General features: G+C 71.0%; 102 protein-coding genes and 1 riboswitch (1 of these 103 cut by a window edge). Of the genes, 55 read left to right on the top strand and 47 right to left on the bottom strand.

Going from position 1 to position 113,571, the window contains the following annotated elements:
• The 3 genes from ACVGV2_RS10870 to ACVGV2_RS10860 form a co-directional block, all read left to right on the top strand.
• On the top strand, positions 1-68 hold the final stretch of the coding sequence (locus tag ACVGV2_RS10870; protein ID WP_459162249.1) for a hypothetical protein. 79 nt of this gene lie to the left of the window's left edge; the window shows 68 of its 147 coding nt (coding positions 80-147); its start codon lies off the left edge, out of view; the stop codon is at positions 66-68.
• 26 nt (positions 69-94) lie between these two features.
• A complete protein-coding gene (locus ACVGV2_RS10865; protein ID WP_459162248.1) occupies positions 95-244 on the top strand; it encodes a hypothetical protein in 150 nt (49 codons plus the stop codon).
• Between the two features lie 133 nt (positions 245-377).
• The gene (locus ACVGV2_RS10860) at positions 378-1,592 is read left to right on the top strand and encodes a lanthionine synthetase LanC family protein (RefSeq protein WP_459162247.1); all 1,215 of its coding nucleotides are present in this window, start codon (positions 378-380) and stop codon (positions 1,590-1,592) included.
• Positions 1,593-1,613: 21 nt separating this feature from the next.
• Here ACVGV2_RS10860 and ACVGV2_RS10855 read toward each other — a convergent pair whose 3' ends face one another.
• Both ACVGV2_RS10855 and ACVGV2_RS10850 read right to left on the bottom strand, forming a co-directional pair.
• The gene (locus ACVGV2_RS10855) at positions 1,614-2,312 is read right to left on the bottom strand and encodes an Lrp/AsnC family transcriptional regulator (protein ID WP_459162246.1); all 699 of its coding nucleotides are present in this window, start codon (positions 2,310-2,312) and stop codon (positions 1,614-1,616) included.
• A gap of 42 nt (positions 2,313-2,354) precedes the next feature.
• Positions 2,355-2,651 carry an AsnC family transcriptional regulator gene (locus ACVGV2_RS10850; RefSeq protein ID WP_459162245.1) on the bottom strand — a complete coding sequence of 99 codons (297 nt, stop codon included), beginning with the start codon at positions 2,649-2,651 and terminating at the stop codon, positions 2,355-2,357.
• A 133-nt stretch (positions 2,652-2,784) separates the two neighbouring features.
• Between ACVGV2_RS10850 and ACVGV2_RS10845 the strand changes: the two genes are divergently transcribed.
• From ACVGV2_RS10845 to ACVGV2_RS10830, 4 genes are all read left to right on the top strand, one after another.
• A complete protein-coding gene (locus ACVGV2_RS10845; RefSeq protein ID WP_459162244.1) occupies positions 2,785-3,483 on the top strand; it encodes a DUF5058 family protein in 699 nt (232 codons plus the stop codon).
• A gap of 21 nt (positions 3,484-3,504) precedes the next feature.
• Positions 3,505-4,215: a hypothetical protein gene (locus ACVGV2_RS10840; RefSeq protein WP_459162243.1), complete on the top strand. Its 711-nt coding sequence runs from the start codon at positions 3,505-3,507 to the stop codon at positions 4,213-4,215.
• Positions 4,212-5,483, top strand: coding sequence for an amidohydrolase (locus ACVGV2_RS10835; protein ID WP_459162242.1), 1,272 nt, complete (start codon positions 4,212-4,214; stop codon positions 5,481-5,483). Before ACVGV2_RS10840 ends, ACVGV2_RS10835 begins: the two co-directional genes overlap by 4 nt.
• A gap of 225 nt (positions 5,484-5,708) precedes the next feature.
• Positions 5,709-6,602, top strand: coding sequence for an LLM class F420-dependent oxidoreductase (locus ACVGV2_RS10830; protein WP_459162241.1), 894 nt, complete (start codon positions 5,709-5,711; stop codon positions 6,600-6,602).
• Between the two features lie 55 nt (positions 6,603-6,657).
• Here the strand turns inward: ACVGV2_RS10830 and ACVGV2_RS10825 are convergent, their stop codons facing one another.
• From ACVGV2_RS10825 to ACVGV2_RS10815, 3 genes are all read right to left on the bottom strand, one after another.
• The gene (locus ACVGV2_RS10825; protein ID WP_459162240.1) at positions 6,658-8,361 is read right to left on the bottom strand and encodes an AMP-binding protein; all 1,704 of its coding nucleotides are present in this window, start codon (positions 8,359-8,361) and stop codon (positions 6,658-6,660) included.
• Positions 8,362-8,565: 204 nt separating this feature from the next.
• The gene (locus tag ACVGV2_RS10820; RefSeq protein ID WP_459162239.1) at positions 8,566-10,410 is read right to left on the bottom strand and encodes a bifunctional sugar phosphate isomerase/epimerase/4-hydroxyphenylpyruvate dioxygenase family protein; all 1,845 of its coding nucleotides are present in this window, start codon (positions 10,408-10,410) and stop codon (positions 8,566-8,568) included.
• A complete protein-coding gene (locus ACVGV2_RS10815; protein WP_459162238.1) occupies positions 10,397-11,299 on the bottom strand; it encodes a shikimate dehydrogenase in 903 nt (300 codons plus the stop codon). The genes ACVGV2_RS10820 and ACVGV2_RS10815 overlap by 14 nt, the downstream gene beginning before the upstream one ends.
• 127 nt (positions 11,300-11,426) lie before the next feature.
• Here ACVGV2_RS10815 and ACVGV2_RS10810 point away from each other — a divergent pair, with 127 nt between their 5' ends.
• The 5 genes from ACVGV2_RS10810 to ACVGV2_RS10790 all read left to right on the top strand — a co-directional run bounded on the left by ACVGV2_RS10810 (position 11,427) and on the right by ACVGV2_RS10790 (position 16,703).
• The gene (locus tag ACVGV2_RS10810) at positions 11,427-12,095 is read left to right on the top strand and encodes a TetR/AcrR family transcriptional regulator (RefSeq protein WP_459155880.1); all 669 of its coding nucleotides are present in this window, start codon (positions 11,427-11,429) and stop codon (positions 12,093-12,095) included.
• A 183-nt stretch (positions 12,096-12,278) separates the two neighbouring features.
• Positions 12,279-13,676 (top strand): MFS transporter, encoded by a 1,398-nt coding sequence (locus tag ACVGV2_RS10805; RefSeq protein WP_459162237.1) that lies wholly within the window; start codon positions 12,279-12,281, stop codon positions 13,674-13,676.
• Positions 13,677-13,834: 158 nt separating this feature from the next.
• Positions 13,835-15,172, top strand: coding sequence for a M20/M25/M40 family metallo-hydrolase (locus tag ACVGV2_RS10800; protein ID WP_459165957.1), 1,338 nt, complete (start codon positions 13,835-13,837; stop codon positions 15,170-15,172).
• A gap of 19 nt (positions 15,173-15,191) precedes the next feature.
• Complete coding sequence (locus tag ACVGV2_RS10795) at positions 15,192-16,157, top strand: tyrosine-type recombinase/integrase (RefSeq protein ID WP_459155878.1); 966 nt, start codon at positions 15,192-15,194, stop codon at positions 16,155-16,157.
• Positions 16,158-16,421: 264 nt separating this feature from the next.
• The gene (locus ACVGV2_RS10790) at positions 16,422-16,703 is read left to right on the top strand and encodes a hypothetical protein (RefSeq protein WP_459162236.1); all 282 of its coding nucleotides are present in this window, start codon (positions 16,422-16,424) and stop codon (positions 16,701-16,703) included.
• A 91-nt stretch (positions 16,704-16,794) separates the two neighbouring features.
• Here the strand turns inward: ACVGV2_RS10790 and ACVGV2_RS10785 are convergent, their stop codons facing one another.
• A complete protein-coding gene (locus ACVGV2_RS10785) occupies positions 16,795-17,283 on the bottom strand; it encodes a SixA phosphatase family protein (protein ID WP_459162235.1) in 489 nt (162 codons plus the stop codon).
• 108 nt (positions 17,284-17,391) lie between these two features.
• Positions 17,392-18,807: an Nramp family divalent metal transporter gene (locus ACVGV2_RS10780; RefSeq protein WP_459162234.1), complete on the bottom strand. Its 1,416-nt coding sequence runs from the start codon at positions 18,805-18,807 to the stop codon at positions 17,392-17,394.
• A gap of 416 nt (positions 18,808-19,223) precedes the next feature.
• On the opposite strand from ACVGV2_RS10780, the gene ACVGV2_RS10775 reads away from it, so the two are divergent.
• The 3 genes from ACVGV2_RS10775 to ACVGV2_RS10765 all read left to right on the top strand — a co-directional run bounded on the left by ACVGV2_RS10775 (position 19,224) and on the right by ACVGV2_RS10765 (position 22,572).
• Entirely contained in the window at positions 19,224-21,596 is a 2,373-nt protein-coding gene (locus ACVGV2_RS10775; protein WP_459162233.1) for a xanthine dehydrogenase family protein molybdopterin-binding subunit, read from the top strand.
• 125 nt (positions 21,597-21,721) lie between these two features.
• The gene (locus tag ACVGV2_RS10770; RefSeq protein WP_459162232.1) at positions 21,722-21,988 is read left to right on the top strand and encodes a hypothetical protein; all 267 of its coding nucleotides are present in this window, start codon (positions 21,722-21,724) and stop codon (positions 21,986-21,988) included.
• On the top strand, positions 21,961-22,572 hold the full coding sequence (locus ACVGV2_RS10765) for an arginase family protein (protein ID WP_459162231.1): 612 nt from the start codon (positions 21,961-21,963) through the stop codon (positions 22,570-22,572). Before ACVGV2_RS10770 ends, ACVGV2_RS10765 begins: the two co-directional genes overlap by 28 nt.
• Positions 22,573-22,647: 75 nt before the next feature.
• Here ACVGV2_RS10765 and ACVGV2_RS10760 read toward each other — a convergent pair whose 3' ends face one another.
• Positions 22,648-23,124 carry a hypothetical protein gene (locus tag ACVGV2_RS10760; protein ID WP_459162230.1) on the bottom strand — a complete coding sequence of 159 codons (477 nt, stop codon included), beginning with the start codon at positions 23,122-23,124 and terminating at the stop codon, positions 22,648-22,650.
• Between the two features lie 212 nt (positions 23,125-23,336).
• Positions 23,337-23,813 carry an Lrp/AsnC family transcriptional regulator gene (locus ACVGV2_RS10755; protein ID WP_459162229.1) on the bottom strand — a complete coding sequence of 159 codons (477 nt, stop codon included), beginning with the start codon at positions 23,811-23,813 and terminating at the stop codon, positions 23,337-23,339.
• A gap of 31 nt (positions 23,814-23,844) precedes the next feature.
• Here ACVGV2_RS10755 and ACVGV2_RS10750 point away from each other — a divergent pair, with 31 nt between their 5' ends.
• Positions 23,845-24,540, top strand: a complete 696-nt coding sequence (locus ACVGV2_RS10750) for a LysE family translocator (protein ID WP_459155870.1) — start codon at positions 23,845-23,847, stop codon at positions 24,538-24,540.
• A gap of 105 nt (positions 24,541-24,645) precedes the next feature.
• On the opposite strand, the gene ACVGV2_RS10745 is transcribed toward ACVGV2_RS10750, so the two are convergent.
• A complete protein-coding gene (locus ACVGV2_RS10745; RefSeq protein ID WP_459162228.1) occupies positions 24,646-26,727 on the bottom strand; it encodes a KedN5 family methylcobalamin-dependent radical SAM C-methyltransferase in 2,082 nt (693 codons plus the stop codon).
• A 410-nt stretch (positions 26,728-27,137) separates the two neighbouring features.
• Here ACVGV2_RS10745 and ACVGV2_RS10740 point away from each other — a divergent pair, with 410 nt between their 5' ends.
• A complete protein-coding gene (locus ACVGV2_RS10740) occupies positions 27,138-27,518 on the top strand; it encodes a DUF2000 domain-containing protein (RefSeq protein WP_459155868.1) in 381 nt (126 codons plus the stop codon).
• A gap of 62 nt (positions 27,519-27,580) precedes the next feature.
• Positions 27,581-28,390 (top strand): SAM hydrolase/SAM-dependent halogenase family protein, encoded by an 810-nt coding sequence (locus ACVGV2_RS10735; RefSeq protein ID WP_459155867.1) that lies wholly within the window; start codon positions 27,581-27,583, stop codon positions 28,388-28,390.
• A gap of 1,024 nt (positions 28,391-29,414) precedes the next feature.
• Here the strand turns inward: ACVGV2_RS10735 and ACVGV2_RS10730 are convergent.
• Positions 29,415-29,684, bottom strand: coding sequence for a recombinase family protein (locus ACVGV2_RS10730; RefSeq protein WP_459155866.1), 270 nt, complete (start codon positions 29,682-29,684; stop codon positions 29,415-29,417).
• Positions 29,685-30,445: 761 nt separating this feature from the next.
• On the opposite strand from ACVGV2_RS10730, the gene iolC reads away from it, so the two are divergent.
• The 4 genes from iolC to iolD are packed head-to-tail and all read left to right on the top strand — an operon-like array spanning position 30,446 to position 35,097.
• Entirely contained in the window at positions 30,446-31,420 is a 975-nt protein-coding gene (gene iolC, locus ACVGV2_RS10725; protein WP_459155865.1) for a 5-dehydro-2-deoxygluconokinase, read from the top strand.
• Between the two features lie 16 nt (positions 31,421-31,436).
• Entirely contained in the window at positions 31,437-32,318 is an 882-nt protein-coding gene (locus ACVGV2_RS10720; protein WP_459162227.1) for a Cgl0159 family (beta/alpha)8-fold protein, read from the top strand.
• Between the two features lie 17 nt (positions 32,319-32,335).
• Entirely contained in the window at positions 32,336-33,235 is a 900-nt protein-coding gene (gene iolB / locus ACVGV2_RS10715; RefSeq protein ID WP_459162226.1) for a 5-deoxy-glucuronate isomerase, read from the top strand.
• Positions 33,232-35,097: a 3D-(3,5/4)-trihydroxycyclohexane-1,2-dione acylhydrolase (decyclizing) gene (gene iolD / locus ACVGV2_RS10710; RefSeq protein ID WP_459162225.1), complete on the top strand. Its 1,866-nt coding sequence runs from the start codon at positions 33,232-33,234 to the stop codon at positions 35,095-35,097. Before iolB ends, iolD begins: the two co-directional genes overlap by 4 nt.
• A 122-nt stretch (positions 35,098-35,219) precedes the next feature.
• Here iolD and ACVGV2_RS10705 read toward each other — a convergent pair whose 3' ends face one another.
• The gene (locus ACVGV2_RS10705; RefSeq protein WP_459162224.1) at positions 35,220-36,578 is read right to left on the bottom strand and encodes a hypothetical protein; all 1,359 of its coding nucleotides are present in this window, start codon (positions 36,576-36,578) and stop codon (positions 35,220-35,222) included.
• A gap of 174 nt (positions 36,579-36,752) precedes the next feature.
• Here ACVGV2_RS10705 and ACVGV2_RS10700 point away from each other — a divergent pair, with 174 nt between their 5' ends.
• The gene (locus ACVGV2_RS10700) at positions 36,753-37,946 is read left to right on the top strand and encodes an HD domain-containing protein (RefSeq protein ID WP_459162223.1); all 1,194 of its coding nucleotides are present in this window, start codon (positions 36,753-36,755) and stop codon (positions 37,944-37,946) included.
• Between the two features lie 64 nt (positions 37,947-38,010).
• Here the strand turns inward: ACVGV2_RS10700 and ACVGV2_RS10695 are convergent, their stop codons facing one another.
• The 5 genes from ACVGV2_RS10695 to ACVGV2_RS10675 all read right to left on the bottom strand — a co-directional run bounded on the left by ACVGV2_RS10695 (position 38,011) and on the right by ACVGV2_RS10675 (position 44,009).
• Positions 38,011-38,307: a DUF2218 domain-containing protein gene (locus ACVGV2_RS10695; RefSeq protein WP_459162222.1), complete on the bottom strand. Its 297-nt coding sequence runs from the start codon at positions 38,305-38,307 to the stop codon at positions 38,011-38,013.
• 134 nt (positions 38,308-38,441) lie between these two features.
• The gene (locus ACVGV2_RS10690; protein ID WP_459162221.1) at positions 38,442-39,431 is read right to left on the bottom strand and encodes an aldo/keto reductase; all 990 of its coding nucleotides are present in this window, start codon (positions 39,429-39,431) and stop codon (positions 38,442-38,444) included.
• 72 nt (positions 39,432-39,503) lie between these two features.
• Positions 39,504-40,910 carry a pyridoxal phosphate-dependent decarboxylase family protein gene (locus tag ACVGV2_RS10685; protein ID WP_459162220.1) on the bottom strand — a complete coding sequence of 469 codons (1,407 nt, stop codon included), beginning with the start codon at positions 40,908-40,910 and terminating at the stop codon, positions 39,504-39,506.
• A gap of 88 nt (positions 40,911-40,998) precedes the next feature.
• Complete coding sequence (locus ACVGV2_RS10680) at positions 40,999-41,478, bottom strand: NUDIX domain-containing protein (RefSeq protein ID WP_459162219.1); 480 nt, start codon at positions 41,476-41,478, stop codon at positions 40,999-41,001.
• 149 nt (positions 41,479-41,627) lie between these two features.
• Complete coding sequence (locus ACVGV2_RS10675; protein WP_459162218.1) at positions 41,628-44,009, bottom strand: ATP-dependent Clp protease ATP-binding subunit; 2,382 nt, start codon at positions 44,007-44,009, stop codon at positions 41,628-41,630.
• Positions 44,010-44,924: 915 nt separating this feature from the next.
• Here ACVGV2_RS10675 and ACVGV2_RS10670 point away from each other — a divergent pair.
• Positions 44,925-45,896: a mechanosensitive ion channel family protein gene (locus tag ACVGV2_RS10670; RefSeq protein WP_459162217.1), complete on the top strand. Its 972-nt coding sequence runs from the start codon at positions 44,925-44,927 to the stop codon at positions 45,894-45,896.
• 176 nt (positions 45,897-46,072) lie between these two features.
• Here ACVGV2_RS10670 and metE read toward each other — a convergent pair whose 3' ends face one another.
• The 3 genes from metE to ACVGV2_RS10655 form a co-directional block, all read right to left on the bottom strand.
• Complete coding sequence (gene metE / locus ACVGV2_RS10665) at positions 46,073-48,364, bottom strand: 5-methyltetrahydropteroyltriglutamate--homocysteine S-methyltransferase (RefSeq protein ID WP_459162216.1); 2,292 nt, start codon at positions 48,362-48,364, stop codon at positions 46,073-46,075.
• 148 nt (positions 48,365-48,512) lie between these two features.
• A riboswitch (cobalamin riboswitch) is annotated at positions 48,513-48,740 on the bottom strand.
• A gap of 199 nt (positions 48,741-48,939) precedes the next feature.
• Positions 48,940-49,767: an HAD-IIA family hydrolase gene (locus ACVGV2_RS10660; RefSeq protein WP_459165956.1), complete on the bottom strand. Its 828-nt coding sequence runs from the start codon at positions 49,765-49,767 to the stop codon at positions 48,940-48,942.
• Between the two features lie 73 nt (positions 49,768-49,840).
• Entirely contained in the window at positions 49,841-50,371 is a 531-nt protein-coding gene (locus tag ACVGV2_RS10655) for an inorganic diphosphatase (RefSeq protein WP_459162215.1), read from the bottom strand.
• 411 nt (positions 50,372-50,782) lie between these two features.
• Between ACVGV2_RS10655 and ACVGV2_RS10650 the strand changes: the two genes are divergently transcribed.
• Positions 50,783-51,613, top strand: a complete 831-nt coding sequence (locus ACVGV2_RS10650; RefSeq protein WP_459162214.1) for an SAM-dependent methyltransferase — start codon at positions 50,783-50,785, stop codon at positions 51,611-51,613.
• 10 nt (positions 51,614-51,623) lie between these two features.
• Here the strand turns inward: ACVGV2_RS10650 and ACVGV2_RS10645 are convergent, their stop codons facing one another.
• On the bottom strand, positions 51,624-52,058 hold the full coding sequence (locus ACVGV2_RS10645) for a universal stress protein (RefSeq protein ID WP_459162213.1): 435 nt from the start codon (positions 52,056-52,058) through the stop codon (positions 51,624-51,626).
• 206 nt (positions 52,059-52,264) lie between these two features.
• Here ACVGV2_RS10645 and ACVGV2_RS10640 point away from each other — a divergent pair, with 206 nt between their 5' ends.
• Positions 52,265-53,260: a PHP domain-containing protein gene (locus ACVGV2_RS10640; RefSeq protein WP_459162212.1), complete on the top strand. Its 996-nt coding sequence runs from the start codon at positions 52,265-52,267 to the stop codon at positions 53,258-53,260.
• Between the two features lie 6 nt (positions 53,261-53,266).
• On the opposite strand, the gene ACVGV2_RS10635 is transcribed toward ACVGV2_RS10640, so the two are convergent.
• From ACVGV2_RS10635 to ACVGV2_RS10615, 5 genes are all read right to left on the bottom strand, one after another.
• Entirely contained in the window at positions 53,267-55,144 is a 1,878-nt protein-coding gene (locus tag ACVGV2_RS10635) for an ABC transporter ATP-binding protein (RefSeq protein ID WP_459162211.1), read from the bottom strand.
• A 129-nt stretch (positions 55,145-55,273) separates the two neighbouring features.
• Positions 55,274-55,486, bottom strand: a complete 213-nt coding sequence (locus tag ACVGV2_RS10630; RefSeq protein ID WP_459162210.1) for a hypothetical protein — start codon at positions 55,484-55,486, stop codon at positions 55,274-55,276.
• 102 nt (positions 55,487-55,588) lie between these two features.
• Entirely contained in the window at positions 55,589-56,257 is a 669-nt protein-coding gene (locus ACVGV2_RS10625) for a LutC/YkgG family protein (protein ID WP_459162209.1), read from the bottom strand.
• Positions 56,254-57,684 (bottom strand): LutB/LldF family L-lactate oxidation iron-sulfur protein, encoded by a 1,431-nt coding sequence (locus ACVGV2_RS10620; protein ID WP_459165955.1) that lies wholly within the window; start codon positions 57,682-57,684, stop codon positions 56,254-56,256. Before ACVGV2_RS10620 ends, ACVGV2_RS10625 begins: the two co-directional genes overlap by 4 nt.
• Before the next feature lie 17 nt (positions 57,685-57,701).
• Positions 57,702-58,451: a (Fe-S)-binding protein gene (locus ACVGV2_RS10615; RefSeq protein ID WP_459162208.1), complete on the bottom strand. Its 750-nt coding sequence runs from the start codon at positions 58,449-58,451 to the stop codon at positions 57,702-57,704.
• Positions 58,452-58,628: 177 nt separating this feature from the next.
• Here ACVGV2_RS10615 and ACVGV2_RS10610 point away from each other — a divergent pair, with 177 nt between their 5' ends.
• Entirely contained in the window at positions 58,629-59,405 is a 777-nt protein-coding gene (locus ACVGV2_RS10610; protein ID WP_459162207.1) for a FadR/GntR family transcriptional regulator, read from the top strand.
• Between the two features lie 27 nt (positions 59,406-59,432).
• On the opposite strand, the gene ACVGV2_RS10605 is transcribed toward ACVGV2_RS10610, so the two are convergent.
• Genes ACVGV2_RS10605 through ACVGV2_RS10565 form a run of 9 tightly spaced genes read right to left on the bottom strand, consistent with a single transcriptional unit; the run spans position 59,433 to position 67,047 of the window.
• On the bottom strand, positions 59,433-60,284 hold the full coding sequence (locus ACVGV2_RS10605; protein WP_459162206.1) for an IclR family transcriptional regulator: 852 nt from the start codon (positions 60,282-60,284) through the stop codon (positions 59,433-59,435).
• Positions 60,285-60,337: 53 nt separating this feature from the next.
• Positions 60,338-60,739, bottom strand: a complete 402-nt coding sequence (gene pcaC / locus ACVGV2_RS10600) for a 4-carboxymuconolactone decarboxylase (RefSeq protein WP_459162205.1) — start codon at positions 60,737-60,739, stop codon at positions 60,338-60,340.
• 32 nt (positions 60,740-60,771) lie between these two features.
• Positions 60,772-61,533 (bottom strand): 3-oxoadipate enol-lactonase, encoded by a 762-nt coding sequence (gene pcaD, locus ACVGV2_RS10595; protein ID WP_459162204.1) that lies wholly within the window; start codon positions 61,531-61,533, stop codon positions 60,772-60,774.
• Entirely contained in the window at positions 61,530-62,864 is a 1,335-nt protein-coding gene (gene pcaB / locus ACVGV2_RS10590) for a 3-carboxy-cis,cis-muconate cycloisomerase (RefSeq protein WP_459162203.1), read from the bottom strand. Before pcaB ends, pcaD begins: the two co-directional genes overlap by 4 nt.
• Positions 62,865-62,908: 44 nt before the next feature.
• Complete coding sequence (gene pcaG, locus ACVGV2_RS10585; protein ID WP_459162202.1) at positions 62,909-63,475, bottom strand: protocatechuate 3,4-dioxygenase subunit alpha; 567 nt, start codon at positions 63,473-63,475, stop codon at positions 62,909-62,911.
• Positions 63,475-64,224 (bottom strand): protocatechuate 3,4-dioxygenase subunit beta, encoded by a 750-nt coding sequence (gene pcaH, locus ACVGV2_RS10580; RefSeq protein ID WP_459162201.1) that lies wholly within the window; start codon positions 64,222-64,224, stop codon positions 63,475-63,477. The genes pcaG and pcaH overlap by 1 nt, the downstream gene beginning before the upstream one ends.
• A gap of 23 nt (positions 64,225-64,247) precedes the next feature.
• A complete protein-coding gene (locus ACVGV2_RS10575) occupies positions 64,248-65,429 on the bottom strand; it encodes a thiolase family protein (protein ID WP_459162200.1) in 1,182 nt (393 codons plus the stop codon).
• On the bottom strand, positions 65,426-66,169 hold the full coding sequence (locus ACVGV2_RS10570; RefSeq protein WP_459165954.1) for a CoA-transferase subunit beta: 744 nt from the start codon (positions 66,167-66,169) through the stop codon (positions 65,426-65,428). The genes ACVGV2_RS10575 and ACVGV2_RS10570 overlap by 4 nt, the downstream gene beginning before the upstream one ends.
• Positions 66,170-66,219: 50 nt before the next feature.
• Positions 66,220-67,047: a CoA transferase subunit A gene (locus ACVGV2_RS10565; protein WP_459162199.1), complete on the bottom strand. Its 828-nt coding sequence runs from the start codon at positions 67,045-67,047 to the stop codon at positions 66,220-66,222.
• Positions 67,048-67,347: 300 nt separating this feature from the next.
• Between ACVGV2_RS10565 and ACVGV2_RS10560 the strand changes: the two genes are divergently transcribed.
• The 7 genes from ACVGV2_RS10560 (at position 67,348) to ACVGV2_RS10530 (ending at position 74,548) form a co-directional block, all read left to right on the top strand.
• Positions 67,348-68,148: a GntR family transcriptional regulator gene (locus ACVGV2_RS10560; RefSeq protein ID WP_459162198.1), complete on the top strand. Its 801-nt coding sequence runs from the start codon at positions 67,348-67,350 to the stop codon at positions 68,146-68,148.
• 224 nt (positions 68,149-68,372) lie between these two features.
• Positions 68,373-69,296, top strand: coding sequence for a sugar phosphate isomerase/epimerase family protein (locus ACVGV2_RS10555; protein ID WP_459162197.1), 924 nt, complete (start codon positions 68,373-68,375; stop codon positions 69,294-69,296).
• 120 nt (positions 69,297-69,416) lie between these two features.
• On the top strand, positions 69,417-70,448 hold the full coding sequence (locus ACVGV2_RS10550) for a Gfo/Idh/MocA family protein (RefSeq protein WP_459162196.1): 1,032 nt from the start codon (positions 69,417-69,419) through the stop codon (positions 70,446-70,448).
• Between the two features lie 165 nt (positions 70,449-70,613).
• Positions 70,614-71,543 carry a U32 family peptidase gene (locus ACVGV2_RS10545; RefSeq protein WP_459162195.1) on the top strand — a complete coding sequence of 310 codons (930 nt, stop codon included), beginning with the start codon at positions 70,614-70,616 and terminating at the stop codon, positions 71,541-71,543.
• Positions 71,544-71,725: 182 nt separating this feature from the next.
• On the top strand, positions 71,726-72,583 hold the full coding sequence (locus tag ACVGV2_RS10540) for an SMP-30/gluconolactonase/LRE family protein (protein WP_459162194.1): 858 nt from the start codon (positions 71,726-71,728) through the stop codon (positions 72,581-72,583).
• 122 nt (positions 72,584-72,705) lie between these two features.
• Positions 72,706-74,118: a xylulokinase gene (gene xylB, locus ACVGV2_RS10535; RefSeq protein WP_459162193.1), complete on the top strand. Its 1,413-nt coding sequence runs from the start codon at positions 72,706-72,708 to the stop codon at positions 74,116-74,118.
• 76 nt (positions 74,119-74,194) lie between these two features.
• Positions 74,195-74,548 carry a lipopolysaccharide assembly protein LapA domain-containing protein gene (locus ACVGV2_RS10530; RefSeq protein WP_459162192.1) on the top strand — a complete coding sequence of 118 codons (354 nt, stop codon included), beginning with the start codon at positions 74,195-74,197 and terminating at the stop codon, positions 74,546-74,548.
• Between the two features lie 169 nt (positions 74,549-74,717).
• On the opposite strand, the gene ACVGV2_RS10525 is transcribed toward ACVGV2_RS10530, so the two are convergent.
• Both ACVGV2_RS10525 and ACVGV2_RS10520 read right to left on the bottom strand, forming a co-directional pair.
• Entirely contained in the window at positions 74,718-75,671 is a 954-nt protein-coding gene (locus tag ACVGV2_RS10525; protein WP_459162191.1) for a ribonuclease Z, read from the bottom strand.
• A 9-nt stretch (positions 75,672-75,680) separates the two neighbouring features.
• Positions 75,681-76,637 carry a sugar-binding transcriptional regulator gene (locus ACVGV2_RS10520; protein WP_459162190.1) on the bottom strand — a complete coding sequence of 319 codons (957 nt, stop codon included), beginning with the start codon at positions 76,635-76,637 and terminating at the stop codon, positions 75,681-75,683.
• Positions 76,638-76,759: 122 nt separating this feature from the next.
• Between ACVGV2_RS10520 and ACVGV2_RS10515 the strand changes: the two genes are divergently transcribed.
• From ACVGV2_RS10515 to ACVGV2_RS10475, 9 genes are all read left to right on the top strand, one after another.
• The gene (locus tag ACVGV2_RS10515) at positions 76,760-77,764 is read left to right on the top strand and encodes a zinc-dependent alcohol dehydrogenase family protein (protein ID WP_459162189.1); all 1,005 of its coding nucleotides are present in this window, start codon (positions 76,760-76,762) and stop codon (positions 77,762-77,764) included.
• Positions 77,765-78,300: 536 nt separating this feature from the next.
• Positions 78,301-79,209: a squalene synthase HpnC gene (hpnC, locus tag ACVGV2_RS10510; protein ID WP_459162188.1), complete on the top strand. Its 909-nt coding sequence runs from the start codon at positions 78,301-78,303 to the stop codon at positions 79,207-79,209.
• A complete protein-coding gene (locus ACVGV2_RS10505) occupies positions 79,206-80,126 on the top strand; it encodes a phytoene/squalene synthase family protein (RefSeq protein WP_459162187.1) in 921 nt (306 codons plus the stop codon). The genes hpnC and ACVGV2_RS10505 overlap by 4 nt, the downstream gene beginning before the upstream one ends.
• A complete protein-coding gene (gene hpnE, locus ACVGV2_RS10500) occupies positions 80,123-81,484 on the top strand; it encodes a hydroxysqualene dehydroxylase HpnE (protein ID WP_459162186.1) in 1,362 nt (453 codons plus the stop codon). The genes ACVGV2_RS10505 and hpnE overlap by 4 nt, the downstream gene beginning before the upstream one ends.
• Positions 81,481-82,506: a polyprenyl synthetase family protein gene (locus ACVGV2_RS10495; protein ID WP_459162185.1), complete on the top strand. Its 1,026-nt coding sequence runs from the start codon at positions 81,481-81,483 to the stop codon at positions 82,504-82,506. Before hpnE ends, ACVGV2_RS10495 begins: the two co-directional genes overlap by 4 nt.
• 8 nt (positions 82,507-82,514) lie before the next feature.
• Positions 82,515-84,422 carry a squalene--hopene cyclase gene (gene shc / locus ACVGV2_RS10490; protein WP_459165953.1) on the top strand — a complete coding sequence of 636 codons (1,908 nt, stop codon included), beginning with the start codon at positions 82,515-82,517 and terminating at the stop codon, positions 84,420-84,422.
• Positions 84,423-84,427: 5 nt separating this feature from the next.
• Positions 84,428-85,342 carry a phosphorylase family protein gene (locus ACVGV2_RS10485; protein WP_459162184.1) on the top strand — a complete coding sequence of 305 codons (915 nt, stop codon included), beginning with the start codon at positions 84,428-84,430 and terminating at the stop codon, positions 85,340-85,342.
• Positions 85,342-86,343: an adenosyl-hopene transferase HpnH gene (hpnH, locus tag ACVGV2_RS10480; protein ID WP_459162183.1), complete on the top strand. Its 1,002-nt coding sequence runs from the start codon at positions 85,342-85,344 to the stop codon at positions 86,341-86,343. The genes ACVGV2_RS10485 and hpnH overlap by 1 nt, the downstream gene beginning before the upstream one ends.
• 162 nt (positions 86,344-86,505) lie before the next feature.
• Entirely contained in the window at positions 86,506-87,132 is a 627-nt protein-coding gene (locus tag ACVGV2_RS10475; RefSeq protein ID WP_459162182.1) for a VC0807 family protein, read from the top strand.
• A 9-nt stretch (positions 87,133-87,141) separates the two neighbouring features.
• On the opposite strand, the gene ACVGV2_RS10470 is transcribed toward ACVGV2_RS10475, so the two are convergent.
• From ACVGV2_RS10470 to ACVGV2_RS10460, 3 genes are read right to left on the bottom strand one after another with little or no spacing between them, the layout of a single operon-like run.
• Entirely contained in the window at positions 87,142-87,888 is a 747-nt protein-coding gene (locus ACVGV2_RS10470; RefSeq protein ID WP_459162181.1) for an SDR family NAD(P)-dependent oxidoreductase, read from the bottom strand.
• Between the two features lie 58 nt (positions 87,889-87,946).
• Positions 87,947-88,864, bottom strand: coding sequence for a DMT family transporter (locus ACVGV2_RS10465; protein WP_459162180.1), 918 nt, complete (start codon positions 88,862-88,864; stop codon positions 87,947-87,949).
• Positions 88,861-91,266, bottom strand: coding sequence for an MGDG synthase family glycosyltransferase (locus ACVGV2_RS10460; protein ID WP_459162179.1), 2,406 nt, complete (start codon positions 91,264-91,266; stop codon positions 88,861-88,863). Before ACVGV2_RS10460 ends, ACVGV2_RS10465 begins: the two co-directional genes overlap by 4 nt.
• 163 nt (positions 91,267-91,429) lie before the next feature.
• Between ACVGV2_RS10460 and ACVGV2_RS10455 the strand changes: the two genes are divergently transcribed.
• The gene (locus ACVGV2_RS10455) at positions 91,430-92,491 is read left to right on the top strand and encodes an adenosine deaminase (protein WP_459162178.1); all 1,062 of its coding nucleotides are present in this window, start codon (positions 91,430-91,432) and stop codon (positions 92,489-92,491) included.
• Positions 92,492-92,589: 98 nt separating this feature from the next.
• Here ACVGV2_RS10455 and ACVGV2_RS10450 read toward each other — a convergent pair whose 3' ends face one another.
• The 4 genes from ACVGV2_RS10450 to ACVGV2_RS10435 form a co-directional block, all read right to left on the bottom strand.
• Positions 92,590-93,795, bottom strand: coding sequence for an LCP family protein (locus tag ACVGV2_RS10450; protein WP_459162177.1), 1,206 nt, complete (start codon positions 93,793-93,795; stop codon positions 92,590-92,592).
• A 112-nt stretch (positions 93,796-93,907) separates the two neighbouring features.
• Positions 93,908-94,474 carry a GNAT family N-acetyltransferase gene (locus tag ACVGV2_RS10445; RefSeq protein WP_459162176.1) on the bottom strand — a complete coding sequence of 189 codons (567 nt, stop codon included), beginning with the start codon at positions 94,472-94,474 and terminating at the stop codon, positions 93,908-93,910.
• 191 nt (positions 94,475-94,665) lie between these two features.
• Positions 94,666-95,958, bottom strand: coding sequence for a nickel pincer cofactor-dependent isomerase, group 22 (locus ACVGV2_RS10440; RefSeq protein WP_459162175.1), 1,293 nt, complete (start codon positions 95,956-95,958; stop codon positions 94,666-94,668).
• A 135-nt stretch (positions 95,959-96,093) separates the two neighbouring features.
• Positions 96,094-97,068: a siderophore-interacting protein gene (locus tag ACVGV2_RS10435; protein WP_459162174.1), complete on the bottom strand. Its 975-nt coding sequence runs from the start codon at positions 97,066-97,068 to the stop codon at positions 96,094-96,096.
• A 67-nt stretch (positions 97,069-97,135) separates the two neighbouring features.
• Between ACVGV2_RS10435 and ACVGV2_RS10430 the strand changes: the two genes are divergently transcribed.
• The 5 genes from ACVGV2_RS10430 to ACVGV2_RS10410 all read left to right on the top strand — a co-directional run bounded on the left by ACVGV2_RS10430 (position 97,136) and on the right by ACVGV2_RS10410 (position 102,802).
• A complete protein-coding gene (locus ACVGV2_RS10430; protein ID WP_459162173.1) occupies positions 97,136-98,131 on the top strand; it encodes an ABC transporter substrate-binding protein in 996 nt (331 codons plus the stop codon).
• Positions 98,132-98,288: 157 nt separating this feature from the next.
• Complete coding sequence (locus tag ACVGV2_RS10425) at positions 98,289-99,131, top strand: nitrilase-related carbon-nitrogen hydrolase (RefSeq protein ID WP_459162172.1); 843 nt, start codon at positions 98,289-98,291, stop codon at positions 99,129-99,131.
• A 68-nt stretch (positions 99,132-99,199) separates the two neighbouring features.
• The gene (hydA, locus tag ACVGV2_RS10420) at positions 99,200-100,606 is read left to right on the top strand and encodes a dihydropyrimidinase (RefSeq protein ID WP_459162171.1); all 1,407 of its coding nucleotides are present in this window, start codon (positions 99,200-99,202) and stop codon (positions 100,604-100,606) included.
• Between the two features lie 112 nt (positions 100,607-100,718).
• Complete coding sequence (locus ACVGV2_RS10415; RefSeq protein WP_459162170.1) at positions 100,719-101,729, top strand: TIGR03842 family LLM class F420-dependent oxidoreductase; 1,011 nt, start codon at positions 100,719-100,721, stop codon at positions 101,727-101,729.
• A gap of 479 nt (positions 101,730-102,208) precedes the next feature.
• Positions 102,209-102,802, top strand: a complete 594-nt coding sequence (locus ACVGV2_RS10410) for a class I SAM-dependent methyltransferase (RefSeq protein WP_459165952.1) — start codon at positions 102,209-102,211, stop codon at positions 102,800-102,802.
• 189 nt (positions 102,803-102,991) lie between these two features.
• Here ACVGV2_RS10410 and acnA read toward each other — a convergent pair whose 3' ends face one another.
• Positions 102,992-105,748 (bottom strand): aconitate hydratase AcnA, encoded by a 2,757-nt coding sequence (acnA, locus tag ACVGV2_RS10405; protein WP_459165951.1) that lies wholly within the window; start codon positions 105,746-105,748, stop codon positions 102,992-102,994.
• Between the two features lie 430 nt (positions 105,749-106,178).
• Between acnA and ACVGV2_RS10400 the strand changes: the two genes are divergently transcribed.
• The 4 genes from ACVGV2_RS10400 (at position 106,179) to ACVGV2_RS10385 (ending at position 109,512) form a co-directional block, all read left to right on the top strand.
• Positions 106,179-106,889, top strand: coding sequence for a TetR/AcrR family transcriptional regulator (locus ACVGV2_RS10400; RefSeq protein ID WP_459162169.1), 711 nt, complete (start codon positions 106,179-106,181; stop codon positions 106,887-106,889).
• A 5-nt stretch (positions 106,890-106,894) separates the two neighbouring features.
• Positions 106,895-108,064, top strand: coding sequence for a cytochrome P450 (locus ACVGV2_RS10395; protein WP_459162168.1), 1,170 nt, complete (start codon positions 106,895-106,897; stop codon positions 108,062-108,064).
• Between the two features lie 33 nt (positions 108,065-108,097).
• The gene (locus ACVGV2_RS10390) at positions 108,098-108,901 is read left to right on the top strand and encodes an alpha/beta fold hydrolase (protein WP_459162167.1); all 804 of its coding nucleotides are present in this window, start codon (positions 108,098-108,100) and stop codon (positions 108,899-108,901) included.
• Positions 108,902-109,056: 155 nt separating this feature from the next.
• Entirely contained in the window at positions 109,057-109,512 is a 456-nt protein-coding gene (locus ACVGV2_RS10385; protein ID WP_459162166.1) for a DUF6653 family protein, read from the top strand.
• A gap of 20 nt (positions 109,513-109,532) precedes the next feature.
• Here the strand turns inward: ACVGV2_RS10385 and ACVGV2_RS10380 are convergent, their stop codons facing one another.
• Positions 109,533-110,177, bottom strand: coding sequence for a hypothetical protein (locus tag ACVGV2_RS10380; RefSeq protein ID WP_459165950.1), 645 nt, complete (start codon positions 110,175-110,177; stop codon positions 109,533-109,535).
• Positions 110,178-110,317: 140 nt separating this feature from the next.
• Positions 110,318-111,262, bottom strand: coding sequence for an NAD-dependent epimerase/dehydratase family protein (locus ACVGV2_RS10375; protein WP_459162165.1), 945 nt, complete (start codon positions 111,260-111,262; stop codon positions 110,318-110,320).
• Between the two features lie 235 nt (positions 111,263-111,497).
• Here ACVGV2_RS10375 and ACVGV2_RS10370 point away from each other — a divergent pair, with 235 nt between their 5' ends.
• On the top strand, positions 111,498-112,763 hold the full coding sequence (locus tag ACVGV2_RS10370) for an RNA-guided endonuclease InsQ/TnpB family protein (RefSeq protein ID WP_459162164.1): 1,266 nt from the start codon (positions 111,498-111,500) through the stop codon (positions 112,761-112,763).
• A 134-nt stretch (positions 112,764-112,897) separates the two neighbouring features.
• Entirely contained in the window at positions 112,898-113,449 is a 552-nt protein-coding gene (locus ACVGV2_RS10365) for a DoxX family protein (protein ID WP_459162163.1), read from the top strand.
• The last annotated feature ends 122 nt before the right edge of the window (positions 113,450-113,571 follow it).

Genomic DNA, 113,571 nt, shown 5'->3' with positions numbered 1-113,571 from the left:
CGGAAGCCGCTGGCGGTACGGCGCTGTGCAACACCGGCGCCCTGTGCACTCTCGTCATCTGCGCGTGAAAACCCTCCTGTCGAAAGGAATTGTCATGGAATCGACGTTGCCGTTGGAAGAATTGGACACCCTCATCGATGATCTCGATGCCCAGGTGACCGAAGATCACGCCCCGGCCGTGGCCGATGGAGGTACGGCCCTGTGCGGGACCGGGCTGGCCTGCACGGTGCTCATCTGCGCGTGAGCCCACCGTGACTGGTCGTTCGGAATGACGGGTCGGCGGGTGGCGCCGCGCAGTGCCGCTCGTCGACCCGCCCACGGCGCATCGCCCCCGTTCCGACCGGCAGGAAACCCGACCCCGCCAGGAGGTGCAGCCGATGACGGCACCGCAACGCCCGCCCGTTGACGCGGATCACGTTCGCGCGACCGCCGATGCCGTGCTGCGCGCTCACCTCGCCGGCGACGGCGGTGATCCCTGCGATCCCGCCCCGGCAGCACTCGCCCGCCTGCTGGCCGACGGCGGTGACGGGCAGGCGTTGGCCGCACCCGCGCTGCGGGCGTGGTCGACGGCACCGCGCCGTGCGCAGCCGCACTTCGGCCTCTCCGGGGGAGCGGCCGGGTTGCTCGTCGGCGTGCGCATGGGGGTGCACGTCGACGAGCGGCTGCACGCGCTGGAAACGAAGCTGCTGGCCACGCTGCACCGGTCCGTTCCCGAGCAGTTGGCGCGGGCGCGGCGCCGCGACCGCGGATTCGGCGACTACGACCTCATCATCGGCCCCGCGGGGACCCTGCTCGCCGCACTCGTCGACCGGCCGAGCACGCAGCGGCCCGCCGATGCGGCCGCCGACGACCTCGTCGCCCTGCTCGCGGCGCACCTGGCCGCATTGTGCGGCACCGAGGACCTCGACGGGATGCGCGTGTCCGCTTACGCGGGGCACGAACACCTCGACTGGATGCAGGGACGCGTGAACACCGGAGTCGGGCACGGTGTTCCCGGCGTGCTGCTCGCTCTCGCCGCCGCGGCGCGCCACCTCGGCGACGCGGAACTGCACCCGCCCCTCCGGCACGCCGCGCAGTGGTTGATGGCGCGGGCTTTCACCGACGAGCACGGCGTCACCTGCTGGTACGGCGGGCAGTTGTTCGACGGGGAAGAACCCCCGGCAGGACCGATGCGGCGGCAGGCCTGGTGCTACGGCACCCCCGGCGTTGCCTGGGCGCTGTGGGAGGCGGGAGCGGTGCTCGGTGACGGGCAGATCCAGCGCTTCGCCGCGAACGCCTTCGACTCGCTCGCGCGGCGCTACGACACCGACTGGCACCTGTTCGGCGGGGGAGCGGAGGAGACGCTGACGCTGTGCCACGGCGCCTCCGGCGTTCTCGGCATCGCCGACTGCTTCCACCGCCACGCCGGATCCGCCTGCGCGGGCGTGCTGGCCGAACACCTTCGGCGGCACATCACCGAACGAGCGGAGCAGCTGACCGCGCTGGCCGGCGCCGACCGCACGCTGTTGAACGGGGCGTGCGGGGCCGCGGCGATGCTGCTCAGCTGCAGCGGTGCCGATCGTGCGTGGACGCTGTGCCTCGGCCTGCGGTGAGCACGGCGCAGGAGCGCACCATCAATCGTTGGTGCGGTCAACGGTTTTCGGGGCGGGGGAGACGAACCCGGTCCGCCGGCCGTCCTCGCCGATGAGGTGCCCCAGCCGCTTGACGAACCGCGGCGTGATCCACCGGTCCAGCACGCGAGTCCCGGCGAACCTGGTGCACAGCAGCATTTCGAACCGGTCCAGATCCGCCATGTGGTGCAGCCAGATCTGCACGGCCAGGTTCGCCTCGCTGCTGACCGTGGCGCACAGCCGGATCTCGGGCAGCTGCGCGATGGACTCGGCGGTGGAGACCAGCTCCGTCTGCGGCACCTCGAGCCACAACGTGGCCGCCACGTGCCAACCGGCCACGTGATGCGCCACCTCGCAGCGCACCGAGGTGAAGCGCGCACCGAGCACGCGCCCGATCCAGCGGCCGGCGGTGCTGTGCGCACACCCCAGCGCGCGAGCGACCGACGCGGCCGGTAACCGCGCATCAGGACCCAGCAATCGCAGCACCGCCAGGTCCTGCTGCTCGGGGCGCGAGCTCGGCTCCCGCCGCGACGAGGTGCGCAGCGCGCGCTGCTGCCCCTCGGTCAGCGCGTTGAGACGCCACTGCGAGCCGTCCCGCACGAGCGACCGGAAGAAGTGCGTGCGCGTGGCCCGCACGCCGGGCACCGGCGCGACCACCTCGTTCACCCGGCGGTCCAGGGCGAGAATGCTCGGAGCCAGCATCGTCAACATCAGATCGCGCGGCCCGGACGTCGCGTCGATGTTCTACACCGCGTGCAGCTGCGCGATGCGCTCGGCGACCTGTCCACGCCGACCGGGGGCGCACTCCACTTCGACGAACGCGGCCGCCGACCAGGCGTGCGCGGTCCAGTTCCGCGTGGACTGCGGATAGCAGGAGAACCAGGCCAGCCCTTCGCGGGTGAGCCGCCCCCAGCGCCGCGTCAGCGTCGCCGGGTGCACCTCGAGCACCTCGGCCAACCGGGTCCAGGGCACGCGCGGCTGCAACTGCAGCGCGTGCACCAACGCCAGATCGGTCTCGTCCAGATTCGCGGAATCATGCATGAACCCGCACCAGAACCGACGATTCGTGCGATCGCAAGGCCCGGTTTCCACCTCTGGCCATACTCACCGCACCCGCCGCCGGGAAGAGCAGCCCACGACCGGGCGGGATGCCGCGCAAGGAGAGGAGGCGAAGGTGCGCACTCCGGCACTGGCCGACGCGCCGCTGCTGTGGATCGCAGCGGTCGGCGTGTTCGGCGTGATCATCGTGCAGTCGGTCGTGTACCTGCGCGCGGCGCGCCGCGCCGCCGACGCGGCCGGAATGACCCGTGCCGAACACGTCACGGCGCTGCGCACCGGGGCGGTCTCCGCGCTGGGACCGTCGCTGGCCGTGGTGTTCATCGCGATCAGCCTGCTGTCGGCGTTCGGCACACCCGCCGTGCTCACGCGCATCGGCCTCATCGGATCCGCCAGTTTCGAAACGCTCTCGGCCCGCACGGCTGCCGACACGCTCGGCGTCGAGCTCGGCGGTGCGGGCTACGACGACGGGGCGTTCGCGCTCGTGCTGTTCACGATGACCGTGGGCGGTGCGGCGTGGATGGTGAGCACGCTGGTGCTGACACCGCTGCTGCGGCGCGCCGACCACCGCATCCGCCGCTTCGACCCCGCCGTCATGGCGATCGTGCCGAGTGCGGGCATGATCGCCGGGTTCACCTACCTGGGCCTGGACGAGGTGGGGAAGTCGAGCGTGCACCTGGTGGCCTTCACCGCGGGCGGGTTGGCCATGCTCGCCGCGCACGGAACTGCGCGACTGCTGCGCGCGCAGTGGCTCAGGGAGTGGTCGCTGGGGTTGTCCATGGCCGTGGCCCTGCTCGCCGCCGGCACGGCGATGTGACCACCCGGGAAGGAGCTGCCCATGTCCTCACCCGCCCTCGACGCCTTCGCGCGCACCACTGCCCGCTGGGGCAGCGCGACGATGGCCGTGGCGCTGGTGCTCACCCTCCTCGGACCGCTGTGGTTCATGTTCGGCCTGGGGCACTGGCCCGGGCTCGGCCCCGCGGCGCAGGCCTGGCTCTCGGTCGCTGCCGTGTTCGGGGTGCTGTGGATCGCCGAGCCGGTCACCTACTACCCGATGCTCGGACCGGCGGCGATGTACCAGGCGTTCATGATCGGCAACATCGCCAACAAGATCCTGCCCTCCGCCGTGGCCGCGCAGAACGCCGTCGGCGCCCGGCAGGGCACCGCGAAGGCCGAGATCACCGCCGTGACCGCCATCGTCGGCGCCGCGGTGGTGCACCTGCTGTCGCTGCTCGTCTTCGTCGGCGTGCTCGGTTCGTGGATCGTTTCGGTTCTGCCCGCCTCGGTGCAGGCTGTGTTCGACTACGTGGTGCCCGCGATCTTCGGCCCGGTGCTGGTTCAGGCGATCCTCACCGCGAAGCGGTTCCGCGTCATCGCGATCGCGGTGGGCTGCGGTCTCGCGGGTGTGTTCGTGGTCGTGCCGCTCCTGCCGGGGGCGGAGACCTACGCGATGGCCCTGTGCGTGCTCGCCGCCATCGGACTGGCCGTGCTCACCCGCGAGCGCGCCCGCAGCGGCGTCGCCGAGGAGGAACGAAAGGAATACCAATGACCGCGAAGAACACCGCAACCGGTGCGCAACAGCAGGTACTGGACGGCTACGGAGACCTCGCCGGGGATCTGCACGCGCTGTACCGCCACCTGCACGCCAACCCCGAGCTGTCGATGCGCGAACACGCCACCGCCGCGCTCGTCGCACAGCGGCTCGTCGCGCTCGGCGCGGAGACGTTCCGCTGCGGCGGCACCGGCGTGGTCGGGGTGCTGCGCAACGGCACCGGGCCGACGGTCGCCTTCCGCGCCGACACCGACGCGCTGCCGGTGACCGAGCAGACGGGCCTCGACTACGCGTCCGCGACCACCGCGATCCGCGACGACGGAACGAGCACCCCGGTGATGCACGCCTGCGGGCACGACACGCACACCGCCGCCGCTCTCACCGCCGCCGCACTGCTCAGCCGGGCGCGCGACAGCTGGGCCGGCACGGCCGTGTTCGTCTTCCAACCCGGCGAAGAGGTCGGTGCCGGGGCGCAGGCGATGGTCGACGACGGTCTGTGGGACCGGGCGCCGCGTCCCGAGGCGGTCCTCGGTCAGCACGTCAGCCCCGAACCGGCCGGCCGCATCAGCTATCGCGCGGGCGTGGCCGCGTCCATGGCCGACTCCTGGAAGGTCACCACGCACGGCCGCGGTGCGCACGGTTCCCAGCCGCAGCGGGGGATCGACCCGATCGTGCAGGTCGCGCACACGATCACCCGGATCCAAGCCGTCACCGCTCGCGAGATCGACCCGGTCGAATCGGCTGTGGTGACCGTCGGGCAGGTCGCCGGCGGGATCAAGGAGAACATCATCCCGGACTCGGCGATGTTCACGCTCAACGTGCGCACCTTCGACGACCAGGTGCGGCAGCGCGTGCTCGGGGCGCTGCGGCGGATCATCAGCGCGGAAGCGGCCGCCTCGGGGGCCCCGGAGCCGGACATCGCCGAACTGAGCCGGTTCCCGAAGCTCGTCAACGATGCCGGGGTCACCGAGCGCGTCGCGGACGCGCTGGACGAGCACTTCGCCGACGGCCAGGTGCGCGCGGGCGGTCGGCTCATGGGCAGCGAGGATTTCGGCGTGCTCGGCGACGCGATCGGCGTGCCGTCCTGCTTCTGGTTCGCCGGCGGCACCGATCCGGACGCCCATCACGCCGCTGCGGAACGCGGTTCGCTCGAGGAGGACGTCCCGAGCAACCACTCGCCGTTCTTCGCGCCCGCGCCCGAGCCGACGCTGCCGCGCATGGTGCAGGCAGCAGCGGTGAGCACGCTGGCCTTCCTGCGCACGTGATCCGCACCGTTGTCAGCCTCGGCCCGCAGCGGTGCTGCCGCATCGACCGCTGCGGGCCGTTGGTCCGGTCGTTCTGCTGTGCCCCGAGGTTTCCGGACGCGGGCCCCGGCGGGGGCGTGCCCGGAAACCTCGGGGCTCGCGCACGGTGCGCAGACGGGCGTAGATCGGCCGGCCGCACCGCGTTGATCATGCGCGTCTCGGGTCGACGTCGGTAGTCTCGGCGGCATGGCCCAGATCAACTTCAGTTCCCGCGTCGGCGTGTGGTGGACCAGCGACCGGTGGTCGATCAACGACGTGGTCGCCCGCGCTCGCGAGATCGAGCAGCTCGGCTACGCCTCGTTGTTCTACGGCGAGGCCGGCGGCAAGGAGGCCTTCACCCAGGCCGCGGCGGTGCTGGGCGGTACCGAGCGGCTGGTGGTCGGCACCGGCATCGCCAACATCCACGCCCGCAGCGCCCCGGCCAGCGAATCCGGCGCCCGCACGCTCGGCGCGCTGCATCCGGGTCGGTTCGTGCTCGGGCTGGGGGTCAGCCACGCCCCGCTGGTGGAGCGCAGCTACGCCGGCTCCTACTCCAAGCCGCTCAGCACCATGCGCGAGTACCTGCAGACCATGGACGCGGTCCCGGCCGAAATCGAACCGGCCGGGCCGCGCCCGGCCCGGCTGTTGGCCGCGCTGGGCCCGAAGATGCTCGCGCTATCCGCCACCGCCGCCGACGGTGCGCACCCGTACCTGGTGACTCCGGAACACACCGCGCGCACCCGCGAGCAGCTCGGCCCCGACAAGTGGGTGGTCAGCGAGCAGGCCGTCGCGCTCACCACGGATCGGGAGACCGGTCTGCGGCGCGCGCACCAGCACCTGCACACCTACTCGCAGCTGCCGAACTACCAGAATTCCTGGCTGCGCCAAGGGTTCGACCACTCCGACCTGGTCGTCGGCGGCTCGGACAGGTTGGCCGAGGGCATGGTCGCCACGGGCGATGCCGAGGCGGTCGCCGCGCACGTGCGGCGGCACCTGGAGGCCGGCGCCGACCACGTGCTCGTCCAAGTCCTCGGCGACGACCCCTCCGCTGATCCGCTGCCCGCGCTGCGCGAACTCGCCCCGGCCCTCGGCCTGGGCTGAACCCGCCCGGTACGGCCCGCCCGTACCGCCGAACCCGCGGCACGGGCGGGGCCGTTCAACGCTGCGCCACGTCGTCGAGCCGGTGCTCGGCGCCGGGGCGGCTGTCGGCGTCGAACTCCTCGTGCTCGCGGGAGCGCAGTTCCACGCGGCGGATCTTGCCGGAGATCGTCTTGGGCAGCTCGGCGAACTCGAGCCGCCGGATGCGCTTGTACGGGGCGAGGTTCTCCCGCGCGTAGCGGAGGATCTCGCAGGCCGTGTCCGCGGTGGCCGACCAGCCCGCCGCGAGCACCACGTACGCCTTCGGCACCGACAGGCGGATGTCGTCCGGGGAGGGCACGATGGCGGCTTCGGCGACCGCCTCGTGCTCCAGCAGCACGCTTTCCAGCTCGAACGGGGAGATGCGGTAGTCCGAGGACTTGAACACGTCGTCGGTGCGCCCCACGTAGCGGATGTAGCCGTCCGCGTCGCGCGAGCCCACGTCGCCGGTGTGGTAGTAGCCGTCGCGCATCACCTCGGCGGTGCGGTCGTCATCGCCGCGGTATCCGACCATGAGCCCGAGCGGGCGGCGGGCGAGGTCGAGGCAGATCTCGCCTTCCTCGGCCGGTTCACCGGTCGCCGGGTCGACGAGTTCGACGGTGTAGCCGGGCACGGGTCGTCCCATCGACCCGGGTTTCAACGGCAGCCCCGGCGTGTTGGCCACCTGCACCGTCGTTTCCGTCTGGCCGTAGCCGTCGCGCAGCACCTCGCCCCACGCGCGCCGCACCTGCTCGATGATCTCCGGGTTGAGCGGCTCGCCGGCGCCGAGCACGTTGCGCGGTGGAGCGGTGACCTGCGTCAGGTCGGCCTGCACGAGCATCCGCCACACGGTCGGTGGTGCGCAGAAGCTCGTGACCCCCTTGTGCTGGAGTTGTTCGAGCAGCTGGGAGGCGTCGAAGCGCGAGTAGTTGTGGATGAACACCGTCGCTTCGGCGTTCCACGGGGCGAAGACGTTGCTCCACGAGTGCTTCGCCCAGCCCGGCGAGGAGATGTTCAGGTGCACGTCGCCGGGGGTCAGGCCGATCCAGTACATCGTGGACAGGTGCCCGACCGGGTAGGAGACGTGGGTGTGCTCCACGAGTTTGGGCTTCGCGGTCGTTCCGGAGGTGAAGTACAGCAGCAGCGGGTCACCCGCCCGGGTGGCGCCGTCCGCCCGGAACCGCTCCGAGCTCGCGTCGGCCTCGGTGAACGAGTGCCACCCGGGAACGTCCCCGCCGACGGCGATGCGGGTGTAGCCGCCGGGCACCTCGGTGAAGCTGTCGGTCACGCCCGCATCGGCGATGACGTGGCGCACGTCGCCCCGCTCGACGCGGTCCCGCAGGTCAGCGGCCGTCAGCAGCGTCGTCGCCGGAATGATGACCGCGCCCAGCTTCATCGCCGCGAGCATCGACTCCCACAACTCGCCCCGGTTGCCGAGCATGATGATGATGCGGTCGCCGCGGCGCACGCCCAGACCGCGCAACCAGTTCGCGACCCGGTTGGAACGCGCGGACATCTCCGCGAACGTCCAGGCCTGCTCGGATCCGTCCTCCTCGACGATCCACAGCGCCTTCCGCTCGGCGGTTCCCTCCCGGCGTGCGAGCCGGTCGAACCAGTCCAGCGCCCAGTTGAACTCCTCGAGTTCCGGCCAGTTGAACCCCGCGCACGCGGTGTCGTGGTCGTTTCCGTGGTGCAGCAGGAAGTCCCGCGCCTGTTCGAAACGCGTGGCATCGGTGGTCGCCATTGGCTGCGCCTCCCAGAGAACCCGGGCCTGCAGGAGAACCCGGTGGTGATCATCCCGACCGCGGTGCCGGCAGGCAGGACCCGCGCGAACGCGCCGCGGTTTGAGGGTGGATTCTCCAGCGCGTTCGGCTGCGCGTCCACACCACCGGGACGCGTGTTCGGCGGCGGTGCCGCGCTGATCGGCTGGGCGGCGGGTCCTGGCCAGTCAGCTCCCGGCCGCGCGCCGCCTGCGGTGCGCAGCCATGCGCACCGGGGCGTTGGCCGCGCCGAATTCCCGGTAGCCGTCCAGGCGTTGCACCACTTCGAAGAACACGCGCCCGCCGAGCAGGTCGGTGTAGAAGTGCAGGAACCGGCCGTGCTCGTCGGCGTCGTGCAGCACCGCGTTGGCGCGCAGGGCTTCCACCTGTTCGGAGGGGAGATCGGTGCGCGCGGCGAGGTCCTCGTAGTAGTTGTCCGGGATCGGCAGCAGCGGACCACCCGCTCTCCGGAACGCCGCGGCGCAGGTGAGCACGTCGTCGGTGCTGAAGGCGACGTGCTGCGGTTCGGTGACGCCGGGCGCCCACTCGCCGCGGCGGATGAGCGCACCGTCCAGCGTGAGCCGCACTGCGTCCGCCGGGTCGCGCATGCCGCGGCTGCGCACCATGCCGAACGGCGCGGCGTACTCGATGAGCGGGTCCGGCCGCAGTCCCATGAGCGAGCGGTAGAACAGCGTGGCTTCGTCGAAGTGGTCGAACGGCTGCGTCAGCGCCACGTGGTCCACGCCGGTGAGCAGGCCGCCTCCGGGGCCGTGCTCGAGGGGTTCGCGCTCGGTGGCCGCGAAGTCCCCGATCCAACCGGTGGATGCGTCCTCGCCGGTGCGGCAGAAGAACACGGCGGTTCCGTCGGGTGCGGCCACGGCCGAGAGATCGGCCTCGTCGGAACCGTGCGTGCGGGGGATCGGCGGGGCCAGCAGCGCCTGCGCGCGCTGCGCCGAACCGGCGGGGTCCGTGCTCTCCAGCGCCAGTGCCCCGATCGCCGTGGAGTCGGGGGTTTCGCCGGTGTTCAGGAGCACCCGGACGTCGCCCTGCCGCCACAGCTGCACGTCCTTGGAGCGGTGCTGCCCGCTGCGGGCGAAGCCGAGCGCGGACAGCGCGCCGGTGAGCTGCTCGCGCTCGGACTCGCCGGTGGTGATCTCGGTGAACGCGTAGCCGTGCAGCGCCGGTGCCGGCGGCATGCCCGCGACCGGCAGGTGCAGCGACTCCTCCAGCGAGCGCAGCGAGCGCATCGCGTCGACGGCGGCCGGGCCCGGGTCCGCCTGGCGGAAGACGTCGTTGAACACCTCCAGCGACAGCGGCCCGGAGTACCCCGTGGACAGCGCGGCCTCGGTGAACGCGTCGAGGTCGAACGACCCCTGGCCGGGGAACAGCCGGTGGTGCCGGCTCCACTGCAGCACGTCCATGTTCAGGTGCGGCGCGTCGGCCAGCTGCAGGAAGAACAGCTTCTCGCGCGGGATCGTGCGGATCAGCGCGAGATCGCTGCCGCGGGAGAGGATGTGGAAGCTGTCCAGGCACACGCCCAGCGCGGGGTGGTCGGCGGCGCGCACGATCCGCCACGCGTGGTCGTAGGTGCTGACGTGCCGGCCCCAGGCGAGGGCTTCGTAGGCGATGCGGATGCCGCGCCGGTGGGCGCGCCGCGCCAGTTCGCGCAGCTGCTCGGCGGCGAGCGCGTCGTCGTCGACGGAGTCCGGCGCGACCGAGGAGCACACGAGCATCATGTCGGTGCCGAGGCGTTCCATGACGTCGAACTTCTGCTCGGCGCGGCGGAGGTTGCGCTCGAACACCTCCGGCGGTACCGCTTCGAAGTCGCGGAACGGCTGGTACAGGTCGACGGACAGCCCGAGATCCGCGCAGCGGACCCGGAGTTCCTCCGGGCTCGACGCGGAGGTGAGCAGGTCGTTCTCGAACAGCTCCACGCCGCCGAACCCGGCCTCGGCGGCGGCGACGAGCTTGTCCTCCACGGTGCCGGACAGGCACACGGTGGCGATGGCGCGTCGGTTCTCAGCTGTCGGCATCGAGGACCACTCCTTCGAGTTCGGCGAAATGCCGCACCATGCGTTCGGCGTCGGGTTCGACCCCGGTGAACAGGCGGAAGGCGTCGACAGCCTGGAACACCGCCATCCACCCGCCGTGCAGCACGCGGCAGCCCCGGGCGCGCGCGGCGGTGACCAGTTCCGTCTCCAGCGGGCGGTAGACGACGTCGGCGACCCAGGTCCGCGGGTCGAGCAGCTCTGCGGGCACCGCGCACCCGGGGTGCGCGGCCATGCCGGTGGGGGTGGCGTGCACGAGGCCGTCCGCCTTGTTCAGCTCGGCGGCCAGCGTGATCCCGTCCGCAGCGGCGGCGGTGACCCGGTCGGGGCCGAAGCGGTCGGCCAGTGCGGTGGCGAGGGCGCTGGCGCGGGACGGGTCGGCGTCGAGCAGGCTCAGGCGCTGCGCGCCGAGCTCGAGCAGCGCGTAGGCCACGGCGGAGCCCGCGCCGCCCGCCCCGACCTGGAGCACGTGGGCCAGCTCCGCGCCGGGCAGGCCGTGGCCGAGCGCGCGGGAGAAGCCGGAGCGGTCCGTGTTGTGCCCGACCGCGCGCACCGCACCGCCGGGGCCGCGTTCGTGGACCACCGTGTTGACCGCGCCGAGGTCGGCGGCGTCGGGGGCGAGGTCGTCGAGGTGCGCCGCGACGGCCTGCTTGCACGGGTGGGTGATGTTGAGCCCGTCGTAGCCGGCCAGCTGCGCGGCCGCCAGCAGTTCGCCGGTGTCGCCGGCGGTGCGCCCGAGGGCGTCGAGGTCCAGGCGGCGGTAGAGGTAGCGCAGTCCGAGCTCGTCGGCTTCGCGTTCGTGCATGGGGGGTGTCAGCGACGGCCCGATCCCGGCGCCGATGAGCGCGACGAGGAAGCTGTCCGTTGTGCGCACGGCTGGTGGTTCGTCCTCTCCAATGAATGAACTAGTTAGTACACACTAGCGCGTCGCCCCTGATCGGCACCAGGACTCTGCACTACAGTGGGGAGGTCATCGCCCAGCCGACCCGAGGACCCCTGCCGTGGCCGAACCGTCGCCCTCCGCCGAGCCCGCCGCGTCCGGCCGCCCCGAGCGGCAGCGCGACGCGGATCGGACGCGCGGCGAGATCCTCGACGTCGCGATCGAGGAGTTCGCGGACAAGGGTTACGCCGGAGCGCGCGTCGACGAGATCACGGCGCGCACCCGCACGACGAAGCGGATGATCTACTACTACTTCGGCGGCAAGGAGCAGCTCTACATCGCCGCGCTGGAGCAGGCCTACTCGGTCATCCGCGGGGTGGAGAAGGACGTCGACGTCGAGCGGCTCGCCCCGGAGGAGGCGGTCCGGCGACTGGCCGAGTCGACGTTCGACCACCACGAGTCGCACCCGGCGTTCCTGCGGCTGGTCAGCATCGAGAACATCGACCGCGGCGTGCACCTCGCCAAGTCCGAGGTCCTGCGGGGCCTGGGCAGTCCGGCGGTGGACGTGCTCGGCGGGGTGCTGCGCCGCGGCCGCGAGCAGGGCGTGTTCCGCGCGGACGTCGACGCGCTCGACGTGCACATGATGATCAGCTCCTTCTGCGTGTTCCGCGTGGCCAACCGCTACACCTTCCGCGCCATCTTCGACCGGGACCTGCTCGACCCGCAGTGGCGCGAGCACTACCGCACCATGCTCGGTGAGCTCGTCGTGGGCTACCTCCGCCGGGGCTGACCCCGGAGCGGGCCCGGCGCCTGGCCCGACCCGGTGCGCGCGGAGCCTGCCGGCCCGATGCGGTGGGCCTTCGGCGGCCCTGCGGAACGGCGGTCGTCCCGGTGCGCGTCTTGACATGTCGGGCACCGCGCCTCAGAGTCTTGGGGAACTAACTAGGTGGTTCATTACGGCAGCCTGCGCATCGTGGCGCACGGACTTCTGGAGCACATCGTGACCGATCACCCCCGCACCACCGCGAGCGGAACGCCGCGCAGAGCGGCCCTCGCCGCTTGGGTCGGAAGTGCGCTGGAGTACTACGACTTCTTCATCTACGGCACGGCGGCGGCGCTCGTCTTCAACGAGCTGTTCTTCCCCGCGACCTCCGCGGCGGCCGGAACGCTGCTGGCGCTGGCCACGTTCGGCGTCGGCTACCTGGCCCGACCGCTCGGCGCGTTCGTCCTCGGGCACATCGGCGACCGGTTCGGCCGCAAGCGCGTCCTGATGAGCACGGTGCTGCTCATGGGGCTGGCGACGGTGGCCATCGGCTGCCTGCCCACTTACGACCAGATCGGCGTGGCCGCTCCGGCCCTGCTGGTGGCACTGCGGCTGCTGCAGGGCTTCTCCGCCGCCGGGGAGCAGGCCGGGGCCAACTCGATGTCGCTGGAGCACGCGCCGGCGCACCGCCGCGCCTACTTCACGAGCTTCACCCTCAGCGGCACCCAGGCCGGGCAGATCCTGGCCACCGCCGTGTTCCTGCCGATCGCCGCGCTGCCGCAGGACCAGCTGACCAGCTGGGGCTGGCGGGTGCCGTTCTGGCTCAGCGCGGTCGTGGTGCTCGTCGGCGTGCTCATCCGCCGCAACCTCGACGAGACCCCGGTGTTCCGCGAGGAGAGCCCGGAACTCCGCGAGGAGTCCCCGGGGGCCGGGCAGCACGCCGGGAACCTGCCGGTGGCGGCGCTGTTCCGGGACCACTGGCGCGACGTGCTGCGCGTCGTCGCCGCCTCGGTCATCGCCGCGATCCAGACGCTGTTCACCGTGTACGCGCTCAGCTACGCCGTGAACGACGTCGGCATCGCCGAGACCCCCATGCTGTGGGTGGGGATCCTGGCCAACGTCGTGGGACTGGTCGCCATCCCGGCCTGGGCGCGCCTGGCCGACCGCGTGGGGCGCAAACCCGTCTTCATCGGCGGTTCGGCCTCCTGCGCGGTGCTCATGTTCGCCTACCTCGGTTCGATCCACGCCCAGCAGCTGCCGCTGGTGTTCCTCACCGGCATCCTCATGTTCGGCGTGGCCTACAGCGCGGCCAACGGGATCTGGCCGGCCTTCTACGGCGAGATGTTCAGCGCCCGGGTGCGCCTGTCCGGGATGGCCGTCGGCACGCAGATCGGGTTCCTGCTCGCCGGCTTCTCGCCCAGCATCGCCGAAGCGATCGGCGGCGGCGAGAACGCGTGGTTGGCGGTCTCGGCCTTCGCGGCCGTCATCTGCGCGGTGAACATCGTGGCCGTGGCCAGCGGGCGCGAGACGCACGCGGTGCCCACCGAGCAGCTCGGCCTGCGCGGCAGCGGCGCGGAACCGGCCCGCCCGGCGAGGACGGGGGCCTGATCCGCGGGCGCGCTCACCTCGCTCCGGGAGGGGCCGGTGGTGGCCGCGGGACCGCCCCGCGTCCACCACCGGTGCGCTTCGCCCACCTCCGCCCGGTCCGGGCGACGATGGCGGCAGGGTGATCGGAGTGGTAGAACGGCCCGGTGAGCGAGCGCAACGTGGACAACCGAGCGGAGGACGCGGGACTGCGTCGGGCCGAGGAGGAAGTCGCCGGACTCACCAGCGAGCTGATCCGGATCGACACCTCGAACACCGGTGACCCGGACACCCTCAACCCGGAGCGCCCGGCGGCCGAGTACGTCGCCGAGCGGCTCACCGAGGTCGGCTACGAGGTGACCTTCGTCGAGTCCGGCGACCAGCGGGGCCGGGCCAACGTCATCGCGCGGCTGCCCGGTGCCGACCCCGAGCGGGGCGGACTGCTCGTGCACGGTCACCTCGACGTGGTGCCCGCCGACCCCGCCGAGTGGACGGTGCACCCGTTCTCCGGCGCCGTCCAGGACGGCTACGTGTGGGGCCGCGGCGCGGTCGACATGAAGGACATGCTCGGCATGAGCCTGGCCGTGGCGCGCCGGTTCAAGCGGGACGGCATCACCCCGCCGCGCGACATCGTCTTCGCCTTCCTCGCCGACGAGGAAGCCGGCAGCCTGCAGGGCGCGCAGTGGCTGGCCGACCACCGCCCGGAGCTGTTCCGCGGCTGCACCGAGGCGATCAGCGAGGTGGGCGGGTTCTCGGTGACCTTCCGCGACGGCGTGCACGCCTACCTGGTGCAGACGGCCGAGAAGGGCATCCGCTGGCTGCGGCTGCGCGCCCGCGGACGCGCCGGGCACGGCTCGATGGTGCACGAGGACAACGCGGTGACCGCGCTGTCCGAGGCCGTGGCCAAGCTCGGGCAGCACCGGTTCCCGCTCGTGCTCAACGACTCGGTGCGCGAGTTCCTCGACGGCGTGGCGGAACTGACCGGTTGGGAGTTCCCCGCCGACGACGTCGACGGCGCCGTCGCCAAGCTCGGCAACCTCTCCCGCGTCGTCGGTGCCACGCTGCGCGACACGGCGAACCCGACGATGCTCACCGGCGGCTACAAGCACAACGTGATCCCCTCGACGGCCGAGGCCGCTGTGGACTGCCGCATCCTGCCCGGACGGGAGGAGGCCTTCGACGAGGAGCTCGCCGAGCTGCTCGGTCCCGGCATCGAACGGGAGTGGGTCGGGCTGCCGCCGGTGGAGACGCGGTTCGAGGGCCGGCTCGTCGACGCGATGGGCGAGGCGCTGCTCACAGAGGACCCGGCCGCGCGGACGCTGCCCTACATGATGTCCGGCGGCACCGACGCCAAGTCGTTCAGCCGGTTGGGCATGAGCTGCTTCGGCTTCGTGCCGCTGCGGCTGCCCGCCGACCTCGACTTCAGCGCGATGTTCCACGGCGTGGACGAACGAGTTCCCGTGGACGCGCTGCAGTTCGGCACGCGGGTGCTCGACCGCCTGCTGCGCATGCCCACCTGAACCGGCGGAAGGAGGGGACGTGGCCGAGACGGTCCCGCACTGGACCGAGGTCTACCTGGAGCACTTGCAGGCGCGGAAGCTGGCCACGAATTCGGTGCGCGCCTACCGCCGCGACCTGCAGGCGGTCACCGCGGAGCTGACCGAGCTGCTCGGCGCGACCCCGCAGCTGGCCGACGTCACCCCCGCGCGGCTGCGCTCGGCGTTCGCCCGGTTCGCCGGCAGCCGTTCCGCGGCGAGCGTGACGCGGGCGTGGTCGACGTGGAACGGGCTGTTCGGGTTCCTCGTCGTCGAGGGCGTGGTGGACGGCAACCCGATGCGGGTGGTGCCCAAACCGCGCAGCGCCGCGCCGGCGCCGAAACCGCTGCAGGGCGAGGACACCCCCGAACGCCTGCTGCGCGAGGTCGGCGAGCGCGGACGGCGGGCGCGCGACCCGTGGCCGGAGCGCGATCTCGCAGTGCTCGCGACGCTGCTGTGCACGGGTGTGCGCTCCGCCGAGCTGCTGGCGTTGACGGTCGACTCGCTGTCCGGGCGGGCCGGCGACCGCCGCCTGCAGGTGCGGGGCAAGGCCGGCAAGAACCGCTCGGTCCCCATCGACGACGCGCTCGACGGCGTGCTCGCCGACTACCTGCGGTCGCGGTGCGCGCGGTTCGGCGGTGAGCCGCGCGGTGAGGAGCCGCTGTTCGTCACGCCCCGCGGTGCTCCGCTGCGCCGGGGCGCGTTGCAGTACCTCGTCCAGCAGAACCTCCGCGCCGCCGGCGTGGCGGACCGGGTGCAGCCCGGGGCGATGGTGCACGCGCTGCGGCACACCTTCGCCACGCGGCTGGCCGAGGACGGGGCGAACGCCGCGGAGATCGCGAAGCTGCTGGGGCACGCGTCGATGAACGCCAGCCAGAACTACATCGACGTCACCGCCCGGGAGCAGCGCTTGTCGGTCAGCGCCAACCGCACCCTCCGCGTGCTCTCGGAGATGTCCACATCGGAGTGATCGGTGCTGCGCAGCCCGGAAGGCCACGGACCGCGGTTCGCCGGGGAGCACCGATGCGCGGCGGTGCCTCCGAGCGGCATCGCCGCGCGCGGGGGAAGTGGCGATGTGCACGCAGAGAAGTACGCGGTGTCACCACAGTGTTAACGAGGCGCGCTATGATGGCGAGTCATCAGCAGAACCGTGTTCGTTGTGTGATGAAGGCTCGGCCGCGATGACCCGACATGTGGGGTAATACCCGTGGTTCTCCCTCGAGAGTCCGATGCCGTGGACTTGCTGGACACGAGCGGGTGTCCGACCCACCGCATCTGTGAGCGCTGCCAGTCCTGCGCTGATCTGGCGGCGATGGCGGTGGACACGCCGCTCGGCGTCCTGTGCGTCACGCTGTGCACCGACTGCCGCCGCCAGCGCCGCCGTCCGGGGTGGTCCGGTACGCACGCAGCGCTGCGCGTGCTGCAGCACTGCCGGCACCTCGGCATCGACCGCAGCACCATGTCCGCGTGGCGGGCGCAGCAAGCCGCCGGGCTGCCCGAAATGTGGTTCCGCTGAGCGGATCCCACCGCCGGCCGGGCGGGACGGAACTCCGCCCGGTGCCTGCACGTGCAGGTGCACGACGTTCAGCGATGTGCCCGCCGCCGGATCACCCCCGCGGTGTGGCGGTCTCGATGAGCCGCCCCCAGCCGTCCCCCGCCGCGCTCCACGGCTGCGCGCTCGTGACCACGGCGATGCCGCTGGTTTTCAACGACACCGGCTGACCGGTCAGCAGGCCGACGAACTCGCTGATCGTCGGGTCGTGTCCGATGAGCACCGCCGTCAGCGGCACCACCGGGAGCTCGTGCACCGCGGCGAGCAGGTCCTGCGCGCCCGCCTCGTAGAGGCGCTCCGCGCGGCGCACCGAGGGCGCGGCCGGCATGCGGCGACCGGCGAGCTCCCAGGTCTCCTCCGCGCGCCGGGCCGGCGAGCACAGGACGAACTCCACGTGCGGCACGTGCTGCCGCAGCCACCTGCCCGCCTCCGGCGCGTCGCGGCGCCCCCGGTCGTTCAACGGGCGTTCGCGGTCCTGCACGCCCTCCGGCCTGGCGGATTTCGCGTGCCGGAGCAGGACCAGCGTCCGCTGCGGCTCGGTCATGCGGCCCCCTCGTTCCTCGGCGTCGGTGCCCCGCATTCCCTAGCACGCCGGGTGAGCGGCGGCCAGCCCCGGCCGCGCGGCGACCGGGGCCGGTGGTGCGGGCAGCGCTCAGGTGACCTCGGCGCCGCCGATCGTGATGCCGAAGACGTTGAGCACCGTGTACACGCCGAGCAGGCTGATCGCCACGGAGCTGATCAGCAGCAGCCCGTTGAACCACGCCCCGCCGTGCAGCGCGGGGTCGACCTGGGTGCGCCGCAGGTACCAGGTGGCGATGACCACGGCCGGCAGGAAGATGCCGGTCATCACCCCGCCGATCTGCACCATGATCACCGGCTCGCTGACGAACAGGTAGGCCGCGCCCCACAGCACCGGCAGCACGACCGTCATGGCGCGCACCGTGCGGTCGCGCACGTGCGCGTTGCCCCAGTCGAGCAGTCCCACGGTGGCGAACAGGTTCGTGAACATGCGCGCCCAGCTCGGGATCGAAGCCCACAGGGTGGAGCCGAGCACCGCGGCCGCGCCGATGAGGAACGCCACGCTCATGCCCTCGCCGATCACGTCGGTGTACATCCGCGAGAGCGTGGTGATCATCTCGTTGCCCTCGAGGACGAGTCCGCGCGGGTGCAGCACGGCCGCGCCCATGATGTAGAAGCCGATCGTGGCCACCGTGTAGATGATCCAGGACAGGAACACGTCCTTGTACATGACCCGGATCCAGCCGCGCGCCCGGCGGCGCCACGCTGCGCTGCCGTCCGGTGGACCGGCCCAGCGCGCGTAGCCCTTCTCCAGGCACCAGTAGGTGTAGAAGGTGATCTCGTCCGCGCCGACACCGGTGAGGCCGAACATCGCGATCGCGGCGCCGAGCGCTCCGACCGGGAGCATGAGGCTCAGCCCGCCGAGCACGTCCGCACCGGAGTAGGCGAACGGGGTCAGCGGCAGCCCCAGGGCGATCGCGATCGTGCCGATGGAGAACAGCACGACCAGCGCGAACGCTCCGCGCTCGATCATCCGGTAGCCGCTGGTGACCAGCAGCGCCGCGCTGCCGCAGACGACCACGGCCGTCCAGAACGTCAGCGACGCGGTGCTCAGCGGAGCGCCGCCGACCGGCATGAGCACGCTCAACGACAGCGCCATCCCGCCGACGACTCCGCCGACCTGGATCAGTTTGGACAGCGCGAGGACGATCCAGAGGACGTTGATCCATCCGATGCGTCCGAAACGCGGTGGCACGTCGTTGAACCCGCTCAGCGCCGGTTTGCCCGTGCTGATCGTCCAGCGCGCGAGTTCGGCCTGCACCGCGACTTTCACGCCGGTGGACAGAACGACCAACCAGAGCAGGACGAAGCCGGCCTCGGCGCCGAGCGCGGTGGTGGCGATGAGTTCGCCGGAACCGACGATCGAAGCGCTGACGATCAGTCCGGGGCCGAGGTAGCGCAGGCTCGGGCGCCATCCGCTCGGGGGCTCGACCGCGTCCTCGGGAGTGGGAATGTAGGGATCGCGTGTGGTTGCCGGTTGCGTTGCCATGGAGCACTCCTTCGTGCTGGCGTCGGCATGGCAGTGGTTTTCGCCGTTGTGGAGGGGATCCGGCTGCGTTGCCGACGCAAGTTACAGCGGCCGGGGGACCGGGTCAACAACGCTGATTCACCCCGTTGCGGAACCGGGGATTCCGCGCGGATGCCGCCGCTCAGGTTTTGCACGTGGTGCAAAGTCCTCCGGACGAATTCCGCCGTTCGGAGCACTGCTCGGGGCCCGAAAACCGCGCGGTTCGAAATTTCGCACGCGCGGGTTCGCCGAATTGTTACGTCCACTGTGGAATTCCTCGGGGTGCGGACCGCTCGGCGGCTCGGGGAAGCGTCGCGCGGGGGTGGGAACGTCCCCGACGCGCCGATGGCGCACCTCGGTGGTGCCGTCGGGCGGGCACGGGCACTAGGGTGGCGATCATGGTGGGATCGCTGCTCGGCAACGAGGTCCGACGAGTCGAGGACCCGGAGCTCCTCCGCGGGCGCGCCGGATACGTGGGGAACCGCTCCGCGCCCGGCATGCTGCACGTGGGGTTCGCGCGCTCGCCGGTCGCGCACGCGTCCGTCGACGCCGTCGACACCTCCGCCGCCGCATCCGCGCCCGGCATCGTCGCGGCGCTGTCGGCGAGCGAGCTCGACGTGCCGACCCCGCCCCCGTTCGTGGAGTTCAACCCCGCCTGCCGGCGGCCGCCGCTGGCGACCGGCCGCGTGCGGTTCGTCGGCGAACCCGTGGCGGTCGTCGTCGGCGAGAGCCCCGAGGCCGTCGCCGACGCCGTCGAGCTGGTGGACGTCGACTTCACCCCGCTGCCGGCCGCGGTGGACCCGGAGCAGGCCGTCGCCGACGGTGCGCCGGCCCAGTTCCCGGAGCTGGGCGGCAACGTCGCCGGCGGTTTCCGCGACGCCGCGGGTGCGGACGTGCTGCGCGAGGCCGAGGTCGTCAGCCGCGTGCGCATCGAGAACCAGCGCGTGGCCGTCGTGCCGATGGAGGGCAACGCGATCCTCGTCGAACCCGGTGGAGCCGAGGACGGCGTCGAGGTCACCATCCACGTGTCCACGCAGATGCCGCACGGCCTGCGCGACGCCGCGGCCACCGCGTTCGACTGGCCGGCCGAACGGGTGCGCGTCGTCACCCCGCACGTCGGCGGTGCCTTCGGCGGGAAAGCCGGCCTGGCCCCCGAGCACGCCGTGGTCATCGCCCTGGCGCGCCGGTTCGACCGCCTGGTGCGCTGGGTGGAGACGCGCTCGGAGAACATGCAGGCGATGCCGCACGGCCGCGGCCAGGTGCAGTACGTCGAGCTCGGGCTGCGCCGCGACGGGCGCCTCGTGGGCATGCGCTGCCGCGTGCTCGGGGACTCCGGCGCCTACGCCGGGTTCGGCGGTTCGTTCCCCCTGGGGCCGACGCGGCTGATGGCCCAGGGCGTCTACGACGTCCCCGAGATCAGCTACGACGCCATGGGCGTGCTCACCAACACCACCCCGATGGGGGCGTTCCGCGGTGCGGGCCGCCCCGAGGCGGCCGCGATGCTGGAACGCGCGATGGACGTCGCCGCGGCCGATCTCGGCATGGATCCGCTCCAGCTGCGGCGGCGGAACTTCCTGCGGCCCGAGCACTTCCCGCACACCACGCTGGTGGGCGCGCGCTACGACAGCGGGGACTACGAGCGCCCGCTCGACGAAGCGCTGCGCGCGATCGACCACGAGGCTCTCCGCGTCGAGCAGCAGCGGCGCATCGCGGCGGGGGAGACGACGCTGCTCGGCATCGGCGTGAGCACCTACGTGGAGATCACCGGCGGCGGTTCCGGCGAGTACGCCGAGGTCGCGGTGGACGCCGACGGCGCCCGCATCGCCGTCGGCACCTCCGCGCACGGCCAGGGGCACGCCACCGCGTTCACGATGATCGTCGCCGAGATGCTGGGACTGGACATGGCCGATGTCGAGTTCGTGCAGTCCGACACGGCGCGGGTGCCGCGCGGATCCGGCACGGGCGGGTCCCGCTCGCTGCAGCTCGGCGGCAGCGCCGTGCGGGAGGCCGGCGAGCAGGTGCTGCAGCGGGCCAAGGAGGTCGCCGCGGCGCGCCTGGAGGCCTCCTCGGAGGACATCGAGGTCGCCGAGTCGGGCGGTCTCGGGGTTTCCGGCGTGCCGGGCGCGACGTTGACCTGGAGCGAGATCGTCGCCGCGGCCGACGAGCAGGAGGTGCCGTTGCGGGCGCAGACCGATTTCAGCCCCGACGGCGCGACGTTCCCGTTCGGCGCGCACGTGTCGGTCGTCGACGTCGACGCCGAGACCGGCATGGTCACCCCGGTGCGCCACCTCGCCGTCGACGACTGCGGCACCGTGGTCAACCCGCTGCTCGTGCGCGGCCAGCAGCAGGGCGGTGCGGTGCAGGGCATGGCGCAGGCGTTGTGGGAGCACATGCGCTACGACGAGGAGGGCAACCCCGCCACGGCCACGCTGGCCGACTACGCGGTGCCCTCGGCCGCCGACGTGCCGCCGCTGGAGACGGCCAACACCGAGACGCCCACGCCGAGCAACCCGATGGGCGCGAAGGGCATCGGCGAGTCGGCGACGATCGGCGCGACCCCGGCGGTGCAGAACGCGGTGGTCGACGCCCTGCGGCACCTGGGCGTGCGGCACGTCGACATGCCCGCCACCCCGGAGCGCGTCTGGCGGGCGATCGAGGCGGCCCGCCGCGGCGATGACGGCCGCAACTGGCGCGAGCCACCGGCCGCGTTCGACGCGCTGCCCGTGCGCGGGGCCGGCGACGAGGGGGAGACCGATGAGGCCGTGGTGTGAGGAGCGCGTCAGCGCGCCGGCCGGTGCGCCCGACGGAACGGCCCCGAGCGGAGGGCGGGGCGCGCGAGGCGATGACGACGGGCACCAGGCGGAACGACGGGGCGCAGACGGGGCAGGAGCGTGGCGTGCCGAGCCCAGCTGACGTGCCCGGGGAACGCGCGCTGGCGGTGTTCGCCGGACGCGCGGGCGACCACAACGATCGGGCCATGACCGGGGCGCGCGTGCTGGGTGAGCGAGCGTCCCGCCGGCTGGGCCTGCAACCGGCGGTGCTCGGCACGCCGCGCCCGGCGTTGAACGCCGACTGGCGGGTCGAACTCGACGCGGCGCTGGCCCAGCTGCGGAACTGGGCGCGCACCTCGGGCAGGTGCTCGCCGACGGCGCCGTTCCGGTGACGGTGCTCAACCGCTGCGCCGCTGCCTTGGCGACGCTGCCCGCCGTGGTCCGGTACCGGCCGGAGGCGTGCGTGGTGTGGCTGGACGCGCACGCCGACCTGAACACGCCGGGGACGACGCCGAGCGGTTATCTCGGCGGGCTCGCGCTGTCCGGACCGGCCGGATTGTGGCGCTCCGGGCTCGGCGCGGGGCTGCGGCTGGAGAACATCGTGCTGGCGGGCGTGCGCGACGTCGACGCGGGGGAGCGGTCGTTGCTGGACGCGAGCGTGCGGACGGTCCCACCGGGAGCGGGGTTCGCCGAGCGCGTGGCCGCGGCCGTCGAGGACCGTCCGGTCTACGTGCACCTGGACTGCGACGTGCTGGAACCGGGCCTCGTGGCCACCGACTACAGCGTTCCGGGTGGGCTGCGGCCGGCGGACCTGCGCGCGATGGCGTGCGCGCTTGCCGGCGGGGAGGTGATCGGGGTGGAACTCGCCGAGTTCGAAACCGGGGGGCCGGACGACACCGCTGCGGCCGAAGCACTGCTCGACGCGCTCGCTCCGCTCACCGGTGAGGTGTCCGCGGGTGGCGTGCCGGCCTCGTGAGGAACCGCGCCCGTTCTGGTCGGTGGTGTTCGCTCCGATCGGCCCGAGCGCGTGCGGTACTGGCAGCGCGAGCGCTCAGTCCCTGCTGGCGCCGTCGGGCCAGACCACGGTGACGGGCAGTCCGCGGTCGCGGGCCGCGGCGACGACGTCGGCGGTGCCGCCGAACCCGCGTGCCGGTTGGCCGTCCCCCACGGCGATGAGCTCGTCGGTCATGTCGAGCATGGTTTCGCTCGCGTTCATGTGGGACTGCTCGGTGGACTCCACGTGGTCGAGGCGGACCACGTCGGTGGCTTGTTCGAACAGTGCGTCGTAGGTGGCGTGGTGCTCGGCCGGAAGCCCGTCGCGGTACTCCGCGGCGGGCACGATTGCGGTCAGGCTGCCGCCGCGGTCGAGGACGGCTCGGGCGAACTGCGAGTCGGCACCGTCGGCCAGGCAGCTCAACCCGACGAGCTCGCTGCAGCCGGCGATGATCTGCCGCAACTCGCGGTCGACGGCCTCGGCGGTGGCAGTCGGAAGGCCCTGGTGTCCTGTGATGGCGAGACGGGTCACCATTCCTCCTCGCGGTAGAGGTCGAGGAGCTGCGAGCATCGCCCGGCCACGACGGCCGAGCTCGGCGCCCTCCTGCGATCGTTGCACGCGCTCAGCCTGCCGACGCACCCGAAGCTGCCCCGCTTCGATCCCTTCGCCGGGCTCGACGAGCGCGTTGCCGCAGCCCAGCAGCTGCCCAGCGACGACCGAGACTGGTTGGTGGGCTGGGCCTGTCGTTACTCGGTAGGTGGGAGTAGTGGGCTGCCTTCCCAACGCTGGAAGATGAGGTTGGTGTGTACGAGGGCAACTTCGTCCCGGGCGGTGAATTCGTCGAGGACGAGCCGTTGCAGGGCGTCGGCGCTTTCCGCGGCCACGTGCACGAGGAAGTCGTCAGGACCTGTGAGGTGGTAGAGCTCGCGGGTTTCCGGTTGGGACAGCACGTGTTCGACGAATGGATCGACTAACGGACGCCGGTGGGGCTGCACGCGGATGGAGAGCAGCGCTTGCAGGGGCCTGCCGAGCTTCTCGGCGTCGACCTTGACGCCGTAGCCGAGGATGACCCCGACTTCACGGAGCCTGTTGACGCGGTCCAGGCAGGTTGAGGCGGCGATGCCGACCGTAGCGGCCAGGTCCTTGTTGGGGAGTCGGGCGTTGTTCTGCAAGACTGCCAGGATCTGCAGGTCAACCGGATCTAGTTTGACTGATTGAGGCATCATCCGAACTCTACACGGAGATGCTATTCCCTTGCTGCTTCTTTGGCGAGACTGGTGTTCCGCCGTTTTGGTGATTTCCGCTTCCGCACTGCATGGGACGCTTATGATCGCACATCTACCCGTCTTCGTTGCGACGACCTTGTTGATGCTGGTGGTGCCTGGCCCTGACTTCGTGGTGGTCACACGTAACGCCGTCACCGGCGATCGGCGCCAGGGGTACTTCACCGTCGTGGGCATCTGCACTGGGTTGGCCTTCTTGACGCTGGTGGCGGCCAGTGGTCTCGCCGCGGTCGTGGCCGCCAACACCGTGATGCTCATGGTCTTGCGTGTCCTGGGAGGCAGTTATCTGGTGTTGTTGGGTGGGATGCTGGTGGTTTCGGCATGGCGGCGGCGACGGCACCCGGAGGCCGACTTGACCCCACCGCGCAGCACCGGATCACCGGCAGTGCAGGGATTTCTCAACAACGTGCTGAACCCAAAAGCTCTGATCTATTATCTGACGTTCATGCCGCAGTTCCTGGTCCCGGGAACACCGGTGTTCGCTCAGACGTTGGTCATGGGGGCTGTCGTGATGGTGTGCGCGGCGAGCTGGTGGACACTGTATGTCACGGCGATCGGTTTGTTGGGCGCGGCGCTGACCCGAACTTCGGTACGTTCGGCCATCGACGTGGGAGCGGGAGCTGCTCTCGGTGGTCTGGGCGCCGTGGCCTTGTTCGGTGGCCTGTGATTCTTCGGAGCTTCGCGGTGCTGTGTTCATGCGGACGACCCGGTGGAGAACGAAACCCGTGACCTCCACCTGGTGTTGTGTTCGGTGAGGTTGCTGACAGCAGTGTCAGCTCTCGTTGAAGGCCAGCTTCGGGATGGGCTCTACCCGGGCGACGTAGTGGGCGGTTTCTTCGTGGTTGGTCGAGCGTGCGAGCTCAGCGAAGCCATCCCGGAAGAGCAGTCGCATTCGTGTGGGCCTCCGGGCAGGCGCACTCACGAGTTCGCCGGTGGCCTTGGCCGTGTGGACGAGTTTGGGGATGTCGTAGGCGTATTCCCGTTCGACTGCCCAGAAGTGCAATGCCTCGGTTTCAATCAGCTGGGCATCACCCAGTCCGCGCTTGTCGGGGGAAGGCAGGGGACGGGTGTCGAGGTCGAAGCGCAGGACTTCGCCAGCTGCCTCGCGCCATGCTTCGGGCAGCGTCGGGCGCACCTGTTGGTGCCACCAGTCGAGAACGAGTCCGTCGAATTCCGGCTCCGTGAAGCAATATTCCAACGCAGGGGCCAGCGAGTCCGGGTCTGCCGTCGAGCGTTCGGCGGCCTGGGTGAGCAAGCGTGCTCCTGCTCCAGCTTGTTCGTCGACATAGTCGGCCAAGGACAGGATCGCCTCCGACTGCGTCAAGCTACCGACGGCCCGAAGCACGGGGAAAACGTTGCGTAGAACCACGTTTTCGGCCAGCAGCCGCGCCCAGAACAGGAAGCGCTGCATGCGCAGGTTTTCCTCCAGAGTGACGTCCTTGTTCGCCAGCACATACTCGAAGTCGTCGCGCTCGCCGCGCACCGTGACAAAGCCATAGAGCTCGCGACGCTCAGTGTAATCGGTGTTGGGCAACAGCAAGAGCGGGTAGGCCGCGATGCGGGAGACGTGCTTGGCCAGCTCGTCATAGCCTTCCAAGAAGGACCCGGGAGTTTCCCCAGGTGCTCCCCAGATGAGTTCGGCGTAGGCATCGAGCCCTTCTGACGCCAGCCACTCGGCCAACTCCCGCCAGTGGTTGATCTTCATGTTGCGCCGGTTCATGTTGCTCAACGTGTCGGCATCGAGAGTCTGCAAGGCCAGAGTGAAGGAGCTTTGCAGACCAGCATCACGCATCAGACGCACGATCTTGTAGAACATCGCGTTCTTGTTCTTCGCCCATGAGGTTTCCAGCGCCATCGGGTAGCCGTAACGATCCTTGACGGCGATGAGGTCCTCGACGAACTCCATGTCCTGGGGAAGCATCCCGAAGTTCGCACCGCAGAGCACGATCGTCTCTGCCTTGGCTTGGGCGAGAGTCTCCAGCTCCTGGCGTAACCGCTCGCGGGAGAACGCGCGAACCTTCTGGCCCACGGCCCCGCCCCAGAAGCAGAACGCGCAGTGATACGGGCAGCCTCGGTTGGTCTCCAGCAAGGCGACGTCGTAGCGGAAGTTTCCGGCGTCGTCGAGCAAGGGGATCGCGCCGGTCAGGATCGGTGAGGGAATCTCATCGAGGTCGGTGATGCGGTCTCGCGCTTGGGTCGTCACCAGTTGGCCGTGGTTGTCCTGGTAGGAAATGTCTTCGATACCGAAGTAGTCTTCCTCAGCCAGTACTGCATGGAGGATATTACGGAACGTGAACTCGCCCTCGCCGTTGACCACCACATCAACGGCCTGGCAGTGGCGGAACACGCGTTCGGCCTGGTTGGCGACATGGTTACCTCCGAAAACGATCACGGTCTGCGGGTTTGCCTGCTTGACCGCCTCGGCGACTGCAGAGAACTGGTGGACGTTCCACCCCAGCACAGAGAACCCAACGACATCCGGGACGCCTTCGTGCAGAAGTCGGATCGCCATGTCGATGGGCGTGACATTGCCCGGGAAGTTCTCGATGGAGACCTGACACTCCTTGCCGAGCCGTGCATCGTCGGTCACGGACGCTGCCAAGTACCCGGCCGCAAGAGGCATGGACTCCTTGGACATGTGCCAGACGCCTTGCTGAACGAGCTTCACCGTAAGCACCAGCGATAATCCAATCGGTACGAGCGTATTGAGCGCACGGTCTTCGCGCGCTGGACGGAACGTGCCATTGAGAACGAACAGAGCTTGACAATTGTTCTGGAGGTGCCTCAGTGCGCCCGCGAACAACGGCACGACGCATTGCCGGGACAGCTCTGTCCCGCCCCCGAGTTGCGGCACCACTTTTCAGTGTTGGGAGTCGTGATGTCAACAGCTTGCGTCGCGTCTTGAAATTAACGCTCGAATGGACTAGTTCAGGGTGCAGATCCCCCTTGGGGTGGCTGTCGTTAGGTGAAGCGAACAGCGTCCGGGTTTCCTCCTCCGAAGGATGGGATTTTCGGATTCTGTTCGCCGTTGAGGGAGCTTCGGCGAATCCTCTCCGAAGGGAGTGGCGCGGTGCACGGTGATCCCCCCACACTACTCGCACAACCAAAGAGCCCCGTCACCTTCGAACGCCGCGATCAGCACGTCTGCGGCTCGTCGTTGCTGTCTCCCAGGAGAGTCCCCAGATGCCCCCTAGCGCCCCGGATCCGACCCAGTCCACCAGCGGCCACTCCACCAGCTCCTCAACGGTCGTCGAGAAGCTGTGCGTGCTCGTCATCGATGAGGAGATTCCTCGCTGGCTGGCCGCCAACACCACGGCCGTATTGGGTGTCGCGCTCGGGGCGCACGGCATGATCCAGGCGGGTCCAGAACTTCAGGACGTCGACGGGCACTACCACCCCGGCATCGGAACGAGCCCCCTGCCTGTGCTCGGTGCCTCTCGGGAGGAACTTCCCGCTCTTCGGCTTAAAGCAATAGAATCAAATATCACAGTGATTGACTTTAATGATGCGGCACGAAATAGTCGCTCCTATGGTGAATACGAGCAGCGGCTCCAGGTGGGTCCGGTCGGCTATCTCGGCCTCGCGCTATTTGGTGCACGCAAAGCAGTGAAGTCGGTGTCGGGAAACCTCAAAAGTCTTCGGTGATTTGTTGTGTCACCTCGTGGGTGCACATGGTACGCCCCGATTGGAGAAGCAGGATCAGCAGCATGACCCAGAAAAAATGGATTACATTCCTGACGGACTACGGATTAGAGAATAAGTTCATCGGCGTGTGCCACGGCGTCATCGCCCGAATAGCGCCGGAATCGCGGATTCTGGATGTTACTCACCTGGTGCCGCGCGGCGACGTTCGACACGGTGCTGAAATTTTCCGACAGGCTATTCCGTACCTGCCCGAAGCCGTCCATCTGATCGTGGTCGACCCCGGGGTGGGTACCCCGCGCAAGCCTGTCGTGCTCGTAGTTGGTGAGCAATTGATGGTGGGACCGGACAACGGTCTACTCCTTCGAGCGGCCGAAGAACTGGGCGGGGTAGACGCCGCCTACGTGCTCGACGATCCGCGGTTCCAGCTCGATGGGGTTTCGAACACCTTCCACGGTCGCGACATCTTTGCTCCAGCAGCCGCGCATCTAGCCGCCGGGGCAGCACCCGAGGAATTCGGTGCCCAGGTTCCGGTCGCCGACCTTGTGCGCATCCCCGCTCCAGTCCGTCGCCAAGACGACGACGTCTTCCACGGTGAAGTCGTCGTCGAAGACCGCTTCGGCAACCTCCAGACCTCGCTGGACTCAGGTTTCCTGCACACCGGAGGGATCGCAGAGGGGGCCAAGCTCGAAGTGTCCTCCGGCGATCGGACCGCCACGGTCCCCTTCGTGAAGACATTCGGCAGTGTCGCCGAGGGCGAACCGCTCGCCCACATCGACTCCGCGGACCGACTTGCGATCGCCGTCAACCTCGGCAATGCTGCCGGAATGTTCTCCCTGCACGAGGGCGACACGTTCACATTAAAGCGCTGCTGAGGCACTTCCGAGCGCGAACAGCTGCCTTCGGCAGCGAGCTCGTGGGCGGGACCGACGTGCCACGGACCCGCCCACGAGGCCCCACTCCGCCACAGTGAAGTCTTGCTCGGATCCACCGCCTGGGTGCGCCTGTGAAAGGGTCGCAGACCTCGGAGGGTGCTTCATGAGTGATGGATACCTTGTCTCGGCCGAACGATGCTCCAGCTCCGGCGCGTAACGCTTGAACTGCAGCAACGGCAAAATGCTCCTCCTGCGTCCGTGGGAGGGGGACAACGCCGACTGCACGGGGGTCGATGAGTCACGCTGGCGTGTCCGCACCTGCTCACGACACCGGTATCCCAGTTGGAGTTCTGTGGCCGGCACGAGCGTGGGGATTCGGTTCGACTCGCCCCTCCGACACGGTGAAATCCCCACACTGTGAGGGTTCGGGTTGCCCTGGACTTTCGCGGTGTGGGTTTCTTTGTGGTAGGTGATCGTGAGTCCGAGGCGTGGTAGGCGGACGCCTTGGTCTCGGAGGGTGCCTGCTGGAGAGTGCGGGTGGCTTCGCGGCAGGCTCGAAACAGCGTGTTGACCGTCTCGGGTTCGGGTTGAGCCGTGGGTTGGTGGTAGCGCAGGATCGCGTGCGCTTTGGCTTTTTCTGCTTCGGCGTCGGTGATCCACTGGCCGATGGTTTCGGGGCTGGCGCCGTTGTCGAGGGCGTGGCGGTACTGGGTGAGTTGCGGTCGCACTGCTGCAGAGTCTGACGCGCGTTGGAGGCGGGGGTGCTGTCGGTGTGCTCGCGGTGGGCGGCTTCGGTAAGGCGTTGCAGGGTGGCGTGCCGGTGGGACTCGTCGAAGAGCGTGGCCAGCCACTGGTCGAGGTCGGGCAGCACGTCGATTTCGCGGACGTAGACGTTGCGCGGGTGGTTGAGCGTGTTGGCCAGTGCGTATTCCTGGGGGTAGCGGCATCGGTAGTAGGCGCGGCCGTGGTTGTACTGGCCCTGCATCCTCCGGTGGCAGCAGGTGTAGTAGACCAGTCCCTTGAGCTAGGTGTTGGCCGAGCGGTTCGGTTTGCGCACCGCGGTGGTGCGTTTCGGTGCGTGGTACATGGTCGCGGCCTGGCGGAACGTGTCGATGGCGATCAGGCCGGGGTGGGCGGGCTGGTCTGACCAGACCCACTCGTCGGCGGGGTTCCAGGTTTGGCGGCTGTGGTGGCCGAGTGAGACGTCGTCGACGTCGACGAGGACTTCTTTCTTGCGTTGTTTGTTCCAGACTTGGTGGCCGGTGTAGCGCGGGTTGAGCAGGATGGCGCGCACGGCGCCTTTGGGCCAGGCGGTGCCGGAGCGGTGCGTGTTGCGGGCGGGGTCGTGAGCGCTGGGCTGGGGACACCGTCGCGGGTGAGTCCTTCGGCGATGGCGTAGATGCCGTGGCCCGAGCAGCACTCGTCGAAGATCCGCTGGACGACGGGGGCGGTGTCGGGGTCGGGTGCGAGTTGGTGCAGACGTTTGCCTTCGGCGGCCTTGCCGGGGTTGGGATGCGCTCCTGCGGCGATGAGACGGTAGCCGTAGGGCGGGCGGCCGCCGAGGTAGCGGCCTTCGAGCTGGGACTGCGAGCTCATAGCGGTGCGGACGCGCACCTTGATCCGGTTGCGTTCACCCTTGGACATGCCGCCGAACGCACCCGTGATCAACTCGTGGGCTTCGGAGGCGGGATCGATGGCTCCGCCGACCTCGGGCACCCAGATGCTGACGCCGTAGTGCTCGAACAGCGGGAAGACCAGGCTGTGCTGCCGGGTGCTGGCCGCGCTCGAAGCCCTCTGGCGCACCTGCTCCTGACCTCTCCGGGCTGCCCGATCAATGGTGCTTCCGGCGGCGTCGATCAGCGGGTTCCGGGAGCGACCAACGGTCACCGAGGGTGACCCCGAACCCGTTGGCGATCGGCTTCCACGGTCCGTACCACCACCCACTCAAGTCATAATGTATTGACAAATGAGGTGCAGTCCAGTAGACATCCGGGTACGGCATGCAGGGCGTCCGCACCGCCGCGGGCGCCGTTCCACCCAACTCGGAGGCTCGACATGGCTGACGGCTTCGACGTGCTCACGATCGGCCGGATCGGAGTGGACATCTACCCCCAGCAAGTGGGCGTGGGCCTGGCGGACGTCGAGTCGTTCGGCAAGTTCCTCGGCGGGACGGCGACCAACGTGGCGGTGGCCGGGTCGCGCCTGGGACACCGCACCGCGGTCATCAGCCGCACCGGTGCCGACCCGTTCGGCGAGTACATCCACCGCCAGCTGCGCGAGTTCGGCGTCGACGACCGCTTCGTCGCCGCGGTGCAGCAGTACCCGACCCCGGTCACCTTCTGCGAGCTGTTCCCGCCGGACGACTTCCCGCTGCACTTCTACCGGTACCCGAAGGCGCCGGACATGGAGATCCACCCCGAGGAGCTCGACCTCGACGCGATCGCCCGGGCGCGGATCTTCTGGATGACCGGCACCGGCCTGTCCGACGAACCGAGCCGCACGGCCACCCTGCAGGCCCTGCGGCACCGCGCCAAGTCCGGGACCACCGTCTTCGACCTCGACTGGCGGCCCATGTTCTGGACCGACCACGACGAGGCCCGCAGCTTCTACCGCGAGGCGCTGCAGCACGTGACCGCCGCTGTCGGCAACCTCGACGAGGTGGAGCGCGCCGTCGGCTCGCGCGATCCCGAAGAAGCCGCGGACCTGCTGCTCGAGGCCGGCGTGGAACTCGCCGTCATCAAGCAGGGCCCGGACGGCGTGCTCGCGCGCACCAGCACCGACCGCGCCGTCGCGCCACCGGTGCCGGTGGACGTCGTCAACGGGCTCGGCGCGGGCGACGCCTTCGGCGGTGCCCTGTGCCACGGGCTGCTGTCCGGCTGGGACCTCGAGCGGACCATGCGCTTCGCCAACGCCGCCGGCGCCTTGGTCGCCTCCCGCCTGGCCTGCTCCTCCGCCATGCCCTCCGAGTCCGAAGTGGACGATCTTCTGGCACGTGCGCTGCCGAACAGCCCGGCCGGATCGTCGGTCTGACCGAAAGGCTTCCACAGTGACTGCACTGAGCATCCCCGAACTCACCGCCGTGCGGGCGCAGCGCCCCGAGGCCGTGGCCGAGGCGGCCTCCCGGCGCGCTCGCCGCGACCTGCTCGGTGAGCGCGGGCAGCTGATGATCGTGGCCGCCGACCACCCCGCGCGCGGTGCGCTGGCCGCGGGTCACGACGCCCTGGCCATGGCCGATCGCGCCGACCTGCTGCAGCGGCTGTGCACCGCGCTGGAGCGCCCCGGCGTCGACGGCGTGCTCGGCACCGCCGACGTCCTCGAGGACCTGCTGCTCATGGGGGCGCTGGAGAACAAGCTCGCCATCGGTTCGATGAACCGCGGCGGGATCGCCGGGGCCTCCTTCGAACTGGACGACCGGTTCACCGGGCACCGCCCCGAGGACATCGAACGGCTGCGGTTCGACGCCGGCAAGCTGTTGCTGCGCATCGCCCCGGACGACGCCGGCACGCTGAACACCCTCACCGGTACCGCCGACGCCATCAACGAGATGTCCCGCCGCGGCCTGATGACCATGGTCGAGCCGTTCATGAGCAGCCGCATCGACGGCAAGGTGCGCAACGACGTGACCGCCGAGGGCGTGGCCCGCGCGATCGCCATCGCCTCCGGCCTCGGCGGCACCTCGGCGCACACCTGGCTGAAAGTCCCCGTCACCGACGACGTCGACACCGTCGAGACCGCACTGGCCGCCACCACGCTGCCGACGGTGCTGCTCGGCGGCGACGTGAGCACCGACCCGGAGGCGACGTACGAGCGGTGGCGCCGCGCCCTGCGGATCCCCACGGTCCGCGGGCTCGTCGTGGGACGCACGTTGTTGTACCCGCACGACGGCGACGTGACCAAAGCGGTGGACACCGCGGTGAACCTGCTCTGAACCCGAAGGAGCCGACGTTGACCGACCAACAGCACTACCTGCCCGCCGGATCCGCGGCGCGGCACCCGTACTCCGCCCACGTCGACCCGGACTCGGCCGGCTGGGGCTACTCCTCGCTGCGCGTGCTCGAACTCGCCCCGGGCCAGGAGCACGAGTACGCCACCGGCGACAGCGAGTGGATCATCCTGTCGCTGTCCGGCGGCTGCACCGTCGAGTGCGACGGGCAGGTGCACGACATCGCCGGCCGCGGCAGCGTGTTCACCGGCGTCAGCGACTTCGTCTACGTCCCGCGCGACGCGCAGGTGCGCGTGCGCAGTTCCGGTGGCGGGCGGTTCGCGCTCACCGGGGCGCGCTGCGACAACCGCCTGCCCGTGCGGTACGGCCCGGCCTCGGACGTGCCCGTCGAGCTGCGCGGTGCGGGCCAGTCCAGCCGCCAGGTGAACAACTTCGGCGCGGCGCACGTGTTCGAGGCCGACAAGCTCATCGCCGTCGAAGTGCTCACCCCCGCCGCCAACTGGTCGTCGTTCCCGCCGCACAAGCACGACGAGGAACGCGAGGGCGAAGCCGCGCTCGAGGAGATCTACTACTTCGAGATCGCCGAGGCGGGCGGCACGCCGGGGATGGGCTACCAGCGCGTCGCCCCGTCCGGGCCCGGCAGCACCACCGACGTGCTCGCCGAGGTGCGCACCGGCGACGTGGTGCTCATCCCGGACGGCTGGCACGGTCCCTCGATGGCCGTTCCCGGCTACGACATGTACTACCTCAACGTGATGGCCGGCCCGTCGCCGGAGCGCGTGTGGCGGATCTGCGACGACCCGGCGCACGCCTGGGTGCGCGACACGTGGGCACAGCAGGACGTCGATCCGCGGCTGCCGCTCTACCGGGCGCCGCAGGAGACCGGAGTGGAGGGACGATGAGCACGCAGCGTCTGACGGTCGCGCAAGCCCTGGTCCGGTTCCTCGCGAACCAGCACGTCGAACGCGACGGGGTGCGCGAGCGGTTCATCGCGGGGTGCTGGGGCATCTTCGGGCACGGCAACGTCGGCGGCATGGGCCAGGCCCTGCTCGAGCAGCGGGACGAGCTGCCCTACCTGCAGGGCCGCAACGAGCAGGCGATGGTGCACGCGGCCGTCGGCTACGCCCGCCAGAGCAACCGCCTGTCCACCTACGCGTGCACCACCTCCATCGGCCCCGGCGCGACGAACCTCGTCACCGGCGCGGCGCTGGCGACCATCAACCACCTGCCGGTGCTGCTGCTGCCCGGCGACGTGTTCGCCACCCGCCGCGTCGACCCCGCGCTGCAGCAGCTGGAGGCGCCGCACGCCGGCGACGTCTCCGTCAACGACTGCCTGCGCCCGGTGTCCCGGTACTTCGACCGCGTGTGGCGGCCGGAAGCGCTCGTCCCCGCCGCGCTCGAGGCGATGCGCGTGCTCACCGACCCGGTCGAGACCGGTGCGGTCACGCTGGCGCTGCCGCAGGACGTGCAGGCCGAGGCCCACGACTGGTCGGAGGAGTTCTTCGCCGAACGCGTCTGGACGGTCCCCCGGCCCGCGCCCGACCCGCGGGCGGTCCGCACCGCCGCCGAACGCATCCGCGCGGCCGAACGCCCGCTGATCATCGCCGGGGGAGGGGCGCACCACGCCGCCGCGGAGGAGCAGCTGCGGCACTTCGCCGAAACCACCGGCATCCCCGTGGCCTCCACGCAGGCCGGTCGGGGAGCGCTGCGGTTCGACCACCCCAACGAGCTCGGGTCGATCGGGCACACCGGCACCGCCGTCTCCGACGACATCGCGCGTCGGGCCGACCTCGTCATCGGCGTCGGCACGCGGTACTCCGACTTCACCACGGCCTCGCGGACCCTGTTCGCCAACCCCGAGGTGCGGTTCGTCAACATCAACATCACCGGTGCGGACGCCCACAAGCAGTCCGCCGCACCGGTGATCGGCGACGCGCGCACCGCGCTGGAGGCGCTGGCCGTACAGCTGGACGACTACCGAGTTTCCGCGGACTACGTCTCCGAGTACCGCGCGGGCGCGCGCCGGTGGGCCGAGGTGGTCGACGCGGCCACCCGCAGCGCCGGTGGTGCGGAACGGCCCGGTCAGGCCGAGGTGCTCGGTGCGCTCGACGACGTGGTCGCCGATCGGGACGTGGTCGTCAACGCCGCCGGGTCGATGCCGGAGGACCTCAACAAGCTCTGGCGCGCCCGCGACGTGCGGCAGTACCACGTCGAATACGGCTACTCCTGCATGGGCTACGAGATCCCCGCCGCGATCGGCGCGCGGCTGGCCGACGACACCCGCGAGGTGTTCGCCCTCGTCGGTGACGGCACCTACCTGATGGCACCCACCGAACTGGTCACGGCCGTGCAGGAAGGGATCAAGATCACGCTCGTGCTCGTGCAGAACCACGGCTACGCCTCCATCGGCGGTCTGTCCGGCAAGGTCGGCGCCGGCGGGTTCGGCACCGAGTACCGCTACCGCGACTCCGACGGGCTGTTCACCGGCCAACCCCTGCCGGTGGACCTGGCCGCCAACGCGGAGAGCCTGGGGTTGCAGGTGCTGCGGGCGGACACCGTGGACGAACTGCGGCAGGCGCTTGCGGCGGCGCGGTCCGCCACCGCACCGACAGCGGTGTACGTGGAAACCGACCCGCGCAAGACCCAGCTGCCGCCGGAGGCGTGGTGGGACGTGCCGGTGGCCGAGATCTCCGCGCTGGATTCGACGCAGCAGGCGCGCAAGCACTACGAACAGCAGCGACAGCACCAGCGGCACCACCTGTGATCGCCACGCGCCGGGGCGCACCGGGCGTCCCGGCGGTCCGGGCGTCCCGGCGGCCACGGCGCTGGCGAGCCCGGACCTGCGGCAGCTCCGGGACGCAGCGGTACCGGTGCCGGCCGTGCGCGTCAGCCGCGCTGCTGTCCCTTCTGCACGGCCTCGCGGGCGCGGCGTTGCTCCTCCCGGTAACCGTAGGCCGCCTGCCGCACCGCGCCGTCGGACTCCAGGCTCGATCCCAGCGCCCCGGCCACGACACCCATCGTGGCGAACCCCCACGCCAGGTTGACGTAGGTGCCCGCTCCGGGCGCGTGCAGCAGATTGCTCGCCAGCACCGCGGGCGGTAGGAGGAACCACGCCGCGCCGATGTTGACGAGGAACAGGCCGACGTACATGGTGCCGACACCGAGGCCGAGCGTGAGCAGCGTCGATCCGTTGTACAGCGCCGCGAGGCGGCGGAACCCGGCGCTGCGGCGACGTCCCCGCTCCCACAGGCCGTGCGCGGCCACGAGCCAGAACACCAGCAGTGCCACGGAGAACACCGAGCTCAGCAGCTGACGTTGCGGGCTCAGGTTGTCCGCGATCATCCAGATGGTGGTCGACGACAGCCCGAACGCGCTCGTGGCGATCGCCGCGGCCAGCGCGCTCGACAGTCCGAACACCAGCTGCCACGGGCGGTTCGTGCGCACCATGCCGAACATCAGCCGCAGCCACCCGCGCGTCCGCGTCCCGGTGTAGCGGACGGCCGAGGTCTCCGACAGCTGCGTGCGGTGCACCGGTGCGAGGAGGTCCGTCAACCGGCTGGACAGCCGGTGCTCGCCGGAAACCTTCCCGTCCCGGGGTTCCGCGACGAGGTCGTCGAGCAGCTGCCGCAGCATCTGCCGCATGCGCCGGTGCGGCTGCAGTCCGCCGAGGGCGGGAAGCGACACCAGCGCCACCGCGCGCTCCGGGCTCGCGGTCGCGACCACAGGCCGTTCCCGCAGCAACAGCGGCAGGTCCGTCAGGTACACCGCGTAGCGCCAACCCCGGTCACGGCGATGGTCGTCCACCGCGTCGAGGATCGCCGCCCGGTCGGATTCGCCGGCGCTGACCGGGGCTGAGAGCACGTCCGTTCCCCACTCGCCCCCGAGCGCCTCCGTGAGCCAGTCGGCGATCTCCGCGGCGAGGCGATCGGCGACGTGGGTCGGCATGTCCGGGTCGGCCACGAGGCCCAGGACCTCCGCGGCGGCGGAACCCGCTTGCTCGTGCGACTCCGGCGCCGTACCGAGGTCCCCGGCGTCTTGATTCCCGGCGCTTTGGTCTTCGACCGCGGCAGTTCCGACCCGGGCCTTCCCGTCCCGCACCTGATCGACCTCGAGCTCCGCCGCCTCCGCCTGCCCGCGCGCAGTTGTCCGGGCGACCTCACCGGACCGCTCCCGCACGGCGGAGCATCCGCCCGCGGAGGGGTGGTCACGTCCGCCGACCTCGTTCCTGCCAGCCCAGTCGTTCAATGCCAGCTCCCAACAGCTGCGACAATCATCTCGTGGAAACGGATTCGCCAGTCGTGCCCCACGCGGCGGGCAACGTACACGCGCGTGCGGCCGCTTCCGCACGAGCCCGCGACGCGCGTGGGGCGGACTGGCTGCTACCGGAACGTTGATCGCACTGAGTGAGGCACCAGGCCCGTGAACACTCCCGCCGGCGACGAGGACCGACCGCTGGATGCGCGTTCCGGCACGCAGGCGGACGGCTCCTGGGTCGGCGTGCGTCGAGGGGTGCCGCTGTTCCTGCCGGCGGAGGTCAACGAGCAGGCCGATGCGCTGCTGCGGCAGGCAGCGCAGCACGAGCCCGAACTGACCGCGCTCATGCGCGCCGTTGAGCGCCGCGTGCGCCGCCGCTGCCCGCAGGCGCGCCTCCTCGGTCCCGCCGAGGGGACGCACCGCAAGACCGAGCTGTCGCTGAAGACCAAACTCGCCGTCAAGATGCGGGAACAACCGCGGCCGGAAACCCGGCCGGTCGATCGCATCCGCGACGCGGTGCGCTACGCGTTCGTGCTCCCCGACGGGGACTACGCCGCCCTCGTGCGCTGGATCCGCGACGACCTCGCCGACTGCTTCACCGGCATCAAGTGGAAGAACGCCTGGACCGCGCACGGCTACCGCGGCATCAACTCCTCCTGGCGCGAAGCCGCGAGCGGTCAGAAGTTCGAAGTGCAGTTCCACACCCCGGCGAGCCACCGCGCCGAGGAGGACTCGCACGACCTGCACGTGGCCGAACGGCTCGGCCGGGTGCTCGCCGACCCGGACCGCACCGTCGGACACCGGCTGGCCGCGATCTACCGCACCGTGCCCACGCCTGCCGGGGCGCGCCGCCTGCAGTACCGCACCGGATCGGGGCGCAGCGGCCGTCGGCGGGTTCGCACGCCGAGCACGTCCGACGTGGAGCGGCTGGCCCGCCGCCGGCACGCCGGTCAGACCGACAAGGCCGGGCGGCCCTACACCGAGCACCTGGCCGCCGTGGTCGAAGGCGTCCGCGCGCACGGCGGTACCGCGACGCAGATCGCTGCGGCCTGGCTGCACGACGCGGTCGAGGACGACGTGATGTGCTTCGCCGAACTGGAGCGGCTCGGTCTCGCGCCGGAAGCCGTGGCCGTCGTGCGCGCGATGACCAAGCGGCCCGGTGAACAACTCGCGGACTACGCCCGCCGCATCCTCGGCACTCCTGGCGCGCTGCTGGTCAAACGGCAGGACATCGCGCACAACGCCGACCCCGCGCGGCTGTCCGCGCTCGGCGCCGGCCAGCGCCGCCGACTGACCGAGCGCTACCGCGCCATGGAGCGGCTGTTCACCGGACTCCCCGCCGACAGCCAGCAGGACTAGCTGTTCTGCCGCGTGCGGCGACCGTCGCCGCCGATCTCCTGGTGGCGTGCGCAGCCGTGCGCGCTCATGCGTTCCACGTGACGGTCAGCCCGTCACGTTCGCCGAAACGCTCCAGGTGGCGGCCGATCACGTCCTGCACGCGGGAGAGGTCCTCCGCGCTGTCGCCCACCGCGTCGAGGGCCAACTCCTCGGCCTGGCACGTCAGCAGGCACGAACCGTTGCCGCCGTCCGCGGGCAGCGTGATGCGGACGCCGCCGTCCGATTCGTCGGAGATCGTGCAGCGCTTGCCCAAGTGGGAGGCGAGCTGCTTGCGGTAACGGTCCGGGCGGTCCGTGCGGACCCGCGCATGCGCCTGCGGCATCGAACGCTCCTCACAGCAGAAGGCGGGCGCCGGAGCCGTACTCGGCCACCGCGCCCGCGGTTTCGGCATCAACTCCCGCCCAGCCTACGTTCGCCGCGCGGTCGCACGCACCGCATGCAGGGGGCGTGGACGTGTCATTGCTCGCTGTCCAGCAGCTGCATCCCGTCCGCGTCGTAGCGGTCGCCGGCGACCTGGTCCGGCGGGACGGCGCGGGTGATCGCGGAGAGCTCCTCGGCGGTCAACTCCACGTCCACCGCCTCGAGGGCCTCGTCGAGGCGGTCGCGGCGCCGCGCACCCGCCAGCGGCACGATGTCCGCGCCCTGCGCCATCACCCAGGCGATCGCCAGCTGCGCCACGCTGACGTTCCGGGAGGAGGCGATCTCGCGGAGCCGGTCGACCAGCCCCAGGTTCTGCTCCAAGTTCTCACCCGCGAACCGGGGGAAGTGACCGCGCGGATCCCGCAGCGAATCCTGCTCGCTCCAGCGGCCGGACAGCAGGCCGCGCGAAAGCACTCCGTAGGCGGTGATGCCGATGCCCAGTTCCCGGCAGGTCGGCAGGATCTCCGGTTCGATACCGCGAGAGATCACCGAGTACTCGATCTGCAGATCCGCGATGGGGCGGACCGCGGCCGCTCTGCGCAGCGTTCGCGCGCCCACTTCGGACAGTCCGATGTGGCGCACGTGGCCGGCGTCGACCATCTCGCCGATCGCGCCGACGGTGTCCTCGATCGGAACCTGCGGATCCAGCCGCGCCGGCCGGTAGATGTCCACGTGGTCGGTGCCGAGCCGCTGCAGCGTCTGCGCCAGGGAGTTCTTCACCGCTTCCGGACGGCCGTCGAAACCGATGAGCGCGCCGGCCGGATCGCGCATGGCGCCGAACTTGACGCTGATCTGCACCTCGTCCCGATCAGCGGGCCGCAGGGCCTCGCGCAGCAACAGCTCGTTGTGCCCGCTGCCGTAGAAGTCACCGGTGTCGAGCAGGGTCACGCCCGCGTCGATCGCCGCGCGCACGGTCGCCGCGCTCTCCGCGCGGTCCGCGGGCCCGTAGAAATCGGACATGCCCATCAGGCCGAGCCCGAGCGCGGACACCCGGGGCCCTGTGGAACCGAGAGTACGCCGTCGCATGCATCCACCTTCCGCGTTCGCACCACTTCCTGGCAGTCCCCGCCTACCGGACCCGGCTACCGCGGGCGGCGTTCAGACCGAACCGCGTGCCACCGTAGCGCTGGCCTCGCGGATGACCGCGACCGCTTCGTCGACGTGTTCGCGGTGACTGCGGTGGGACAGCACGCACAGCCGCAGCGTGACCCGCCCGTCCAGCACCGTGCTGGAGCAGAACGCCCTGCGGCTGCCGTTGACCCGCTCCAGCAGCGCCCGCGTCGCGGCGTCCCCGCCGCGGCTGCGGAAGACCACCGTGGACAGTTCCGGCACCTCCGGAACTTCCAGTTCGGGATCCTCCGACAGCGAGTCGTGGGCGTGTGCGGCCAGGTCGAGCTTCTCGTCGAGCGCGGCGCGGAACGCCGCCACCCCGTGCAGCTGCAACGGCAGCCACACCCGCAGTCCGCGCGTTTCCCGCGTCAGCTCGGTTCCCCGCGCGGCGTAGTCCGGCAGCGCGCCGTTGCCGACGTCCTGCAGGTAGTCCTCGGCGTCGTCCGCGCTGTGCGCGGCGGTGAGCGTGCGCGCCTCGCGCACCAGCAGCGCGCCGCACCCGTACGGCAGGAACAGGCTCTTGTGCGGGTCGAGGGAAACGGAATCCGCCCGTTCGATTCCGCTCAAACGGGTGTGACCCCGCTCGGTGAGCTGGAAGAAACCGCCGTAGCAGGCGTCGACGTGCCACCACAGGTCCTCCTCGGCTGCCAGCGCGGCCAGGTCGGACAGCGGATCGACGCTGCCCGAATTCGTGGTCCCGCCGCTGGCGACGAGCAGGAACGGCACGTACCCGGCGGCGCGGTCGGCGGCGATCATCTGCGCGGCCGCGTCGGGGTCGAGGCGCCGGCCGTCGGAGGTGGGCACCAGCCGCAGGCTCCCGGGCGGGAAGCCGGCGATGCGCGCGGCCTTGCGAACGCAGTGGTGGGCCTGCTCGGACAGGTAGATGCGCCCGCGGCGGAAGTCCGCCTCGCCGAACCGGTTCTCGCGCGCGGCCAGCACCATCGACAGCACGGCCTGCGACCCGCCGGTGGTCAGCAACCCGCCCGCCTGTTCCGGCAGTCCGAACAGCCCCGTCATCCACCGCAGCACCGAATCCTCCAACGTGACCAGGCCGGGAGCGAGATCGGAGAAGCCGGTGTAGCGGTTGAAGGTGCGGCCGAGGAGCTCGGCCACCGCCGAACTCGCCAGGCCACCACCGGGGATGTAGCCGAAGTAGCGCGGCCCGGCCGTGTCCACCCCCGAAGCAGCGGCGTCGCGCACGAGCGGCAGCAGTTCACCGAATTCCCGCGGTTGCTCCGGAGGGGCGGCGCGCAGTGCGGCCAGCACCGCCGGATCGGCCTCCTGCGCGGCCGGAGCGGAGTCCAACTCGGTGAGGAACGCATCCAGCGCCTCAGCGGCCTCGCCGAGCATCTCGGCCATCGTAGGAGTCTCCAGCTCGGCACTGCGGCTGTGCATGGCGCTTCCTTCCTGCTTCCTTACAGGGCTACTTCGGTGTGGTAGCGCGTCATCGGCGGAGAACCTACCGGACGGGACCGTTCGGCGATCATCGTCGGCGCTCCGGCTCGGCCAGCGCTTCCTGCAGCCTGTCGAGGAAGACCGCCTGTGCGGCGTTGATCTTCTCGCGGGCCGTGTCCAGGTCGAACCACGCCGCCCGGTCGACTTCGGGGAAGTGCTGCACCCGTCCGCTGCGCGGTGGCCATTCGAGCTCGAACTCGTTGCTGCGCAGAGCAGTGACGTCGAACTCGCCCGCGCGGGCCCACGCGCGGACCTCCTTGCCGCCGCGCTGGCGCACCGAACCGAGATCGAGCAGGCCGGTGTCGTCCAGCACCGCACCGGTCTCCTCGGCGAACTCGCGCGGCGCCACCTCCCGCGCCTGTTGGGCGGAGGTGTACTCGCCCTTCGGCACCGACCAGGCGTGCGCGTCCCGATTGCGCCAGAGCGGGCCGCCCGGGTGCACCAGCAGCACGCGCGTGCCCACCGGGCTGGGGGAGTAGAGCAGGATGCCCGCGGAGTATCGGCCCATCCGTTCAGGGTGCCGCCGAGACGTCGCCGGATCGAGTCGAACCGCGGCGTCGGCTCGACATCCGGGTCGGACATGCGCAGGTCCCCGCGCTGCGAGCGCGGGGACCTGCGCGAGGCTCACCAACGGGGGAGAGCGGAGCTCGCCGCGGCTCACTCGGAGCGGGTGAGGTTCTCCGGCGGGGCGTCCGGGACGAGCGCGGGTTTGCTCTCGCCGCGGAAGGTGAACGAGGCGCCCTCGTCGGAGCCTTCCCCGTCCCAGTTCTCCACGTCGATGACGACCACCTGGCCGGGCTCGAGCTCGCCGAAGAGGATCTTCTCGGAGAGCTTGTCCTCGATCTCCTGCTGGATCGCACGCCGCAGCGGCCGCGCACCCAGCACCGGGTCGAAGCCGCGGCGGGCCAGCAGGCTCTTGGCCTTGTCGGTCAGCTCCAGCGACATGTCCTTCGACTTGAGCGCCTTCTCCACCCGCGTGCTCAGCAGGTCCACCATCTGCACGATCTCGTCGCGGGTGAGCTGGTGGAACACGATCACGTCATCGATGCGGTTGAGGAACTCCGGCCGGAAGTGCTTCTTCATCTCCTCGTTGACCTTGGCCTTCATCCGCTCGTAGTCGGAGTCCTGCTCCTGGCCGGAGGAGAAGCCCAAGCCCACCGTCTTGGAGATGTCGCCGGTGCCGAGGTTCGAGGTGAAGATCAGCACCGTGTTCTTGAAGTCCACCGTGCGGCCCTGGCCGTCGGTGAGGCGGCCGTCCTCCAACACCTGCAGCAGCGTGTTGTAGATCTCCTGGTGGGCCTTCTCGATCTCGTCGAACAGCACCACCGAGAACGGCTTGCGCCGCACCTTCTCGGTGAGCTGACCGCCCTCCTCGTAGCCGACGTAGCCCGGCGGGGCACCGAACAGCCGCGAGGCGGTGTAGCGGTCGTGGAACTCGCCCATGTCGATCTGGATGAGCGCGTCGTCATCGCCGAAGAGGAACTCGGCCAGCGACTTGGACAGCTCGGTCTTGCCGACACCGGAGGGCCCGGCGAAGATGAACGAGCCCGAGGGCCGCTTCGGGTCCTTCAGCCCCGCACGCGTGCGGCGGATCGCCTGCGAGACGGCCGTGACCGCGTCGTGCTGGCCGATCACCCGCTTGTGCAGCTCGTCCTCCATGCGCAGCAGCCGGGAGGTCTCCTCCTCGGTCAGCCTGAACACCGGGATGCCGGTCCAGTGGGCCAGCACCTCCGCGATCTGCTCCTCGTCGACCTCGGCGGCGGTGTCCAGTTCCTCCCCGCTGGTGGCGCGGTGGATCCGCAGCCGCGCACCGGCCTCGTCGATGAGGTCGATCGCCTTGTCCGGCAGGTACCGGTCGTTGATGTAGCGGTCGGCCAGGCTCGCCGCCGAGGCCAGCGCACCGTCGGTGAACGACACGCGGTGGTGCGCCTCGTAGCGGTCGCGCAGCCCCTTGACGATCTCGACGCTGTCGGTGACCGAGGGCTCGGCGACCTGGATCGGCTGGAAGCGGCGCTCCAGGGCCGCGTCCTTCTCGATGTGCTTGCGGTACTCCTCCAGCGTGGTGGCGCCGATGACCTGCAGCTCACCGCGCGCCAGCACCGGCTTGAGGATGTTGGCCGCGTCGATCGCGCCTTCGGTGGCGCCCGCGCCGACCATGGTGTGGATCTCGTCGATGAACAGGATGATGTCGCCGCGAGTGCGCACCTCCTTGATCACCTTCTTCAGGCGCTCCTCGAAGTCACCGCGGTAGCGCGAGCCGGCCACCAGCGAGCTCAGGTCGAGGGTGTACAGGTGCTTGTTCCGCAGCGGTTCGGGGACGTCGTCCTTGGCGATGCGGTGGGCCAGGCCCTCGACGACGGCGGTCTTGCCGACGCCGGCCTCGCCGATGAGCACCGGGTTGTTCTTCGTGCGCCGCGAGAGCACCTGCATGATGCGCTCGATCTCGGTCTCGCGGCCGATGACCGGGTCGAGATGGCCGTCCCGGGCCTGCTGGGTCATGTTCTGGCCGTACTGGTCCAGCGTGAGGGATGCGGCGCGCTGGCCGCTCTCCCCGCCGGAGCCCACGCCCGCACCGGCGGACTCCCCGGACTGCGCCTCCGCGCCGTAACCGGAAACCAGCTGCAGCACCTGCTCGCGCACCCGGTTGAGGTCGGCGCCGAGCTTGACCAGCACCTGCGCGGCCACGCCCTCGCCCTCGCGGATCAGGCCGAGCAGGATGTGCTCGGTGCCGATGTAGTTGTGCCCGAGCTGCAGCGCCTCCCGCAGCGACAGCTCGAGGACCTTCTTCGCCCGCGGGGTGAACGGGATGTGCCCGCTCGGGGCCTGCTGGCCCTGGCCGATGATCTCCTCGACCTGCTGGCGCACGCCCTCCTGCGCGATTCCCAACGACTCCAGCGCCTTGGCGGCGACACCCTCACCCTCGTGGATCAACCCCAAGAGGATGTGCTCGGTGCCGATGTAGTTGTGGTTGAGCGCCCTGGCCTCCTCCTGGGCCAGGACGACCACCCGCCTCGCGCGGTCGGTGAACCTTTCGAACATTCGCACTCCCTGACTGCTGCGCCGGCAGTCCGTATTGCTGGGTCTTTCTCGGTCAACAACGGCGGTCGACCTGGCATTCCGGCCGACTCGCGGACGTAGCGGGTTGTTGGCGTCGCCGCCAGCCGGGTGGCTCACGGCGCTCCTGTCTGCGGCTGCGTACCCCCAGTATTGGCGTCAACACCGGTCGGAAAACACCATCACGCCATCCGAATTCCCCGGGTTTCGTGTAGAGCGAACAGCGGCTGCGACATTCCCCACCGAATGCGGTGTTTTTTGTGGTGTGGCCTACACGGCTCAGGCCGTTGCCGGTGCCTCCCGGCGCGCCGGCCTCCCGTCGCGCGGCCGGGAACGAGGTTCCGGATCGCCAACACCTCCTGTTCCACTCGTGGCCCTGTCCCGCTCGTGGCCGTCCCGCTCGTGGCCGTCCCGCTCGTGGCCGTCCCGGACACCGAGCATCTCAAGTGCCGGGGCCGTGGCGACCACCCGTGCGCGCGTGTCGGGATGTCTCACCTGCACACCGAAGCGAACACGCTGTGAATGCAGACATCCACGCCCATGTGCTGTTTTGTCACTCGTACGGATGAGAATGCTCAGTCGATTTCGTTCCCGCGGTGCGCAGTTGCTTCCCGTTGCCGGAGGAGATCGCTCCTGCCCGGCCTGCCGGTAGCACGTGAACGGTCCGTGAGCAGGGAAAACGAGCCGCGAGGGATGCTACGGCAAGAACGGGCCCGCACTCTGACACAATGCCTGAGCGGTGAGTTGCCCCTGATCCGGCGGGCGTCGATGATGCCCGCCTGGTCACTACCCGTGCAGAACTTCGCCGGCTCGGTCCCGCGGGAGGTGCGCGGCGAGGCTTCCCGGCCGACCTGGGGGTGATCACGGATCGAATGTCTGTCATCGACACGGGAGCACACATTGTCCACGCCGAGTGCCCAACCGGCTGATCGCTCCGTGGCGCAAGCCAACGCGATCACGACATGGTTCAGCGACAACGCCGGCGCGCTGGTCAGCGGTCTGATCAACATCATCATCGTCGCGGTGCTCGCTTTCGTGCTGCGCGCGATCGCCGGCCGCCTGATCGACCAGGCCACCAAGCGGATGATCAGTTCGCAGGAACGCTTGTCCGCGGCGAAGGCGAAGCTGAAGAACGGACCGGTGGTGCAGAACGGGGGAGAGGCCACCCGCGCGGAACGGCAGCGCCAGCGGGCCGCCACGATGGCCTCGGTGCTGCGCAGCGTCGCCTCGTTCCTCATCTTCGGCATCGCGTTCGTGACGATCCTCGGCCAGCTCGGCATCAGCATCGGCCCGATCCTCGCCAGCGCCGGCGTGCTCGGCCTCGCGATCGGCTTCGGCGCGCAGACCCTGGTCCAGGACTTCCTCGCCGGAATGTTCATGATGATCGAGGACCAGTACGGGGTCGGCGACGTCATCGACGCCGGTGACGCGGTCGGCACCGTCGAGGCCGTCAGCCTGCGCGTGACCAAGATCCGCGACCTCAACGGCGGCCTGTGGTACGTGCGCAACGGCGAGATCCAGCGCGTGTGCAACATGAACCAGGACTGGGCCAACGCCGTGGTGGAGCTGCCGCTGGACTACTCCGTCGACACCGACTTCGCCAAGCAGGTCATCCAGGGCAGCATCGACACCTTCGCCGCCGACCCGGAGGCGCAGCCGAGGATCCTGGAACGTCCCGACATCAGCGGTGTCGTCGGCATCGGCAACGGTGCGGTGACCGTTCGCGTGCTCGTCAAGACCCAGCCGGGTCAGCAGTGGGACCTCGGCCGTCGTCTCCGCGCCCAGCTCAAGACCGACCTGGACCGCCACGGCATCTCCATCGCGCAGCCGGTTCTGCCGGTCAGCGGTGCCGGTGCGGCCCAGCAGGGCTGAGCTGCCGAACGGGTTTCCCGCCGAACACGCGCGGCGCCGCCCCGGCGAGCTCGCCGGGGCGGCGCCGCGTTCGTGCGCGTGCCTCGGGTGCGACCGGGCCGCGGACGGGGCGGCGAGTGGTGGGGAGCCGTGCCTGTCCGCGGTCCGATCGCCGGTGCCCGATCACCGACGCGCGGTCACTGCGCCAGCGTCGAACGGACCTTCGCCGCCGCGTCGGTCATGTTCCGCAGCGCAGCGTTGACCTCCTCGTAGCCGCGGGTCTTCAACCCGCAGTCCGGATTGATCCAGAGCCGGTCGGCGGGTACGGCGCGCAGCGCCTCGTCGATGAGCGAGGAGATCTCCGCGGCGTCCGGCACGCGAGGGGAGTGGATGTCGTACACCCCGGGGCCGATGCCGCGGCCGTAGCCGACCGCGTTGAGATCGCCCAGCACCTCCATCCGCGACCGGGCCGCCTCGATGCTGGTGACATCGGCGTCCAGGTCGACGATGGCGTTGATGACGTCGCCGAACTCGGAATAGCACAGGTGCGTGTGGATCTGCGTGGCCGCGGCGATGCCCGAGGTGGCCAGCCGGAAGGAGTGCACCGCCCACTCCAGGTAGGCGGGCTGGTCGGTGGCCCGCAGCGGCAGCAGTTCACGCAGCGCGGGTTCGTCGACCTGCACCACGTTGATGCCTGCCGCTTCGAGGTCGGCGACCTCGTCGCGGATCGCCAGGGCCACCTGCTTGGCCGTGTCCGCCAGCGGCTGGTCGTCGCGGACGAACGACCAGGACAGCATCGTCACCGGACCGGTCAGCATGCCCTTGACGGGCTTGTCCGTCTGCTGCTGGGCGAAGGTGGCCCACTCGACGGTGATCGGCGCCGGCCGCGACACGTCGCCGAACAGGATCGGCGGGCGCACGCAGCGCGATCCGTAGGACTGCACCCATCCGTAGCGGGTGCTGACGAAGCCCTCCATGTACTCGGAGAAGTACTGGACCATGTCGTTGCGTTCCGGTTCGCCGTGCACCACGACGTCGAGTCCGAGCTGCTCCTGCAACTGGATCACGTTCCGGATCTCGTCGCGCATCCGCTGCCGGTAGCTCTCCCGATCGATGCTGCCGGCGGTCAACGCGGCCCGCGCCTTGCGCACATCGCCGGTCTGCGGGAACGAACCGATCGTCGTGGTCGGCAACGGCGGCAGCCGCAGCGCCTGCTGCTGGGCCTGCCGACGTTGCGCGTACTCCTCCCGGCGGGCGTCGCCGGGCTTCAGCGCAGCGACCCGGGCGCGTACCCGCTCGTCGTGCACCCGGGCGGCGCGTGCGCGGTCGTCCACGCGGGAGCGCGCTTCGGCCAGCTCGCGGGAGACGCTGTCGCGCCCCTCGTGCAGCGCGCGGTGCAGCGTGACGACTTCCCCGAGCTTCTGCTCGGCGAAGGCCAACCACGAGCGCACCTGCGAATCCAGCTCGGTCTCGGCATCGACGTCGTAGGGCACGTGCAGCAGCGAGCACGAGGTCCCGACCGCCAGTTCGCCCGCGGATCCGCGCAGCCGCTCCGCGGTCTCCAGCGCCCGGTCGAGATCGGTGCGCCAGATGTTGCGCCCGTCGACCAGTCCGGCGACCACCGACTTGCCGCGCAAACCGGTCAGCTTCGGGACCTCCTCCACTGTGGAGGGACTGGAGACGAGATCGAGCGCCAGGCCTTCCACCGGGCTGTCGGCCAGAATCGGCAGCGCTTGGCCGAGATCACCGAAATATCCGGCAACGAGCAGGTTCGGCCGCTCCTGCAGCTCTCCGAGCCGGGCGTAGGCCGAACGCAGCGCCTGCAGCTCGGCCTCGGAGCGGTCCCCGGCGAACGCGGGTTCGTCGAGCTGCACCCACTGGACACCCGCGCGGTGCAGTTCGGCCAGCAGGTCGGCGTAGGCGCTGACGAGATCATCCACTGTGTCCAGCGGAGCGAAACCTTCCGGTGCGTCCTCGGCCGGTTTCGACAGCAGCAGGAAAGTCACCGGCCCGACGACGACCGGGCGGGTGGTCACGCCCTCGTCGGCAGCTTCGCGGTACTGGTCCACCACGGCCGTGTCGGACAGCGCGAACCGCGTGTCCGGGCCGATCTCCGGGACCAGGTAGTGGTAGTTCGTGTCGAACCACTTGGTCATCTCCAGCGGCGGCGTGGATTCGACGCCGCGCGCCATGGCGAAGTACGTGTCGAGCGGGCCCAGGCCCAGCGCGGTGTAGCGGTGCGGCACGGCGCCGAACGTCACCGCTGCGTCGAGCACCTGGTCGTAGTACGAGAACGTGTTGCTCGGCACGGAGGCCAGTCCGGCATCGGCCAGCGTGCGCCAGGCGCCGACGCGGATGTCCCGCGCGGTCGCGCGCAGATCGGCCTCACTGATGCGGGAGTTCCAGTACCGCTCCAGGGCACGTTTGAGTTCTCGGTTCGGACCGATCCGGGGATAGCCCAGGACGGTCGATCCGATGGTGCTGGTCAACGCTTCTCCTCGGTTCGACGACACAGGACGCCGAAGTCCGATGGGGGATGTGCCCGACCATCGGCACGCGGGGTCGCAAACACGGACCGCGCCGGTGCCGATCGTCCGCGGGGTCCTCCCTCGAGACCTCGGACATACGCGCGTCGTGGTGACGCGCGTACCGGTGGCAGGTCTTCGGACTCGCGGGCGTTCTCGGAGTTCGTCCGAGGTTCCTACGCGCCGTCGGCTTCCCAGGCGCTCGGCCCAGTGCCCACCCGACCATCGGCCGGGGACGGCGTTCGTTCCCGCACACCGCTGCGGGGCAGTCCCGGAATCGCACCGGGTTCCCTCTCGCCTCGCACTCCCGTCCGCCGGAAACCCCGGCACGGCAGTGCGAACCACCAGCACGCATGACCTTACCCGCTCGGCGGCCTGTGACAAGACCGCTGCGCCCGCAGCGGCCGCACAGCGGGCTCCGCGCAGCGGGCGCACCCCGCTTGCCGTGGAGTTCCGCAACGGCTCCGGGCGGGACGAGATCCGCGCCACAGGACCGGGGCAACAGGACCGGGGCAACGGGACTGGTCGACGAGACCGGGTCAACCGCCGAACGGCTCGCGCACGTGGTCGACGATGTCGGCCACCGAAGCGATCGTCCGGTCCGGCTGGAACGGGTACTGGCGCGCCGTGTCCTGCCCGGAGAGGCCGGAGAGCACGAGGATCGTGCGCATGCCCGCCTCCATGCCCGAGCGGATGTCGGTGTCCATGCGGTCACCGAGCAGCAGGGTGCGGTCGGCGCTGGCCCCGAGCGTGCGCAGCGCGAAACGCAGCATGAGCGGGTTGGGCTTGCCCACGTAGTACGGCGGTTGCCCGGTCACGCGCTCGACGAGCGCGGCGACCGCACCGGTCGCCGGCAGCGATCCCTCCCGGTCGCGTCCCAGCTCGTCCGGGTTCGTGGCGAGGAACCGCGCACCGTTCTCGATGAGCCGGATGGCCTTGGTGATCGCGCTGAAGCTGTACGTGCGGGTCTCGCCGAGGATGACGTAGTCCGGGTCGTGCTCGGTGAGCACGTAGCCGGCTTCGGTCAGCGCCGTCGTCAGCCCCGGTTCGCCGACGACGTAGGCCGAGCCGCCGGGCCGCTGCTGGGCGACGAAGGAGGCCGTGGCCAGCGCCGAACTCCAGATGGCGTGTTCGGGGAGGTCCAAACCGCAGGTCAGCAGGCGGGCGCGCAGGTCGCGGGGAGTGCAGGCCGAGTCGTTGGTGAACACCAGGTACGGCAGCTCGTGCTGGTGCAGTGCGGTGAGGAACTCCTGCGCTCCGGGCACGACGCGTTGTTCGTCGCGCATGAGCACGCCGTTGAGGTCCATTAGGTAGGTCCAGCGGGCGGTATCGGACACTAACTCTCCAATTGCTGGAAGCTTCGGCATTGCGGGCGGGGAGGAAGTCAACACCGCATGATCCATCGAACCCGATGCGAAGCGCATCCGGGCCCGGTGGCGGTCAGCTGGGCAGGACGCCGTAGCGGGGCGCCGGTGCGCCGGCGAGGTGTTCGCCTCGGCCGGCGCGCTGCTGCGCGTCGGCGATGACGGCTTCGGCGGCCACCCGTTCTTCCCAGCCGCGGGCTTCGCCGCTCTTGCGGGGTTCGATCGTCTTGTACACGTGGAAGAAGTGGCTGATCGCGTTGAGCCGGTGCTGCGGGACGTCCGGCAGGTCGTGCACCGCCTCCATGCGCGGATCGTCCACCGGAACGCAGAGGACCTTGGCGTCGGGACCGCCTTCGTCGCGCATCCAGAACACCGCGATCGGACGCACGCGGACCGCGCACCCCGGGAAGGTCGGGCTGTCGAGCAGGACCATCGCGTCGAGCGGGTCGCCGTCCTCGGCCACGGTCTCCGGGAAGTAGCCGTAGTCGGCCGGGTACTGCGTGGCCGTGAACAGCGTCCTGTCCAGGCGGATGCGCCCGCTCGTGTGGTCCATTTCGTACTTGTTCCGCGATCCCTCGGGGATTTCCACGACCATGTCGAGATCCATGGACGCCTCCGCGCCTGCTCGCTCGGTGGTGCCGGAGCACCATTGTCCTCGCAGCGTGCCACGGAAGCGGGCCGTTGCCGCGGTACGTGCGCCGTGTGGTCGCTGTGGACAACGCTCGATGGCGGAGTAGCGGGCGCTGAACCTGTTCGCGGACGCCCTCGTCGACGGTCGCTCGGCAGCTGGGCGTCCCGGCGGTGGTGCGGAGCGCCGAAAATGCATTAATTACATTGGTTATTTCAGTACTGGATGAAATTAACTCGTTCAACCGGGCTCGGCACGAACAGCCAAGAAGGGCGGACCCCCGCCGCGTACGCCTCCGCTCCCGACAGGCCTGGCCGGGTGTCGCTCGAGATCGCTACCGTGATCACGTTGACCCGCCAGTGCGTCACCGCGCGCCGGATGGAGGACGCTATGCAACACGCGGAGAAGGCGTCGCTGATCGGCGACGAGAACACGCCCAACGCCGCACGGCTGTACGACTACTACCTCGGTGGGGCGCACAACTTCGAGGCCGACCGCAGCAAGGCGCACCAACTGATGGACCTGTGGCCGAACGTGGTGCCGGTCGCCCGGTTCAACCGGGGCTTCGTCCGCCGCGTCGTGCGGCACGCGATCAGCGCCGGGATCACCCAGTTCCTCGACCTCGGCTCCGGGGTGCCCACGGTCGGCAACGTGCACGAGATCGCCCGGGAACAGGTGCCGAACGCGCGGGTGGTCTACGACGACTACGAGTCCGTCGCCTTCAACTACAGCACCCTGCTGCTCGACGAGCACGGTTATCCCCGCGACGAAGTCGCCGTGGTCAACCAGGACCTGCGCGATGCCGAGGCGGTGCTCAACGACCCGCGCACGCTGCACGTGCTCGACTTCGAGAAGCCGATCTGCGTGCTCATGATCGCCGTGCTGCACTTCGTGTCCCCGGACGACGACCCCGCGGAGATCATCCGCCGCTACTCCGCCTGCCTGCCGTCGGGATCCTGGTTGGCCCTCACCCACATCGCCAACGACGAAGCCCCCGCCGAACAGGCCCGTGCCGTCGACGAGTTCGCCGATGCCTACCGGGACACGAGCAACCCCCTGTTCGTGCGCGATCACGACGAGATCGCCTGCTGGTTCGACGGTTTCACCGTCCTCGATCCCGGCGTCACGTTCATCCCCGACTGGCGCCCCGACGCCGCCCTCGACGACCCCACCGCGGCGCGCCGCCTCGCCTGGTGCGGAGTCGGCTGCAAGGACGGCTGAACTCCACCGGTCATTCCGCGTCGCGCGGCGCCCGGACGACGACCACCGGGCAGCGGGCGTGGTGCGCGCAGTACTGCGTCACCGAGCCGAGCAGCGCCGCGGTGAACGCCCCGCGGCCGCGGTTGCCCAGCACGAGCAGTTCCCCCTCCGCGACCGCGGCCAGCAGCGCCTTCGCCGGGTGCCCGTTGACCACTTCGCGTTCGATCTCCACCGGTTGCCGTCCGCCGGTGACCTCGTCGATCACCTCGGCCAGTCCGCGAGCCGCGTCGGTGTTCAGGTTCTGCCGCGTCGGCGCGGCCTCCCAGCCGTAGATCGGCGGGCTGTCCCAGGCGGTCAGCGCGACCAACCGCGAGCGGGTCCGGCACGCCTGGTCGATGGCCCAGGACAGGGCGGCTTTCGACTCGGCCGAACCGTCGACACCGACCACGATCTTGCCCTGCGTCATCAGGCCTCCCGCAACACGCCCGCCCCGGCCGCGGCGCTGCCGCAGCACTGTGCCGCGTCCGCCCGCGCTGCGCAGGACGGAACGCAGCGGCAGGCGGGTTCAACGGAACGGTACGCCGCGCCGCGGTCGGACGCCGGTTCGGCGGTTGACGCACCGCAGCACGGATCGGACGTGCGGACGTCGTCGACACCGACTACCAAGGAACCGTGGAACCGGACCAGGCGCTGCGCGAAATCGCGTTCTTGCTCGAACGGGCACAGGCGCCCACGTTCCGCGTGCGTGCGTTCCGGCGCGCCGCCGCGATCGCGGCCGAACGCGACGACGTGGCCGGGCGTGCCCGACGGGGGACGCTGACCCGCGTCGACGGGATCGGCACCACCACGGCGCAGGTGATCGAGCAGGCGGTGCGCGGCGACGTGCCCGACTACTTGCAGCTGTTGCGGTCCGATGTGGAGTTGCCCGTCGAAGGGCGGAACGTGCGCGAGGCGCTGCGCGGGGACTGCCATGCGCACTCCGACTGGTCCGACGGTGGCGCTCCGCTGGAGGAGATGGCCCGGGCGGCCCGTGGGCTCGGCCTGGAGTGGCTGGTGCTGACCGACCACTCGCCGAGCCTGGCCGTGGCTCGCGGCCTCTCCGCGGAGCGGCTGCGCGAGCAGCTGCGGGTGGTGGCCGAGCTCAACGAGCGCCTCGCCCCGTTCCGCGTGCTCACCGGTATCGAGGTGAACATCGATTCCGAGGGAGAGCTGGACCAGGACATCGACCTGCTCGCCGAGCTCGACCTGGTGGTGGCCGGCGTGCACGCGCAACTGCGGATGCCGTGCCGGGAAATGACCGAGCGGTTGTGCGCGGCGGTGGCGAACCCGCTGGTGAACGTCCTGGGCCACTGCACCGGGCGCCGCGTGGGTCCCAGTCCGCGGGCCCGGTCCAGCTTCGACGCGCACACCGTGTTCGCCGCATGCCGTGACCGCGGAGTTGCCGTGGAGATCAACTCGCGACCCGAGCGCGCGGATCCGCCGGACGAGCTGCTGCACCTGGCCCGCGATCTCGGTTGCGAGTTCACCATCGACTCGGACGCGCACGCTCCCGGCCAGCTCGACTGGCAGACCTACGGGTGCGCCCGCGCGGAGCAGGCCGGGATCCCCGTCGAACGCATCGTCAACGCGCGCACCGCCGAGGAGGTCGTCTCCTGGGCCAAGCGGTAGCTGGCCTCACCCGGTTCGGCGTTCGGCGTCCGGGGTGGCGAACTGGGTGCGGTACAGCTCGGCGTAGCGGCCACCGCGGGCGAGCAGTTCGGTGTGCGTGCCGTGCTCGGCGATGCGGCCTTCGGCGAGCACGAGGATCCGGTCGGCCTCGCGGATCGTGGCCAGCCGGTGCGCGATGACCAGCGCAGTGCGCCCGCGCAGAGCGGTGCGCAGCGCCTGTTGCACCGCCGCTTCCGACGTGGCGTCCAGGTGCGCGGTCGCCTCGTCGAGCACGACGATCGGCGGGGCTTTCAACAGCAGCCGGGCGATGGCCAGCCGCTGCTTCTCCCCGCCGGAGAGGCGGTAACCGCGGTCGCCGACGACCGTGTCCAACCCGTCCGGCAGGGCGCCCACGATTTCGGCCAGCCGGGCGGTGCGCAGCACCTCGTGCAGCTCGGCCTCGGTGGCCGTCGGCCGCGCCAGCAGCAGGTTCGCCCGGATGGTGTCGTGGAACAGGTGCGCCTCCTGGGTGACCACGCCGATCGTGGTGTACAGCGAGGACAGCGGCACCTCGCGGATGTCCGTTCCCCCGATGCGCACGGCCCCCGCGGTGACGTCGTACAGCCGGCCGGCCAGGTGCGTGACCGTGGTCTTGCCCGCGCCGGAGTGCCCGACCAGCGCGATGGTCTCACCGGGGCGGGCGTGGAAGCTGACCTCGTGCAGCACCGGGTGTTCCGGCGCGTCGTCCGGGCGGGCCACCGACTCCAGCGAGGCCAGCGACACCTCGTGCGAGGCGGGGTAGCGGAAGGACACCCGGTCGAAACGCAGATCGGCTGCGCCCTCCGGCAGGGGAGCGGCGTCGGGCCGGTCGGTGATCATCGGTTTCAGGTCGAGCACCTCGAAGACCCGGTCGAAACTGACCAGCGCGGTCATCACATCGACGTGCACGTTGGACAGCGCGGTCAGCGGCCCGTACAGCCGGGTCAGCAGCGTCGCCAAGGCCACCAGCGTGCCCAGTTGGAACGCGCCGGCCAGCACGAGCCCACCGCCGAGTCCGTAGGCCACGGCGGTGGCCAACGCGGTCAGCAGGGTGAGCACGATGAACAGCACCCGGGAGTACATCGCCGAGACCACGCCCAGGTCGCGGACCCGGGCCGCTCGGTCGTCGAAGCGCGCGGACTCCTGCTCGTGATCGCCGTAGAGCTTGGTCAGCATCGCACCGCCGATGGTGAACCGCTCGGTCATCAGCGAACTCATCTCGGCGTCGACCTGCATCTGCTCGCGGGTGACGCGTTGCAGCCGGCGGCCCACCCATCGCACCGGCGGCAGGAACAGCGGTAGCAGCAGCAGCGCGAGCAGCGTGATCTGCCACGACAGCGTGAACATCGTTGCCAGTACGAGCACCACGGTGACCACGTTGGACACCACTGCCGACAGCGTGCTGGTCAACGCCCGCTGCGCGCCGATCACGTCGTTGTTCAGCCGGCTGACCAGCGCGCCCGTCTGCGCCCGCAGGAAGAACGCGATCGGCATCCGCTGCACGTGCCCGAACACTTCCGCGCGCAGGTCGTAGATGAGCCCTTCCCCGAGGCGTGCGGAGAACCAGCGCTGTCCCAGCTGCAGGGCCGCTTCGAGCAGCGCCACGGCTGCGACGGCCACCGCCAGCCAGAGCACCACGGCGAGCTCGCCGGGCACGATCCCGTTGTCGATGATCGCCTTGAACAGCAGCGGGTTGATCACGCCGACGACCGCCGAGAGCACCACCAGCGCGAGGAACGGCACGATCTCGCGCACGTACGGGCGGGCGTAACCGGCGATGCGCCGCACCAGCCCGGCCGAGAGCCGCTGCCGCGTCACCGACCGCTCGCTGGCGAACGACCGCATCACCTCCCAGCTCGTGGACATCCGGACTCCTTCCGTCGTCGGTGGCGCGGTGCGCCCCTGGCGTCGACGAACATCCTCGAACTTGACGTGCACTCGAGGTCAACGGGCAGTGCGGTCAACGGGCAGTGCGGTGGAGCCGCGTGGAAAGCGTCAGGTTTCGGTGCCGACGTAGTGGAACTGCCAGGTCCCGTCCGGCCGGCAGGTGCGCCGCTCGTAGGCCAGCTGCGGTGCGAACGCGCGGGCGTCGCGCGCCGGGGCGGGCAGGGTGATGCGCGGGACGGGCGTGCCCGCGGAGTCGGCGGCCACGGTCACTTCACGCCCGTCCTCGGGGCCGCCGAGCAGTCGGACAGCGGTCGTGTCCAACGCGGGTTCCTCTCGCCGGGGCAGCATGGTGCCCCTGGGACTCGGCGGGGGCGCGATCCGTTCCGCGTCCCACCGGATCGAGTGACAGCAGCGGCTCGTCCGTCAGGAGCCCTCCGGGGTGAGGAGCACGTGCAGGGTGCGGGGGCCGTGCACCCCCTCGACGCGGTTCAGCTCGATGTCGCTGGTCGCGGAGGGGCCGCTGATGAACGTCAGCGGCCCGCTCGGGTCGAGCCGTCGCAGCGCTGCCGGCACGTCGTCGGCGATCTGCTCGTGCCGCACCACGCACACGTGCAGGTCGGGCACGAGCGTCACCGCGCGGCGGCCCTGGCCGGGGCCGTGGTCGAGCACGATCGTGCCCGTGCTGGCGATGCCCACCGCGGCGGTGGTCACCACCGCGTCCACAGCGGTCAACTCGTCCGTGCTGAGCGCGCCGTCCTCGTCCGGCTCGGTTCCCAGCTGCCCGGCCACGGCGCTGCGCCACGCCGCGGGAACCCCCTGCGGCACGACCGCGCGGCGCGCTCCGGACTCGGCGAGGATCCCGCCGATCGCGCCGGTCAGCTCGTCGGGCCGCACCTGCCGCACCACCGCCCTGTACTCGGCGACGCGCTCGTGGAACAGGGCCACGAGGTCCTCGGCCGGGCGCGTCCGGCGGTAGTCGCGGGGGATCTCCCCGGCCTCGACCCGCGCGGTGCCGTGCAGCGCGGAGCGGACGCGGCTGAGCACCTCCTCGCGGGCGCTGCCGTGCGCGCGGGCGCCGTTGCTGTCGGTCACGTGGACTCCCCTCCTCGGGTGCGCTGCCACCAGCTCCGGAAGGACTCCGCCGGCGGGGCCGGGGCGTCGCGCGCGTCGGTCCACCGGGCGAGCGGGCCGGGCAGCCGCCCGATCGTGCCGGACCGGCCCAGCACGTGCCGGCTCAGCGACGCGAGCCGCTGCGCCGCGGCCAGCCTCCGGTGGTCGCCGAGCACCCAGCTCGCGGCGTGCATCGCGGTGTCCAGCGGGGCGTCCCGCGCGGTGTGCTCCTGCTCGACCACGCGGGTGCGCAGGTGCACCAGCATGTCGGGGATGTTGATGGCCACCGGGCACACGTCGTAGCAGGCTCCGCACAACGAGGAGGCGTACGGCAGTGCCTTGTCCTGTTCCGTGGAGGTGCCCCGCAGCTGCGGGGTGAGCACCGCGCCGATCGGTCCGGGATAGACCGAGTCGTAGGCGTGCCCGCCGGTGCGTTCGTACACCGGGCACACGTTCAGGCAGGCCGAGCAGCGGATGCAGCGCAGCGCTTCGCGGCCGAGCTCGTCGGCGAGCGCGTTCGTGCGCCCGTTGTCCAGCAGCACCACGTGGAACTCGGACGGTCCGTCGCCGTCGGCGACGCCGGTCCACGTGGAGGTGTAGGGGTTCATCCGCTCGCCCGTGCTGGACCGGGGCAGCAGCTGCAGGAGCACTTCCAGGTCCTGCCACGTGGGCACGAGCTTCTCGATGCCGACGACGCTGATGAGCGTCTCCGGCATCGTCAGGCACATGCGCCCGTTGCCCTCGGATTCGACGACGACGAGCGAGCCGCTGTCGGCGACGGCGAAGTTCGCCCCGGAGACCGCGACCTTGGCGCGGAGGAACTTCTCCCGCAGGTGGTGGCGCGCGGCTTCGGCGAGCTGCTCCGGATCATCGGTGAGGTCCTCGGGTGCGGCGGCGCCGGCCTTGCCCATTTCGCGCAGGAAGATCTCGCGGATCTCCGCGCGGTTGCGGTGGATCGCGGGCACCAGGAGGTGGCTCGGCGCGTCGTCGTCGAGCTGGACGATCAGCTCGGCCAGGTCCGTTTCCCGGGCGTCGATGCCGGCCCGCTCGAGCGCCTCGTTGAGCTCGATCTCCTGGGTGGTCATGGACTTGACCTTGACCACTTCGCTCTGGCCGGTGGCCCGCACCAGGTCGGTGACGACGCGGTTGGCCTCCGCGGCGTCGCGCGCCCAGTGCACCGTGCCACCGGCCGCGGTCACCGCCGATTCGAAGCGCTGCAGGTAGTCGTCCAGGTGCGACAGGGTGTGCGCCTTGATGGCGGCCCCGGACTGGCGCAGCTGTTCCCAGTCGTCGAGCTCGTCGACGACCTCGCCGCGTTTGCGGCGGATCGTGGCGGTGGCGTTGCCGAGGTTGTGCCGCAGCTGGGCGTTGCCCAGCTCGCGGCGCGCCGCCTCGGGGAAGGCCGGCATGCCCAGGTATGCGCTGCTCACCGGCTGTCTCCTTCCGTGCTCGCGAGGATTTCCGCGAGGTGCATCACTCGCACGCCGCCGCGTTGCCGGTTCAGCAGGCCGCCGATGTGCATCAGGCACGACGAGTCGCCGGCGCAGAGCACCTCGGCGCCGGTGTCCTGCACGTGGCGGGCCTTGTCGGTGCCCATCGCCACCGACACGTCCGGGTTCTTCAGCGCGAACGTGCCGCCGAACCCGCAGCACTGGTCCCATTCCGGCAGCTCCACCAACTCCAGCGAGCGCACCGCCCGCAGCAGCCGGGTGGGCCGGTCGCCGACGCGCAGCAGCCGCAGCGAGTGGCACGTGGGGTGGTAGGTCACGCGGTGCGGGAAGTACGCGCCGACATCGGTGACCCCGAGCGCCGAGACGAGAAACTCGGACAGCTCGTACACGCGCGGCGTCAGCTGTTCCACCTCCTGCGCCAGCGCCGGGTCGTCGGCGGCGACCATGGCGTGCTGGTGCCGCACCGAGGCCGCGCACGACCCGGAGGGGGCGACGACGGCTTCGTAGTCGGCGAAGGCGTCGACGAACGTGCGCACCGACGAGCGCGCGCGGGATCGGTAGCCGGTGTTGGTGTGCATCTGGCCGCAGCACGTCTGGGCCAGCGGGAACTCCACCCGGCAGCCGAGCCGCTCCAGCAGCCGCACCGTCGCCTTCGGCGCCTCCGGGAACATCGTGTCGCCCAGGCATGTCGCGAACAGGGCCACCCGCGGCGGGGCCTCGGCCATGCACCACCTCCTCGCTCCGCGCCCCGTCGGCGGGGCTGCGCGCACCTCGTCCGCTCGCGGCGCACCACATGCTGCCCGTGGTGCAGCACGCGCGCCGGACCGCATCGACCATGTTGTGGTCAGACCATAGTCCGCACCGTAGCCTGGAAGCCAGGGCACGAGGACGGAAGGGGGAGCGTGAGCGGGACGGACGCAGGGGAGAAGGACCGCTCCACGGGCGAGGCCGCGTGGCGGCCGGTCGCGCGCGCCCCCACCTACGAACTCGTCGTCGAACGCATCGAGGAACGCATCCTGGCGGGCGATCTGCGCGTCGGCGATCGCCTGCCGCCGGAACGCGACCTCGCCGGCATGCTCGGCGTCAGCCGGGCCGCCGTGCGCGAGGCCTACCGAGCGCTGCAGGCCCAGGGCGTGCTGCGCATGTCCGTGGGCACCGGTCCCGACTCCGGCACGACCGTCGCCGCCCTGCCGGGCCGCGCGCTGCAGCGGTTCCTGCGGCTGCACGTGGCGCTGGCGAACTTCCCACCGGTCGACGTGGTCGAAGCGCGCGTCATGCTCGAGCGGCACAGCGTGCGGCTCGCCGCCGAGGGCGCCACCACGTCCCAAGTGGATGCGCTCGATCGGATCGCCGACGGCATGGACGATCCCGCCGTGGACCGCGACCGGTTCAACGAGCTCGACACCGAATTCCACGTCGCCCTCGCCGAGGCCGGCGGCAACCGGCTCGTCGCCGAGATGACCAGTGCCGTCCGGGAATCGCTGCGGCAACCGCTGCGCGCGGCGTTCCACCGCCTCGGCGATGACTGGGATCGCGTGCGCACCCGGCTGTGCGCCGATCACCGCGGCCTCGTCGACGCGGTGCGCTGCGGGGACGGTGCGGCCGCCGAACAGCGCGTCGAGGGGCACATCCGCTGGTTCTACCGGCAGCTGCCCACGGACGTGGATCTCACGCGGTAGGGAGTTCGCCGCCCGCGGAGCACCGGTTCAGGACACGTCGGCACTGCCGGGCGGGGCACTGCCGGGCGGGGCGGTGTCGGGAGTGGACTGCGCGGCTTGTGCGCTCGGCGCGGCCCGCAGGTCCGCCTCGATCCGGCTCGCCGTGTCCAGCAGGGACGGCAGCAGCCGTTCCCGCGCGTCCTGCTGGCTGGTGCGGCTGGCGTGCGAGGAGATGTTCACCGCCGCCACCACCCGGCCCGCACGATCCCGGATCGGCGCGGCGATGGAACGCAGCCCCTGCTCCAGCTCCTGGTCGATCAGCGCCCAGCCCTGCCGCCGCACCTGCTGCAACTCCTCGCGCAGCTGCTCGACCGCGGTGACCGTGTGCGTGCTCAACCGCGTGAGTTCGGCGCGGCCGAGGTAGCTCTCGAAATCGCCCTGCGGCAGGTGCGCCAGCAGCACCCGTCCCATCGACGTGGCAAAAGCGGGGAAGCGGGTGCCGATGTTGATCGACACCGTCATGATCCGCGACGTCGGTACACGCGCGACGTAGACGATGTCGGTGTCGTCCAGCACCGACACCGACGCCGACTCCTCCACGGTCGAGACCAGCCGCTCCAGGTGCGGCTGCGCGATCTCCGGAAGCGAGCGGCTGGACAGGTAGGCGAACCCCAGTTCCAGCACGCGCGGGGTGAGCGCGAACGCGTGCCCGTCGGTCCAGACGTATCCCAGCTGGACGAGCGTGTGCAGGAACCGCCGGGCGGCCGCGCGGGACAGCCCGGTCTCGCGGGCCACCTCGGCCAGCGTCATCTCCGGGTGGTTCTCGTCGAACGCGCGGATCACCAGGAGTCCGCGGGCCAGCGACTGCACGTAGCCGCCGGGCTCGGTTTCGGGCTCCATGACAGGACTCCTCGGCTCGGCACGGCTCGGGCGGACGCGGGTGCGGAACAGGCTCACCCGGTCTCGTCGAGAATGGTATTCGCCGCGGCGAAGGCGCTGTTGGCTCGGGGCACGCCGGCGTAGATCGCGACGTGCATGAGCACCTCGCGGATCTCCTCGGGCGTGACGCCGATGCGTCGCGCGGCGCGCACGTGCATGGCGAACTCGTCCTCGTTGCCCAGTCCCGCCAGCAGCGCGAGCGTGAGCATGCTGCGGGTGCGCTGCTGCACCGCGTCCGAGTGCCACACCTCACCCCAGGCGTAGCGGGTGATGAAGTCCTGGAACGCGGCTGTGAAGTCGGTCGTGCGCTCGACCGCGCGATCCACGTGCTCATCGCCGAGCACGGAGCGGCGCACGCCCATCCCGTCGTCGCGGCGCGTGGCGTCGTCCCGGTCAGAGGTTCGGTTCTCGGGCACGGCGCTCCTTTTCGTACGTGGTTTCTGCCCGGTCAGTCCTGTGCGGAGAAGTGCTCCAGCAACAAGCGGTTGATCGCGGCGGGCTGTTCCGCGTTGGCCAGGTGCGCGGCCGCCTCCACCACTTCGAGCCGCGCACCGTCGACCGCCGCGGCGATGTCCGCGGACCGCTCCGGGGGCGTGGCCGGGTCCTCGGCGCCGGCGACGACCAGCGTCGGCGCCGCGATCGCGCCGAGGTGTTCGCGGATGCGCATCGTCGCGATCGCCTCGCAGCAGCCGGCGTAGCCCTCGTCGTCGGCGGCGCGCAGCTGCTCGGTGAACCGTTCGCGGACCTGCGGATCCTCGGCGGTGGCGGGGGTGAACCACTTGGGCAGCGAGGGTTCGACGAGCGCTTCGGTGGTCTTCTCGCGCACCAGCGCGGCCCGGTCGTGCCAGGACTGCGCCGGCATCTCCGCCGAGGTGCACAGCAGCGCCAGCCGGTCGATGCGTTCCGGGGCGTTCTCGGCCAGCCACATGCCCGTCATGCCGCCGAGCGAGACGCCGGCGAAGTGGGCGCGTTGCACGCCCAGCTCGTCCAGCAGGGACAGCACGTCCCCGCCCAGGTCGGCCATGGAGTACGGGCCGGACGTGCTCGCGGGGGTGCGCCCGTGGCCCCGCTGGTCGTAGCGCAGCACGCGGAACCGCTCGGCCAGCACCGGTACCTGGTCGTCCCACAGGCGCAGGTCGGTGCCGATCGAATTGGACAGCACCAGCACCGGAGCGTCCTGCGGCCCGGCGAGTTCGTGGTGGACGGTCATTCCTGCTCCAGACGTGCGTGTTCGCGCAGTGCGGTGTCGACGAATTCCGGGGCGTGGCCGAGGTGGTGGGCCGGGTCGGTGGCCGCGTCGATGGCGCTGTCGGACAGCACCGCCCGCACCCGCTCGTCGGCGCGCAGCTGTTCGGCCAGCGTGCTGCCGCGGTCGGCGGCCCGCCGCGAGGCCTCGCCGACGAGCTCGTGCGCCTCGGTGCGGTCCAGGTGCTCGGCCAAGGCGGACGAGGCGGCCTCGGCCATGATCGCACCGCCGGTGCGGTCGAGGTTCGCGGCCATCCGCTGCGGGTGCACCTGCAGCTCGGCGAGCGCGGTGCGGGTGTGCGCCGCGGCCGCCGCGGTCAGCCGCAGCAGCTGCGTCACCGGTTCCCACTCGGCCTGCCACGCTCCCGCTGCCCGCTCGTACTCCTGCGGCATCGCACCGAGCACAGTGGACACGAGGTCGGGAACGCGCCGCGCGATCGCGCCGACGAGCACGGAGCCGACCGGGTTCTGCTTGTGCGGCATCGCCGAGGAGCCACCGGAACGGCCCTCGGTGAGCTCGCCGACCTCGGTCTGCGCGTGCAGCGAGACGTCGCGGGCGATCTTGCCGCACGCTCCGGTGACCGTGCCCAGCGCGCCGGCGAGCTCGGCGATGCGGGTGCGGTCGGTGTGCCAGGGAACGGCCGGGGCGGGCAGGCCGAGGCGCTCGGCGAGCCCGGTCACCACCGCCGGTCCGTGCCCGCCGAGGGAGGCCAGGGTGCCGGCGGCGCCGCCGAGCTGCACCGCCAGCCGGTGGCGGCGCACCCGCCGCAGCGCCGCTGCGGCCTGCTCCAGCGAGGTCAGCCACGTGGCGCAGCGGGCGCCGAACGTGGTCGGCAGGGCCTGTTGCAGCAGCGACCGCCCGACCAGCGGGGTGTCGCGGTGCCGTTCGGCCAGCTGCGCGCAGGCTTGCGCGGCCCCGCGCAGGTCCGCCAGCACGAGGTCGGCCGTGCGGGCGGCGAGCAGCATCGCCGCCGTGTCGACCACGTCCTGGCTCGTCGCGCCCTTGTGCACGTATCGGGCGGCCGAGGCGTCGACCTGGCCGGTCAGGTCGCGCACCAGCGCGATCACCGGGGTCGCCGAGGAGACCGCGCGTTCGGCGATCGAGGCCGGGTCGAACGCCTCGACCCGGCAGTGCCGGTCGATCTCGGCGGCGGCTGCGGTGGGGATGAGGCCGGTGTCGGCCTCCGCGCCGGCCAGGGCGCCCTCGAACTCCAGCATCGCCGCGAGCCAAGCCCGGGCATCGGTCTGCTCGGTGGCCTGCGGCGTGCTGAACATCGCTCCGAACAGGCTGTCCACAGCGGATTCCTTCATCTCACGCGGGGTCGCGGATACCGGGGGTGCTACACGCGGAAGAACACGGTCTCGTCATCTCCCTGCAGGCGCACGTCGAAACGGTAGTCCGTACCGTCGGCCGCGGCGACGAGCGTGTGCCGCCGCTGCTGCGGAACTGCCGCGAGCACCGGATCGGCGGCGTTGGCCTGCTCCTGCTCGGGGAAGTACACCCGGGTGACCACGCGGGTGAGCATGCCGCGGGCGAGGACCGTCACCGTCAGGTGCGGTGCCTCGGTGCTGCCCTCGGGTGTGGGCAGCGGCCCCGGTTTGACCGTGCGCACCCAGAACGAGCCGTCGGTGCCGGTGGCGCAGCGACCGAAGCCCTGCCACTGCGAGGTCTCGCCGCGCGGGTCGTTCTCGTGGTCGAAGAGCCCCTGGGAGTCGGCCTGCCACGTCTCCACCACGGCGTCGGGCACCGGGTCGCCGTTGCCGTCGAGGACGCGTCCCCGCAGCACGAACGCGCCGGCCGTGCCCTCGGGCACCGCCTCCGGCCCGGCGTCCCACAGGATCCCGCCGGGCAGCGCGAAGAACGGCCCGACCGTCTGCGACGGCGTCGTCGCTGGTCGTGAGCTCATCAGTCGTCGTCCTCCTCGTCGTCCTCGAACGGTGTGGCCGCAGAACCGCGCAGGACGATGTCGAACTTGTAGCTCAGCGCCCACTCGGGAACGGTGGTGTCCAGGTCGAAGCGGGAGATCATCCGGTCGCGGGCCGCCGGGTCGCGCACCGAGTTGAAGATCGGGTCCTGGTAGAACAGCGGATCCCCCGGGAAGTACATCTGGGTGATCAACCGCTGGGTGAAGGCGCGGCCGAACAGGGAGAAGTGGATGTGCGCCGGCCGCCAGGCGTTGTCGTGGTTGCGCCACGGGTAGGCGCCCGGCTTGATCGTGACGAACCGGTAGTTGCCCTGCTCGTCGGTCATGCACCGGCCGGTGCCCGAGAAGTTCGGGTCCAGCGGCGCGGGGTGGCGGTCACCGGCGTGCCGGTAACGTCCCGCGGCGTTGGCCTGCCAGACCTCGACCAGGGTGCGCGGGACGGGTTTGCCGTCCGAATCCAGCACGCGGCCGCTGACGATGATGCGTTCGCCGAGCGGTTCGCCCCCGTGCTGGGCGGTCAGGTCGTGGTCGAGCTCGCCGACGCGGTCGTGCCCCAGCAGCGGGCCGGTCACCTCGGTGAGGTACTGCGGCAGCACCTGCAGCGGTTGCTTCGGATGGCGCAGCGCCGAGGAGCGGTACTCCGGTGTGTCCAACGCGGGGTGCGAATCCTCGTCGGAGGCGTAGGACGGCAGGGTCAGACCCGCGCCGGTGCGGGTGTCGTCGACGGTCATGCTTTCTCCTTCGGATGGCCGGGTCACTCGGCGTGCAGCACGACGGCCAGCCCCTGTCCGACACCGATGCAGATCGCCGCCAGACCCCAGCCACCGCCGGCCCGGCGCAGCTGGTGGGCCAGGGTGCCCAGCACGCGCGCACCGGAGGCGCCGAGCGGATGGCCGATCGCGATGGCCCCGCCCTGCTGGTTGACGATCTCCGGGTCAAGCTCGGGCCAGTCGGCCAGGCAGGCCAGTGACTGGGAGGCGAACGCCTCGTTGAGCTCCACGGCGGTCAGCTCGCCCCAGCCGATGCCGGCGCGTTTCAGCGCGGTGTCGGCCGCCTGCACCGGTCCGATGCCGAACACCTCGGGGGCGACCGCGGCGGCGCCGCGGCTGACCACGCGGGCCAGTGGCCGGGCGCCGAGCTGCTCGGCGGCCTGCTGCCCGCCGAGCAGCAGCGCGGCGGCGCCGTCGTTGAGCGGGGAGGAGTTGCCCGCCGTGACGGTGCCGTCGGCGCGGAAGACCGGTTTGAGCCCGCCGAGCTTCTCCGTCGTGCTGTCCGGCCGGATGCCCTCGTCGCGGGTGACTTCCGTGCCCGGCACCGGCACGACCTCCTCGTCGAAGAGGCCGCCGTCCCAGGCCTGGGCGGCCAGCTGGTGACTGCGGGCGGCGAACTCGTCCTGCCGCGCTCGGCTGATGCCGTAGCGGTCGGCGAGCAGCTCGGCGCTGGATCCGAGCGAGATCGTCCACTCCTCCGGCATGTCCGGATTGACCATGCGCCAGCCGAGCGTGGTGGAGTGCAGCGTTTCGTGCCCGCGGGGGAAGCCGGATTCCGGCTTCGGCAGCACCCACGGTGCGCGGCTCATCGATTCCACACCGCCGGCGACGGCCAACTCGGCGTCGCCGACCTGGATGGTGCGGCTGGCGTTGGCGGCGGCCTCCATGCCCGAACCGCACAGGCGGTTGGTGGTCGCCCCGGGAACGCTCGTGGGCACGCCGGCCAGCAGAGCGGCCATGCGCGCCACGTTGCGGTTGTCCTCACCGGCACCGTTGGCGTCGCCGAACTGGATGTCGTCGATCGCGGACGGGTCCAGCCCGGGGCTGCGCTGCAGCAGCGCACGCAGTACGTGCGCGCCGAGGTCGTCCGGGCGCACCCCGGCCAGGCCCTTGCCGTAGCGGCCGAAGGGCGTGCGCAGCGCGTCGAGTACGTAGACTTCGCTCACCGGGATCCTCCACCGTTCAACGTGGCCTTGAGTTCGCGCAGGACACCGAGCTCGGTGTCGGTGGGTTCGTCCTGCACACCCAGCGTGTCGGCGACGCGCAGGTCCCAGCCGGCGGCTTCGCGGGCCTGCTCGGCGGTGGCCCCGGGGCTGAGCTGGGTCAGCACGAGTTCGGCCGTGCCGGGGTCGGGTTCGAGCACGCCGAGGTCGGTGATGACCTTCGTCGGCCCGCGGCCGCGCAGGCCGAACTTCTCCCGGTCGCCGGGGCCGCTTCCGTAGCCGACCGAGGTGCGGAAGTCGACCTGTTCGACGAAGTTGCGGCGGCTCATGCGCATGACGATGAGCACCTCCCGGCAGGACGCGGCGATCTCCGGGGCCCCGCCCGCACCGGGCAGGCGGACCTTCGGGTCGTCGTAGTCGCCGATGACGGTGCTGTTGATGTTGCCGAAGCGGTCGACCTGCGCACCGCCGAGGAAGCCGACGTCCACCCGGCCGGGCTGCAGCCAGTAGTTGAAGATCTCCGGCACGCTGACCACCGAGTCGGCGGTGTCGGCGAGCACGCCGTCACCGATGGACAGCGGCAGCCGGTCGGGCTTGGTGCCGATCGTGCCGGATTCGTAGAGCAGCACCAACTCGGGTGCGTGGGTGCGCCGCGCCAGGTTGGCCGCGGTGCTGGGCAGGCCGATGCCGACGAAGCAGGCGGCGCCGTCGCGCAGGCTGCGCGAGGCCGCGACGGTCATCATCTCGTCGGAGTCGAACCGCGCGGTGGCGGTGGTGCTGGATTCGGTGGCGGTCAACGCGGGCTCCCTTCCGCGCTCGCTGCGAAGATCTCCGTGTCGAGCCAGTGTTGGAACGCTTCCCGGTCGCGGCCGATCGGGTCCCAGCGCTGGTAGTAGTCGTTGTCCCTCTCGTAGTACCCCTGAGCGTAGGAGGGACGCGCACCGCCGGGTACTTCTGCCACGGCCGAGACGACCCACTTGGGCAGCACGAGCGCGCCCGGGCGCGGCGTGAGCTCGTCGACGACCTCTTCGACGGTGACCAGCGAACGGCTCGAGGCGAGCACGGTCTCCTTCTGCACGCCGGTGATGCCCCACATCTGCACGTTGCCCTGCCGGTCGGCCTGCTGGGCGTGCACGATGCCGACGTCCGGGTTGACCGCGGGGACGGCGGCGAGCTGCTGCCCGGTGAACGGGCACTCCACGGTGCTGATGTTGGCCGTGTGCTCGGGCAGGTCGGTACCGATGTAGCCGCGCAGCACCGCGAACGGCAGTCCCGAGGCTCCCGCCTGGTAGCGGTTGGCCATCCCGGCGTGGCTGTGCTCTTCGATCTCCAGCGGACGCGGCCACTGCTGCTGCACCGCCTCGCGGAACCGGTGCAGCGAGCCGACCCCCGGGTTGCCGCCCCAGGAGAACACGAGCTTGCGCGCGCAGCCGGCGCCGATCATCTGGTCGTAGACGATGTCCGGCGTCATGCGCACCAGCGTCAGGTCCGTGCGGCGCTGCCGGATGATCTCGTGCCCGGCTGCGACGGGGATGAGGTGCGTGAACCCTTCCAGCGCCACCGCGTCCCCGTCGTGGACGAGTTCGGCGACGGCCTCGTCGAGCCGCAGGATGCGTGCCATCCTGACCAACTCCTGTACGCATAGTGAACGTATGTGCTTTATGCGAACGATAGTGAGGTGCGCCTCGCGGGTCAAGACGCGGGTGCGGTCTCATCCCGTGGTGATGTGGCGAGCACTCCGCTCGTCACCAGGACGCTTCGCGGAGCGTGCGAGCCCCTCCGGGTTGGGTGGTGAGCTGAGCCTGCCGCCGGCGGTCGGCGCGTGGGGGCGGTGGTGAGCGCACGGCTGCGGTGTTATGTCCGTTCATTACGTCGTCGAGACATTATGCGCAGCGCTGCGTGTTCCTGTTACCGTACGTCCGTGAAGTCCTCCGCACACAACTCCGAAGCCGTGCGCTCCGAGGGCGCGGCGACCCAGTGGGATCCCGCGCGCGACATCGAGGTGGACAGCTCCAGTCCCGTGCCGCTGTACCACCAGGTCGCCAGCCAGATCGAGAACGCGATCGATGCGGGAGGACTGCCCGTCGGGGCGAAGCTGGACAACGAGGTGGACCTCGCCGCGCGCCTGGGGCTGTCGCGGCCGACCGTCCGGCAGGCGATCGGTGCGCTCGTCGACAAGGGGCTCGTCGTGCGCAAGCGCGGGGCGGGCACCCAGGTCGCCTTCGGTCGGGTGACGCGCTCGCTGCAGCTGAGCAGCCTGTTCGACGATCTGTCCGACATGGACGCCGCGCCGGAAACGCGCGTGGTCGTCAACGAGACCACCGACGTCCCTGCGGAGATCGCCTCGGTGCTGGGGACGGGGCGGCAGGACCAGGTGCTGCACCTGGAACGGGTGCGCTACTCGCGCGGCGAGCCGATCGCGCGCATGGAGAACTACCTGCCGCGGGACCTCCTCCGGCCCGCCGATGCGGACCTGGAGCGCTACGGCCTCTACCAGCTGCTGCGGTCCGCGGGCGTGCGCATGCACGTGGCGCAGCAGAACATCGGCGCGCGCCTGGCCGACGCCCAGGACGCCGAACTGCTCGACGAACCGGAAGGCGCGCCGCTGCTGACGATGAAGCGCACCACGCACGACCAGACCGGCGCGGTGGTGGAGTTCGGCTCGCACGTCTACCGCGCCTCGCGGTACTCGTTCGACCTGACGCTGCGCGGGGACGGCTGAGCGCTTCCCGCTCGCAGCTTCCACGCAGGGCCGGTGGTCGTCGTCCACCGGCCCTGCGTGTGCAACCCCGGATCTTAAAAGTCCATATGTAAAGACTAAATCTTGACATGGGTGTGGCTGCACGGCAACACTGCGGACGTTCGCCAGGGAAGCGAGGTCACAGCGGCCGCCGCAGTGCCGACCGTCCGCGTCCCCGTCCCGGGGATCTTCGAAAAGGAGTTGCCATGCCCAGCGACGCCCCGCACCAGGACACCCGCCTGCGCGTCGGTTCCGCGCCCGACTCCTGGGGCGTGTGGATGCCGGACGACGAGCGCCAGACCCCGTGGTGGCGCTTCCTCGACGAGGTCGCCGAAGCCGGATACCGCTGGATCGAACTCGGCCCGTACGGCTACCTGCCCACCGACCCGCAGCGCCTGTCCGACGAACTGGACAGCCGCGGCCTGGCGGTCTCGGCGGGCACCTGCTTCACCGCCACCCACCACGGCGACGCGGTCTGGCCGGAGACGTGGCAGCACGTGCAGCAGGTCGCCGCGCTGACCACCGCGATGGGTGCGCGCAACCTCGTGGTCATCCCCGGGATGTGGCGCGACCAGGACACCGGCGAACGGGTCGAGGACCGCCACCTCACCGACGAGCAGTGGAAGTCCCTCAGCGCCGGCATCGACCGGCTCGGCCGCGCGCTGTTCGAGGAGTACGGCATCCACCTGCGGTTCCACCCGCACGCCGACACGCACGTGGACACGCAGGAGAACGTGGAGCGCTTCCTGGAGAGCACCGATCCCGACCACGTCAGCCTGTGCTTGGACACCGGCCACATCTCCTACTGCGGCGGCGACAACCTCGCGCTGCTGCGGAAATACCCCGAGCGCATGGGCTACCTGCACCTCAAGCAGGTGCAGCCCGAACTCGTCCGCGAGGTCTGGCGCGCGGACACCTCCTTCGCCGCAGCCGTCCGCAACGGCGTGATGTGCGAACCCCCGCAGGGCGAGCCGGACCTGAACTCGCTCATCGACGCCGCCGCGGACGTCGACGCGGACATGTTCGCGATCGTGGAACAGGACATGTTCCCGTGCCCGCCGGAGCAGCCGCTGCCGATCGCGCAGCGCACCCGGCAGTACCTCAGCCGCTGCGGCGCCGGCTTCCGCTGAGGCGCCGTCCCGCGCGGTCCACTCGGGACCGCGGAAACCGGAGCGCCCGGTTCGCGGCCCCGCCGCAGGGGAAAGGTGCAACGCGTAGCCCTGCCGCACGAGTTCGGGAAGAGGATCCCCATGCGCATCGGACTGCTCGGCGCCGGCCGAATCGGACAGATGCACGGACGCAACCTGCGCGGCGCCTCCCGCGTCGACGAACTGCTCGTGGCCGATGCGGTACCCGAGCGCGCCCGCGGCCTCGCCGCGGAACTGGGGGCCGCTGCCGTGGACAGCCCGCAGGAGGTGTTCGGCGCCGGTGTCGACGGGGTCGTCATCGCCGCGGCCACCGATGCGCACCCCGTCATGCTCGAACTCGCGCTGCAGCACGGGAAACCGGTGTTGTGCGAGAAGCCGATCGCCACCGACCTGGCCGCCACCCGCGTGCTCGTCGAGCGCATCGAACAGGCCGGCCTGGCGGTGCAGATCGGGCTGCAGCGGCGTTTCGACGCCGGGTATCGGGCGGTGCGCGAGCAGGCGCGGGCAGGGCGACTCGGCTGGATCCACAGCCTGCGGGCGGTCACCGCCGACGAGCAACCGCCTCCCGCGGCGTTCATCCCCGCCTCGGGTGGACTGCTGCGCGACTGCAGCATCCACGACTTCGACATGCTCCGGTGGATCACCGGGTCGGAAGTGTCCACAGTGCACGCCCAAGGCGGCAATCGCGGTGCGGCCTACATCGCCGAGGGCGGTGACGTCGACACCGCTGTCGCGGTGGCCACTCTGGACAGCGGAGCCCTGGCCACCGTTTCGGCGAGCCGCTACAACGGCGCCGGCCACGACGTGCGCATGGAGGTGTGCGGTTCGGACGGGGCCGGGTTCGTCGGCCACGACGAGCGGGCGCCGCTGCCGTCGGTCGAGGACGGCATCACCTGGCCGTCCGGACGCCCGTACCGCACCTTCGCCGAGCGGTTCGGTGCCGCCTACCGCGCCGAGGTCGAGGCGTTCACCTCGCTCGTGGCCGGCGAGTCGGCCAACTGCTGCCCGCCGCGCGAGGCGCTGGCGGCGCTGCGCATCGCCGAGGCGGCGCAGCTGTCCCTGCAGCAGGGCCGTCCCGTGCACGTGGCTGAGCTGCGCGGCGAGCCTGAGCGCGCAGCCACGGCAGCCGACTGAGCCCAGCTGCCCCCGGACACCCGCGGGCCCGCGTCGTTTCCGGGCCGCGTCGCCGCCGGCCGAGGTGGGCCGGGGAGGAGACGGGGCAACGGTCTCGCGTTGACCGCACTCGAAAACATTCGTACGATTTCCGGGACCTTGTTCGGAATACCGAATGGAGTGAGGGTGCGCGCGACTCGCGAGTTCCTGCGGCAACTGGGCTGTCCGGCCACTGACACTCCCACGACCAGCGAGAAACGCTTCCCGGACGGGGCGCAGTACCGCGTGGAAATCCCCAGCACCGAAGGTCCCGAGGTACTCGCGGCCGTACTGGACGAAGCCGACCGGCGCGAGGTCACCGTCCACCGCGTCTCCCAGGGCAGCGGAAGCATGCTGCTCACCGATGATGAACTCGAGCGGATGAGCACCACCGCCGCCGCGCGCGAGGTCGAACTCAGCCTGTTCGCCCGCCCGCTGGCCGGCTGGGACACCGGCGGGCTCTGCGCCGCCACCGGCGGCGGGGCGGTCACGGCCCAAGCGCGCGGCACCGAGCAGTTGGTGCACGTGCTCGAAGACGTCCGGCGCAGCGCCGAAGCCGGGGTGCGCAGCGTGCTCATCACCGACCTCGGCGTGCTCCGCGCTGCCGCGGCCATGCGCGAAGCCGGTGACCTGCCCGCCGACGTGCAGTTCAAGGTCAGCGTCCAGATGGGACTGGCCAACCCCGTGTCGGTGCGCCTGGCCGAGGAGCTCGGGGCCGACACCTACAACGTGCCCACCGACCTGAGCATCCCGCAGCTGGCAGCGTTGCGGGATGCGACGAGCCTGCCGCTCGACGTTTACGTCGAATCCCCCGACGATCTCGGCGGTTTCGTGCGCCACTACGAAATCGCCGAGATCGTCCGCGTCGCCGCGCCCGTGCACGTCAAGTTCGGCCTGCGCAACGCGCCGAACATCTACCCCAGCGGCACGCACCTGCAAGACACCGCCGTGGCCCTGGCCCGCGAGCGCGTGCGCCGCGCCCGCATCGGACTGGACCTGCTGCACCGCTACGCCCCGGACAGCGCACCGTCCCCGCTGCCGGCCACGGGAGCGGCCGTGCCCAGCGCCGGAACATGACCTCACCGCAGCAGCTGCGGAAGAAGTCACGCGCCGTCGCCGTCGACGGCCCGAGCGCCTGCGCACCACCCCGGCCGGACCCGGCCACCCGAAGCGGGACACGCGTGGCACACCTCGGGGCAGCGCCGGAGCGATACGGTGAGGGTGGTGCTGCACCCCTGAGCGACGCGAACGGAGGGCGCATGAGCCAGCGCGCCGAGCCCATCACCGAAGCCTGCGCCCATCACGGCGAAGGTCCCGTCTGGCATCCCACGTGGCCGGGACCGCGGTGGGTCGACATGCACGCGGGCGACGTGCTGACCCTGCACCGCGCCACGGGCGAGGTCAGCCGCACCCACGTGGGCGAGGTCGCTGCGATGCTGCGGCCGCGCTCGGCCGGCGGGGTCGTGCTGGCGCTGGAACGCGGCTTCGCCCTCGCCGACGACGACCTCGGCAACCTGTTCCCGTTCGAACCACTGTGGACCGACCCGTCGGTGCGCATGAACGAGGGGGGATGCGCCCCCGACGGGAGCCTGTTCTGCGGATCGATGGCCAAGTCCGAAGCCCCCGAGGAGGGATCGCTGTTCCGCCTCGATCCGCTGGGGGAGGTGACCATCGCCATCCCCGAGGTGACCGTGTCGAACGGGTTCGCCTTCAGCCCGGACGGCGGCACCGCCTACTACGTGGACACGCCCACCCAGTGCGTCGACGCCTTCGACTACGCCGACTACCAGCTGCAGCGGCGCCGCACCGTGGTCCGCATCGATCCGGCCGACGGCGCGCCGGACGGGTTGACCGTGGACGCGCAGGGCGACATCTGGGTCGCGCTGTGGGGTGGGGCAGCGGTGCGCCACTACACGCCCGAAGGCCGCCTCGTGGCCACCTACGAGGTTCCCGCGCCGCGCGTGACGGCGTGCACCTTCGGCGGGGACGACTACGACGAGCTGTTCATCACCACCTCCCAGGTGGACACCGACCTGGAGCAGCATCCGCACGCCGGGGCGCTGTTCCGGATCGCCGATGTCGGCCCGGGCGCGCCGGTCCTGCCCTACGGCGGCTGACCCCTTCCCTCCGGCGGCTGACCCTGCACGGCCCGATGTCCACCGGCGATCCCGGTTGACCCGGCGCGTGCGCACCGTGGCAGGATCTGGCCGGTTCTCCGGCGCTGGAAGGGAGGGGCTCCGTGCACGTGCTCGGTCTCGACTCCTCGACGCAGTCCACCAAGGCGGTGCTGGTCGACGCCGACAGCGGCGCGATCGCCGCACAAGGACAGGCAGCGCATCCGGAGGGGACCGAGGTCCCGCCGCAGGCCTGGTGGGACGCCGCGCAGGAGGCGGTGCGCCAAGCGCTGGCCGATGCGCCCGACCGGTCCGTGGCGGCCGTGTCCGTCGCGGGCCAGCAGCACGGCATGGTTGCCGTGGACGCGGCGGGCCGGCCGGTCCGCGACGCCCTGCTGTGGAACGACACGCGTTCGGCCGAGCAGGCGCGCGGCCTCACCACCCGCCACGGAGCCGCGACCTGGGCCCGGCGCACCGGCCTCGTCCCGGTCCCCAGCTTCACCGTGACCAAGCTGGCGTGGTTGGCCGAGCAGGAACCGCGCAACGCCGACCGCGTGGAGCAGGTGATGCTTCCGCACGACTGGGTCACCTGGCAGTTCGGCGGGGCGCGCACCGAGGTGTGCACCGACCGCGGTGACGCCTCCGGCACGGGATACTTCGCCCCGAGCACCGGCGCGTGGCTGCCCGACCTGCTCGCCGACGCGATGGGCGGGCGCCGCCCGCGGCTGCCGCGCGTGCTCGGCCCCGCCGAGAACGGCGGCATCGCAGAGCTGTCCGAGGTCTCCGGTGCGCTGCTGGCACCCGGCACCGGCGACAACATGGCCGGGGCGCTGGGGCTCGGTGCGCAGCCCGGCGACGTCGTCGTCTCCCTGGGCACCTCGGGGACCGCGTTCGCCGTCACCGACGGGGCGACCGCCGATCCGAGCGGCACGGTCGCCGGCTTCTGCGACGCCACCGGCCGCTACCTGCCGCTGGTGTGCACGCTCAACGCCGCGCGCGTGCTCAGCGCGACCGCGGAGATGCTCGGCACCGACCTGGCCGGGTTGGACGAGCTCGCCCTCGAAGCCGCTCCGGGCGCTGGCGGGCTGACCCTGCTGCCCTACCTCGAAGGGGAGCGCACACCGGATTTGCCGGAGGCGACCGGCACGCTCGCCGGGTTGCGGCGGGCGAACATGACCCCGCAGAACCTCGCCCGGGCCGCGGTCGAGGGGATGCTCTGCGGCTTGGCCGACGGAGTGGATGCGCTGCGCGAAACCGGCCTCGAAGTGCGCCGCGTGCTGCTCATCGGCGGTGCGGCCAAGTCGGCTGCGGTCGAGGAGGTCGCGGCTGAGCTGTTCGGCGTCGGTGTGCAGATCCCGGATCCGGCCGAGTACGTCGCGCTCGGTGCGGCGAAGCAGGCCGCGTGGGTGGCTGGCGGGGAGGACGAGCCCCCGGAGTGGCCGTTGCGCGGTCGGGCGGTGCAGCCGCAGGACGTCGAAACCGGAGCGGCGGTGCGGGCCGAGTACGCGCAGGCGCGGGCCGCCATCGCCGGCGTGTAGCCCACGTTCGCCCGATCGGGTGGGAACCGGCCGTGTGCCGCACCGAGGCCGCCGGGTGGAACGCGAGGATGCCCGCATGAGCGAACGGGACGACTCCGGAAGTGCTGGCGAGGCTCACCGCGGTTCCGGGCAACGCCGTCAGGCCGGGCGCACGCGCACCGGCGGGATCTGGGTGGCCGTCGTCGTCGCGGCGGTCGTGCTCGCCTTCCTGCTGGTGTTCATCCTGCAGAACTCCGAGGCCATCACGGTCCGGTTCCTGTGGATGCAAGGCCAACTGCCCGCCGGTGTGGCGTTGCTGTTCGGAGCCCTGGCCGGCGCGCTGCTGGTAGCACTGATCGGAACGGCCCGCATCCTGCAGCTGCGGCACGCCGCTCGGCGCCACCGGCGGCGAGGCCGCCCGCGCCTGTTCCGCCGCACCGCCTCCTCGTAGGGAGTTCCCAGCGGTGCAGCCGCACACCCACTTTCTGGAACGACTCCAGAGAGCACAATTTTCATGAAAATTGGGAGTTGTCCCCACACGTTTGCAGGATGAATCCTCCCCACACGATCGTGGGCCGTGTGGGGTGCATCGAGGGATCGGCCTCGGCTGGTACCAGGGATCAGTCGGCCGGCGAGGGGCCAGCCGGTCGGCGCTGTGGGCGGCGCCGGGGTGGCAGGGGCACTCGGCTGAGGTCCTCGGCCACGTGCACCGGTCCGTCGAACACGGCCGCGGCTTCCGCAGCGAACCACTGCGGATCTTCGTAGCGCTGCGAGAAGTGCGTCAACACCAGCGCACCCGCGCGGCACTCGGCGGCGACGCGCGCGGCCTGCGCAGCGGTCAGATGGCGGTATTCCGCTGCCAACCGCGCGTCCTGGTCGAGGAACGTGGACTCCACCACGAGCAGGTCCACCCCCTCGGCGAGGGCGAACACCGCGTCGCACAACCGGGTATCCATGATGAACGCGGCTTTCTGCCCGGGGCGGTGCACGCTGACCTCGGCCAAGTCGACCCTGCGATCACCGAGCTGCAATGCCCCCGCGCGCTGCAGCTGCCCGACCTGCGGGCCGCTGATGCCGTGCCGCGCCAGCTCCTCGGGCAGGATCCGCCGCCCGTCCGGCTCCACCAAGCGGTAGCCGAAGGTCTCGACCCGGTGATCCAACCGTCGCGCGTGCAGCGTGCCGAACGCGCCCGAGGCGAGCACCCCGTCCTCGCGGATCGGATGCTGGTGCAGGTCCAGCCCGTCGGAGAACACCGACGCGTGCCGCAGGTGGTGGAAGTGCTCGCTTCCGGAGGCGGGGTAGTGCGCGTGCACCGGCCGCGCCACGCCGTCCAGGGATATCCGCTGCAGCACCCCCGGCACGCCCAGGCAGTGGTCGCCGTGGAAGTGCGTCAGGCAGAGGTGGTGGACCTCGTGCGCCCGGGCGCCGGCGAAGGTCATCTGCCGCTGCGTTCCTTCGCCCGGGTCGAACAGGAAGCCGGTGCCGCCCCACCGCAGCAGGTAGCCGTTGTGGTTGCGGTGTTTGGTCGGCACCTGGCTGGCGGTGCCGAGCACGAGGAGTTCGCGCTGCGACATCACCACAGGTTAGGACACCTCGGACAGCAGCCGGTGCGCGGCGTCGGTGTCGATGATCAGGCTGGTGATGATCCCCGAGCGCAACATCGCGGCGATCGCCGGTGCTTTCGCGGTGCCGTAGCCGAGTCCGATGACTTCGCCGATCTCGCGCAGCTGGTCGCTGCCGATGGCGAGGATGTGGTCGACGAGGTCGCAGGAGACGGGCGCACCGGTGTCGTCGAAGACGCGCCCGGCGATTTCGGCGACGGCGCCGGCGCGGGCGAGTTCGTCCCGTTCGGACTCGCCGATCGTGTCGTACACCGTGGACTCGCCGTTGCTCCAAGCGCCGATGCTGACCACGGCGGTGGTGATGCGGCCGAACTGGTCGAAGGTTTCGGCGATTCCCGACTGGCTGCGCAGCACGTCGGTGGTGCGCCGATCGGGCAGCACGAGCGGGCCGTAGATCGGGTAGGGCGTGCCGCCGCTGGAAGCGGCGACGTGGCGCACGGTTTCGACGGTGCGGTCGCGCATGTCCATGCCGGCGTGCACTCCGCACAGCTGCACCACGGGGCAAGCCGGTAGTTCGCCGACCGCGGCGGCCATCGCGTTGACCGTGCGGGCCCAGGCCAGCCCGAGCACGTCCTCGGCGGAGAGCAGGTCTGCGAGCAGGGTGGCGGCGAGCGCGCCGATGCGTTCGCGCAGCACCTGCCGCGGGTCCTCGGTGTGCGCGCGGTCGAGCACGAGTACCCGGCGCAGTCCGTAGGCGCGCGCGACCGCGTCGCCGAGTCCCGGGTCCACCGGCAGCGGCAGGTCGAACTCCACGCGCACCAGTCCGCTCTGCTGGGCGGCGCTGATCAGGCGTGCGACCTTGAAGCGGCTCAGGTCGAGATCCGCGGCGATGTCGATCTTGGACTCGCCGAGCACGAGGTGGCGATGCGCCGCGGTCGCGGCGCGCAGTGCGGAATCGGTGTCCCATTGAGTGCTCATAAGAGCATTTTAAACGCCGAACTGCTTCGGGAGTTGACGCACTGGCCTCGTTCCCTCTTCAATTCCCCGGCAAGCGCGAATCAACCAGGGAACATGATGCTCAGAAGAGCGAAAGGGGAAACATGCGCGCGGCGATCATCGACAAGCCCGGAGAGCTCAGGGTGGATACCGTTGCGGATCCGGCGCCGCAACCGGACGAGCTCGTGGTGCAGGTGGGTGCGTGCGGCATCTGCGGCACGGACGTGCACATCGCCGACGGCGAGTTCCCACCCACGCCGTACCCCATCGTTCCCGGGCACGAGTTCGCCGGCGAGGTCGTTGCCGTTGGTTCGGCCGTACGCGGGGAATGGCGCACCGGCGACCGCGTCGCCGTGGACCCCTCGCGGTTCTGCGGCCGCTGCGGACCGTGCCGGTCCGGGCACGGCAACCTCTGCGCCGCGTGGAACGCCACCGGCGACACGGTCGACGGAGCATTCGCCGAGTACGTGGCCGTTCCCGCCGCGACCTGCTACCGCATGCCTGCGGGGATGACATTCCAGCAGGGCGCCATGGTCGAACCGGTCTCGTGCGCCGTGCACGGCATCCGCCGCATCGGCGTGGAAGTGGGAGAGCGGTTCCTCGTCACCGGGGCGGGCACGATGGGACTGATCATGCAACAGCTGCTGCAGCGCTCCGGAGCCGTGGTCACCGTCGTCGACCGCAACGCCGAACGCCTCGACAGGGCCCGCGCGCTCGGAGCGCACGCCGTCGCCGGCGACCTCACCGAGCTCGACGAGCGTTTCGAAGCCGCGATCGACTGCACCGGCGCAGCACCCGCGATCGAAGGAGCCTGCGAGGCCCTCGACCGCGGTGGGCGCCTGCTCATCTTCGGCGTGGCCGCTGAACAGGAGCGCGTGCGACTGTCGCCGTTTCGCATCTACAACGACGAACTCACCATCGTCGGCTCCATGGCCGTGCTGCACAGCTACGGCCGCGCGCTCGAACTCGTCGGCAGCGGCGCGGTCGACACCGACGCGCTGGTCACCGACACGCTCCCGCTCGAGCACTTCGACGACGCGCTCGCCCGGATGCGCGCCGGAACGGGGCTGAAAATCCAGGTCTGCCCGGCAGGGCCCGATGCGTGGTAGACGCGGGCCCGCAGCGGAGGGCGCAGTCTTCTCGCGCTGCTGACCACCGGCGTGCTGCTGGTGGTCAGCGGCTGCGCCGGAGCCGGGGAACTGGGCACCGACCGGCGCACGCTCACGGTGACCATCGCGGCCAATCCGCAGATGAAGGACGCGATCGCGCACGCCTTCGGTGGGCGCTGGTTCGACGAGGGCTGGAACGCGCGCCTGAAGCGGATCATCTGGCACCTCGTCGACTTCATCACCAGCGAAGGGCTGTACCGGGCCCAGCTGTCGGCGGCGGCGCTTCACCGCGGAACATCCGCCGCCGGCCACAGTGGACTCGGCGGTGACTACGCCGGGACCGCGGACGTGCTACGCGGGAACGAGGAGATCGCAGGCTGCCCGCGGCTGATCGCCGAACTGCTGCGGCGCGGCTGGTCCGAGCCCGACATCGCGAAACGGGGCCTTGACGCGCCGCAGCGGTTCGTCCTGCGTCGTCCCCGACGAGATCTTAGGATGCCGATTATGCCTCCTGGACGTCGGATAGGAGGAGGATCATGGTCGTATCGCTGCCCGACCCCACGTCGCCGAACGCGGATACCGAACCCTCGAAAGAGCTACCGCGCTCGGGGGACTTCCCGCGCACAGCTGCCGTGCTGGGACAGATGGGCGCGGAGAACTTCCCGGTCGCCTCGCGGATCCTGCCGCGCACGACGCAGCGCCACCTGCACGCGCTCTACGGCTACTTCCGCCTCGTCGACTATGCCGGCGACGACGCCCCGGGTGACCGCGGCGCCCTGCTCGACCTGCTCGAAGTCGACCTCAAACGCGCCTACCAGGCAACCGCGCGGATCCCCGTCATGCGCGCGCTGCAGCCGACCGTGCACGAGTGTGGCATCCCGTACGACACCCTGGTCAAGTTGATCGAGGCCAACCGGCAGGATCAACACGTCCGCCGGTACGACACGTTCACCGACCTGGTGGACTACTGCCGCCTGTCGGCCAACCCGGTCGGCGAGGCCGTGCTGCACGTGTTCGACCGCGCCGAGCCGGAGCTCGTCCGCCTGTCCGACCGCATCTGCACCGCGCTGCAGATACTCGAACACTGCCAGGACCTCGCCGAAGACCTGCGGCAGGACCGCGTCTACCTCCCGGCGGCCGACCTGAAGCGGTTCCACTGCGCCGAGGACGAACTCGCCCGCGCCACCGCCTCGACCCGCCTGCGCGGGCTCGTGCGGTTCGAAGTCGACCGCGCCCACCGGGTGCTCGACGTCGGAGCAGCACTGGTCAACCGGCTCTCCGGCATGGCGCGCATCGCCGTGGCCGGCTACGTCGCCGGCGGACGGGCCACCGCGGCCGCGTTCACCCGTGCCGGCTATGACCCGTTGAGCGGGGACGTGCGTCCGAGCAGGACACGCACCTTCGCCGAATGGGGGCGGCTGTACGCGATGGGAGGACCCCGGTGACCCCCGCGCGTCCGCTCCGCGCGGCCTACGACGAATGCGAACGCATCACCCGGCAGCAGGCGCGCAACTTCTCCTACGGCATCCGGCTGCTGCCCGGACCGAAACGCCGGGCGCTGTCCGCCGTCTACGCCTTCGCACGCCGCATCGACGACATCGGTGACGGCGACCTCTCCGTCGAGGAGAAACTGCGGCAGCTCAAGCAGACCCGCGCGCAGCTGCGCGCACCGTCCACCGAGGACGACGACCCGGTGCTGGCCGCGTTGGCGGACACCGGTGAGCGAATGCCCGTGCCACTGCAGGCCTTCCACGAGCTCATCGACGGATGCGAGGCCGATGTGCGCGGTCGGCGCTACGCCACCTACGACGAGCTGCTGGACTACTGCCGCAGCGTGGCGGGGTCGATCGGCAGACTGTCGCTGGGGGTGTTCGGCACCGACGACGTCGCCCGCGACGAGCCCCGCGCCGACGCGCTCGGCATCGCCCTGCAACTGACGAACATCCTCCGCGACGTGCGGGAGGACTGGGCCGCAGGGCGCGTGTACCTGCCGACCGAAGACCTCGCCGCATTCGGCGTCGTGCTGCATCCGCCGGGCGTCGCGGACCCGTCAGCGCCATCGGAGGACCGCGACGCGGCACGGGGCGGTTTCCCGCTCGGCAGCGCGCAAAACGCCGGTTGGGACGCGCTGATGCGCTACGAGATCGCGCGCACCGAATCCTGGTACACCGAAGGGTTGCAGCTGCTGCCCGCGCTCGATCGCGGCAGCCGCGCGTGTTGCGCGGCCATGGCCGGCATCTACCGCCACGTGCTGCGGCGCATCGCCGAGCGTCCGCGCACGGTGCTCACCCGGCGCATCGCACTGCCCACCTGGCGCAAAGCCGACGTGGCCGTGCGTTCGCTGGCGGGGATGCGGCCATGAGCACGCCCAGCGTCCTCGTCGTCGGCGGCGGGCTGGCCGGAATCACCGCCGCACTGCACTGCGCCGACCGCGGTTTCGCGGTCCGGCTGGTGGAGGGGCGTTCGCTGCTCGGTGGTGCGACCTACTCGTTCTCGCGCGGGCCGCTGACCGTCGACACGGGACAGCACGTGCTGCTGCGCTGCTACGAGCACTACCGCGCCCTGCTGCGCCGACTCGGCGTCGCCGACGGGGTGCGGGTGCAGTCGCGGCTGCACGTGCCCGTGCTGTCGCCGCACCGCGAGCCGGTCGCGCTGCGCCGGTGGGACCTGCCCGCACCGGCGCACCTCGCTCCCGCCCTGTGCGCCAACCGGTGGTTGGGCGTCCGCGACCGCCTGCGGGCGGTGCGCACGGCACTGGCCCTGCGGCGCCTCGAACCGGACGATCCGCGGCTGGACACCGCGAGTTTCGGCGACTGGCTGCGCCAGCGCGGAGAACCGCAGCACGTCACCGACGTGCTGTGGGGCATGCTCAGCACCGCAGCGCTCAACGCCCACCCGGACGACGCGTCGCTGGCGCTGGCGGTGCGCGTGTTCCGCACCGGTGTCCTGCACGAGACCGCCAGCGCCGACATCGGCGTGCCCCGGCTGCCGCTGCGCGAGCTGCACGGCGATCCGGCCGCGCGCGCCCTGGCCGCGGCGGGCGTCGCGGTGCACGCGAACACCAAGGTGCGCGGGATCTTCCGCGGCAGTGACGGCCTGCGCGCGGCTACCCGCGACCGCGGTCGGCACGCCTCGCTGCGCGCCGACCACGTCGTACTGGCCGTGCCGCACCAGCAGGCCACCGCACTCGTGGCCGACCTGCCGGTGCACGGAGCGTCCCGGTGGTCGGCCCTGTCGGCCGCGCCGATCATCAACGTCCACGTGCACTACGACCGCGCGGTGACCGAGCACGAGCTGTGCTCGGTGGTGGATTCGCCGGTGCAATGGGTTTTCGACCGCACCGCCGCCTCCGGGGCGACGCGGGGGCAGTACCTGGCGGTGTCGGTCTCGGCGGCGTGGGAGGACGTGCACCGGCGCACCGAGGAGATCCGCGCGCGGTACCTGCCCGCGCTGGCCGCGGTGTTCCCGCGTGCCGCCGCGGCCGGTGTGCTCGACTCCTTCGTCACGCGCGAACCGAACGCGACCTTCCACCAGACACCGGGAACCGCCGCGCACCGGCCCGCGGCGCGCACCACCGTGCCCGGGCTCGTGCTGGCCGGAGCGTGGACGGCGACCGGACTGCCGGACACGCTCGAAGGCGCGGTGCTCAGCGGACTCCGCGCCGCCGAGGCGGTCGAAGTCGAGCAGGCATCCCGACACGGCGTGGAGGAGACGGCATGACCTCAGTACTTCCCGCAGCCCTGACCACCGCGCGCGAATCGATCGAGCCGATGCTGCGTGCCGCCGTCGACCGGCTCGACCCGGACACGCGCCGCGTGTGCACCTACCACTTCGGATGGACGGGTGTGCGCGGAACCGCCACCGATGAGGGCGGCAAAGCTCTGCGCCCCGCGCTGGTGCTGCTGTCCGCACGGGCCGCCGCGGCGGCCGTCGACTCGGAAACCGCCGCCGAGCAGGCCGTTCCCGCAGCGGTCGCGGTGGAGTTGGTGCACAACTTCTCGCTGCTGCACGACGACGTGATGGACGCCGACACCTCCCGACGCCACCGGCCCGCGGCGTGGACCGTGTTCGGCCCGTCCGCCGCGCTGCTCGGCGGGGACGCGCTGCTGGGCCTGGCCACCGAGGTGCTGCTGGAATCCGGTTCGCCCTGGGCGACGAACAGCGCGCGCACCCTCGCGGCGACCACGCGCACCCTCATCGCCGGCCAGTCGGCCGACCTCGACTTCGAACGGCGCGCCGGCGTCACCCTCGACGAGTGCCTGCGGATGGCGCACGACAAGACCGCCGCTCTGCTCGGCTGCGCGACTTCCATCGGCGCTGTGCACCGCGGGGCCGAGGAGGCGTTCGTCGCGCGGCTGCGCGGCTTCGGCCGGGAGCTCGGCATGGCCTTCCAGCTCGTGGACGATCTGCTCGGTCTGTGGGGCGATCCCGAGGTCACGGGCAAACCGGTGCTGTCGGATCTGCGCGCGCGCAAGAAAACCCTGCCCGTGGTGCACGCGCTGTCCTCGGCAACGCGATGCGGCCAGCGGCTCCGCGCGCTGTACGCCCAGGAGGACCCGCTGACCGAGGACCAGCTGCACGAGGCCGCGGAAATGGTGCAGCAGGCCGGTTCCGAAGGCTGGGCCCGCGCCGAGTGCGATCGCAGGCTGACCGCCGCCCGCGCGTACTTGCCGCCCATGTCCACCGAGGCCGGCACGTCGTTGACCGAGCTCGCCGAATTCATCGTACGGAGGCAACGTTGACCGAACAGATGCAGCACGGCGTGGATGCTGCGAGCGCGTCCGGAGTGGACGGAGCCGTGCGCGCCGCCCGGCAGTACTTCCTGTCGTTGCAGCACCAGCAGGGCTGGTGGAAGGGCGAGCTCGAAACGAACGTGACCATGGACGTCGAGGACCTGCTGCTGCGCCAGTTCCTCGGCATCCGCACCAAGGCCGAGACCGAGCAGACCGCCCGCTGGATCCGCGGGCAGCAGCGCGCCGACGGCACCTGGGCGACCTTCGCCGGGGGGCCGGCCGACCTGTCCACCACGGTCGAGGCCTACGTGGCGCTGAAACTCGCCGGTGACGGTCCCGACGCCGGACACATGGCCGCCGCGCGCCAATGGATCGTCGAACACGGCGGCATCGAGCACACCCGCGTGTTCACCCGCATCTGGCTGGCCCTGTTCGGCGAGTGGTCCTGGGACGACCTGCCCGCCATGCCCCCCGAAATGATCTTCCTGCCGCCGTGGTTCCCGCTGAACGTGTCCGACTGGGCCTGCTGGGCGCGACAGACCGTCGTGCCGCTGACGATCGTGTGCACCCTGCGACCGCAGCGCGAACTCGGCGTCAGCACGGCCGAGTTGCGCACCGGGGCCGCAAAGCCGCGCACGAAACCCGGCCTCTCCTGGGAGTACGGCTTCGAACTGCTGGACGGGGCGCTGCACGCATACGGCCGCCGGCCGGTGCGCGCGCTGCGCAGGCAGGCGATGCGGCGCGCGGCCGAGTGGATCGTGGCCCGGCAGGAGGCCGACGGCTGCTGGGGCGGTATCCAACCGCCGTGGGTGTATTCGCTGCTGGCGCTGCACCTGCTCGGCTATCCGCTCAACCACCCGGTGATGAAGCAGGGTCTGGACGGGTTCGAACGCTTCTTCGTGCGCGAGGACAGCCCGGACGGGCCGGTGCGCCGCCTGGAGGCCTGCCAGTCCCCGGTGTGGGACACCGTGCTCGGCGTGCAGGCGTTGCGCGACGCGGGAGTGCCCGCCGAGGACCCGTCACTGCGGCGGGCGAGCAACTTCGTGCTCGCCGAGGAGATCGGGATCAAGGGCGACTGGGCGGTGCGCCGGCCGCGGTTGCCCGCAGGCGGGGGATGGGCGTTCGAGTTCGACAACGACCACTATCCCGACATCGACGACACCGCTGAGGCGCTCATGGCGCTCAACCGCGTCGAGCACACCAAACCCGCCGCGCTGCGAGCGGCGATCGACCGCGGCACCCGGTGGCTCGTCGGTATGCAGTCCCGCGACGGCGGGTGGGGCGCCTTCGACGCCGACAACACTCGCCAGCTCGTGCGCAAACTCCCGTTCTGCGACTTCGGGGCGGTCATCGACCCGCCTGCGGCCGACGTGACCGCGCACGTGGTCGAGGCGCTGGCCACTCTCGGCCACGACGACGGCCCGGTCCGCCGGGGCGTGTCGTGGTTGCTGCGCAACCAGGAAGCGGACGGCTCGTGGTTCGGCCGGTGGGGCGCCAACCACGTCTACGGCACCGGTGCGGCGGTGCCCGGCCTCGTCACCGCAGGCGTGCCGCGCGAGCACACGGCGCTGCGGCGGGCCGTGCATTGGCTCGAGGAGCATCAGAACGCCGACGGCGGATGGGGCGAGGACCTGCGCTCCTACACCGATCCGACCTGGATCGGCCGCGGTGACTCCACCGCCTCCCAGACGGCGTGGGCCCTGTTCGCGCTGCTGGCCGTCGGGCGGCACGACACCCCGGCGGTGCAGCGCGGGGTCGACTACCTGGTGCGCAGCCAGCGGTCCGACGGCGGCTGGGACGAGCCGCAGTTCACCGGCACCGGTTTCCCCGGCGACTTCTACATCAACTACCACCTGTACCGGGTAATCTTCCCGCTCGCTGCGCTCGGGCGGTTCCGGCGCGCCGCGGGCGCGGGGGAGGACTGAGCGGCATGTCCGAGCCGCTGCTGGTGTGCACGCCGCTGCGGTGCGAAGCCGCCGCGGTGCGCGGGCGCCTGCCCGGGCAGGCGGTCCGGCGCACCGGTTACGGCTACCGCGTGAGCGTGCGCGCTGCCGCAGCGCTGGACACCGGTGCGCACCGCGCGGTGGGCGTGGCTGGGCTCGCCGGTGGGGTGGACGGCGAGTTCGCCGCCGGCGACGTGGTGGTGGCCAGCGAAGTCCTCGACGACGACGGCACGCGCGTGCCGTGCGCCTCGGCGCCACTTCTGGCCGCGCACCTGCGTCGAGCGGGGCTCGCGGTGCACTGCGGGCCGGTGGCCACCGTGCGCCGGCTGGCCGGCCCGCACGACCGGGCTCGGCTCGCCGCTGCAGGTGCGTGCGCGGTGGATCTCGAGTCGGCACCGCTGGCCCGTGCCGCCGGGCGCCGCCCGGTGGCCGTGGTGCGGGTCGTCGTGGACACCGCCGAGCGCCCGTTGGCCCGCCCGGGCACACCCGCGCGGGCGTTGCGCGCGCTCGGCCGGTTGCGCGCCGCGGCGGCGCAGCTGCCGGTGTGGTCCCGCGCCGCTGCTCCGCGGCGGGTGGTGGTCTGCGGTGACGCCGCCGAGACCGCGCGGGCCGGGGCCGATCTCGTGCTGTGGTTCGCCGCACCGGAAACGGCCCCGTGCAGTGCCCGCTGCGTCACTCGGATCGACGACATCCGGCTGGCGTGGCTGTGGCGAGCGCGCAGGATCGCAGTGGTGCCCTCCGAAGCGGCGGAAGCGGCGGCGCAGCTGCGCACCCTCGTCCGCGTGCTCGGCGGGCTGGGGCGGGTGGTCTGCGCCGCCTCGCCCGAGGGAGCGGGAACCTCGCCCGCGTTCGCGTCGCTCGGGCACAACCGAACGATTCGCTCCGCAAAGGAGGTGCACTGATGGGAATCCCGTTGCGCCAGGCGGTCCGCGTCGGTGCCCATCTGCTCAAGCAGAAGCTCGCCCGCCGGGACAAGTTCGCGTTGACGCTGGAACTGGAACCGCTGTTCGCCTGCAACCTGGCCTGTGCCGGTTGCGGCAAGATCCAGCACCCGGCGGACGTGCTCAAGCAGCGCATGCCGGTGGAGGAGGCCGTCGCCGCGGCGGAGGAGTGCGAAGCCCCGGTGGTGTCCATCGCCGGCGGTGAACCGCTCATGCACCCGCAGATCGGCGACATGGTGCGTGCACTCGTCAAGCGCAAGAAGTTCGTCTACCTGTGCACCAACGCGCTGCTCATCCCGCGCAAGATCGACGAGATCGAGCCCTCGCCGTACTTCTCGTGGGCGGTGCACATCGACGGGCTGCGGGAGGCGCACGACGCTTCGGTGTGCAAGGAGGGCGTGTTCGACCAGGCCGTCGAGAACGTCCGGGAAGCCAAGCGCCGCGGGTTCCAGGTGACGACGAACAGCACGTTCTTCACCACGGACACGCCGCAGTCGGTCATCGACGTGCTCGACTACCTCAACGATGACCTCGGCGTGGACAAGATGATGCTGTCGCCGGCCTACGCCTACGAGAAGGCGCCGGATCAGGACCACTTCCTCGGTGTGACCGAAACCCGCGAATTGTTCCGGAAAGTCTTCGGCGACGGACATCGCCGCAAGTGGCGGTTCAACCACTCGCCGCTGTTCCTCGACTTCCTGGAAGGGAAGATCGATTTCTCCTGCACCGCCTGGGCGATCCCGTCGTACTCGCTCTACGGGTGGCAGAAACCGTGCTACCTGATGGCCGACGGGTACGCGGCCAGTTACAGCGAGTTGTTGGAGGACACCGATTGGGAGCAGTACGGCCGCGGAAGGGATGACCGGTGCGCCAATTGCATGGCACACTGCGGCTACGAACCGTCAGCGGTGCTGGCAACCATGGGTTCGCTCCGCGAAGGAATCCGTGCCATGCGGAGCTGAGCACGCCCACCGCGCCGGTTCCTCCCCCGATGCGGTGGGATCGCTCCTGGTGGGTCCCCGACGGGCAGCGCGGCCGGACGGGTGATCCTCCCGTCCACGGCCCCGAGCAGCCCGCGAGGTCCCATGCACACCCCGTCATCCTCGGTCGTCCATCTGCACAGCGTGCCGCGACATCTCTGGCACGCCACCAAGAACCTGGTGGAGACGGTGCTGGCGCCGTTGTTGCTGTTCTACGCGTTGTTCCACGCCAGCGGGTTGACCGGCGGGCTGCTCGCGGCGTTCGGGTGGACGTTGGCGGCGCTCGGGGTGCGGGTCGTCTTCCGCACCCGCATCCCGGTGGTGCTGTGGCTCATGGCCGGCATCCTCGCCGCGCGCACCGCCGTGGGGCTGGCCACCGGCAGCACGTTCCTGTACTTCATCCAGCCGAGCCTGCAGAACTTCCTCATCGCCCTGGCACTGCTGGCCACCCTGCCGTTCGAGCGGACGTTTCTGGCCAAGCTCGCCGACGACTTCTGCATCCTGCCGCGGGAACTGACCGGCAACGCCCGGGTGCAGCGGTTCTTCCGGCGCGTGTCGCTGCTGTGGGCGCTCGTGTTCGTCGCCAACGGCATCGGCGCGCTGTGGACGCTGGTGGGGACGACGGTCGACGGGTTCGTCCTGTTCAGCACCGCCGGTTCGGCCGCGCTCGTCGCGTTCGGCATCGCCGTGTCCCTGGTGTGGTTCCGCCGCGCGCTGCGCGGCGAAGGCATCCAGGTGCGCTTCGGCGCCCCGGCTGCCGCAGCGGTGTGACGGCCGCGGTCACGACCGCGCCCCGCGCGCCAGCCGCCCGAACGTGCCGGGCAGGGCGCCCTGCACCCGCGCGGCCAGCCCCAGCCACCGGGGCACGAACACCTCCGCGGCATCGCGGCGCACCCCGTGCACGAGCGCATCGGCCACGCGGTGCGGGCTGACCATCCGCGGTACCGACCGCGCGTAGGCCCGCCCGCGGGTGTCGAAGAACGGCGTGCGCACCGCCCCGGGCAGCACCGTGGTCACCCCCACACCGCGCGGACGCGCGGTCTGCCGCAGGCTGGCGGCGAACGTGCGCACCCCCGCCTTCGTGGCCGCGTACACGTCCTCCTCGGCCACCCCGATCGCGGCGATGGAGGAGACGAACACGAGCTGTCCGCGTCCGCGCCGCAGCATGCCGGGCAGCGCCGCCCGCGCCAGCCGCAGCGGGGCGAGCAGGTTCAGCGCCGCGAGCGCGTCGATCTCCGCGACGGGCATGGTGGCCGTCCGACCGGCCCAGCCCCGGCCCGCGTTGAGCACGAGCACCTCGGTCTCGCCGCAGAGCTGCTCCACCTGCAGCAGGCCGTCCTCGGCGGTGAGATCGGTCGCCGTGGACGTCGCACCGACCTCGGAGGCGACCGCGCTCAGCCGCTCGGGATCCCGGCCGACCAGGTGCAGCCGGCAGTTCTGCGCGGCCAGCGCCCGCGCCGTGGCCGCACCGATGCCCGAGGAAGCACCGGTGACGAGTGCACGCGTCCCGTGCAGCGTGGGCAGCACCGCTCACCGTCCTTCCAGCGACGGAAGCCCGGCCTTCAGCCTTCAGGCCGGGGAGAAGTCAGCCCCAGCTCGTGGTCGAGCCTCGGCCGCGCTCCTCATCCACCGCCCGCAGCTGCTCCCCGCGATGGGCGAGCACCACCACGCCGACGATGATCGCGAGGATCGCCACCACCTCACCGACGACGATCCCGGTGGAAAAGTGCACGCGCTCGCCGAGCCACTGCACACCGATCGCCGCGGCCACCAGCGGGTCCACCGTCGTGATCACCGCCAGCGCCGGCGAGATCACCCGACTCCGCTGGAAGGCCTGCTGGCTGAGCAGAAAGCCCACCGGTCCGATCACGCACACCACGTACAACGTCCAGTGCAGGAACGGCTCGGCCACCCCGACCGCGCGCACCTGGCCGGCCACGACCTTCATCAACCCGGCCGTGACGCCGTAGAACACGCCCGTGGCCAGCGCCAGCCCCACCGCGCCGAGCTCGCCGCGCACCGTCTGCGCGAACACCAGCGCCGCCGCGACCACCGCGCCGAGCAGCAGCGACAGCGGCAGCAGCGACCCGTCGGTCAGCACTTGCCCACCACCGCTCGGCCGCGACAGCAGCAGGAACGCGGCCAGTCCGCCGGAACAGGCCAGCGCACCGATCACGAGCACCGTGTCGAGCCGCCGGTGGGCCATCCACGCGGCGAACGCGGCCCCGAACAGCACCGAGGTCACCAGCAGCGGTTGCACCAGCACCAGCGGCCCGAAGGCCAGCGACACCACCTGCAACGACAGCCCGATGATCACGGTGAGCACGCTGGCCACCCAGATGGGCTTGCGGACGAGGTCGACCAGCAGCTTCGGGTTGAGCGTGCGCTCCGCGGGCACCTGCTTGGTGACCCGGTGCTGGATGGCGCTGCCCAGGCCGAAGCTCGCCGCACCGAGCACGGCGGTCGGCACGGCCACCGCCAGCACCTCCTGCCCGCCGCTCAACCGGCGGTCTCCGCGCGTTCCGCGGAGGGCTCGGCCAGCTCGGCGAACGCCTCCCGCATACCGGCGGCGAGCTCCTCCGCGGCGGGGGCCAGCGCCGGGTCGGTGGTGATGCCGCACCCGAGCCGCGCGCTCCAGTTGATCGCCCCGACGGCCACGCCCACGCCGTCAGCCAGCGACAGCAGCGGGTAGACGTCGGTGATGGGCGCGTCGCCGAGCGCCACCGGCCGCCGGCGCCCCGGCATGACCGACACGACGGCGTGGAAGAAGCGGCGCTGGTAGATGCGGCGCACCACCCACCGGTGCAGCACGTTCGGCAGCCGTCCCAGCGCGGTCAGCACCACCCCGGAGGCCGCGGCCTCACCGCTCTCGGCGCGCCGGCGCAACAGCCGTTCGATCACCCGTGCCCGACTCACCGGAGTTCCCGGCCCCACGGGCAGGTCCAGCGCCAGCGACACCGTGTGGTTGCCGGGGGTGTCCGCGCTGACCTCCGCGCGACCGTTGCGCGCGGTGTGCGGCACCATCACGCGGAACGCCGCCCCCGCACCGCCCGCGCCACGCGCAACCAGTTGCCGGTGCAGCGCCTCGGCGGTGAGGCCGAGCACGAGGGCCGTGGTGCTCACCCCGCCGTCCCGGGCGCGTGCGCGCACCTGCGTCGACGGCAGGTCGAACCAGGCGACGCACCGCCGCCCGCTGCTGCGGCCGGTGAACGGGCTCTCCCCGGCCGGGCCGGAGCGGACGAGGCTGGCCAGGCCCCGCGCCACCGTGCTCGCGGCCGGCCGGTTGCTCGCCCCGGCGCCGGTGGGCACGGACGATTCGGGAGGCCCCTCGGACAGGAGCCGCACGAGCGCGCTCGTCACGGCCACCCCGTCGCCGAGGGCGTGGTGCAGTTTCGCCACCAGCACCGTCTCGCCGGTATCGCTGCGCCGCAGCAGCCGCAGCCGCCACGGCGGACTCCCGGTCGGCAACCGGCAGCGGAGGAACTCAGACACCGCCGCGGGCAGTTGCCCCGCATCGACGACCGCGCGGCTGTCCACGTGCTCGCCCGGGTCCAGCGCCGTCACGTCGTCCCACCACGGCCGGCCCCACCGGCGGTGGTGCAGCCGCCGGCGCAGCGTCGGCAGGTGGTGCGCGCACTGCGCGACCCGTTCGGCCACCAGCTCGCGCCACGCCTCGGCCGAGCGCGGCTCACCGCCCAACCGGAGGATCGCCGCGGTGCTCTGCTCGACGCGATCGGTGCTCGCGTGCACGAAGAACACGTCCTCCGAGCGCAGCGGCCGAGGCCCGCGGTGCCGGGGGAGCGCGGCCAGTGCGGCGACCTGCTCGGTGAAGTCCCCGGCGGCGCGGTGCTCGGCCACCCGGTCGGCGCAGACGGCCAGTTCCGCGTCTCCCGCGGCCCATCGGTCGACCGCAGTGGTCAGCTGCTCCTCGCCGCGGCAGAGCACGGCCAGTCCGGCGGTGGCCATGAGCTCGGCGTTGGCCCGCCCGTGGCCCGCGATCGGTTCGAACATGAGCACCGGGCGGGAGCAGGCCAGCGCCTCCAGCGCGGTGGCTCCACCAGCGTTGGTGAGTACCACATCGGCCGCGGCGGTCAGCTTCGGCATGTCGTCGACCCAGCCGAGCGGAACCAGCCGCGGATCCTCCCGGCTGGCGAGCTCGGCCCGCAGCCGTTCGTTGCGCCCGCACACCACCACGACGCGTCCCACCCGCGGCGAGCGCAGCGCCGCGTCGACCGCGCGGGACACGGAGCCGAACCCGAGCGCGCCGCAGGAGACGAGCACGGTGAACCCGTCCTCGTCGAAACCGAGCGACCGGCGTGCCACGCCCGGATCCTGCGGTTGGAACGCCGAGACCACCGGGGGCGCGGACACGGTGCCGACGGCTGCCGGCTCGGCCCGGCGCAGCGCGGCCAGGCTCGCCTCGCTCATCACGTGGTGCGTGTCAACGTGCGGATACACCCAGAACGGGTGCGGAGCGAAGTCGGAAACCACGGCCGCCACGTCGACGGCGCTCTCGCCGCGGCGCCGCAACCAGTTCATCCCCGCCGTGCCCAACGGGTAGGTCGTCACCACCAGGTCCGGCTCGTGCTCGCGCAGCACCCGGCGCAGCCGCCGACCGCACCAGGCGCCGACGAAGCGGCGGCAGCCGTTGGCGAACCAGCGGTAGCGCCACAGGGCCCAGTAGAAGAAGTCGTACAACCAGGGCGTGGATTCGACGTTGGTGGCGTAGATCCAGTTGAAGGCGCGGCGCACCCCGGGTCCCATGGTGTCGAGCGTGTCGACCCAGCACACCGCGCAGTCCGGCCAGACGCGGCGGGCGGCTTCCCGCACCGCGCGTGCCGTGGCGTTGTGCCCCTCACCGATCGTGGCGCTGAGCAGCAGGATGCGGCGTGGTCGGCCAGTCAAGACTGGTGTTCCTTTCGGGACGGCATGTGGGCAAAGACTAACCTGATCTGCCACCACCGGCCCGGTGGAACGTCGTCGAGTCCGGATGTGCTGGTGAACTGGCTCTCGTTCCCGCGACGCGACCGACCGTGCTCGCCCGAACGGATGATAGATTACCGCGTTCATGGACTCCGGAAACTCGCCGCACGCAGGAGCGGGCACCGTTCGGGACACCCATCCGACCGCTGCCGCCCGGTTGCCGAAAGCCGAGCTGCACGTCCACATCGAAGGCACGATGGAACCCGAGCTCGTCTTCGAGCTCGCGCGCCGCAACGACGTCGAACTGCCCTACGACTCGGTGGCGGACCTGCGCGCGCGGTACCGCTTCGCGGACCTCCCGTCGTTCCTGGACATCTACTACGCCAACATGGCCGTGCTGCGCACCGAGCAGGACTTCCGCGACCTCGCGCAGTCCTACTTGGACGGTAGCGCGGCGAACGGGGTGCGGCACGCGGAGATCTTCTTCGACCCGCAGGCGCACCGAGCGCGCGGCGTGGACATGTCCGCGATCGTGGGCGGACTGTCGGCCGCGGTCGACTCCGCGCGGGCCAGTGGCGTCTCGGCCGAGCTGATCCTGTGCTTCCTGCGCGACCAGTCCGCCGCCTCCGCCGAGGAGACGCTGCGCGAAGCCGAACCGTACCTGGAACGCATCCTCGGCGTGGGGCTCGATTCCGCGGAAGTGGGCCATCCGCCGGCGAAGTTCACCGCGGTGTTCCGCCGCGCCCGCGAACTGGGGTTGCGCCTGGTGGCGCACGCCGGCGAGGAAGGGCCGGCCGACTACGTGCGGCAAGCACTCGACGAGCTCGGCGTGGAGCGCCTCGACCACGGCATTCGTGCGCTCGACGATCCGGAGCTGGTCGAAACCCTGCGGCAGCGCGGCGTTCCGCTGACCGTGTGTCCACTGTCGAACGTGCGCCTCGGCGCGGTGGGGCGATTGGCCGACCACCCGCTGCCCCGGATGCTCGACGAGGGGCTGCTGGTGACCGTCAACTCCGACGACCCGGCCTACTTCGGCGGCGGGGTCGCGGACAACTGCACCGCGATCCAGCAGGAGCTCGGCATCACCGACACACAGCTGCACCGGTTGGCGGCGAACTCCTTCCACGCGGCCTTCCTCGACGAGCAGCGGCGCGCGGACCTGCTCGATGAGCTCGACACCACCGCTCGCCGGCTCGGGATCGGATGACCGGCCGGTGCGGATCTTTCCCGCGCGCTCCGCGGAAGGTGCGCAGCGCCGCTCAGTTCGCCCTCGCCCCTCGGTTCACCCGTCTCAGTTCAACCGTCTCAGTTCACACAGGGCAGTTCGTCCGCGGTGACGGCGGGCGGTGCGGCCGAACCGTCCGGTTGCGCCGCCCGCTTCGGCTGCGCCGAACCGTCCAGCCGCACCGACCCGGGCGGGCCCAGGCGTGGGGCCTCGTCCGGCCCGCTCGGTTCGACGCCGTCGCGCACCGCGCGCCGCACCTGGTGCGGGTCGATCCGCACCGCCGTTCCGTCCGGCGTGCTGTAGGCCGCGTCGAGCACGGGGATCGTGTTGAACCGGATCTCGTCGCTGCTGAGGTTGCGCAGCCGGCCCGCGAACCGCATCAGGTCCCAGTCCTGGTCGAGCACGACGTAGCGCTCGACCGTGTCGATCACGGTGCCCAGCCGGTCCGGATCGGTCAGCAGTCCCCTGGACAGTCCGGCGCGGGCGAGCCCGGCCAGGAACGCCTGCTGGCGCACCACCCGGTCGAGATCCCCGCGCGGCAGGTTGTGGCGCTGGCGCACGAACGCCAAGGCCTCCGCGCCGACGAGGCGCTGCCGCCCCTCGTCGAACCGCGCCCCCGACATGGGGTCGTGCACGGCTTCGTTCAAGCACACCGGCACGCCGCCCAGTGCCTCGGTGATCCTGGCGAACCCGAGCAGGTTCACCTCGGCGTAGTGGTCGATCGACACGCCTGTCAAACCCTGCAGCGTGTCCACGAGCAGCTGCCGCCCCGCGTTGGCCGCGCGCGTTTCCACTTCCCGCGGTGACATCCCGCGCCCGGCGGCGCGCAGTTCCTGCTCCTCGGCCGTCTTGCCGCGCACGAACGCCGAGTTGATCTTGTGCTTGCCGTGCCCGGGTACCCGCACGTAGCTGTCCCGCGGGAAAGAGAACGCCACGGCGCCCCGGCCGTCCTCGGGAATGTGCACGAGGATCAGCGTGTCGGTGAGCTCGTTGGCCGTGTTCGGCCCCGCGTGCAGCTCGGCGAGCACGTCCTCCGGCAGCGGGCGCCCCTGCGCATCGGTGCGGCTGTCCACGCCCACCAGCAGGATGTCGGTCGCTCCGTCAGCGGTGGCGCGAGTGGTGACGTCACTGGTGGCCACGTCCCCGGTCAGCCGTCCGTACTGGGACCAGGCGAAACCGGTACCGACCAGCACCACGGCGGAGGCCGCGGCCACGACCGTGCGGGCGCACCGGCGCAGCCCGACCCGCCACCGCGAGCCGGCCGGTCGGGCAGTGTCCGTGGCCACGTGATCGCCCCCAGCGCTTGGAGCCGTCCACCGCGGCGAGCATGGCAGCTGTGCGCGGAATCGGCAGGGCCCGAGCAACGCGTGGGACGCGCGTGGGTGGCACCGGCCGCAGTCAGTCCTCGTCGCCGGTGCCGGAGCGCTGTTCGGGCAGGTCGCTGGCGCGGAGGCGGTAGACCTGCAACGTCGTGTCGTAGTACTTCGTCGTTTCCCCGACCCAGTCCATCCCGATCCGCTGCGCGGTGGCGATCGCGCGGGTGTTCCCCGGCAGGCTCAGCGCGAACACCTCGTCGATGTCGAAGGTGAACGCCCAGGCGAGTAACGCGCGGGCGGCTTCGGTGGCGTAGCCGTGGCCCCACGACTCCGGCCGCAGCTTCCACACCAGTTCGACCTCGTGGTCGTGCGGCGGCAGCATCCGCAGCACGAGACCCCCGGCGACGGTGCCGTCGTCGCGGCGCTGCATCGCCCACCGCCCCGTCGGCGGGACGAGGTTCGGCTGCGCCTCGGTCCAGGCCTGCAGCATGGCGCGCGCCGCGGCGAGGTCGGCCACGCCGGGTGCCGGCGGGGTGAGCCACTCGGTGACCTCGGGCCGCTCGTAGAGCGCGAGCACGGCCTGGGCGTCGCTGTCGTCGGTGGTCCAGTCGCGGATGACCAAGCGCTCGGTTTCCAGGGGAGGCCACATGGACGGATGCCTCCTTCTCGCGGTCGCTTCAACGCTGCCGGATCGCGGACGTCGCCGAAAAAGATGAGGAAGCATCCACTCTACGGCAGAGGCGTCGGTGCAGGGCACCCCGCGAACGCGGGCCCGTGCAGCCCGGTCGCACCGCAGCGGGTGCGACCGCCCTGACCGCTCAGGCCCGGGAAGGGAGCTGTTCACCCGTGCGGGGGCAAGGGCGGCAGGTGGTCCGACTCGTCGAACGGCCAGGGGTGCGGTTCGCCGCGCGCGACGAGATCGGAATGGGCGGCCACCTCCTCGGCCAACCCCTCGGAGACCTCGATCCGCGGCAGCGCCAACGTGTTCCGGATCCGCACGATCTTCGGTGCGCGTCCGGTGTCGCCGTAGCTGTGCAGTGCGGCGGTGATCGCCGTGCGATCGTCCCGCAGCGCCATCGGGATCCGCGCCGAGGCGAGCACGCCCGAGGTCAGCGAGTTCGTGTAGAACGCGCCGAAGTCGATCTGGTCGACGCAGCGCTGCGTCGTCACGTCCGCCATGCCCAGCCCGCACGCGTTGCCGCTGGTGTGCTCGGTCAGCCCCAGCACCGCGATCCGCCCGATCGGTGGTGCCTCGAACCCGGGTGAGGGGACGGGTACGCGTCCGGTGATGTTCGGGTCCATGCCCGCTCCGCTGATGTCCTTGCCGATCTCGTCGACGACGAGCACGTCGATCTCCGACAGCAGCAGGCGCGGCAGCAGGTGTTTGGCTTCGGCGAGCAGTTCGGCTTCCCGTTCGAGCATGCCCGCGGCCTCGACGAGTTCCACCCGGGCGGGTTGTTCGTAGGCGTTCTCGACCAGCGCGATGCCGAACGACACCGGCAGCGCGTCGAGGACGGCGCGGGCGGTGCGGGGGATGAGTTCGTGGAACGCGCCGAAACCGTGTCGGTGCAGCGTGCTCGCCCCGAGGTGCTTGCCGAACCCGATCGCGAGCATCTTGCCCAGCCCGCTTTCCAGCTCGCCCTTGAAATCGGTGTGCGGTTTGACGCGGTTGACGGGGACGATCCCGTCGGCCTCGGCGGCGTGCGCGTCGAAGTGCACCGGTGTGCCGTCGTCCAGCTCGGCCACCACGCGCGTGTCCATCGCGGACACCACCGGTGCGCCGACCGCGTCCTCGGTGATGCCGTACTCGGCGAGCACGGCGCGCTGCCCCTCCGCGGTGGCGCCGCCGTGACTGCCCATCGCGGGGACGACGAACGGCTTCGCCCCGTGCTCGGCCAGCGCCGCGACCACGGCGGCGACGACCCGGTCGATCTGCGCGATGCCCCGACTGCCGCCGCCGACGGCGATGCGCTTGCCCGCCAGGTCGTGCCGCGCGGCGTGCTCGCGCACCTGCCGGTGCACCCGCGCGTCGAGATCGGTGACCGCGTCACCGGTGAACCGCTGCTCCACCGGCATCATGCGGGGCAGTTCCTCGCGGGCTCCGACCAGACGCACGTGGTCGACGTCGAACATGCGACCCCCTTCTCGTCGCGCGGCCTCCTCGACGAGAAGATCGTGGCACGCACCGCTGCACCGCGGAAGTCCCTGCGCTGTGCCGCGGCCAGCGGCCGGGGCGCAACGGGGCCCGCGTTGCGGCGCGCGACCGGGTCACAGCGCGCGACCGGCGCGCCAGTAGCCCATGAACGCCACGGCGGACTTGGGCACGGCGTAGTCGCGCACGAGCATCCGACGCAGGTTCCTGATCACTCCGGCCTCGCCGGCGAGCCAGCCGTAGAACGCGCCCTGCTCCTGTTCCGGGGCTTCCCAGAGCAGGGATCCGTCGATGTCGACCTCCGGCGGTTCGGCGGGCACCCCGTTCTCGCGGCAGCCGTGGGGGAGGATGTCCGCCAGCGCCGCTGCCACCCCGTCTGCGAGCAGGCCCCCGTGGGGGCTCGCAGTGTGCTCGGGGTGCTCGCGGCACCACCACCGCAGCTCGATCCCGGGCGGTGCGGTCAGCGCGAGCCGGTCCCCGCTGTGCGGTACCTCCAGGCAGGCGATGCCGGTGGCCTCGGCAGGCAGGGATTCGAGGATCGCGGCGATCGCGGGCACGGCGGTTTCGTCGCCGGCGAGCAGGAACGGCCCGCTACCGGTGCCCGGGGACCAGGCGCAGCCCCAGGCCTGGCCGCGGCCGGGCCGGTCCGGGCCGACCAGGCCGATGCGTTCGCCCGGCCGGGCCTGCGCCGCCCACGCGGCGGCCGGGCCGCTGTCCTCGGCCGCATCGCCGTGCAGCACGAAGTCGATGTCGAGCTCGGCCTCGGCGCCGGTGCGGCGGAAGGCCCGCACGGTGTAGGTGCGCAGGAACGGCCGGACCGCCTCCGGCATGGCCGACCAGGTGCTGTACCAGTCCGCACCGGTGTCGAGCTCGCGCGCGCCGCGGCCCGCGCGCGGCAGCACCACCTTGACCCGCTGGTCGCAGCCGGCGAACCCGAAGGACTCCAGCTCCGGAGCGCGGAAGGTGATGCGCACGAAACAGGGGCTGAGGCGGCGCACGCGGGCGACGGTGACCTCGAAGACCCGGTAGTTCGGTTTCTCCGCCGCGGCCGGAGTGCGCTCCACCGGTGTCAGCGCGGACGTCGTCGCCATGCGGGACCTCCCTGTTGCTCGCTCAACTGCCAAGTTAGCCTAACCTAACACAGTAGGGGAGGTTCTTGTGCATCGCACGACAGTCATCGGCGTGGCGCTGTCCGCAGCGTTGACGCTGGGCATCACATCCTGCGGGACCACCGCGCAGGACGACCGGGGGCAGGGGTGGTCGTTCACCGACGACCGGGGTGTCGAGGTCACCGCGGACAGCAGGCCGGAACGAGTCGTGGCGCAAACGGCCGCGGCGGGCGCGCTGAAGGACTTCGGCGTGCGGGTGATCGGCACGTTCGGACCGCTCGTGCGCGACGACGGCGGCACCGAACCGGAAGCCGGCAGCATCAATCCCGACGAGGTCACCGATGTCACCGGCGCGGGCTACGGCGAGGTCAACACCGAACGGCTCGCAGCGCTCGAGCCGGATGTCGTCGTCAGCGGCAAGTACCCGGACTACCCCGGCTTGTGGCACCTCAACGAGAACCAGGAGCGCGAGATCAACCGCTTCGTGCCCACCATCGGGGTGCAGCAGGCCGGCCTGCAGCTGCCCGCGGGCATCGCCAACTACAAGCGCACCGCCGCAGCGCTCGGCGCCGACGTGCAGGCGCCGCGGGTGCAGCAGGACGAAGCCGCGTTCCACCAGGCCGCCGAACGGCTGCGCGGCGTCGGCCAGCGCTTGCGGGAGCAGGGTCGGACGATCCTCGCCATCGGGGGGAACCGGGAGAACTTCTACGCGGTCAACCCGCCCGCGCACCCGGACCTGGCCTACTACACCGAACAGCTCGGCCTGCCGCTGCGGGTGCCGGAGTCGCCGGACGGTCCCGACGGCTACTTCGAATCGATGTCGTGGGAGAACGCCGGGCGCTACCCGGCCGACATCCTCCTGTGGGACACCCGGTCGGAGTCGCTCACCCCGGACGAGATGCGGCGCAAAGCCGTGTTCGCCCAGCGGGAGGAAGTCCGGGCCGGCCGCTTCGTGGAATGGGACGCGGTCGCGCCGATGAGCTACGCCAGTTACGCGGACATCATGAACGAGCTCGCCGACCAGCTCGAAGCGCAGCTGGCCTGATCCGGACTACTCCGATCCACTGAATCCGGACGCTGCCACGGGGGAGATGGAGGTCCGCGCGCAGCGGCACCATGGCGCACGGAGTCCGCGGCGGATACCTTCGCAGGCGAATCCGCCGCGGAATCCGCGCGCTTTTCTCGCCGAGAGGGTGTTGTCGATGTCCTCGGTCGTCCGCGCCGCCCTCGTCCAAGCGAAGTGGACGGGCGATGCCGCCTCCATGCTCGACCAGCACGAGCAGTACGCGCGCCGCGCCGCCGCCGGCGGCGCACGCGTCATCGGCTTTCAGGAGATGTTCAACGCGCCGTACTTCTGCCAGGTGGAGGAACCCGAGCACTACCGCTGGGCCGAAGCCGTCCCCGACGGGCCGACCGTGCACCGCATGTCGGGGCTGGCCGCCGAACTCGGGATGGTGATGGTGCTTCCCGTCTTCGAGACCGACGGTCCCGGGTTCTTCTACAACACCGCCGCCGTGATCGACGCCGACGGCAGTTACCTGGGCAAGTACCGCAAGCACCACCTGCCACAGCTGCCCGGGTTCTGGGAGAAGTACTACTTCCGCCCCGGCAACCTCGGCTGGCCCGTGTTCGACACCGCCGTCGGACGCGTCGGCGTGTACATCTGCTACGACCGGCACTTCCCGGAGGGCTGGCGCGCCCTCGGCCTGGCCGGCGCGCACCTCGTCTACAACCCCTCGGCCACGAGCCGCGGGTTGTCCTTGCACCTGTGGCAGCTCGAACAACCGGCAGCCGCGGTGGCCAACGAGTACTTCGTCGCCGCGATCAACCGGATCGGTGTCGAGGAGTACGGCGACAACGACTTCTACGGTTCGAGCTACTTCGTCGACCCGCACGGCCGGTTCGTCGGCGAGCCCGCCAGCGACACCGACGAGGAACTGCTCGTCCGCGACCTCGACTTCGACCTCGTCGACGAGGTGCGGCGGACCTGGGCGTTCTACCGGGACCGCCGTCCCGACGCGTACGGCTCGCTGACGACCCCCTGACCTGAGCACGCAACCCGCAGGGCGCGGGGCCGGCCGGCGCCGCGGGCGAGAAGTCGAGGAGCGCACCGATGTCGAGGACACTCATCCGCTCGGGCCTGGTCATCACCGCGACCGAGGAGGTGGTCGCCGACGTGCTCGTCGAGGACGAGCACGTCGTCGCCCTGGCCGCGCCCGGATCGGAACCGGCCACCGGGTGGGCCGCCGGTGCCGACGAGGTGATCGACGCGACCGACCGCTACGTGATCCCCGGCGGGGTGGACGCGCACACGCACATGGAGATGCCGTTCGGCGGGACGCAGGCCTCCGACACGTTCGAAACGGGCACGCGTGCCGCGGCCTGCGGCGGCACCACCACGATCGTCGACTTCGCGATCCAGCCGCGCGGCGGCAACCCCCGGGCCGGTCTGGAAGCCTGGCACGCCAAGGCCGACGACCAGTGCGCCGTCGACTACGGCTTCCACCTGATCCTGTCCGATGTGGACGATGCTGCGCTGCGTGAGATGGACGCGCTCGTCGCCGAGGGCGTGACGAGCTTCAAACTGTTCATGGCCTACCCGGGCGTGTTCTACAGCGATGACGGGCAGGTCCTGCGCACCCTGCAGCGCGCCGCCGACAACGGGGCGCTGACCATGATGCACGCCGAGAACGGCATCGCCATCGACGTGCTCGCCCAGCAGGCGCTCGCCAGCGGCGGCACCGACCCCAGCTACCACGGCCAGGTCCGGCACCCGCTGCTGGAGTCCGAGGCCACGCACCGCGCCATCCAACTGTCCAGAGTGGCGGGAGCACCGCTGTACGTGGTGCACGTCTCCGCGAGCGAAGCGGTCGCGGAGATCAGCCGCGCCCACCGGGACGGCACACCGGTGTTCGCCGAAACCTGCCCGCAGTACCTGTTCCTGACCGTCGACGAGCTGGACCGCCCGGACTTCGAAGGCGCCAAGTACGTCTGTTCCACACCGCTGCGCCAGCAAGAGCACCAGCAGGCCCTGTGGCAGGGGTTGCGCAGCGGCGAGCTGTCGGTGGTCTCCACCGACCACTGCCCGTTCTGCTTCCGCGAGCAGAAGGAACTCGGCCGCGGTGACTTCACCAAGATCCCGAACGGCGTCCCCGGCGTGGAGAACCGGATCGACCTGTTGCACCACGCCGTCGTGCAGGGACGGATCGGACGGCGCCGCTGGGTCGAACTGGCCAGCACAGCCCCCGCGCGCATGTTCGGGCTGTACCCGCGCAAGGGCACCATCGCCCCGGGCAGCGATGCCGACCTCGTGGTCTACGACCCGGCGGCCGAGCACACCCTGTCGGTGCGCGAGCAGTGGATGAACGTCGACTACAACGCCTACGAAGGCACCACCGTCACCGGGGCCGTGGACGCGGTGCTCTCCCGCGGCGAGGTGGTCTACCGCCACGGCGAGTACCGCGGCAAACCCGGCCGCGGGAACTTCCTGCCGCGTTCGCTGTGCCAGTACCTCGGCTGAACCGCCGAAAGTTCGCGCACCGCGCCACCGCGGCGGCAGGCCGCGCACCGCCGGGGCAGGGGACGGGGCACTGGGACGAGGGCGACGAGCACGCCGAAGAGGGGAGAGGTTCGTGGAATTCGGGATCGTGCTGCAAACCGACCCGCCCGCATGGACGGTGGTCGACCGGATGCGCCGCGCCGAGCAGCAGGGCTTCAGCCACGGGTGGACGTTCGATTCGTGCGTGCTGTGGCAGGAACCGTTCGTCATCCACAGCCAGATCCTGGCGGCCACGCAGCAGCTGCGCGTGGGCACGATGGTGACCAACCCCGTCACCCGCGACTGGACCGTCACCGCCTCGACGTTCGCCACGCTCAACGACATGTTCGGTCCCCGCACCGTCTGCGGCATCGGCCGCGGTGACTCGGCCGTGCGCGTCACCGGCGGGCAGCCGACCACCCTGGGCGCGCTCGAACACGCCATGCGGGTGATCAAGGACCTCGCAGAAGGACGTGACGTCGTGCTCAACGGCACGACCACCCGGCTGCCGTGGGTGTCGGCGGGGGAACTGCCGATGTGGATGGGCGCCTACGGCCCCAAGGCGCTCGAACTGGTCGGGCGCCGCGCCGACGGGCTGATCCTGCAGCTGGCGGACCCGTACCTGGTGGAATGGATGGTGCGGCACGTCCGAAGCGCCGCGCAGGAGGCCGGCCGCGATCCGGCGGAGGTGACGGTGTGCGTGGCCGCCCCGGGCTACGTCGGTGCGGACCGGGCGCACGCGCGGGAGCAGTGCCGCTGGTTCGGTGGCATGGTCGGCAACCACGTGGCCGACCTCGTGGCGCGCTACGGCCAGGAGTCGCAGGCGGTGCCGCGCGAGCTCACCGACTACGTCCGCGATCGGCAGGGCTACGACTACGCCCACCACGGGCGGGCCGGAAACCACAGCACGGACTTCGTGCCCGACGACGTCGTCGACCGGTTCTGCCTGCTCGGTCCGGTCGAAGCCCATCGGGACAAGCTCGAGGCCCTGCGCGAGGTGGGCGTGGACCACGTGGCGATCTACGCCATGCACGACGCCATCGACGCCACCACCCGCGCCTACGGCGAGGCGATCATCCCGGAGGTGCGTTCCGCCTCCGGCTGAGCCCGCGCGACGAGCCCGGTGCGCACAACCGCGGGTGCGGAGTCCTGCGCTGCGCAAATGCGCACGCGCAGGCGGCGTCGCCCGGCAGGGGCACACCGCACGCCCCTCGTCCTCTCTCCCGACGAGGGAGTGCCGGCGCCGGGCGACGCCGCCACGTGCCACGGTGCCGCGCGCCCCGACCGACGACCAGAGGAAAAAGTCCCGGGTGCGACCGCGCGGTGGACACGGGCCGGCCGGTGCCTGACGGGACCGAGCGCATCAGGCCGGTTCGCTGCGCAGCCCGATCCACGCGGCTCGGTCTGCTGGGCCGCGGGCTGGGCTCCGGGCGTTGCTCGCAGCGCGGTCCCGGCGCGGGCGCGCATCTGCGGCCGGTTGCGCACCGGTAGGCTGGCGCCGGCGACCATGCCCCGAGTGAGGAAGGCCTCGTGTCGACGCGCCCAGAACGCTCCCGCGCCGTGCTGACCGAGTACGGCACCTTCATGCGCCGTGCCCTGCGGGAACCCGGCCTGGTCGGCGCGGTCGCGCCCAGTTCACCCGCACTCGCCCGGCACATGGCCGCCGTCGTGCCGCGCGCACCGCTGCCGGGTGGCGAGGACCGCGCACCGGTCGTTGTCGAGATCGGCCCCGGTACGGGCGCGTTGAGCCCCGCCATCGCCGCACGCCTGCCCGAGGGCGCGCGGCACGTCGCCGTCGAAGTCGACGCGGGCATGGTGCAGCACCTGCGGTCGCGGCAACCCGAGCTGGAAGTGCTGCACGGTGACGCGGCCGAGCTGCGTGCCCTGCTGGCCGACATCGGTATCGGCACCGTCGACGCCGTCATCAGCGGGCTGCCGTGGTCGATCTTCTCCGCGCAGCTGCAGCGCGCCGTCCTCGGCCAGGTCAGCGAGGTGCTCGCACCGTCGGGAGGGTTCGCCACCTTCGGCTATGTGCACGCGATGGGCCTGGGGCCCGCGCGGCGGTTCCGCTCGCAGCTCGACGGGTTCTTCGACGAGGTGGTCACCAGCCGCACCGTGTGGCGCAACCTGCCGCCGGCGCGCATCTACTTCTGCCGACGCCCGCTGACGCGGCAGTAGCTCGCGCCGTTCCTGCCGCGTCCCGCCCGGCTGGCCTCCGCCGCGGGATACCGCGCCGGGCAGCGCCACCGGACACCGCCACCGGGCACCGCCGGGCCGCCTGCGGCCGGTTCGTCCGGGCCCCGACATGAGCGGGCGCCCTCCCGGATGGGGAGGGCGCCCTGCGGTTCCGAGGGAGAGATCGTCCCCTCAGGAACGGACCATGTTCCGCAGCACGTACTGCAGAATGCCGCCGTTGCGGTAGTAGTCGGCCTCACCCGGAGTGTCGATGCGGACGTCCGCGTCGAACTCCACGGTGGAGCCTTCCGCCTTGTGCGCGACCACGTGGACAGTGCTCGGCGTGGAGCCGCTGTTCAGTTCGGTGATTCCGGTGAGGTCGTAGGTCTCGGTCCCGTCCAGCCCCAGCGAGTGCGCGGACTCGCCGGCCGGGAACTGCAGCGGGGCCACGCCCATGCCGATGAGGTTGGAGCGGTGAATGCGCTCGAACGACTCGGCGATGACCGCCTGCACACCGAGCAGCTTGGTGCCCTTGGCCGCCCAGTCGCGCGAGGACCCGGAGCCGTACTCCTTGCCCGCCAGCACCACCAGCGGCGTGCCCTGCGCCGCGTAGTTCTGCGCCGCGTCGTAGATGAACGCCTGCGGCCCGCCTTCCTGCGTGAAGTCGCGGGTGTAGCCGCCCTGCACGTCCTCGAGCAGCAGGTTGCGCAGCCGGATGTTGGCGAACGTGCCGCGGATCATGACCTCGTGGTTGCCGCGGCGGGAGCCGTAGGAGTTGAAGTCCTTGCGCTCGATGCCGTGCTCCTGCAGGTACTTGCCCGCGGGCGAGTCCGGCTTGATGGCGCCGGCCGGGGAGATGTGGTCCGTGGTGACCGAGTCGCCCAGCAGCGCCAGCACGCGCGCACCGCTGATGTCGCTGACCGGTTCCGGTTCCTGCCCCATGCCCTCGAAGTACGGGGGCTTGCGCACGTAGGTGGATTCCGGGTCCCACTCGAAGGTCTCGCCCTCCGGGGTGGGCAGGGAGCGCCAGCGGTCGTCACCGGTGAACACGTCGGAGTAGTCGCGGGTGAACATCTCCTGCGTGATCGCCGAGTCCATGACCTGCTGGATCTCCTGCGGGGAGGGCCAGATGTCGGCCAGGTACACCGGCTCGCCGCCGGTGTCGGTGCCCAGCGGGTCGTTGGCGAAGTCGAAGTCCATGCTCCCGGCCAGCGCGTAGGCGATCACCAGCGGCGGCGAGGCCAGGTAGTTCATCTTCACGTCCGGGTTGATCCGGCCCTCGAAGTTGCGGTTGCCGGACAGCACCGAGGTCACCGCGAGGTCCTCGTCCTGCACGGCCTTGGAGATCTCCTCCGGCAGCGGGCCCGAGTTGCCGATGCAGGTGGTGCATCCGTAACCGACGAGGTGAAAGCCCAGCTTCTCCAGGTACGGCCACAGCCCGGCGCGCTCGTAGTAGTTGGTGACCACCTGCGAACCCGGGGCCATCGAGGTCTTCACCCACGGCTTGCGGGTCAGGCCCTTGTCCACGGCGTTGCGGGCCAGCAGCGCGGCGCCGAGCATCACCGAGGGGTTGGAGGTGTTGGTGCAGGAGGTGATCGAGGCGATCACGACGGCACCGTGGTCGAGCTCGAAGTTGCCGAGCTCGTCCGAGCGCACCGTCACCGGGTTGGAGGTGCGGCCCTTGGCGCCGTTGGCGGCGGAGGCGACCTCCGGCGCCGCGTGCTCAGCCACCGCGGGGGCGTCGCTCGCGGGGAAGGACTCGTCGACGGCTTCGTCCACGGCGGCCTCGTCGGTGGTGGTCGGCTTGACGTAGTCGGTCAGCGAGCCGCGGAACGAGGGCTTGGCCTCGGACAGCGCGATGCGGTCCTGCGGCCGCTTCGGGCCGGCGATCGAGGGGACGACGTCGCCCAGGTCGAGCTCGAGGTACTCGGAGTACACCGGCTCGTTGTTCGGGTCGTGCCACAGACCCTGCTCCTTGGCGTAGGTCTCGACCAGCTGCAGCTGCTCTTCGGACCGGCCGGTGAGCTTGAGGTAGCGCAGCGTCTCCTCGTCGATCGGGAAGATCGCGCAGGTGGAGCCGAACTCGGGGCTCATGTTGCCGATCGTGGCCCGGTTGGCCAGCGGCACCGAGGCCACGCCGGAGCCGTAGAACTCGACGAACTTGCCGACGGCGCCGTGCTCGCGCAGCATCTCGGTGATCGTCAGCACCACGTCGGTGGCGGTGGCACCCGAGGGGATCTCCCCGGTGAGCTTGAAGCCGACGACGTTCGGGATGAGCATCGACACGGGCTGGCCGAGCATGGCCGCCTCGGCCTCGATGCCGCCGACGCCCCAGCCGAGCACGCCGAGACCGTTGACCATCGTGGTGTGCGAGTCGGTGCCCACGCAGGTGTCCGGGTAGACCTGACCGTTGCGCGCCATGATGCTGCGCGCCAGGTATTCGAGGTTGACCTGGTGGACGATGCCGGTGCCGGGGGGCACGACCTTGAACTCGTCGAAGGCGTTCTGGCCCCAGCGCAGGAACTGGTAGCGCTCCTTGTTGCGGCCGTACTCGAATTCGACGTTGCGCTCGAACGCGTCCGGTTTGCCGAACACGTCGATGACCACCGAGTGGTCGATGACCAGTTCCGCCGGCGCGAGCGGGTTGACCTCGGACGCGTCGCCGCCGAGCTCGGCGACGGCTTCGCGCATGGTGGCCAGGTCGACCACGCACGGCACGCCGGTGAAGTCCTGCATGATCACGCGGCCGGGCGTGAACTGGATCTCGGTGGAGGGGGCGGACTTCGGGTCCCAGTTGGCCAGCGCGCGCACGTGCTCGGCGGTGATGTTCTCACCGTCCTCGGTGCGCAGCAGGTTCTCCAGGAGGATCTTCAGGCTGTAGGGAAGGCGCTGCGCGCCGTCGACCGCGTCGAGCCGGAACACCTCGTAGGAGTCGTCGCCGACCCGCATCGTGTCGCGGGCGCCGAAGCTGTTCTTGCTCACAGGTGCTGTCACGTTAGAACTCCATCTCGCGACGGGAGCACGTTCGGGAACGATGCTGAGTCTCGCGCACGCGGGTCGGCGGTGCGCGAGGCCCCGTCTGCCCGTGCCGATTCTGTCTCCCCAGTAACAGTACGCGTGTCCTGCATTCGGGCTCAAGTCAGGGTCGCCGAAGCCGGAGGCGCTCTTCCGGCACCGGCAAAACCCGGGGAATTTCGCCCGGCCGCCGCTTCCGGCTGTCGTGCTGCGCGGTTTTCCGGAGCGGCCTGCCCTTCGGGGCGGCCTTGTCCGGGGCCGCTTTTGCGCGGAAGGGCCTTGCCGTTCGGCCCCGGCGCTCGTATCGTGACTGTATGACCAAAAATATTCTTTTGGTCATGCGGTCGGAGTTGTGGAGGGTCGGATGGCGGAACGGGACGCGGAGCGGGCGGACCGCATCCTGGACGCGGCCGCGGAACTGCTGGCCCGGTGGGGTTATCGCAAGGTGACCGTCGACGAGGTCGTCCGCCGCGCCGGCGTGGGCAAGGGCACCGTGTACCTGCACTGGCGCAGTCGGGACGAACTGCTGTTCGCGGCGTTGCTGCGCGAGGGCGCGGCGACGTTCGACGAGCTGGTGCGGGGCATGCGCGCCGATCCGACCGAGGTGGCGTTGCACCGCTACGTGCGCACCGTCTTCTTGCACGCGATGCGCCGGCCGCTGCTGGCCGCGATCTACACCCGCGATGCCGAGGTGCTGGGCAGGCTCGTCGCCACCGACGGCTCCCGCGGGCTCGTGCACAGCAAGATGACGCTGTCCACGGAGTACCTCGCGCTGCTCGCCGAGCACGGCCTGCTGCGCGCGGACCTGCCCGTGGAGCGGATCGCGTACGGCATCGGGTCGGCCGTGCTGGGTCAGCTGGTCATCGACCCCATGCTGCCCCCGGAGCTGGCCATGCCCGTCGAGGCGAAAGCGGACCTGCTCGCGGAGATGATCCGCAGTTCCTTCGAACCACCCGGCACGCCGGGCGAGCATGCTTTCGCCGCGGTCGCCCCGAAGATCATCGGGATCGTCGAGGGCCTGCGCGACACCTACCACGAGCACGTCTACCGCACGACGAGCGACGGGGAGAAGTGATCGACATGACCACGCCCACCACCTTCGAAGGACTGCACGAGTGGCTGCGCTCCGCACGGGAGAACGCCGCGGTGCAACTCGATCACGACAACCGCCTCGCGCAGGTGTTCGGCTATCCGGAGGTTGTCACCGCGCTGGCCGAGACCGCCGACTTCTCTTCGGACCTCAGCGCGTTCGTACCGCGAAGCCAGCAGTTCGACGTCTTCGCCGAAGGCAACTTCATCAACCTGGACCCGCCGCAGCACGACCGGCTGCGCGGGCTGGTCAGCCGGGCGTTCACGCCGAAGATGATCGCGCAGCTGCAACCGCGCATCACCCGGATCACCGACGAGCTGCTGGAACAGGCGGGAACCGAGTTCGACCTGGTGGACGCGCTGGCCTACCCGCTGCCGGTGATCGTGATCGCGGAGATGCTGGGCATCCCGACCAGCGATCGCCCGCTGTTCCGGAAGTGGGCGGACACGCTGCTGTCGCAGCAGATGGGCGAGGCCAGCCAGGAGCAGATCGAGCACGTCCTCACCCAGGTCGAACCGACCATGCGGGAGATGAACGAGTACCTGCTGGCGCACATCCGGGCTCGCCGCGCCGATCCCGGGGAGGATCTGACCAGCAAACTGACCGTGGCGGAGGCCGACGGTCGGGTGCTGACCGACGAGGAGATCATCGGTTTCGCCGGGCTGCTGCTCATCGCCGGTCACATCACCACCACCGCGCTGCTCGGCAACAGCATCCAGCTCCTCGACGAGCACCCGGAAATCGGCGAGCACCTGCAGGCCGACCGGGAGCTCGTCCCGCAGGCCGTCGAGGAGTTCCTGCGCGTGCGGTCGCCGTTTCCCCGGGTCAGCAGGCGTAGCACGCGGGAGCTCACCCTCGGCGGGGTGCAGATCCCGCAGAACTACATGGTGTTTCCGTGGCTCGCCTCGGCCAACCGCGACGCGAGGCAGTTCGCCGCACCGGAGGTCGTGGACATTCGCCGCAAGCCGAACCAGCACCTCGCCTTCGGCAAGGGGATCCACTTCTGCATCGGCGCCCCGCTCGCCCGTTTGGAGGCGAAGGTCGCGCTGAACCGACTGCTCGACCGCTACCGGCGCATCCACGTCACCGGCGGCGAGTTCTTCGACGCCACGACCATGACCGCCGCCAAACAACTCCCGGTACTGGCCGAACCGCACTGACCACGACCGGTAAGCGCCGGACTTGGGGGACGCATGCCGGAATGCGAGATCAACGACACGGTGATCGCCTACGAGGAGGCCGGCGACGGGCCGCCGTTGGTGCTGGCGCACGGGCTCGGCCTGAGCCGCGAGATGTGGCGCCCGCAAATCGAGCACTTCCGCACGAGCAACCGGGTGATCGTCTTCGATGCCCGCGGTGCGGGCGAGTCCGGACCGCTCACCAGCGGCCGCGACGTGCTGGCCCGCCAAGCCGCCGACCTCGAGTCGCTGCTGGACTGTCTCAACGTACGACGAGCGGTGCTGTGCGGAGTCAGCTACGGCGGGGTTCTCGCCCAGGAATTCGCCGCCACGTATCCGCAACGACTCGCCGGGCTCGTCATCGTCGACTCCTTCCCCGACATGAACGTGACCGGCCCGCTGCGCCGGATCGGGCTCCGACTGAGCACCGCGCTCGCGGCGCCGATGTTGTTGCTACCACCCGCGATCGTGGTGCCCGCGGTGCGGCGCACCTACGCGCGCTGGCCGTTGGCGCGCGACGTCGTCGCCAGCGGCTACCGAAAGATGCGGCGGATCGAGACCGCGCGCATGCGGCGAGCGATCAATCGGGTCGACTACCAACCGCAGTTGGCGGCAGTGACGTGTCCCGCACGCGGCATCGTCGGTGACGCATCGCCAGTGCTGGTCGAACTCATGCGCCGCCTGACGAGCGCCTTGCCCAACGCGTCGCTGGACAGCGTGCCCGACTCCTTCGACCCCACCAACCTGTGCCAGCCCGAGCTTTTCAACGCCCTGCTGGCCGACTTCCTCGTCGAATTGGAATGGTCCGCCGCAGGATGAGCCGCCGCGGCATCGCACGCTCGTGCCGACGGACACGGTCACATCCCGCGCAGCACTGTCTGCTGAGCAAGAAGCGAACGCAGCGGGAAGGACGTGCACGATCTGAGCCATCGCCACGCGTCAGCTGGCTGGCCAGCCTTGGAGGAGGTACCGCCATGGAATTTCCCGGTACGGTGGCGAGGGTTCGGCGCGCGGTGTTCGCACGTCATGCCAATCCGTGCAGCGCGTGGACGCGGTGGGCGAGCGCCCCGTTGGTGCTTGTACCGGTGTGGACACGGAGCTGGCGCCATGCCGCCGTGGTCGCCGCGTGGTTCGCGATCAATCCGGTGCTCTTCGCGAAGCCGCAGGACGAGCGAGCGTGGTCCACGCGCGCGATGCTCGGCGAAGAAATGTGGGTGCTCGCGCGACCCAAGGATGCCGGGATGGTGGTCAACGTCGTCGCCGCAACTGCCTGTGCGCTCGCGATGGTCTCGGCCCGCCGTCGGCGGTTGAAACCAGCGGTCGTGCTAACGGCGGCGCAGATGACGCTGATCCTGGTGTACTGGGAACTCATGGCTCGTTACTTCGACGAGCACCAGCGAGATGCGTCGTCAACTGCAGCGACAGGCTGATCGGAGCGTGCCGCACTTCCTTACGCGCTCAGCGCGGTGAACAAGTTCAGCAGTTCCTCGGCGAGCGTGCTCGGCCGGGTGACCGGGGCCAGGTGATGGGTTTCGATCCGGCGAACTGGCCAGCCCCGTTCCGCGGCCTCGGCGGCGACCGCTGCGTACGGCGGGCTGAGTTGCAGGTAGCCGGCCGGTCCGTTCCAGTCCGCGTCAGGTCGTGCTTCTGTCAGGAACGCGGCGGCCACCTCGGGTTCCTCGCTGCTCAACGAGTTGCGCAGTGCGGCATCGGGTACGAGCTCGGTTAGCGGGTCCGCGTCGAACCAGAGGTGCCAGGGCGGCAACCGCGAGCTCCGCGCTCGTGACTGCAACTCCTCGACCAGCCCGGTGGGCGCTGTGTCCTGCCAGCTGCACCCGGGCGTGGGCAGGTCGGCATCCAGGTATACCAGTGCGGCCACGGGGCGATCGGCGGCCTCCACGAAGCCGGGCAACAGTGGTCCGGCGCCGCTGTGTCCGACCAGCACCAGCGGCCCTGCCGCACCCGCGACATTCAGCGCACGGACGAACTCCGCGGAAAGGCGTTGATGCACCGGCCCGCCGGCTACCGCACTGCGCAGGTCCGGTACGAGCGTCGCCACACCGTCGAGCTCGAGCTGCTCGGCCAACGGCCGCATGCTCGCCGGTCCCAGAAACGGACTGTGCGCCAACACGGCGGTTCGCCTGCTTGCCCGCATGAAACCCTCCTGTCGCGCGGTGCTGCATCAGCATCCGCTGGTTGAACGCTGAGGAAACGGCATGTGCACGGTCAGCAGGGTTACCGCTCGTCGCTGGGGTCGGCGTGCAGGGCGGCCAGTCCCTCGCGGTACGAGGGGTAGCGGGGTGCCCAGCCGAGCTCGCGCTCGGCCTTGTCGTTGGCCAGTCGGATCCGCGTGGCCACCATGAGCGCGTGCATGTACGGCGCCGGCTTGAGCAGCCACCCCGGGATCGTGCGCGGTGCGGGGGCTTCGGCGCGGTCGGCGATCGCACCGACGTAGTCGGCGAAACCGACCGGCTGATCGTCCACGATGTTGTACGCCTGCCCGGCACGCCCGTGCTCGAGCGCGGCGACGGTCGCCGAGGCGGCGTCGTCGACGTGGATCAGCGAGGTGGTGCCGGACGGGCGCGGTACGGGCAGCCGCCGCCGCCCGGCCAGCGCCATCAGTTGCCGCGTGGCCGGTTCCGGGCCGTAGAACATGCCGTATCGCAGCGCGATGCCCTCGATGCCGGCGGTGTTGAATGCCTGTTCCTCGTTCGCGCGCATCGAGTCCATGTGCCGGTCGTACGCGCGGTGCCCGGTCGGCTCGGCGAACGGCCGGTCCTCGCTCAGCAGCTCGTCGCCGTGGTCGCGGTAGCCGTACCCCAGGAAGAACGACTGGGTCAGGAACCGGTGGGCGCCCACGAGTTCGGCCGCGCGCAGCAGGTTCGCCGTGCCGCGATCCCGCAGCACGTCGGTGGCGTGGAGATCGCGGTGCCGCCGGGGAACGCCGTCTATCGCGGTGGCCTCGTGGATCACGGCGTCAGCGCGGTGCCCCGCCAGCGCCGCCAGCAGGGCCTCGCGCTCCAGCACGTCGGCGCGAACCGCCTCCGCGCCCGCTGCGCGGAGCTGCGCCGCGCCCTGCGTCGAGCGCGTGAGCCCGAGCACGGTGTGCCCCGCTGCGAGCAGCTGGGGCAGTAGCGCACCTCCGATGGTGCCGGTAGCTCCGGCGAGCAACACCCTCATGTCCGCTCCTCACCCTTCTCTGTCACAGCCGATCGCATCTCGCGCCTTCGCCCATGTGACGGGACGGCCGGGTTCGGTGTGACAGCCCAGCGCCCGTGGCGACGGACACGTGTCACCTTTTCTCCAATCGGCGGAAGCTCCGGCGTTCACGCCGGGGAGGAGCCGATCCCGAGTGGTTCCGGGGGAGCACGCACCCGTGCTTACTCTTGATCGACGGTGGTGTAAAATGATCAGTATGCGGACGGCGTACAAGTGCCGGGCCTACCCGGACTCCGAGCAGGCGGCCCAGTTGGGCCGCACGTTCGGCTGCGTACGCCTCGTGTGGAACAAGACCCTCGATGCGCGGCACCGCCGCTACCACACCGAAGGGCGGTCCACCTCGTACAAGGAGACGGACGCGAACCTCACCACGTGGAAGAAAACCGAGAACCTGGGATTCCTGTCCGAGGTCTCCTCGGTGCCGCTGCAACAGACGCTGCGGCACCAGCACACCGCGTTTGCGAACTTCTTCGCCGGACGCGCCAAGTACCCCCGGTTCAAAAACCGCACCGGTAAGCAGTCGGCGCACTACACCCGCAGTGCTTTCAAGCTGCGCGACGGGCAGTTGACGCTGGCGAAGCAGCAGACACCGTTGCGGTTCGTGTGGAGCTGGGATGCCGACCTGTTGACGTCGTTGAACCCGACGATGGTCGTCGTGTCCCGCGAGCCGGACGGGCGGTGGTACGTGACCTTCGCCGTGGACACCGACGAACCCGAACCGGCCGCACCGACCGGCGAGGCGATCGGCGTGGACCTCGGCGTCAAGGACTTCGCCACCCTGTCCACGGGCGAAACCATCGCCAACCCGCAGCACCTGGACCGCAAAGCCCGCAACCTCAAGCGGTATCAGCGGATGATGGCCCGCAAGCAGAAGGGCTCGAACAACCGCCGCAAGGCCAAGCGCAAGGTGGCACGGGCGCACCGCAAAGTCCGCCACGCCCGCGCGGACTTCCTGCACCGCACGTCCACGAACCTGCTCCGCCGGGCCGACACGATCGCGATCGAAGACCTCAACGTGTCCGGCATGACCAGCTCGGCGAAGGGAACCGTGGATAAGCCGGGCCGCAACGTGCGCGCCAAGTCCGGGTTGAACCGGCGCGTGCTGGATGCGTCGTTGGGCGAGTTCCGCCGACAGCTGGAGTACAAAGCCTCCCGTGCCGGGAAACGCCTGGTCGTGGTCGACCGGTGGTTCCCCTCCAGTAAAACGTGCTCCGCCTGCGGGCACCTGCTGAGCACGCTGAGCCTGTCCACTCGGGCCTGGACATGCCCGAGCTGCCGCACCCGGCACGACCGGGACCACAACGCGGCGAAGAACATCCGTGCCGCTGGTCAAGCGGTAGCCGGGCAGCACCCCGGCGAAGCCTGTGGAGCTGGCATGAGTCCGCAAGGGTCCTCCCTTCGGCAGTCGGCAACGAAGCAGGAAGCATCGGGCGCGAGCCCGATGGGAATCCCCGCCCCTTGAGGGCGGGGAGGAAGTCAAATATGGCGGCGCAGAACCGTCTGATGAGCGAGGAACGACGTAGCGGGAAGGGCGCGCACGTCCGAGCCACAGTCACGCAGCGACCGGACGACCAGCGTTGAGCAGGAGCATGCGCCATGAACGGACCACGGAACGACCGCCCGGTAGACGCGAGCCGAGCACCGGCGCTCCGCCTCGCCGCCGCACTGCTCCTCGGTGGGAGCCTCCACTTCCTCGCTCCGAGGTTCTTCGACCGCATCATTCCCCGGCGGCTGCCGGGAGAACCGCGCGCCTACACATATGCGTTCGGTGTCGCCGCGCTCGGCATCGGAACGGGACTGTCGATCGCCCGCACGCGGCGCTTCTCGGCCACGCTCGCCGGCGCGTTCTTCGTCGCGGTGATGCCCGCCAAGGTACAGCTGACCGTTTCCTGGTGGCGCGATGAGACCAAGCGCCTACCGGCCAAGGTCACCGCAATCGTGCAGCTGTTCTGGCAGGTCCCGCTGGTCACCGAGGCGTGGCGGGCCCGGCGCAACGCCGCGAATCGCCGGAGGCACGGAAGTCCACCGCGCGGCGTCGAGCCGTGCGGGCTGCGGTGGACGAGGACCTTCCCGCGCTGTAGCTCGCCGCTGCAGGTGCAGGAGCGGGGGAGGGGGCGTCATGGGCGCGAGTCCAGGCAGCACCGGTAGCTCCCGCTCGGTGGCGCGATGAGACCTTTTCTCCATTCGGTGGAAGTACCGGCGACACCCTCGTCGCTCCCGCCCCCGGCCGTCCGGTCGCAGCAACCGGGTCCGCTCGGCCGGTCAGGCCG

Source organism: Bounagaea algeriensis (genome assembly GCF_054491375.1).
This window is presented reverse-complemented; position numbering and strand designations above follow the sequence as displayed.

Excerpts from the sequence above, each read along its gene's own strand:
- ACVGV2_RS10520 (WP_459162190.1), bottom strand. The coding sequence starts at position 76,637 with ATGAGCACTCAATGGGACACCGATTCCGCACTGCGCGCCGCGACCGCG.
- ACVGV2_RS10515 (WP_459162189.1), top strand. The coding sequence starts at position 76,760 with ATGCGCGCGGCGATCATCGACAAGCCCGGAGAGCTCAGGGTGGATACC.
- pcaD (WP_459162204.1), bottom strand. The coding sequence starts at position 61,533 with ATGACCGTCCACCACGAACTCGCCGGGCCGCAGGACGCTCCGGTGCTG.
- shc (WP_459165953.1), top strand. The coding sequence starts at position 82,515 with ATGCAGCACGGCGTGGATGCTGCGAGCGCGTCCGGAGTGGACGGAGCC.
- ACVGV2_RS10855 (WP_459162246.1), bottom strand. The coding sequence starts at position 2,312 with ATGCTGGCTCCGAGCATTCTCGCCCTGGACCGCCGGGTGAACGAGGTG.
- ACVGV2_RS10680 (WP_459162219.1), bottom strand. The coding sequence starts at position 41,478 with ATGGGCCGATACTCCGCGGGCATCCTGCTCTACTCCCCCAGCCCGGTG.
- ACVGV2_RS10375 (WP_459162165.1), bottom strand. The coding sequence starts at position 111,262 with ATGAGGGTGTTGCTCGCCGGAGCTACCGGCACCATCGGAGGTGCGCTA.
- ACVGV2_RS10780 (WP_459162234.1), bottom strand. The coding sequence starts at position 18,807 with ATGGCAACGCAACCGGCAACCACACGCGATCCCTACATTCCCACTCCC.
- ACVGV2_RS10605 (WP_459162206.1), bottom strand. The coding sequence starts at position 60,284 with ATGGAGCCCGAAACCGAGCCCGGCGGCTACGTGCAGTCGCTGGCCCGC.
- ACVGV2_RS10550 (WP_459162196.1), top strand. The coding sequence starts at position 69,417 with ATGCGCATCGGACTGCTCGGCGCCGGCCGAATCGGACAGATGCACGGA.
- ACVGV2_RS10620 (WP_459165955.1), bottom strand. The coding sequence starts at position 57,684 with ATGCCGGCCTTCCCCGAGGCGGCGCGCCGCGAGCTGGGCAACGCCCAG.
- ACVGV2_RS10635 (WP_459162211.1), bottom strand. The coding sequence starts at position 55,144 with ATGTCCACGAGCTGGGAGGTGATGCGGTCGTTCGCCAGCGAGCGGTCG.
- ACVGV2_RS10850 (WP_459162245.1), bottom strand. The coding sequence starts at position 2,651 with ATGCATGATTCCGCGAATCTGGACGAGACCGATCTGGCGTTGGTGCAC.
- ACVGV2_RS10380 (WP_459165950.1), bottom strand. The coding sequence starts at position 110,177 with ATGCGGCCGTTGGCCGAGCAGCTCGAGCTCGACGGTGTGGCGACGCTC.
- ACVGV2_RS10675 (WP_459162218.1), bottom strand. The coding sequence starts at position 44,009 with ATGTTCGAAAGGTTCACCGACCGCGCGAGGCGGGTGGTCGTCCTGGCC.
- iolD (WP_459162225.1), top strand. The coding sequence starts at position 33,232 with ATGAGCACGCAGCGTCTGACGGTCGCGCAAGCCCTGGTCCGGTTCCTC.
- ACVGV2_RS10860 (WP_459162247.1), top strand. The coding sequence starts at position 378 with ATGACGGCACCGCAACGCCCGCCCGTTGACGCGGATCACGTTCGCGCG.
- ACVGV2_RS10650 (WP_459162214.1), top strand. The coding sequence starts at position 50,783 with ATGCAACACGCGGAGAAGGCGTCGCTGATCGGCGACGAGAACACGCCC.
- ACVGV2_RS10785 (WP_459162235.1), bottom strand. The coding sequence starts at position 17,283 with ATGACCGAGCCGCAGCGGACGCTGGTCCTGCTCCGGCACGCGAAATCC.
- ACVGV2_RS10695 (WP_459162222.1), bottom strand. The coding sequence starts at position 38,307 with ATGCCGCAGGCGCATGCGCGGGTCCGCACGGACCGCCCGGACCGTTAC.
- ACVGV2_RS10485 (WP_459162184.1), top strand. The coding sequence starts at position 84,428 with ATGTCCGAGCCGCTGCTGGTGTGCACGCCGCTGCGGTGCGAAGCCGCC.
- ACVGV2_RS10825 (WP_459162240.1), bottom strand. The coding sequence starts at position 8,361 with ATGGCGACCACCGATGCCACGCGTTTCGAACAGGCGCGGGACTTCCTG.
- ACVGV2_RS10685 (WP_459162220.1), bottom strand. The coding sequence starts at position 40,910 with ATGCACAGCCGCAGTGCCGAGCTGGAGACTCCTACGATGGCCGAGATG.
- iolC (WP_459155865.1), top strand. The coding sequence starts at position 30,446 with ATGGCTGACGGCTTCGACGTGCTCACGATCGGCCGGATCGGAGTGGAC.
- ACVGV2_RS10830 (WP_459162241.1), top strand. The coding sequence starts at position 5,709 with ATGGCCCAGATCAACTTCAGTTCCCGCGTCGGCGTGTGGTGGACCAGC.
- ACVGV2_RS10555 (WP_459162197.1), top strand. The coding sequence starts at position 68,373 with ATGCCCAGCGACGCCCCGCACCAGGACACCCGCCTGCGCGTCGGTTCC.
- ACVGV2_RS10865 (WP_459162248.1), top strand. The coding sequence starts at position 95 with ATGGAATCGACGTTGCCGTTGGAAGAATTGGACACCCTCATCGATGAT.
- ACVGV2_RS10435 (WP_459162174.1), bottom strand. The coding sequence starts at position 97,068 with ATGGCGACGACGTCCGCGCTGACACCGGTGGAGCGCACTCCGGCCGCG.
- ACVGV2_RS10645 (WP_459162213.1), bottom strand. The coding sequence starts at position 52,058 with ATGACGCAGGGCAAGATCGTGGTCGGTGTCGACGGTTCGGCCGAGTCG.
- hpnC (WP_459162188.1), top strand. The coding sequence starts at position 78,301 with ATGGTCGTATCGCTGCCCGACCCCACGTCGCCGAACGCGGATACCGAA.
- ACVGV2_RS10735 (WP_459155867.1), top strand. The coding sequence starts at position 27,581 with ATGACCCAGAAAAAATGGATTACATTCCTGACGGACTACGGATTAGAG.
- pcaH (WP_459162201.1), bottom strand. The coding sequence starts at position 64,224 with ATGACCGTCGACGACACCCGCACCGGCGCGGGTCTGACCCTGCCGTCC.
- ACVGV2_RS10395 (WP_459162168.1), top strand. The coding sequence starts at position 106,895 with ATGACCACGCCCACCACCTTCGAAGGACTGCACGAGTGGCTGCGCTCC.
- ACVGV2_RS10565 (WP_459162199.1), bottom strand. The coding sequence starts at position 67,047 with ATGGCACGCATCCTGCGGCTCGACGAGGCCGTCGCCGAACTCGTCCAC.
- pcaG (WP_459162202.1), bottom strand. The coding sequence starts at position 63,475 with ATGAGCTCACGACCAGCGACGACGCCGTCGCAGACGGTCGGGCCGTTC.
- ACVGV2_RS10445 (WP_459162176.1), bottom strand. The coding sequence starts at position 94,474 with ATGTGGCCTCCCCTGGAAACCGAGCGCTTGGTCATCCGCGACTGGACC.
- ACVGV2_RS10755 (WP_459162229.1), bottom strand. The coding sequence starts at position 23,813 with ATGCCTCAATCAGTCAAACTAGATCCGGTTGACCTGCAGATCCTGGCA.
- ACVGV2_RS10410 (WP_459165952.1), top strand. The coding sequence starts at position 102,209 with ATGCGCCGTGCCCTGCGGGAACCCGGCCTGGTCGGCGCGGTCGCGCCC.
- ACVGV2_RS10365 (WP_459162163.1), top strand. The coding sequence starts at position 112,898 with ATGAACGGACCACGGAACGACCGCCCGGTAGACGCGAGCCGAGCACCG.
- ACVGV2_RS10840 (WP_459162243.1), top strand. The coding sequence starts at position 3,505 with ATGTCCTCACCCGCCCTCGACGCCTTCGCGCGCACCACTGCCCGCTGG.
- ACVGV2_RS10390 (WP_459162167.1), top strand. The coding sequence starts at position 108,098 with ATGCCGGAATGCGAGATCAACGACACGGTGATCGCCTACGAGGAGGCC.
- ACVGV2_RS10455 (WP_459162178.1), top strand. The coding sequence starts at position 91,430 with ATGGACTCCGGAAACTCGCCGCACGCAGGAGCGGGCACCGTTCGGGAC.
- ACVGV2_RS10655 (WP_459162215.1), bottom strand. The coding sequence starts at position 50,371 with ATGGATCTCGACATGGTCGTGGAAATCCCCGAGGGATCGCGGAACAAG.
- ACVGV2_RS10775 (WP_459162233.1), top strand. The coding sequence starts at position 19,224 with ATGGTGGGATCGCTGCTCGGCAACGAGGTCCGACGAGTCGAGGACCCG.
- ACVGV2_RS10660 (WP_459165956.1), bottom strand. The coding sequence starts at position 49,767 with ATGCCGAAGCTTCCAGCAATTGGAGAGTTAGTGTCCGATACCGCCCGC.
- ACVGV2_RS10440 (WP_459162175.1), bottom strand. The coding sequence starts at position 95,958 with ATGTTCGACGTCGACCACGTGCGTCTGGTCGGAGCCCGCGAGGAACTG.
- ACVGV2_RS10525 (WP_459162191.1), bottom strand. The coding sequence starts at position 75,671 with ATGTCGCAGCGCGAACTCCTCGTGCTCGGCACCGCCAGCCAGGTGCCG.
- ACVGV2_RS10820 (WP_459162239.1), bottom strand. The coding sequence starts at position 10,410 with ATGCCGACAGCTGAGAACCGACGCGCCATCGCCACCGTGTGCCTGTCC.
- acnA (WP_459165951.1), bottom strand. The coding sequence starts at position 105,748 with ATGCGGGTCGGCGACGACTCCTACGAGGTGTTCCGGCTCGACGCGGTC.
- ACVGV2_RS10690 (WP_459162221.1), bottom strand. The coding sequence starts at position 39,431 with ATGCGACGGCGTACTCTCGGTTCCACAGGGCCCCGGGTGTCCGCGCTC.
- ACVGV2_RS10425 (WP_459162172.1), top strand. The coding sequence starts at position 98,289 with ATGTCCTCGGTCGTCCGCGCCGCCCTCGTCCAAGCGAAGTGGACGGGC.
- ACVGV2_RS10570 (WP_459165954.1), bottom strand. The coding sequence starts at position 66,169 with ATGATGACCGTCGCGGCCTCGCGCAGCCTGCGCGACGGCGCCGCCTGC.
- ACVGV2_RS10385 (WP_459162166.1), top strand. The coding sequence starts at position 109,057 with ATGGAATTTCCCGGTACGGTGGCGAGGGTTCGGCGCGCGGTGTTCGCA.
- ACVGV2_RS10530 (WP_459162192.1), top strand. The coding sequence starts at position 74,195 with ATGAGCGAACGGGACGACTCCGGAAGTGCTGGCGAGGCTCACCGCGGT.
- hydA (WP_459162171.1), top strand. The coding sequence starts at position 99,200 with ATGTCGAGGACACTCATCCGCTCGGGCCTGGTCATCACCGCGACCGAG.
- ACVGV2_RS10370 (WP_459162164.1), top strand. The coding sequence starts at position 111,498 with ATGCGGACGGCGTACAAGTGCCGGGCCTACCCGGACTCCGAGCAGGCG.
- ACVGV2_RS10835 (WP_459162242.1), top strand. The coding sequence starts at position 4,212 with ATGACCGCGAAGAACACCGCAACCGGTGCGCAACAGCAGGTACTGGAC.
- ACVGV2_RS10615 (WP_459162208.1), bottom strand. The coding sequence starts at position 58,451 with ATGGCCGAGGCCCCGCCGCGGGTGGCCCTGTTCGCGACATGCCTGGGC.
- ACVGV2_RS10540 (WP_459162194.1), top strand. The coding sequence starts at position 71,726 with ATGAGCCAGCGCGCCGAGCCCATCACCGAAGCCTGCGCCCATCACGGC.
- ACVGV2_RS10760 (WP_459162230.1), bottom strand. The coding sequence starts at position 23,124 with ATGGTGACCCGTCTCGCCATCACAGGACACCAGGGCCTTCCGACTGCC.
- hpnE (WP_459162186.1), top strand. The coding sequence starts at position 80,123 with ATGAGCACGCCCAGCGTCCTCGTCGTCGGCGGCGGGCTGGCCGGAATC.
- hpnH (WP_459162183.1), top strand. The coding sequence starts at position 85,342 with ATGGGAATCCCGTTGCGCCAGGCGGTCCGCGTCGGTGCCCATCTGCTC.
- ACVGV2_RS10400 (WP_459162169.1), top strand. The coding sequence starts at position 106,179 with ATGGCGGAACGGGACGCGGAGCGGGCGGACCGCATCCTGGACGCGGCC.
- ACVGV2_RS10495 (WP_459162185.1), top strand. The coding sequence starts at position 81,481 with ATGACCTCAGTACTTCCCGCAGCCCTGACCACCGCGCGCGAATCGATC.